104 protein-coding genes and 1 riboswitch (1 of these 105 running past the window's edge) are annotated in these 115343 nt (G+C 47.1%); of the genes, 31 read left to right on the top strand and 73 right to left on the bottom strand.

Annotation, left to right across the window (positions count from 1 at the left end; all coding sequences use genetic code 11):
* The 13 genes from ACFVRY_RS22905 to greA all read right to left on the bottom strand — a co-directional run.
* Positions 1-916: the 5' portion of a histidine kinase N-terminal 7TM domain-containing diguanylate cyclase gene (locus ACFVRY_RS22905; RefSeq protein WP_387502611.1), read on the bottom strand. The gene continues 659 nt to the left of window position 1, outside the view; the window shows 916 of its 1575 coding nt (coding positions 1-916); its start codon is at positions 914-916; its stop codon lies off the left edge, out of view.
* Between the two features lie 131 nt (positions 917-1047).
* Positions 1048-1569: a YcxB family protein gene (locus ACFVRY_RS22900; protein ID WP_387502610.1), complete on the bottom strand. Its 522-nt coding sequence runs from the start codon at positions 1567-1569 to the stop codon at positions 1048-1050.
* Between the two features lie 155 nt (positions 1570-1724).
* Positions 1725-1973, bottom strand: coding sequence for a type B 50S ribosomal protein L31 (locus tag ACFVRY_RS22895; RefSeq protein WP_387502609.1), 249 nt, complete (start codon positions 1971-1973; stop codon positions 1725-1727).
* A gap of 172 nt (positions 1974-2145) precedes the next feature.
* Positions 2146-3000 carry a diguanylate cyclase domain-containing protein gene (locus ACFVRY_RS22890; RefSeq protein ID WP_387502608.1) on the bottom strand — a complete coding sequence of 285 codons (855 nt, stop codon included), beginning with the start codon at positions 2998-3000 and terminating at the stop codon, positions 2146-2148.
* Entirely contained in the window at positions 2990-5083 is a 2094-nt protein-coding gene (locus ACFVRY_RS22885; RefSeq protein WP_387502607.1) for a cellulose biosynthesis cyclic di-GMP-binding regulatory protein BcsB, read from the bottom strand. The genes ACFVRY_RS22890 and ACFVRY_RS22885 overlap by 11 nt, the downstream gene beginning before the upstream one ends.
* Positions 5084-5155: 72 nt before the next feature.
* On the bottom strand, positions 5156-6406 hold the full coding sequence (locus tag ACFVRY_RS22880) for a glycosyltransferase family 2 protein (RefSeq protein ID WP_387502606.1): 1251 nt from the start codon (positions 6404-6406) through the stop codon (positions 5156-5158).
* Between the two features lie 28 nt (positions 6407-6434).
* Entirely contained in the window at positions 6435-7979 is a 1545-nt protein-coding gene (locus ACFVRY_RS22875) for a hypothetical protein (protein ID WP_387502605.1), read from the bottom strand.
* Positions 7976-9508 (bottom strand): glycan biosynthesis hexose transferase WsfD, encoded by a 1533-nt coding sequence (wsfD, locus tag ACFVRY_RS22870; RefSeq protein ID WP_387502604.1) that lies wholly within the window; start codon positions 9506-9508, stop codon positions 7976-7978. The genes ACFVRY_RS22875 and wsfD overlap by 4 nt, the downstream gene beginning before the upstream one ends.
* A gap of 25 nt (positions 9509-9533) precedes the next feature.
* Positions 9534-10679, bottom strand: a complete 1146-nt coding sequence (locus ACFVRY_RS22865) for a hypothetical protein (RefSeq protein WP_387502603.1) — start codon at positions 10677-10679, stop codon at positions 9534-9536.
* Between the two features lie 16 nt (positions 10680-10695).
* On the bottom strand, positions 10696-12030 hold the full coding sequence (locus ACFVRY_RS22860) for an MFS transporter (protein ID WP_387502602.1): 1335 nt from the start codon (positions 12028-12030) through the stop codon (positions 10696-10698).
* A 111-nt stretch (positions 12031-12141) separates the two neighbouring features.
* Complete coding sequence (locus tag ACFVRY_RS22855) at positions 12142-13434, bottom strand: nucleobase:cation symporter-2 family protein (RefSeq protein ID WP_387502601.1); 1293 nt, start codon at positions 13432-13434, stop codon at positions 12142-12144.
* Positions 13428-14048, bottom strand: coding sequence for a xanthine phosphoribosyltransferase (locus tag ACFVRY_RS22850; protein ID WP_387502600.1), 621 nt, complete (start codon positions 14046-14048; stop codon positions 13428-13430). The genes ACFVRY_RS22855 and ACFVRY_RS22850 overlap by 7 nt, the downstream gene beginning before the upstream one ends.
* A gap of 176 nt (positions 14049-14224) precedes the next feature.
* Positions 14225-14328: riboswitch (purine riboswitch) on the bottom strand.
* Positions 14329-14499: 171 nt separating this feature from the next.
* Positions 14500-14979: a transcription elongation factor GreA gene (greA, locus tag ACFVRY_RS22845; RefSeq protein WP_066378245.1), complete on the bottom strand. Its 480-nt coding sequence runs from the start codon at positions 14977-14979 to the stop codon at positions 14500-14502.
* Between the two features lie 224 nt (positions 14980-15203).
* On the opposite strand from greA, the gene ACFVRY_RS22840 reads away from it, so the two are divergent.
* From ACFVRY_RS22840 to ACFVRY_RS22830, 3 genes are all read left to right on the top strand, one after another.
* Positions 15204-16652 (top strand): FAD-dependent oxidoreductase, encoded by a 1449-nt coding sequence (locus ACFVRY_RS22840; protein WP_387502599.1) that lies wholly within the window; start codon positions 15204-15206, stop codon positions 16650-16652.
* Positions 16653-16770: 118 nt separating this feature from the next.
* A complete protein-coding gene (locus tag ACFVRY_RS22835) occupies positions 16771-17952 on the top strand; it encodes an ATP-grasp domain-containing protein (protein WP_387502598.1) in 1182 nt (393 codons plus the stop codon).
* The gene (locus ACFVRY_RS22830; RefSeq protein WP_387502597.1) at positions 17949-18698 is read left to right on the top strand and encodes an esterase family protein; all 750 of its coding nucleotides are present in this window, start codon (positions 17949-17951) and stop codon (positions 18696-18698) included. The genes ACFVRY_RS22835 and ACFVRY_RS22830 overlap by 4 nt, the downstream gene beginning before the upstream one ends.
* Before the next feature lie 69 nt (positions 18699-18767).
* Here ACFVRY_RS22830 and ACFVRY_RS22825 read toward each other — a convergent pair whose 3' ends face one another.
* Positions 18768-19115, bottom strand: a complete 348-nt coding sequence (locus ACFVRY_RS22825; RefSeq protein ID WP_387502596.1) for a DUF6509 family protein — start codon at positions 19113-19115, stop codon at positions 18768-18770.
* Between the two features lie 118 nt (positions 19116-19233).
* The gene (gene rlmN / locus ACFVRY_RS22820) at positions 19234-20331 is read right to left on the bottom strand and encodes a dual-specificity RNA methyltransferase RlmN (protein WP_387502595.1); all 1098 of its coding nucleotides are present in this window, start codon (positions 20329-20331) and stop codon (positions 19234-19236) included.
* A 225-nt stretch (positions 20332-20556) separates the two neighbouring features.
* On the opposite strand from rlmN, the gene ACFVRY_RS22815 reads away from it, so the two are divergent.
* Positions 20557-23337, top strand: coding sequence for an O-antigen ligase family protein (locus ACFVRY_RS22815; RefSeq protein ID WP_387502594.1), 2781 nt, complete (start codon positions 20557-20559; stop codon positions 23335-23337).
* Between the two features lie 82 nt (positions 23338-23419).
* Here the strand turns inward: ACFVRY_RS22815 and ACFVRY_RS22810 are convergent, their stop codons facing one another.
* The 3 genes from ACFVRY_RS22810 to ACFVRY_RS22800 form a co-directional block, all read right to left on the bottom strand.
* Entirely contained in the window at positions 23420-24718 is a 1299-nt protein-coding gene (locus tag ACFVRY_RS22810; protein WP_387502593.1) for a polysaccharide deacetylase family protein, read from the bottom strand.
* 5 nt (positions 24719-24723) lie between these two features.
* Entirely contained in the window at positions 24724-25383 is a 660-nt protein-coding gene (locus ACFVRY_RS22805) for a hypothetical protein (RefSeq protein ID WP_387502592.1), read from the bottom strand.
* A 272-nt stretch (positions 25384-25655) separates the two neighbouring features.
* A complete protein-coding gene (locus tag ACFVRY_RS22800; RefSeq protein ID WP_387502591.1) occupies positions 25656-26312 on the bottom strand; it encodes a glycosyltransferase in 657 nt (218 codons plus the stop codon).
* Between the two features lie 148 nt (positions 26313-26460).
* Between ACFVRY_RS22800 and ACFVRY_RS22795 the strand changes: the two genes are divergently transcribed.
* A complete protein-coding gene (locus tag ACFVRY_RS22795) occupies positions 26461-27507 on the top strand; it encodes a BadF/BadG/BcrA/BcrD ATPase family protein (protein ID WP_387502590.1) in 1047 nt (348 codons plus the stop codon).
* 56 nt (positions 27508-27563) lie between these two features.
* On the opposite strand, the gene ACFVRY_RS22790 is transcribed toward ACFVRY_RS22795, so the two are convergent.
* The 4 genes from ACFVRY_RS22790 to ACFVRY_RS22775 all read right to left on the bottom strand — a co-directional run bounded on the left by ACFVRY_RS22790 (position 27564) and on the right by ACFVRY_RS22775 (position 31080).
* The gene (locus ACFVRY_RS22790) at positions 27564-27920 is read right to left on the bottom strand and encodes a nucleotide excision repair endonuclease (protein ID WP_387502589.1); all 357 of its coding nucleotides are present in this window, start codon (positions 27918-27920) and stop codon (positions 27564-27566) included.
* A gap of 94 nt (positions 27921-28014) precedes the next feature.
* Positions 28015-29001 carry an NAD-dependent epimerase/dehydratase family protein gene (locus tag ACFVRY_RS22785; protein ID WP_387502719.1) on the bottom strand — a complete coding sequence of 329 codons (987 nt, stop codon included), beginning with the start codon at positions 28999-29001 and terminating at the stop codon, positions 28015-28017.
* Between the two features lie 104 nt (positions 29002-29105).
* Positions 29106-29666 (bottom strand): TetR/AcrR family transcriptional regulator, encoded by a 561-nt coding sequence (locus ACFVRY_RS22780; protein ID WP_387502588.1) that lies wholly within the window; start codon positions 29664-29666, stop codon positions 29106-29108.
* A gap of 205 nt (positions 29667-29871) precedes the next feature.
* The gene (locus ACFVRY_RS22775) at positions 29872-31080 is read right to left on the bottom strand and encodes a nitric oxide synthase oxygenase (protein ID WP_387502587.1); all 1209 of its coding nucleotides are present in this window, start codon (positions 31078-31080) and stop codon (positions 29872-29874) included.
* A 371-nt stretch (positions 31081-31451) separates the two neighbouring features.
* Between ACFVRY_RS22775 and udk the strand changes: the two genes are divergently transcribed.
* Positions 31452-32087, top strand: coding sequence for a uridine kinase (udk, locus tag ACFVRY_RS22770; RefSeq protein WP_387502586.1), 636 nt, complete (start codon positions 31452-31454; stop codon positions 32085-32087).
* A gap of 112 nt (positions 32088-32199) precedes the next feature.
* Here the strand turns inward: udk and ACFVRY_RS22765 are convergent, their stop codons facing one another.
* The 5 genes from ACFVRY_RS22765 to ACFVRY_RS22745 all read right to left on the bottom strand — a co-directional run bounded on the left by ACFVRY_RS22765 (position 32200) and on the right by ACFVRY_RS22745 (position 36504).
* Positions 32200-32682 carry a GyrI-like domain-containing protein gene (locus ACFVRY_RS22765; protein WP_387502585.1) on the bottom strand — a complete coding sequence of 161 codons (483 nt, stop codon included), beginning with the start codon at positions 32680-32682 and terminating at the stop codon, positions 32200-32202.
* A gap of 98 nt (positions 32683-32780) precedes the next feature.
* Positions 32781-33611 (bottom strand): energy-coupling factor transporter transmembrane component T family protein, encoded by an 831-nt coding sequence (locus tag ACFVRY_RS22760; RefSeq protein WP_387502584.1) that lies wholly within the window; start codon positions 33609-33611, stop codon positions 32781-32783.
* Positions 33608-35314 carry an ABC transporter ATP-binding protein gene (locus ACFVRY_RS22755; RefSeq protein ID WP_387502718.1) on the bottom strand — a complete coding sequence of 569 codons (1707 nt, stop codon included), beginning with the start codon at positions 35312-35314 and terminating at the stop codon, positions 33608-33610. Before ACFVRY_RS22755 ends, ACFVRY_RS22760 begins: the two co-directional genes overlap by 4 nt.
* Before the next feature lie 115 nt (positions 35315-35429).
* On the bottom strand, positions 35430-35999 hold the full coding sequence (locus ACFVRY_RS22750; protein ID WP_387502583.1) for an ECF-type riboflavin transporter substrate-binding protein: 570 nt from the start codon (positions 35997-35999) through the stop codon (positions 35430-35432).
* 235 nt (positions 36000-36234) lie between these two features.
* Complete coding sequence (locus ACFVRY_RS22745) at positions 36235-36504, bottom strand: hypothetical protein (RefSeq protein WP_387502582.1); 270 nt, start codon at positions 36502-36504, stop codon at positions 36235-36237.
* A 173-nt stretch (positions 36505-36677) separates the two neighbouring features.
* On the opposite strand from ACFVRY_RS22745, the gene ACFVRY_RS22740 reads away from it, so the two are divergent.
* On the top strand, positions 36678-37781 hold the full coding sequence (locus ACFVRY_RS22740) for a GIY-YIG nuclease family protein (protein ID WP_387502581.1): 1104 nt from the start codon (positions 36678-36680) through the stop codon (positions 37779-37781).
* 138 nt (positions 37782-37919) lie between these two features.
* On the opposite strand, the gene ACFVRY_RS22735 is transcribed toward ACFVRY_RS22740, so the two are convergent.
* From ACFVRY_RS22735 to ACFVRY_RS22715, 5 genes are all read right to left on the bottom strand, one after another.
* Positions 37920-38183, bottom strand: coding sequence for a hypothetical protein (locus tag ACFVRY_RS22735; protein WP_387502580.1), 264 nt, complete (start codon positions 38181-38183; stop codon positions 37920-37922).
* Positions 38184-38357: 174 nt separating this feature from the next.
* Positions 38358-38702: a zinc ribbon domain-containing protein YjdM gene (locus ACFVRY_RS22730; RefSeq protein ID WP_387502579.1), complete on the bottom strand. Its 345-nt coding sequence runs from the start codon at positions 38700-38702 to the stop codon at positions 38358-38360.
* Between the two features lie 132 nt (positions 38703-38834).
* Positions 38835-39527: an SDR family oxidoreductase gene (locus tag ACFVRY_RS22725; protein ID WP_387502717.1), complete on the bottom strand. Its 693-nt coding sequence runs from the start codon at positions 39525-39527 to the stop codon at positions 38835-38837.
* Positions 39528-39997: 470 nt separating this feature from the next.
* Positions 39998-41428, bottom strand: a complete 1431-nt coding sequence (locus ACFVRY_RS22720) for an aldehyde dehydrogenase family protein (protein WP_387502578.1) — start codon at positions 41426-41428, stop codon at positions 39998-40000.
* Between the two features lie 174 nt (positions 41429-41602).
* Positions 41603-42784, bottom strand: a complete 1182-nt coding sequence (locus ACFVRY_RS22715; protein ID WP_387502716.1) for an MFS transporter — start codon at positions 42782-42784, stop codon at positions 41603-41605.
* A gap of 184 nt (positions 42785-42968) precedes the next feature.
* Here ACFVRY_RS22715 and ACFVRY_RS22710 point away from each other — a divergent pair, with 184 nt between their 5' ends.
* The 4 genes from ACFVRY_RS22710 to ACFVRY_RS22695 all read left to right on the top strand — a co-directional run bounded on the left by ACFVRY_RS22710 (position 42969) and on the right by ACFVRY_RS22695 (position 45687).
* Positions 42969-43385: a MerR family transcriptional regulator gene (locus tag ACFVRY_RS22710; protein ID WP_387502577.1), complete on the top strand. Its 417-nt coding sequence runs from the start codon at positions 42969-42971 to the stop codon at positions 43383-43385.
* Between the two features lie 132 nt (positions 43386-43517).
* Positions 43518-43742: a small acid-soluble spore protein Tlp gene (tlp, locus tag ACFVRY_RS22705; protein ID WP_387502576.1), complete on the top strand. Its 225-nt coding sequence runs from the start codon at positions 43518-43520 to the stop codon at positions 43740-43742.
* Positions 43743-43862: 120 nt separating this feature from the next.
* The gene (locus ACFVRY_RS22700; protein WP_387502715.1) at positions 43863-44909 is read left to right on the top strand and encodes a bifunctional transcriptional activator/DNA repair enzyme AdaA; all 1047 of its coding nucleotides are present in this window, start codon (positions 43863-43865) and stop codon (positions 44907-44909) included.
* Positions 44910-44913: 4 nt separating this feature from the next.
* Positions 44914-45687, top strand: coding sequence for an isocitrate lyase/PEP mutase family protein (locus tag ACFVRY_RS22695; RefSeq protein WP_387502575.1), 774 nt, complete (start codon positions 44914-44916; stop codon positions 45685-45687).
* A gap of 23 nt (positions 45688-45710) precedes the next feature.
* On the opposite strand, the gene ACFVRY_RS22690 is transcribed toward ACFVRY_RS22695, so the two are convergent.
* Positions 45711-46247, bottom strand: a complete 537-nt coding sequence (locus ACFVRY_RS22690) for a hypothetical protein (RefSeq protein WP_387502574.1) — start codon at positions 46245-46247, stop codon at positions 45711-45713.
* A 96-nt stretch (positions 46248-46343) separates the two neighbouring features.
* Here ACFVRY_RS22690 and ACFVRY_RS22685 point away from each other — a divergent pair, with 96 nt between their 5' ends.
* Together ACFVRY_RS22685 and ACFVRY_RS22680 are read left to right on the top strand one after the other, a co-directional pair.
* Positions 46344-47258: a phosphatidate cytidylyltransferase gene (locus ACFVRY_RS22685; protein ID WP_387502714.1), complete on the top strand. Its 915-nt coding sequence runs from the start codon at positions 46344-46346 to the stop codon at positions 47256-47258.
* Positions 47259-47278: 20 nt separating this feature from the next.
* Positions 47279-47647 (top strand): DUF6886 family protein, encoded by a 369-nt coding sequence (locus tag ACFVRY_RS22680; protein WP_387502713.1) that lies wholly within the window; start codon positions 47279-47281, stop codon positions 47645-47647.
* Here the strand turns inward: ACFVRY_RS22680 and ACFVRY_RS22675 are convergent.
* From ACFVRY_RS22675 to ACFVRY_RS22640, 8 genes are all read right to left on the bottom strand, one after another.
* Positions 47644-48612 (bottom strand): quinone oxidoreductase family protein, encoded by a 969-nt coding sequence (locus ACFVRY_RS22675; RefSeq protein ID WP_387502573.1) that lies wholly within the window; start codon positions 48610-48612, stop codon positions 47644-47646. The two genes, ACFVRY_RS22680 and ACFVRY_RS22675, sit on opposite strands and share 4 nt — an antisense overlap.
* A gap of 32 nt (positions 48613-48644) precedes the next feature.
* Entirely contained in the window at positions 48645-49805 is a 1161-nt protein-coding gene (locus tag ACFVRY_RS22670; protein ID WP_387502572.1) for a response regulator, read from the bottom strand.
* Entirely contained in the window at positions 49802-51616 is a 1815-nt protein-coding gene (locus ACFVRY_RS22665) for a sensor histidine kinase (protein WP_387502571.1), read from the bottom strand. Before ACFVRY_RS22665 ends, ACFVRY_RS22670 begins: the two co-directional genes overlap by 4 nt.
* 123 nt (positions 51617-51739) lie before the next feature.
* Positions 51740-52504 (bottom strand): glycosyltransferase family 2 protein, encoded by a 765-nt coding sequence (locus ACFVRY_RS22660; protein ID WP_387502570.1) that lies wholly within the window; start codon positions 52502-52504, stop codon positions 51740-51742.
* A gap of 11 nt (positions 52505-52515) precedes the next feature.
* Positions 52516-53259 (bottom strand): GNAT family N-acetyltransferase, encoded by a 744-nt coding sequence (locus ACFVRY_RS22655; RefSeq protein ID WP_387502569.1) that lies wholly within the window; start codon positions 53257-53259, stop codon positions 52516-52518.
* A 44-nt stretch (positions 53260-53303) separates the two neighbouring features.
* On the bottom strand, positions 53304-55346 hold the full coding sequence (locus ACFVRY_RS22650; RefSeq protein ID WP_387502568.1) for a hypothetical protein: 2043 nt from the start codon (positions 55344-55346) through the stop codon (positions 53304-53306).
* Positions 55346-56515, bottom strand: coding sequence for a dTDP-4-amino-4,6-dideoxygalactose transaminase (rffA, locus tag ACFVRY_RS22645; RefSeq protein ID WP_387502567.1), 1170 nt, complete (start codon positions 56513-56515; stop codon positions 55346-55348). Before rffA ends, ACFVRY_RS22650 begins: the two co-directional genes overlap by 1 nt.
* 381 nt (positions 56516-56896) lie before the next feature.
* The gene (locus ACFVRY_RS22640) at positions 56897-57331 is read right to left on the bottom strand and encodes an Lrp/AsnC family transcriptional regulator (RefSeq protein ID WP_387502566.1); all 435 of its coding nucleotides are present in this window, start codon (positions 57329-57331) and stop codon (positions 56897-56899) included.
* 159 nt (positions 57332-57490) lie between these two features.
* Between ACFVRY_RS22640 and ACFVRY_RS22635 the strand changes: the two genes are divergently transcribed.
* The 4 genes from ACFVRY_RS22635 (at position 57491) to ACFVRY_RS22620 (ending at position 62262) form a co-directional block, all read left to right on the top strand.
* Complete coding sequence (locus ACFVRY_RS22635) at positions 57491-57958, top strand: VOC family protein (RefSeq protein WP_387502565.1); 468 nt, start codon at positions 57491-57493, stop codon at positions 57956-57958.
* Positions 57959-58073: 115 nt separating this feature from the next.
* Positions 58074-61184 carry an ATP-binding protein gene (locus ACFVRY_RS22630; RefSeq protein ID WP_387502564.1) on the top strand — a complete coding sequence of 1037 codons (3111 nt, stop codon included), beginning with the start codon at positions 58074-58076 and terminating at the stop codon, positions 61182-61184.
* Positions 61185-61201: 17 nt separating this feature from the next.
* Positions 61202-61720 (top strand): translation initiation factor IF-3, encoded by a 519-nt coding sequence (gene infC / locus ACFVRY_RS22625; protein WP_387502563.1) that lies wholly within the window; start codon positions 61202-61204, stop codon positions 61718-61720.
* Positions 61721-61824: 104 nt separating this feature from the next.
* Complete coding sequence (locus ACFVRY_RS22620) at positions 61825-62262, top strand: Rrf2 family transcriptional regulator (protein ID WP_387502562.1); 438 nt, start codon at positions 61825-61827, stop codon at positions 62260-62262.
* A gap of 85 nt (positions 62263-62347) precedes the next feature.
* Here ACFVRY_RS22620 and ACFVRY_RS22615 read toward each other — a convergent pair whose 3' ends face one another.
* Together ACFVRY_RS22615 and ACFVRY_RS22610 are read right to left on the bottom strand one after the other, a co-directional pair.
* A complete protein-coding gene (locus ACFVRY_RS22615; protein ID WP_387502561.1) occupies positions 62348-62704 on the bottom strand; it encodes a VOC family protein in 357 nt (118 codons plus the stop codon).
* Positions 62705-62878: 174 nt separating this feature from the next.
* A complete protein-coding gene (locus tag ACFVRY_RS22610) occupies positions 62879-64864 on the bottom strand; it encodes an ABC transporter substrate-binding protein (protein ID WP_387502560.1) in 1986 nt (661 codons plus the stop codon).
* Between the two features lie 404 nt (positions 64865-65268).
* Here ACFVRY_RS22610 and ACFVRY_RS22605 point away from each other — a divergent pair, with 404 nt between their 5' ends.
* Entirely contained in the window at positions 65269-65670 is a 402-nt protein-coding gene (locus ACFVRY_RS22605) for a RidA family protein (RefSeq protein WP_387502559.1), read from the top strand.
* Positions 65671-65747: 77 nt separating this feature from the next.
* Here ACFVRY_RS22605 and ACFVRY_RS22600 read toward each other — a convergent pair whose 3' ends face one another.
* From ACFVRY_RS22600 to ACFVRY_RS22580, 5 genes are all read right to left on the bottom strand, one after another.
* Positions 65748-66638 carry an SMI1/KNR4 family protein gene (locus ACFVRY_RS22600; protein ID WP_387502558.1) on the bottom strand — a complete coding sequence of 297 codons (891 nt, stop codon included), beginning with the start codon at positions 66636-66638 and terminating at the stop codon, positions 65748-65750.
* Positions 66639-66896: 258 nt separating this feature from the next.
* Entirely contained in the window at positions 66897-67565 is a 669-nt protein-coding gene (locus ACFVRY_RS22595) for an MmyB family transcriptional regulator (protein WP_387502557.1), read from the bottom strand.
* Positions 67566-67589: 24 nt separating this feature from the next.
* Positions 67590-67763 (bottom strand): hypothetical protein, encoded by a 174-nt coding sequence (locus ACFVRY_RS22590; RefSeq protein WP_387502556.1) that lies wholly within the window; start codon positions 67761-67763, stop codon positions 67590-67592.
* Between the two features lie 248 nt (positions 67764-68011).
* Entirely contained in the window at positions 68012-68965 is a 954-nt protein-coding gene (locus tag ACFVRY_RS22585; RefSeq protein WP_387502555.1) for an aldo/keto reductase, read from the bottom strand.
* Positions 68966-69098: 133 nt separating this feature from the next.
* Positions 69099-69806 (bottom strand): DUF421 domain-containing protein, encoded by a 708-nt coding sequence (locus ACFVRY_RS22580; RefSeq protein ID WP_387502554.1) that lies wholly within the window; start codon positions 69804-69806, stop codon positions 69099-69101.
* A 187-nt stretch (positions 69807-69993) separates the two neighbouring features.
* Here ACFVRY_RS22580 and ACFVRY_RS22575 point away from each other — a divergent pair, with 187 nt between their 5' ends.
* On the top strand, positions 69994-70662 hold the full coding sequence (locus ACFVRY_RS22575) for a GntR family transcriptional regulator (protein ID WP_387502553.1): 669 nt from the start codon (positions 69994-69996) through the stop codon (positions 70660-70662).
* Between the two features lie 71 nt (positions 70663-70733).
* Here ACFVRY_RS22575 and ACFVRY_RS22570 read toward each other — a convergent pair whose 3' ends face one another.
* From ACFVRY_RS22570 to mqo, 8 genes are all read right to left on the bottom strand, one after another.
* Complete coding sequence (locus ACFVRY_RS22570) at positions 70734-71099, bottom strand: GNAT family N-acetyltransferase (RefSeq protein WP_387502552.1); 366 nt, start codon at positions 71097-71099, stop codon at positions 70734-70736.
* A 116-nt stretch (positions 71100-71215) separates the two neighbouring features.
* Positions 71216-72301, bottom strand: a complete 1086-nt coding sequence (locus tag ACFVRY_RS22565; protein WP_387502551.1) for an LLM class flavin-dependent oxidoreductase — start codon at positions 72299-72301, stop codon at positions 71216-71218.
* Between the two features lie 37 nt (positions 72302-72338).
* Positions 72339-74396, bottom strand: coding sequence for an ABC transporter ATP-binding protein (locus tag ACFVRY_RS22560; RefSeq protein WP_387502550.1), 2058 nt, complete (start codon positions 74394-74396; stop codon positions 72339-72341).
* 20 nt (positions 74397-74416) lie between these two features.
* On the bottom strand, positions 74417-75301 hold the full coding sequence (locus tag ACFVRY_RS22555; protein WP_387502549.1) for an ABC transporter permease: 885 nt from the start codon (positions 75299-75301) through the stop codon (positions 74417-74419).
* 30 nt (positions 75302-75331) lie between these two features.
* On the bottom strand, positions 75332-76258 hold the full coding sequence (locus tag ACFVRY_RS22550; protein ID WP_387502548.1) for an ABC transporter permease: 927 nt from the start codon (positions 76256-76258) through the stop codon (positions 75332-75334).
* A 20-nt stretch (positions 76259-76278) separates the two neighbouring features.
* Positions 76279-77931 carry an ABC transporter substrate-binding protein gene (locus tag ACFVRY_RS22545; protein ID WP_387502547.1) on the bottom strand — a complete coding sequence of 551 codons (1653 nt, stop codon included), beginning with the start codon at positions 77929-77931 and terminating at the stop codon, positions 76279-76281.
* A 49-nt stretch (positions 77932-77980) separates the two neighbouring features.
* Entirely contained in the window at positions 77981-79042 is a 1062-nt protein-coding gene (locus ACFVRY_RS22540) for an LLM class flavin-dependent oxidoreductase (protein WP_387502546.1), read from the bottom strand.
* A gap of 242 nt (positions 79043-79284) precedes the next feature.
* Positions 79285-80781: a malate dehydrogenase (quinone) gene (gene mqo, locus ACFVRY_RS22535; RefSeq protein ID WP_387502545.1), complete on the bottom strand. Its 1497-nt coding sequence runs from the start codon at positions 80779-80781 to the stop codon at positions 79285-79287.
* 174 nt (positions 80782-80955) lie between these two features.
* On the opposite strand from mqo, the gene ACFVRY_RS22530 reads away from it, so the two are divergent.
* Positions 80956-81384, top strand: coding sequence for an NUDIX hydrolase (locus tag ACFVRY_RS22530; protein WP_387502544.1), 429 nt, complete (start codon positions 80956-80958; stop codon positions 81382-81384).
* Positions 81385-81537: 153 nt separating this feature from the next.
* Here the strand turns inward: ACFVRY_RS22530 and ACFVRY_RS22525 are convergent, their stop codons facing one another.
* From ACFVRY_RS22525 to ACFVRY_RS22515, 3 genes are all read right to left on the bottom strand, one after another.
* Positions 81538-82761: an ATP-binding protein gene (locus ACFVRY_RS22525; RefSeq protein WP_387502543.1), complete on the bottom strand. Its 1224-nt coding sequence runs from the start codon at positions 82759-82761 to the stop codon at positions 81538-81540.
* 88 nt (positions 82762-82849) lie between these two features.
* Complete coding sequence (locus ACFVRY_RS22520; protein WP_387502542.1) at positions 82850-83479, bottom strand: type 1 glutamine amidotransferase family protein; 630 nt, start codon at positions 83477-83479, stop codon at positions 82850-82852.
* Positions 83480-83643: 164 nt separating this feature from the next.
* The gene (locus ACFVRY_RS22515) at positions 83644-84633 is read right to left on the bottom strand and encodes a zinc-binding dehydrogenase (RefSeq protein ID WP_387502541.1); all 990 of its coding nucleotides are present in this window, start codon (positions 84631-84633) and stop codon (positions 83644-83646) included.
* Positions 84634-84760: 127 nt separating this feature from the next.
* Here ACFVRY_RS22515 and ACFVRY_RS22510 point away from each other — a divergent pair, with 127 nt between their 5' ends.
* Positions 84761-85615, top strand: coding sequence for a LysR family transcriptional regulator (locus ACFVRY_RS22510; RefSeq protein WP_387502712.1), 855 nt, complete (start codon positions 84761-84763; stop codon positions 85613-85615).
* 109 nt (positions 85616-85724) lie between these two features.
* Here the strand turns inward: ACFVRY_RS22510 and ACFVRY_RS22505 are convergent, their stop codons facing one another.
* Complete coding sequence (locus ACFVRY_RS22505) at positions 85725-86468, bottom strand: glycoside hydrolase family 16 protein (protein ID WP_387502540.1); 744 nt, start codon at positions 86466-86468, stop codon at positions 85725-85727.
* A 147-nt stretch (positions 86469-86615) separates the two neighbouring features.
* On the opposite strand from ACFVRY_RS22505, the gene ACFVRY_RS22500 reads away from it, so the two are divergent.
* From ACFVRY_RS22500 to ACFVRY_RS22475, 6 genes are all read left to right on the top strand, one after another.
* The gene (locus ACFVRY_RS22500; protein WP_387502539.1) at positions 86616-87536 is read left to right on the top strand and encodes an ABC transporter permease; all 921 of its coding nucleotides are present in this window, start codon (positions 86616-86618) and stop codon (positions 87534-87536) included.
* Between the two features lie 18 nt (positions 87537-87554).
* Positions 87555-88439: a carbohydrate ABC transporter permease gene (locus ACFVRY_RS22495; protein WP_387502538.1), complete on the top strand. Its 885-nt coding sequence runs from the start codon at positions 87555-87557 to the stop codon at positions 88437-88439.
* 43 nt (positions 88440-88482) lie between these two features.
* Complete coding sequence (locus tag ACFVRY_RS22490; protein WP_387502537.1) at positions 88483-90141, top strand: extracellular solute-binding protein; 1659 nt, start codon at positions 88483-88485, stop codon at positions 90139-90141.
* A 147-nt stretch (positions 90142-90288) separates the two neighbouring features.
* Entirely contained in the window at positions 90289-92127 is a 1839-nt protein-coding gene (locus ACFVRY_RS22485; protein WP_387502536.1) for a sensor histidine kinase, read from the top strand.
* A gap of 3 nt (positions 92128-92130) precedes the next feature.
* The gene (locus tag ACFVRY_RS22480) at positions 92131-93702 is read left to right on the top strand and encodes a response regulator (RefSeq protein WP_387502535.1); all 1572 of its coding nucleotides are present in this window, start codon (positions 92131-92133) and stop codon (positions 93700-93702) included.
* Positions 93703-93870: 168 nt separating this feature from the next.
* Positions 93871-96495: a family 16 glycosylhydrolase gene (locus ACFVRY_RS22475; protein WP_387502534.1), complete on the top strand. Its 2625-nt coding sequence runs from the start codon at positions 93871-93873 to the stop codon at positions 96493-96495.
* 196 nt (positions 96496-96691) lie between these two features.
* Here the strand turns inward: ACFVRY_RS22475 and ACFVRY_RS22470 are convergent, their stop codons facing one another.
* From ACFVRY_RS22470 to ACFVRY_RS22450, 5 genes are all read right to left on the bottom strand, one after another.
* On the bottom strand, positions 96692-97501 hold the full coding sequence (locus ACFVRY_RS22470; protein ID WP_387502533.1) for a copper amine oxidase N-terminal domain-containing protein: 810 nt from the start codon (positions 97499-97501) through the stop codon (positions 96692-96694).
* 139 nt (positions 97502-97640) lie between these two features.
* Positions 97641-98714 (bottom strand): YrpD family protein, encoded by a 1074-nt coding sequence (locus tag ACFVRY_RS22465; RefSeq protein WP_387502532.1) that lies wholly within the window; start codon positions 98712-98714, stop codon positions 97641-97643.
* 290 nt (positions 98715-99004) lie between these two features.
* Positions 99005-99268, bottom strand: a complete 264-nt coding sequence (locus tag ACFVRY_RS22460; RefSeq protein ID WP_387502531.1) for a helix-turn-helix transcriptional regulator — start codon at positions 99266-99268, stop codon at positions 99005-99007.
* 316 nt (positions 99269-99584) lie between these two features.
* Positions 99585-99746 carry a Spo0E family sporulation regulatory protein-aspartic acid phosphatase gene (locus ACFVRY_RS22455; RefSeq protein WP_387502530.1) on the bottom strand — a complete coding sequence of 54 codons (162 nt, stop codon included), beginning with the start codon at positions 99744-99746 and terminating at the stop codon, positions 99585-99587.
* Positions 99747-99832: 86 nt separating this feature from the next.
* Complete coding sequence (locus tag ACFVRY_RS22450; protein ID WP_387502711.1) at positions 99833-100369, bottom strand: DedA family protein; 537 nt, start codon at positions 100367-100369, stop codon at positions 99833-99835.
* A 253-nt stretch (positions 100370-100622) separates the two neighbouring features.
* Here ACFVRY_RS22450 and ACFVRY_RS22445 point away from each other — a divergent pair, with 253 nt between their 5' ends.
* Complete coding sequence (locus ACFVRY_RS22445; protein ID WP_387502529.1) at positions 100623-102692, top strand: serine hydrolase domain-containing protein; 2070 nt, start codon at positions 100623-100625, stop codon at positions 102690-102692.
* 125 nt (positions 102693-102817) lie between these two features.
* Here the strand turns inward: ACFVRY_RS22445 and ACFVRY_RS22440 are convergent, their stop codons facing one another.
* Both ACFVRY_RS22440 and ACFVRY_RS22435 read right to left on the bottom strand, forming a co-directional pair.
* On the bottom strand, positions 102818-104611 hold the full coding sequence (locus tag ACFVRY_RS22440; protein ID WP_387502710.1) for a response regulator: 1794 nt from the start codon (positions 104609-104611) through the stop codon (positions 102818-102820).
* A 119-nt stretch (positions 104612-104730) separates the two neighbouring features.
* On the bottom strand, positions 104731-105312 hold the full coding sequence (locus ACFVRY_RS22435) for a sensor domain-containing protein (RefSeq protein WP_387502709.1): 582 nt from the start codon (positions 105310-105312) through the stop codon (positions 104731-104733).
* A 412-nt stretch (positions 105313-105724) separates the two neighbouring features.
* Here ACFVRY_RS22435 and ACFVRY_RS22430 point away from each other — a divergent pair, with 412 nt between their 5' ends.
* The gene (locus ACFVRY_RS22430) at positions 105725-106813 is read left to right on the top strand and encodes a sensor domain-containing diguanylate cyclase (protein WP_387502528.1); all 1089 of its coding nucleotides are present in this window, start codon (positions 105725-105727) and stop codon (positions 106811-106813) included.
* A gap of 248 nt (positions 106814-107061) precedes the next feature.
* Positions 107062-107625, top strand: coding sequence for a sugar O-acetyltransferase (locus ACFVRY_RS22425; protein ID WP_387502527.1), 564 nt, complete (start codon positions 107062-107064; stop codon positions 107623-107625).
* Positions 107626-108000: 375 nt separating this feature from the next.
* On the opposite strand, the gene ACFVRY_RS22420 is transcribed toward ACFVRY_RS22425, so the two are convergent.
* The 5 genes from ACFVRY_RS22420 to ACFVRY_RS22400 all read right to left on the bottom strand — a co-directional run bounded on the left by ACFVRY_RS22420 (position 108001) and on the right by ACFVRY_RS22400 (position 111979).
* Positions 108001-108369 (bottom strand): GyrI-like domain-containing protein, encoded by a 369-nt coding sequence (locus ACFVRY_RS22420; protein ID WP_387502526.1) that lies wholly within the window; start codon positions 108367-108369, stop codon positions 108001-108003.
* A 152-nt stretch (positions 108370-108521) separates the two neighbouring features.
* Complete coding sequence (locus ACFVRY_RS22415; RefSeq protein ID WP_387502525.1) at positions 108522-109412, bottom strand: DMT family transporter; 891 nt, start codon at positions 109410-109412, stop codon at positions 108522-108524.
* Between the two features lie 74 nt (positions 109413-109486).
* Positions 109487-109864: a Rid family detoxifying hydrolase gene (locus ACFVRY_RS22410; RefSeq protein ID WP_387502524.1), complete on the bottom strand. Its 378-nt coding sequence runs from the start codon at positions 109862-109864 to the stop codon at positions 109487-109489.
* A gap of 194 nt (positions 109865-110058) precedes the next feature.
* Positions 110059-111060, bottom strand: coding sequence for an alpha/beta hydrolase (locus ACFVRY_RS22405; RefSeq protein ID WP_387502523.1), 1002 nt, complete (start codon positions 111058-111060; stop codon positions 110059-110061).
* A 25-nt stretch (positions 111061-111085) separates the two neighbouring features.
* A complete protein-coding gene (locus ACFVRY_RS22400) occupies positions 111086-111979 on the bottom strand; it encodes an MBL fold metallo-hydrolase (protein WP_387502522.1) in 894 nt (297 codons plus the stop codon).
* Between the two features lie 255 nt (positions 111980-112234).
* On the opposite strand from ACFVRY_RS22400, the gene ACFVRY_RS22395 reads away from it, so the two are divergent.
* Positions 112235-112780: a helix-turn-helix domain-containing protein gene (locus ACFVRY_RS22395; RefSeq protein WP_387502521.1), complete on the top strand. Its 546-nt coding sequence runs from the start codon at positions 112235-112237 to the stop codon at positions 112778-112780.
* Between the two features lie 620 nt (positions 112781-113400).
* On the opposite strand, the gene ACFVRY_RS22390 is transcribed toward ACFVRY_RS22395, so the two are convergent.
* A partial coding sequence (locus ACFVRY_RS22390; protein ID WP_387502520.1) for an S-layer homology domain-containing protein occupies positions 113401-115343 on the bottom strand: 1943 nt, incomplete at its 5' end.

Raw genomic sequence — 115343 nt, 5'->3', positions numbered from 1 at the left:
TCTCGTATTCGCCTGCCTGTCTCTGCCTGTAGGCCTGGGTAAGCTCCGTATGCTCTGCCAGCAACGGGGTGATATTCTTACCAATCCAAGTTGAAGGCCACTCTCCTGATAGATCAGATAGCATAACAGCACCATTTTCATTGATATCCATAACAATGTCATGAGGATCAATTACAACAATGCCATCCTTCATATTCTCAAAAATTTTGTTCTTATCTAGCGGGTACAAAGCAAGATGAGGATCTTTAAATACAGTGAAGTAAGCCGCTAGCGTTGCCGGCAAATAAGTAAAGGCAGTGAAGCCTGTAACAGTAATCTTCAGAATCGGCAGCAGAAAAATAGAAGCCACGGGTACCAGCAGCCCGCCAAGCAGTAGCAAATTGCGCCTCAGATAATATTTTGGAGCACCCCACATGGAGGCGGTCAGCAAATAAAGGGCATAGACACCAAAAAGCTGATCATAGGCGATCAGACACATACTGAGTAATGTAGGTTGAACCATGATTCCGCTGATGCCTGCCTCTAGTGCCACACCCACCTCGCTGCGCATCAGATGATGATAGGAATCCGTAAAGATAAGCAGCACATAAGCGAAAACAGGGATAGAGAATAGGAATAGCCGACGCGGAAGCTCTGCCGTTGAGCGGGACACGTAGTCCTTGATAACGGCATATGTAAAAATCGTGCTCAAAAACAGCGGAGGCTGCTGCAGGTTCTTCCACCACAGCTTAGCCCCAAAGGAAATGGCGATAATTTCTCCGGCCGTCGCTGCAAATATCCAGCTAACCAGCAGCATCAAAATCCATAAATAGCGTCTTCCTGGTGTTTTACGAAACTGATAAGACTTGACACCCATATAAAGACTGAGAATACTGCCCATGATTAAATAATACGGATAACCCTGTATCCACGGCATGTAAAATTTCTCCTATTATTAGATAGCTTTGCCTCATTATAGCTCACTCTCACTAACAATTGAATCATTCTTCTATAATCCTTAAGGAAAATATTAGTAGACGCCTTTACGTAGCCGCTGTATTTATAGGGTTATCCTTTAAATTTGACCCGATTCGAGAACATATGCTTTCTGGCCAGGTCTTTGAAGAACTGCTTGTCCTCCTCCGACTGGAAGAAGCGTTTGGGGAGGATCAGCGCCTGGTTGGCAGAGACAAAAAAAGCAAACAAACTGGCCGTCTCCCCAATCTTATATATCTCTTCCCATTTGACGTGCCCGGAGCCTGAATCGGACTGATGCTGGAGGCCCTCATCCGAGATCACATAGCTTTGGGGCATCTTTGATTGATTGTCACTTTCAAAAGCCTTCTTCGACTTTTTGGTCAAACTTGACCGCGTGATATACCAAAGAATGATAGCAAGTCCAACTGCCGATGCTGCGAGAATGGAGAGACTAGAGGTGCTGTAATTCTTCGTAATCGCCAGCATGATTGCGAAATAGGCAACCACACTGAATCCATTAACAATAATTCTGCTGTTCAGGCTAAACCACAGGTTAAACTCCTGAACATCTCCGCTGCTTAGCTCGGTATTCACCGTAATCTCTTGTGCCATCCTGACTCTCCTTCAGCGCATGATAAATTATATGATCCTATAATTCTAACACTAATTATGCAGGCTGTGACCTCCTGTATGGACCAAAACAGATTCTGAGCAGACAAAAAAGACAACCCTCCGCTTAAACGGGTTGTCTGGTCTGAAATGATGTCTTATTTCTTCTGTGCCAGGCGTTGCTTGAACTTGTCCACACGCCCGCCGGTTTCTGTGTCTCTCTGCTTGCCGGTATAGAACGGGTGGGAGGCAGAGCTGGCATCCACCCGGATTACCGGATAGGTGTTACCATCATCCCACTCCATCGTCTCATTGGACGACTTGGTGGAGGTACTGAGGAACTTGAAACCTACGCTGGCATCCAGGAATATGACCTGGTTGATTCTGGGATGTATACCTTCTCTCATTGCCGATGACCTTCTTTCTGAGCAAATGGATTCAAATCGTAAACATTACGAATTAAGTCATGTCTACATCATACGCCAACTCCGACATGAAAGCAATCTTAATGAAACAGCATTCCCAAATCAGTTAACTATAATCCGCTTGTAGCTCAAGAAATCGTATGGTATTACCTAATCACACATCATATTCCAGCTGTTTCTTGGCCTGGACAATGAAATCGAGCGGGTTCTCGATGGTGTCCGGCTGATATTGTACAGCCCCAATCTTGAGTCCCAGCTTAACCTTGTATTTACTCATAAACCCGTTATCGTTCAGCTCGAGCAGCTTGTACTTGATCCGTTCAATGACGATTTTCGCCCCGTCGCGGTCTGTGAACAACAACAGTCCCCATGTGGCATCTTCCTTGTCCAGCATGTAGATCGCATCATTGGTGCGGATACTCGACTGGCTGATTTGCGAGACATCATAAATGGCTTCTGTAAGCTGCTCTTCCGGAATCAGGCGCCGGATTTCATCCCAGTATTTGACCTTGACCACAAGCAGGGTCAACGGTATTTGGTACCGTGTAGAGATGCCGGTGAACAGGCTGGCATCCTTCTGGAAGGCCACACTGTTGCGCAGATCGGTATTCTCATCCACCGTCGCCAACTGATCTGCCCGTTTCTTGAGGTTCTCATTCTCGGTCTGAAGCTGGCGGTTGCCCAGCGTGAAGATCCAGACCACAACGGTCAGAAGCGGGGTCATAATGAGCCAGAAATAGGTGTTCAGACCAATGGTCTCTCCCTGCGATATCGTCTGGAACATAATAAAGAATCCGTAGCCGAAAATAAACGCAAGGTTCAGCACCAAGCCAGCCGTCACTGTGGTGAAATAAGTAACTACTGCCAGAATAAAAGCCACATTGAGGATGATAATGTTCTGGATGTAATGATTCGGCGACCCGGCAATGAATACAATACAGATGTACGCCAGAACCAGGAATAACAGAAAGGCGGCATCAGAGATCAGGGTGCTGCGATTACGTCTCACGCTTATCACCACGTTTCTTCATATGTTTGCGGAGCAGCAGTATTAAAGATATCAGAACCAGCGCAATGACCAGCACAATTGCGGCTACAAAGCCCAGCACGTCGCCTCGTTCCAAAACCTGCTGCACTGCCGAGTCCTTCTCGGCACCGGAGACGGTCTTGAAGCGATAGGCACTGACATTGCCATCTTTGTCGGCTACAACACCATCTCCGAACACCCTCCATTTGTCCTTCTCAGTGGCGAGCAGCCTGGAAGCCACATAATAATCATCAGAGCTGACGCCCGTAACAGCCAGCATCCCCCGGCCCGCTGCAAAAGGCGATTCAATCAACTGCAGGGTACCAATCTGACCACCGTAGCTGTCTTCAATGCTCATTTTCTCATTCGAGGTAATTCTAGTACCGTCGGTATTATATTGAAAATACAACTTGTCATTCGTATCACGGATGACCTTATTGTCTTTATAGCTGCCAATGGCAATAATGTTGTTGTTCTTCAGACGGTCCTCGTTGACGTTGTCCGGGTAGAAATGAATGTCGCCTGTGTTACCCCCCGCATATTGGCCTAGCAGATTGATAACATTGGATAGGCTGCGAAATGTATAATCGTCTATCTTCTGCGGGAGTACCATGGCGACATGATTATAAATCCCATCGCGTAGGAACGGATATGGATAGTTGTTGAATAGCAGGTCAGTGCGATCCTTTGTGTTGAGGTGCATCATGGAGTCCTTGCCGATATATGCCCACGGCATTTGCTCCGTATTCGGCGTACAAATTGCGTTAGGTATCTCCAGATCAAAGGCCACCTTAACAGAGAAGTTGCCTGAGATGTTCAAGCTCTGCGGAATGGCCAGGTTCAAGGTGTCCCCGTTTGCCAGCTCCCGGTTCAGCTTCTTGCTGCCGATTGGCGTATCATTGATACTCACCGTGACCATCGCGCGTTCGAAGTCCAGATTCTGCGCATAGCGGAGATCCAGACTGATCTTGCCGGCATCGGCGATCGAACGGTTAGAGGGCAACGAGATAAAGTAGGTCTGCTCCTGATGATACGGCCCGGTCAGCTTGTCCCCGCTCTCCGTAAAGGTAATATTGGAGCTAAGGGCGAACGGAGGCGCAGCCACCTCCGTCGTATCACCGACGACTTTTAGATCACTACTGATCTGACGGGTTAGCTGCCCATTGGCGAGCAGCCTACCCGCCTTAATCAGCAGGTTCTCATCCTTAGAGGTGACAATCAGTGTAGGCCGTGTGTCTTTGTTCACCAATTGGATAATTGCATGATTCCCCATATCCTGCGATGGAGTAATGGCAGCCTTAAGATTGGCAGGGAGTCGGTCATACATGGCCACCAGCACTACCGCCTCTTTATCCTGAAGGGTATCACTCCGGTAAGGAAGCAGCGCAATGGTGCGGTCATTCACTGTATTGGCCTTGGCGTACCCGGAAAGGGCGTAAGACGCTGCTTCCAGCTCCACACCTGTGGCGTTCTCTGGCACGGCGAGCAGGCTTTTGCTCCCTCTGACCATATCAATGCCGGAGAAACGTTTACTGAAGTCGCTAATGCCCCCGGTCAGTGCTTTCGGTGTGTAGACCACACTTACACTGGAAGTATTGAATAAATGCAACCAGTTATCCGGCGTATTATCAACAGCACAGAGCTGATCTTCCGTTATCTTGGTCCGCAAATATCCCTGAATGCTCAGCGTGTTCGTCCCCTGCTTCAGGAATCCCTTCGGTGCCGGGATCATCAACTGCTGCTCCCCATTGTTTCCAAGCGAAGGCCGGAAGGTGTAGAAGGGACTGCCGTTGAGCGACAGCGTCACACTCGACAACTGATCTTCAGTAATCTGCGAAATTTGAAAATGCAGGTTGATCTTGAGATCTTGCACATTCCAGTAGTCCATGACCTCAAAGAACTGCTGCCGGGAGCTTGTCCCCGTCAATGAGGAGTCCGTTCCGGTAAAGAAAGTCTCATAACTCTTCCCTTGGGTTCCAGGAAGAACTTCGGCAGCCACGACATGCAAGGGGGTCAGGAAAAGGATGAGGCAGACCGCCCATATTGCCAATTGTTTTTTTATCATCGTTAAACGCTCCTGTACTCTTGTATTTCTCTTCCATCGACAGCGGGTTCAATCTCTGCGTGACGTCCGGTGCTAATAACGCTCGGTCTTGTACCATTTGGCTTCCCGTTTAAAGATCTGATCCTTCATGTAGTTATAAAGCCCATAAGCGGCAACCACCATCCACATCTGACAGTAAGAGACATACATCAGCAGGATGATCCACAGGTTGGAGAGACTCATCTCGCCTTTTTCGGTTGTCAGTGTAATAAAAGTACCCACTATGAACAGGATGACCGCCAGCAGCCAAAGAAAGTTGCTTAATCCGGCAATGGTCGTATGTACATAGCCCAATGCATGCAGAATCAACAGGATATCAGAAGTCACGAGCGAAGTCAGCAGCAGGAAGTAGATGGACAAAAAATACAGGATATCGAAGCGGACTCGCTTGGCAGATCGGTTAAAAAGCAGCGGGATATTTTTAACGATGACATATATATTGCCCTTAGCCCAGCGCGTTCGCTGCTTGAACCAGACCTTCACCGTCTGCGGTTCCTGCTCCCAGGTCACGGCCTTCGGCTGGAATTTGATCCGGTAGCCCATCATATAGATGCGGAAGCTGATCTCGGTGTCCTCTGCAATTGCCTTAACATCCCAGCCCCCGATGCTCTCCACAATCGACCTGCGCATAATGAAGTTGGTCCCCGGGATAGTGCACAGCTTGAACAGTTTCCAGCGCCCCGCCTGTGCCATCCATTGAAAAGAAAGGGTCTCAATATTGATAAACCGGGTCATTAAGCTCGCATCACGGTTACGGGTTCGGAACTTCCCAATCACCGCGCCCAAAGAGGCATCATTCATAATTTCCCCAACGAGGTACCTCAACGCTGTTTTCTCAGGTGTATTGTCGGCATCATAGATGGCGATCAGTTCCCCCTTGCTGTGGGTGAAACCAATATTAAGGGCATTGGACTTGCCCTTGCCACCTGTTATAGCATCGGTATTAATCACGATCAAATTGCGCCCAGGATGGCGATCCTTGATATTCCCGAGCAGTTCAGCGCTATGATCCGACGAATTGTCATTGATGACAATGATCTCATAGCGGTCATGCGGGTAATCCAGCTCTAGCAATGATTCCACCGTTCGACTGATAACAACGCCCTCATTATGGGCCGGTACCATGATGGAGACGAAGGGGATCTCTCCCTTGATCGCAGGCACTTCTTCATCTTCAGATTTAATGTAATACAGGTATCCGGCAATAATAAGAACCACATTCACCAGCAGCAGTGACCAAATACAGACTACTGCAATTACCATCAACACATCCGAGATTGTCATGGTTCTCTCCTAAGAACAAGTTATTTTCTTATTTCATATATTTACGGCGATACATCCGGTAGCCGATAACGAGCAGCCCGCCGAAGAACACCAAGGACACGATAATCGCCACAATAAAGAACTGGTTCTGTACACTGAACAGCCTTGTGAAGCTCTTGACCTGCTCATGTTCATACTCGAAGTCTGCGCTCACAGCCTTGGGGCTGTAATCTATATTCAGCTCTTGACCATTTATAGAGATCACGCCCTGCGAAGAGGTAATAATATGGGTATCTGTAGCCACTCTATGTGCTTCCTGCTTATAATCTGCAAAAGAAATCCAGGACTGTTCCAGCTTCTGCAACAGTTTCTCCATTCCAGCTTCATCCTCCGGAAAATCGGCGACTATCGCGGTGTTCATCGGTAGATCTGTCAGTCCACTGCTCCCTGTTGGGTATTGTTGTATTAGATCATCCAGTGGCACACTGTATAGTGAGGAGGTGAATGCCTTCGATGTATTGGTCTGCTCCATATAACGGAGTTCCTCATTGGGAAAAAGCACTGCTGAATCAAAGAAAAGAAGGCCTGTCTGTGTATATTCTTTGTCAGAGGCCCAATACCTTTCTGCTCCGACACCAAGTGGGGCAATGCCCTGTTCCGCCAGCAGATTGATGAAACCACTCATCTTCTCCTGCAGCGAATGGTCGCTCCGGTTAATGGCAGGCCGGACTACCGGAACATTAACCACAATACTGCCGTTACGGGCTTGAACAGCCTTCAGCGCCTCCAGGTACCGCATCATTGCCGGGAAGTCAGTATTGGTAAAGACGGGGCGGACACTCGCAATAAAAGGAATACCATTCTGGTATAACCGGTCGGCCATCTGTTGCAGCAGGCCTAAATCACTGACCGGATAAATCTCTTTTAATACGAGATACGAATGAGGGTTATCCGTAATATGGAGCCACTCTCTCAGCACACAGGCCATCGCCAGCGAACTCCCATCTCCCTGTTTTAGATATGGAACATACGTATATTTCCCGCTGCTAACAGCATAAGGAACCTGTACACTGCTTCCGGGAAACAACAGATTACCATAGGATCGGTCGGCTTGGCTTGCGGCAATGTAAGGCATATCCTGCACCTGTAGACTTGCCTCCGGCAGCCCGCCAATCCGCAGCCTGACGCTTCCGCCAGGCTGCACAGCCACCGATAGGTGCAGTGCCAGCTTCATATCGGCCGTAGGGTTGTACCCAATATGCAAATACTGACCCTTATAATCCGTTAAGTCCTCCAGATATGCATGATTGTCCGAATTAATATCAGCGGCGTTTATTACCGTGATCACGTTGGAATAATTATTCATGGAGCCTTTAACATATTGATCCAGATGCACCAGCGTAACCTGCGCACTGTAGGCGGCCAGCTGCTTTTGAAGCTCATCAACATTGCCCTCGTGTACGGTCCCTTTCGCCAGACTATCGAACAGAAGCAGGACACGCAGCGGCGCAGCGGCCGATTGCGCAGGGGCAGGCGTAAGGAGCAGCAGGCAGAGGAATAGCGGCAGCACAACCATTGCGACTCGATTCCTCACGCGCCCACATCCTTTTGCACTTCCGGATTATAACCGCCGGTTGTATTCCGCTGAACATCTTTGAATATGAAACGGCCAATGACATTGGACACGGCTAAGAAGGTTACGAGGTCGAACGATAACGTGAACAGAAATTCGTGTTTGGATAAATCGGCATCACCCGCTCCGATAATCGAAACTAAGATACCCGATACCCCTACACCCATCGTTGCCAGAATAAGAGCCATGCGCTGAATTCCCCGCAGATTCCCTTCCTTGACAGCTGCTATACAGGACGGCATGTACAGCGCTAGAATCAGCAGCACCCAGATAACAACGAAACCAAATGTCCGGGGAGCAAGCTTTTCTTTAAGTAAACTGTAGCCAGAGAAGAATCGGGTGTGTGAACCATACTCTTTTCCCGCGGATTTCTCGTAATTCCCCATCGCTGGCGGCCTTATCGTAAACGCGCTTTTGGCGGCAACATTCAGAATAGCATTCAACGGACCCGGGTTGCTGGCATAGTATTTCAGAATCGGGACAAATCCGTAGCGACTGTAGAACTCTTTCTCGAGAATAGGTGATTTCACATCAATCGTACCGTATTGCTCATAGTAAATCGTCCCTTTCAAAATGGCGAACTGTTCGTCTATTCCAAAGGATTTCAGTGTATCTTCAGGATTGGAGGACTGATTTAGCACCCCGCGGGTCATGGCATGGTATTGGTTGATATCCACAAATTCTTTGGAGATATTCAGGTAGGTTGCAACGCCTGTGAACATCATCAAGATGACAGAGCCCATGGTCAGCCAGCGGAATAAAGTATCCCTGCGAATCCAGATAAGTGTGATAGCTAGCACGGAGATAATCATGCCCACTGGAGCATTTTGCTGCTTGGAGGTGGTTAGGATAACTGTGCTGGTGACCAACAAGGCCAGCATCGCGTAATCATTGTATCGTTTGCGGTATAAAGCCAACCATGAACCGAACACGAAAATCATCATGATCGTGACCACACTTTCACCAAAAAAAGAGTTAAAAAAGGCTGTATAAGCCGTATCTCCAAAGATGAAAATAGCAATAGCTGCAATTAGCAGCCCCTGCTTGCGGGACATTTTCCACGTAATCGATTCTATCAGAATATAAATCGCGCACACGTACAAAATGGTATACATGGCAGCTTGAAAACGAACATCAAACACCTTATCGCTATACAACAACTTGTTCAGGCCGATCGCCAGCTTGATGAACAACGACTGGGAAGAGTTCAGGATCGCTTGGTTCTCATTGTAATACTGGAATATGCCGAACTGCTTGATAAAGTAACCAAAGTATTGACTGTCATAGTCCGGCTGGTTGAAATAAAGCCCATTGCTGTAGGTGATACGAAAGAAATCGCCATTATCGGCCATACCAATATAGGGGGCGGTAAATAAGGCGATGACTGTGATGAACAATACCCCAAATGCGGCTATAAATGCAGGGGAAGTAAACGGATTTGCAAGTACCAGCCTTTGCCGGAAAGACGGTCTAACATTATATTCAATCATACAGGTTCCTTTCCTTCTGTATAGATTAGTATTCGTACCAGTAAGCCAACAGCGCCATCAGATTGTCAAAAGAGTAGGCCTGTCCGCTCCCCGTGTCACCGAAGCCGCCATACAGCACGCTCCCCGTATCTTGGACACGGAACTCATTCATCCGTTCAATACTTCTACGGTAGAGCTGATCATCTGCGAGTTGCGCCCCGATCATAGCGGTTATAGCGTAAATTGCTGTAGAACGAATATCATTCACCGGAGTGCCTTCCCGCGTATATTGCCCATACAGTGTCCCCGCCTCTACCTGCTCGCGGATAAACCGGATACTGGAAGGCTTCTGCAATTGGACCTCCGACAGGGCCAGTATAGTCAGCAGCGATTCTACTGTGTTAATATTCTCAGAGCTATACCTTCCGGTTTCGTAATCAAAACGGGTCTCATAGAACGGAAACGAATCCGAGAGATAACCCTGCTCCTGAATTTCCTGCATGTTGTGCATGAGCACGGCGCGTTCTTCAACAGGAATCGACAATTTCTGCAACACTCTCATATCAATATAACATAAAGTTACAAACTTGTTAGTGACATTATAGTTTTTATCGTAAAAATCATACATATATCCATCTTTTACGTTGTAATTATAAAATCTTTGCCCGTACTTCTCCGCTTCCTGTGAGTATCCCTCATTCTTAAAGGCCGCTCCTGCCTCTCCCAGCGCCCCAATCAAGCGCAGATCATCCACTGCTGCATTCACAGGGTACTGCTTCTGTAGCTTGGGGCTGAAGCGATAGCTGAAGCCGCCCTCCATATCAAATGTCTTCTTTGCCTTCTCCCATTCTGCCGCGAACAATGCCTGGTTGCCGGTAAGCAATGCATATCTCATCATCAGAGACGCCGATTCGCTTAAGATCTCGTGTCCGGTAGCAGCCTCACCTTTCTGATCAGTGTCCAGCAAGTTCGTGTATACGCCATACTCTCCAGTAAGTCTGGAGGAGATAAAGGAATAGAGCATCTTCGCCTCCTCTACCTCGTCTGCCTTATGCACCGCTCTGTCTGTCTGCTGCGGAGCCTCCGTATGGCTGATGGGATCTTGGGCAGCAGGCTTTACCTTCGTCTCGCAGGCGGATAACACAGCTATGCTGATGGCTATCACTGCAATAGCGCTCATCTTTCGTTTCATTGTTCGATTCAATACGTCACTTCCCTTCTGAGATAACTTTGCTCCTCGATCGTGAACCTCTGTACCACATCAGCACACCCAGAGAGCATAGGCAGACTGCCAGAAGAACCCCATATACCTGCTTGTAAGCCATGCCTGGAACAAGATCCTTCTGGGCATGCAGCAACAAACCGCAGACGGCTACAGACACTGAGCCGCCGAAGAACTGGATCAATTGCATTAGCCCCATCCCGGACCCGATCCAGTGGGGCGGAAGGATCAGCGAGGTCTCGTTATTCAACGATGCCATCGTTGCTGAGAACGCCGGGGAGAAACAGAGATAGCCTAGCAGAATAATCGCTGGTGAGGCCGAAAGATCCAGCGCGAAGACTAGCAGTGTGACGGCCATGATGGCATGCCCGATCAGCAGGAAGCGCATATTGCCATAACGGTCGATCCAGCGGCCGACAAAGCGGGTACAGAAGGCGGAAAAGACTGCGCCGGGGGCAATAAACAGACCGATTGCCAGCGCCGATTGATGGAATAGATTCGCGAGGGCGAGCGGCATCAGGAATAGATTGCCAAGATTCAACACCAGGATACAGAATCCAATGGCAACCAACTTTCCATAGCCAGGCATGCTCAGTAGCTGAGGATTAATGAACGGGCTCTTCGCCCGTTTAAGATGCATTGCATGAACCACGAACGAAACCATGCTGATCCCGAGCCAAATCAGCGACTGACCCGTTACAGCAATCAGCAGGCTGGCCGCATTAATGATTGTAAGTGCAGCCCCTGGCACATCAAAGCTCGCCTGCCGCGGCATTTCCTTAGGCAGCAGGCGAAGAAGTACCGGCAACACCAACAGCACCAGGCAGGTGACCCCGAACAGTCCGTTCCAGCCCCAATACTGGCTGATAAGGCCGCCCACAATCGGGCCGAGGCCGAACGCCATAGCACTCCCTGCCGAGATCATAGCAATCGCTGCGCCCCGGCGCTCGGCCGGCACATACCGGCTGGCTAGAACAAGGCCGAGTCCTGCCATGGAACCCGATCCTGCCGACTGCAGAATTCTCGTGACTAAGAGTGCCGTAAAGTTATGCGCAAACAGCCCGAAGACTGAAGCCAGTCCGAGTGTAATCAGGCCCACAGTGAGCAGCCTGCGGATCGGCACCAGATCCGACAATCGGCTATATATCACTGTAGACAGCGCGTATCCGATCGAATAGCTGGAGATTACCCATGAACCTAGATCGGCGGTGATCTGCAGATCCTGAATAATCGTTGGAATGGATACGTTAAACATCGTTGTGTTCATCACGACAATAAAGAGGCAAAAGGTCCATAGCGGCATCACGACTTTATCATTCATTAGGTTCCATCCTATCTCTTGTTATGAATCCAGTATATACTTCATGCAAAGAAGAGCAAGCCTGAGAATAGGCTTGCTCTTCTGCTGTCCCTAATGGACTTATGGATGATCTTATTGCGCTTCCTGCGAAACCGCTGCAGGTATATCCTTGGTTTTGGACAGGAAAATATTTAGAATAATGGCGGTCAACGAACCCGACACGATGCCGTTCTGCAACAGCATTTTGGCAAACTCAGGCAGTTGGTCGAACATAGCCGGCAGCGTAGCCGAACCGAGACCCACTGCGATACTGCATGCAGCAATCAGCAGGTTACCATCCTTACGCAGATCCACTTCCGACAGAATCGACATCCCGGAAGCAGCTACCGAACCAAACATCACGATCATAGCTCCGCCAAGCACTGCACTAGGAATGACGGTAGTCAGTGCAGCAAGCTTAGGCAGCAGGCCAAGCACGACCATAATTCCACCTGCGGCAAAAATAACATTGCGTGTCTTCACGCGGGTCAGTGAGATCAAGCCGACATTCTGGGAGAATGCGGTATACGGGAAGGCGTTGAAGATCCCGCCCAGCATAATGGCAAGGCCTTCCGAACGCAGGCCGTTCACAATTTGCTTCTGCTCTACCTTCTGATCCGTAGCACGGCCTACGGCAAAGTAGACGCCTGTGGACTCTACCATACTAACGATGTTCACGATAATCATCGTCACGATCGCCGTCAGATTGAACTCCGGCCAGCCGAAGTAGAACGGCTGGGCAATGCTCACCCAAGAGGCTTCAGTTACGGAGGAGAAGTGCACGATGCCCATACCGTAGCCGATAGCCGTACCAACAACAAGGCCGACCAGAACGGATACCGAGCGGAGAAAGCCAGTCGCCAGACGATTGACAATAAGAATTACTAATAGGGTTATCAGAGCCAGCAGCAGATTTCGTGGCTGTCCGAAGTCAGGACTGCCTTGGCCGCCAGCCACGTTGTTCATAGCTACCGGAATTAACGAAAGACCAATAATCGTCACGACAGAACCGGTAACGATGGTCGGGAAGAACTTCAGCAGCCTGCCGTATAAGGGGGCTGCCAGCACGACGAATATGCCTGAGATAATAATAGCTCCGTAGGCCGTCGCCAGATTACTGGAGAGGGAGATTGCAATGATCGGACCTACTGCGGTAAAGGTACAGCCGAGAATGACCGGCAGACGACTGCCGAAATACTTGGAGCCCATGACCTGCAGCAGCGTTGCCAGCCCGCAGGTGAACAGGTCGGCGGCGATCAGATACGCCATCTGCGTGTTGCTAAGCCCTAGCGCCCCTCCCACGATCAGCGGGACAATGACCGCGCCGGCGTACATCGCCAGTACATGCTGAAGCCCAAGTGTGAATACCTTTTGTTTGCTTAACATCCTGCACTCTCCTTCATTGATTGTGATTCTACCTTCGAATCATTGTCTATAAAATGAATCTCCCCTGGTGCCATAGAAGAAATCCGGGCCAAAGAATGAACGTTGATGCCCCGCTGCTCCAGCAGCCCGCGTCCTTCCTGGAAGCTCTTCTCAATCACGCAGCCTACGCCGAGCAGCTCTGCGCCCGCTTCCTCGATAATATCAGCCAGCCCCACCAGCGCTGCGCCTGTAGCCAAAAAGTCATCGACAACGAGTACCTTATCGTTGGGCCCAAGATATTTTTGCGAAATGCTAATCTGGTAATCTTCCTGACGGGTGAAAGAATGTACAGGAGCGGAATATACCGCTTCGGATAGAGTGACTGCTTTTCTTTTCTTGGCATAGATGAACGGAACGCCCAGTGCAATCCCTGCAGCCATAGCAAACTGAATGCCGCTAGCCTCCACCGTGAGTATTTTTGTAATGGGCAGGTGACCGAAAATTCTCTTAAACTCTTGCCCGATCGCCAGTGCCAGCTCCGTATCGACCTGATGGTTCAGAAATGAATCTACCTTCAGCACCTTGTCCGATAGAATCAATCCCTCTTGTCTAATGCGTTCCTCTAGTACCTTCATAATGAAAATTCGTCGCCCCTTCTCTTGTTGAAAAATAAAAAGGGACAGACTCCTTGAGCGGTTCCTCTCAAGTGAATCTGTCCTTCTGGGTTTTTGTCCCTGGGTGGTGTAACACATTAAAGTGTCCGCATCGCTTGGACCAGCCCTTCTTCGCCGCAGCAGAAGAAGCGGAACCCTAGATGCGCTACTTCACTCATAGTCGGACAATTACATTGGTCATCCGGTAGAAACTTATGGGCCATATCCCCATGATTATATGAGTTTTTATGAATATTCCGATTGAATACTTTGTATATCTTACACGGTCGACTCAGGTGTTACAAGCAAAATTTTAAGGGTGTTTCTCCCTGTCTTCATCAAATAAACCATTTCATCCATTTCACAAAACGCAGTCATCCCCATATCTAAAAACAAACTCCCGGGGCTCTGATCGAGAGTTCCCGGGAGTGTGCTATACCATTTTAATTTCGAGCAATTCATACTTGATAACGCCTACAGGTGCATTGACGTGGATAATATCGCCAACTTTTTTCCCCAACAATTCCTTGCCCAGCGGACTCTCATAAGACAGTTTGTTATCCAACACATCTGCCTCGGCAGGACCCACGATCTTATAGTCGATTTTCTCTGCATATTCGATATCGTTTAATGTGATCGTCGCCCCTACGCTAACCACGGAGAGGTCCATTTTGCTCTCATCCACGATCCGGGCCTTGGTCAGCATCTTCTCCAGAATCATGATCCGAGTCTCCATGAACGACTGGTCTTCCTTCGCAGAGTGGTATTCACTGTTCTCCTTCAAGTCCCCGTAGCTGATTGCCAGCTTCAGACGTGCGGCCAGTTCCTTCCGTTTGACAGTCTTCAGGTCTCTGAGCTCATCTTCCAGCTTCGCCAACCCTTCTTTGGTTAACAATACTTCTTCATTGGACATATTCTACAACTCCTAATTTGGCTTGCCTTTATTGTAGTGTAACCTATATTGACCTAACTTGCGAAAAGAAAACGCTATACCTAGACGATAATCTACGATTTCCAATCCTGACAAGAAATTTCCGTCTGCCAGAAAGAATGAAATTACTGTACCATAGTCATATGGGGCTCTCCTCCTTACAAGGGAATGTGCCTCTAAACTGACTACAGCAAGGAGTATGGCAAGTGAATCTCAAACCGACTGAAAACAAGCTCAAGAAAATTCATGGATGGCTGCTGATTGCCCTTATTCTGTCGCTGCTCACCCCTATTCCTTTCTCCTCAACGACTCAGGCTGCTCCAGCCTCCAGTTCAGAAGTTTCCCAGTATGATGTCGTTGTGATTGGAAGCGAAATTCAAGGCGTCCTGCTCGCCAGAGAGGCGCGGAATCAGGGATTGAAGGTAATAATTCTGGACCCCCGTAGTCGCCCGGGCGGTGAGCTAATCCAGGGCCAAATGTTTTTCCTCGATGATGTGAACGACAACAGCAAGCGGAATCTGGTTCAAGGCGAGATCAAGAACCTGTTCAATGATTACAAGAAAGGCAAGATCCGCAAGGCGGCTGATTTCGAGCTTTATTATGAGAAGTTGATCCAAGGCATCCCGATGAAGAGCAGCATCACCATTGATTCCGTGTCCACTGTGAGCGGTGCCAAGGATAAGTCCCTGCAATCCCTTACCTACCATCTCAAAGACGGCTCCAAAACAACCGTCACCTCCAGATATTGGGTGGAAAATACAGACTTCAACGCCCTATCCGGCAAGCTTGCCGGCAAGCGCATCCCCGGAATGGAAACCATTTATAACGGCAAGAAGCCGGATTATATGGCGGCCACCTATATGCTTAACTTTAAGAATGTGGACTGGGGCAAGCTGCATCAGGCTGTACTGAATGATTACCCATTAACCAACGTGGCCAAAAAATACGGTCCTAACACCTATGTAGACTGGCAGTTTGCCACCGGCTTCAGCAATATCACCAGCCAGTACAAGGCCCAAAGTAATCTATTGAAGCTACGCGGGCTGAACGTAACCTATCAGAAGGATGGCCAGGCCATCATCAACGGTCTGCTCATTTATGATGTCGATCCTGCCGATCCCTTCTCTGTACAGAGTGCCGTAGCCAAAGGCCGGGTTGAAGCGCCGCATATCCTGAGCTTCCTGCGTGCCAACATCCCTGGCTTCGCCAAAGCGGAGCTGAACGGCTTCCCTGACTATCTGTATATCCGCGACTATAACCGGTTCGAGACACAATATGTACTGGACTACCCTGATCTCATGAGCAGCAAAATGTTCTGGGATAATGTCAGCATCGGCGGTTATTCCATTGACCTGCAGGGCACGCGGACTATTCCAACTGGCATCGGATTCGGTAAGCCGGACCGTTACGGCCTGCCACTGCGTTCGTTCGAGCTGAAATCCTATGATAACGTGCTGGTGACGGGCAAAAATGTCGGTGCTACCATCAAGGCTTACGGTAGCGCCAGAATCATGCCAACCACGGCGCTTGCGGCACAAACGATTGGAATTATTATCGGTCGGGAAAAGAATAAGCGGCTGGTTGACCTGACACCGGCGGACTTCAAGCGAATTCATCAATACCTGGCTAAAGATTATAAAATCGTGCTCTCCTAGCAGAGCATGGATTCAAGGTGAATCAGAGGATTGACGGATCAGGATGAAGCTGGTAGATTGAATCTAAATCATACAAGTTAACTCGGAATTGATACTTTTAAGCTAAGGGGTTGTTATTATGAATTTTGTATTTTTCTCCCCTCACTTCCCAAAGAACAGCACAGAGTTTTGTTACCATCTGCACGAACAGGGAGCAACCGTGTTAGGGATTGGCGATGTCGAGTATGCCCACTTGGAGGACAAGCTGACAACCTCGCTTACAGAGTATTACAAGGTGAATGATCTAGAGGATTATGATGAGATCCTGCGGGCTGTGGGGTACTTCACCCACAAATACGGCAAAATCGACCGCTTCGAATCCCTGAACGAATACTGGCTGGAACAGGACGCCAGCATTCGAACCGATTTCAATATTTATGGCACCAAAACGGATTTTGTGTATAACCTGAAGCAAAAGTCTAAAATGAAAGAGTTTTTTCATAAAAGCGGTGTAAGCACGGTGCAATTCTCCACGGGAACCACCCGTGCCGACATCGATCCCTTTCTTCAGACCGTTGATTTCCCTCTGGTCGTCAAGCCTGACCTTGGTTCAGGCGCCAGCATGACTTACAAGATCAACAATGAAGAAGAACTGAACGGATTCTTTGCAACAAAGCCCAGGAACGTGGCCTTTATCATCGAGGAATTCATCGACGGGATCATTCTCACCTATGATGGACTGGTTGATATTAATGGGGCTGTGCGTTTTTCGACCAGCCACCGTTTTGAGCAAAGTGTCATGGACGTCGTCAACAATGATGATCATCTCTTCTACTTCTGTCTTAAGTACGTCAGTCCAGAGGTGGAGCAGGCTGGCAAAAGTATTCTGAAGGCCTTCGATATTCGTGAACGCTTCTTCCATATCGAGTTGTTCAAATCGAATAAGGATGGACGAATCATTGCGCTGGAGGTCAACATGCGGCCGCCCGGAGCCTGGATGACGGATGCCATCAACTACACTCATAACATCGACATATACAAGGAATGGGCCTCCATGATTGTTAATAACGAGGTCGGCGGTCCCTATGACGGCGAATACTACACCGGTTATGCCAGCCGCAAAAATCACAAAACCTATACTTATAGCCATGAAGATATTCTGGCCGCCTTTGGTGCAAACATCGTGCATTTCGATGTGATCGAGGAGGTATTCAGCAGAGCCTCCGGGAACAGCGCTTATCAGTTCCGTGCAGAAGATCTGGATAAGGTCAGACAAATTGTTCGCTATATTCAACAAGAAGAACAGGGTGTGTGCGGATGAGGATAAGCTATCATAAAGAGTACAGTCATTTTCTGAACCGTGATATGGAGTATAAGATTTATGGCTATGCCGGCAAACCTATGCTGGTATTCCCCACCTCACTCGGTAGATTCTATCAATATGAGGACTCCGGCATGGTGAATACACTCCGGGAATTTATCGAAGCCGGGAAATTACAGATTTGGGCCTGCGACAGCATCGATGAAGAGACCTTCTTCTCTACACACTGGAATATTGAGGACAGAATAGCCAGACATGAGCAATACGATAAATATATTACTCAAGAGCTGGTACCTGGCATCCTGCACCAGAGCAAATGGAACAATGGCGGCGATGAGCAGCGTATCCTGATCTCCGGCTGCTCCATGGGCGCTTATTACAGCGGCAATTTCTTCTTCCGTTATCCGCAATATTTCGATACCCTGATCGCCCTTAGCGGGGTCTACTCCACAAGATATTTCTTTGGCGATTATGTCAGTGAGTCTGTCTATTTCAACTCACCACTGGACTATCTGCCCGGGCTGCAGGATAGCTATTACCTGAACGAGTACAGGCACAGCAACATCATCATTTGCTGCGGCCAGGGTGCTTATGAAGACGAGATGCTGCAAGAGACACACTTACTGCAGGATCTGCTGGAGCGTAAGCAAATCCCGGCCCGTATCGACTATTGGGGCCACGATGCCGACCATGACTGGCCCTGGTGGAACCGGCAAATTCATCATTATGTCAGCGACTGCCTTTAAGTCCTCCTGACGTTAAAGCGCCCCGGGCACGATGCCCGGGGCGCTCTTTTCATTGTCTGTCGTTATGCCTTATTCTTTCGGCAGATTCTCTTTGCAGAACTGCAACAGCTCTGCTTCCTCATCCTCTTCCAGATCGAACTCCAGAAGCTGATGAGTTGCCGTACCCAGCAGATCATAGCTTACGATGCTGGTGACATCATCTTCAACCTTCACAATGGTCCGTGCAGACACGCCGCCGTCCACATACAACTCGTCGTCCTCTGCAATATCCAAATGAACCATAAACTCATATCGTTTGCCGGAAATAATTCCGAACGGGTCCTTGATATGACCCACTATGTAGCTCTTTACTGTCAACACTGATCCATCAACCTCTTTTCCTCGCAACTGCCGCGTACCTGTATCATAACCTAACATCGGCTGGGCGGCAAACGAGGTTCTGCATAAACCAGTTCCTATTTCTTCCTGAGAACAGACAGCGCCTGACTTTAGGCATGAAAAAAACGTCCCCGAAGGGACGTCCACAATTCAATTGTTAGCCAGCCGCAACTGTATCCTGTGCAGACTTGCCTTCTTTGGTTTTCTTGATTTGCTTGCTGCGCAGCTGACCGCATGCAGCATCAATATCAGTTCCGTGCTCTAGACGGGTGCTGACACTAACGCCCTGCTTCTTGAGTGTATCAAAAAACGCACGCACAGTTTCCCGCTCGGGTCTCTGATACTGGCCGTGTTCATCCACTGGGTTATATGGAATCAGGTTCACATTGACTAGTTGTTTCCGATCCCCAATCAGTTCAGTCAACTCCAGTGCTTGCTCCCGCTGGTCATTAACATCCTTCAGCAGAATATACTCCAACGTGAGTCTCCGATTGGTCTTCTCCAGGTAATAATCGATGGCAGGCATCAATTTCTCCAACGGAATGGCGCGGTTAATCTTCATAATGCGTGTCCGCAGCTCATTGTTAGGCGCATGCAGAGATACGGCAAGGTTCACCTGAAGATTAGCGTCAGCGAACTCCCTGATCTTATCAGCGAGACCACTTGTCGATACTGTGATGCCTTTTCCGGCAATCGCCAGGCCCTTATGGTCCTTAACAACCCCAAGGAAGTCGACCATATTCTTAAAGTTGTCGAACGGCTCGCCGATGCCCATCACGACCACATGGCTTACCCGCTCGCCTTTTCCAGTGCTATCGAGATCCAGCTGCACCTTCATAATCTGCTCCACAATCTCTCCAGCGGAAAGATCCCGGCTCTTCGCCAGTAGTCCGCTCGCGCAGAAGCTGCAGCCGATATTGCAGCCCACCTGTGTAGTCACACAGACGGACAAGCCGTATTTTTGCCGCATGAGCACGGTTTCTATCAGGTTGCCATCCTTCAGTCGGAACAAGAACTTGATCGTTCCATCTGTTGATTCCTGCTTCACATGTTCCTCCATCGTACGAATCACGAAGTGGTCCGCCAGCAGTGCGATACAGTCTGTATTTACATCCGTCATTTGGGCGAAGTCCGTGACCCGTTTCCGGTACAGCCATTCCCACACCTGAGTGGCCCGGAATTTCTTATGCCCATGTCCCAGCAGCCATGACGTCAGTTGTTCAAAAGTCAATCCATAAATGGATTCTTTATTCATTGGTTATCCTCTTTTCAACACATTAAAGTCCAGTCTATTCTAGCGTGTTCCAGCTAGGCTAACAATGCCTATTTATTGTCTCAAATTTTTTTTATTAAAACAAGAGCGGTTAATGAGACCCGCAGTAATTATAGCAATCACACACGAAAAACATTTATTAGCAGACTATGTAAATATAACTATGATAAAATATTCAATTATATACAACAAAAGGAGATTATTGCCGTGTCAAAACCCGTGTATGGTAAAAATGTAGCGCAGTCCAAAGGTTCTACACAGATTGAAAGCCCAATATGGGTACTAGTTATTGTACTGATCCTGTTTTTGATTTGGGCTCCGTTCCAGATTGGTCTGTTTAATGGGTATAGGGGAGATTTCGAGAAATCTATCTACATATCTGTCTTGGTAAGCCTCCTGATGATGCTGGGCTGGATCGCTCTGAATACCACCAAATTCAAAATAACTGAGCAGCGTGATCTCATCCTTTTGGCAGCTGTGCTGCTACCGGTCACATACAACCTGTCTTTATTGGTTGCTGTGTCCAACTATTCAGCTATGAATATGATGCTCATCCAGAGCATGTTTGCAGCGATCTTTATAATTTCAATCTATCTGCTGAAGCAGGCGCGGATAAACATCATTCTTCAGCACAGCCTACTTACTATCGCTTATTTTATTGTAGCCTTCGGAATCCTGAACTGGCTAGGAAGTTGGGAATTGGCCGGCAATCTGGTCGGCTGGTTCTCTGAATCTGTTCGCGGCGGAAAATATAACGATGCGGTGATGATCGACTCTAACGGCTTGCGACTGACTTCCATTTTTCAATACGCCAATACATACGCAGCCTTCCTGATGGCCTTCCTCTTCGTCGCCGTGTTCGCCCTGGTTCGTTCCCGAAAGGGCTATGCTGGGCTGGCTCATGGATTTATGCTGGTCCCCATCATCGTGTCCATCCTTCTAACTCTATCTCGCGGTGGACTTGTCATCCTGCCGGTTGTCTTCATTCTCCTGCTTCTGTTCCTGAAGCCCTTGCAGCAGATCTTATGGATCGTACATCTCGGCATCGCCGGTATCATCTCCCTAATCATTGCTGCACCTGTCACAAGCGCTGGGATTGCGCTGAATGAGGTATACACTTCTCCCGCCGCCCTAAAGGGATGGGGATATCTACTTGGAGGTTCTCTGATCGCTGCCGTGCTGAGTTGGGTCATCCAGCGTTATATTGCACCCTGGTTAGGAAGAAAGCTGGGTAGACTGGATACACGCAAACGATCCGGACTATGGATTCCACTGGGCTCCGTAATGTTAGTCGGAATCATCGCCTTCCTGTTTATCGGCACCAGCATAAAGAATATTCTGCCGGCCAACATGGAGACGCGGCTAGAGAACATTAACTTTAATCAGCATAGTGTGCTTGAGCGCATAACCTTTTATAAGGATGCTATAAAGGTTGTGAAGGAATATCCGATCCTCGGTACCGGAGGGGGAGGCTGGTCCTCACTGTATGAACATTACCAGAACAACCCCTATATCAGTCACCAGGTGCATAACTTTTTTCTGCAGTATCTGATAGAGGTAGGTATCTTAGGATTTATAGTATTCATGAGTTTTATTCTTTATATTTTTTACAAATATTTGATTGCATATGTAAAAAGAGAATCTGACGAGTACAACAATGGCTTCTTCTATCTCATTATTGCACTGTCCATCCTGCTTCACAGTCTGCTCGACTTCAATTTAAGCTATGCCTTTATGGGAATATTGGTCTTTATCGGTCTGGCTGGAATGGCCGTGGCGATGGACAGCAAACCACTAAAGCGGAACTGGAATAAACAATGGCTACGCTGGGGGTATTTCTCCGTACTCGGGGCAGGATCATTCATTCTGCTGTTCATTCTGATCGGTTATATCAGTTCAGCCAATGCGGTTGTCAAAGGTAAAAATCTGCTTCGTGTCAGCCAGACGTACGAAGAAATCAAGGAACCGTTCGTTAAAGCACTGAATCAACGCCCTGGTCACCCTGAAGCGGCAATATATCTCTCTTCTCTCGATCAGCAGGTATTTAATCAGACTCTGAACGAGCAATTCCTTGATGAGTCCTATCAAGTAATAAATCGAGCGCTCAAGAACGAGCCTTACAACAAACAACTATGGGCTCAATTGGCCGGTTACTATGACCTCAAAGGTCAAGGTGATCTAGCCCTAGGCGTGTATCGTGATCATGCTGACAATTTCGTCTGGGATATTAAATGGGGTGACACCTTGATCAGTCGATCTTTGGCCATGGGGGCTGCGGCTAATACTCGGGGGGACGACATTGGGAGGCAGGAATTTTTTAACGCTGGCTTTGAAGCCTATGCCAAGGTGTTGGCTGGGGTGGATTATTTGAAGACGTTGCCTCAAGAGCAATTGCAAGGACGGCCATACTTCGTCACACCGACCATTGCACTGAATGTAGGCAAAATGCAGCTGTTGTCCGGTGAACCGGAAAAAGCGCAAGCTACCCTAAGCCTTGGATTCAATGAGAATTACGCGGATCTCTTAAACAGCAGTAATCTCTGGGAAATGGATTGGTACGGCTCACTTATCAGCCGCACCTATGATCAGGGATTAGCTGCATACAAGGGGGATGATGAAGACAATATGGAGGCTAATCTAAACTTCGGACTTCAGGCCTACAATCAAATTCTTGCCGATCTGGAATATTGGAACACACTTCCTCCCGAGAAACTAGAGAGGAAACAGCTAACTATTCCTCCGGCAATAACACTGAATGCTGGCAAAATGAAAATGATTACCGGGAAGCTGCAAGATGCGGCGGCCACCTTAAAATCCGGGTTGAGCGAAGATTACAGTGACGCTACTAATCGCGAAATAGCTCGCTGGTATCTCGCCGCCCTGAAAAGAGCAAACGTAGATCTCGACCAAACCATTTATGATAAGCTGCTTGCAGCCGACCCTGCGGAATCAGAGCAGGTGGATACCGCTGCTGCCTTACAATTTTAGACCGGCTATGTCCCTGAAAATTCAATATTCTTAACAAATAGAAGCGTATCTGTGAATTCACAGATACGCTTCTTGAGTGTTGCTATTTGAATATAACAAATTTCAGATCCTTCGCCTTCAGATACTCGATAATTTCAGGCAGAGCTTCCACCGTTATTTTCTTCTCATGCATAAGAAAAATCGCCCCGGAGGGATCAACATTATGGAAATACTGAATCAGTTCTTCCGGTGCCTTCTTCCGCCAATCCTCCGTGTCCCGGTTCCACATAAGCACCTTCATCTGCTGCTCCGCCACCTTACGAGATACCTTGCCATCTATGGCTCCATAAGGCGGACGGAAAAGGGCAATCGGCGCTCCTGTAATCTTTTGCAACGCCTGATTGGCCTTGATCAGGTTGGCCTTGTTCACAGCTTCGCTGTTCGCTGTCAGCTTGCTATGATCCCATGAATGATTGCCGATGGTCATCCCCTTAGCCAAGGCGTATCTAGCCTCATCCGGATGATGCACCACATTTTTCCCTATAAACAGAAAGGTTGCTGCCACGCCATGCTCCACCAGAATATCCACAATCTCTTGAGTATACTTGGATGGCCCGTCGTCAAAGGACAACGCGACATACCCCTTAGGCAGTTTAGAGGTGTATTTATTCTTCTCTATGACAACCTCTTCAATTGGCAGAGCCTGTTGCTGGGGCTTCTGGGATGCTTGCGGAGGGACTACAGGTTCTGCAGAGGGAGGAAGCGGAACAGTGTCGGAGACATTGTTTAGCTGAGGAAGAACAGGCACAGGAAAGCTGGCCTTCGGCTGCTCTGCAATTTCAGAGTGTTCGAGTGCCTCTTCATTCTTGACCGAAAGCGCACGGTCTACGCGTAAGGGGGACAACAGCAACAGAATACATACCAGGGCAAGCAGTACAACGGGGCCTAATCGCCGTTTCACGACGGATTTGGCTCGCTCTTTTGCAGAATTGGACCCAGTGCTCACCCGTTCGCTTAGGAATGGCGTCTGCAGCAGTTCGGGTACCGTCTCCTCCACTTGGACAATGCGTTCTATGGCTTTCAATTGGTTCAGTTGAGACACATAATACTGAGAACAGGCAAAATACAGCGTTTCATTGAACGTGGACTTCATTCTGATGAGCGTGCTGTAATATATATTCCGAAACGGGTCCCATTTGGGGTAAAGTGACAATCTCACTCTGTCCGAGTCAAAAGGGCCCAGTGCATTCAATTGGCTATATGTATATTCATCCAGTTCAAGAATACGTTTGTTATACCCAGTGCCGTCCGTCAAGCCTACCTCAATCTCATAACCGTCTGGTCCCTGACCAAGCGACAATAGCTCTATCATTACCGTGCTGTCGGTTTCACTCACGAACATGGAGTCTATACGTCCCCGTTTCCTTCTTTGCGCTCGTTATTCGTGTTGCCGAAAGGTACCGACATACGGTTGGTAAAGTCGCTGATCATACTTGAGAGGTAGGTTTTTTCTTGCCGCACGGTGTCGTATTTCTGCTTCAGATGAGCATTCTCGGTTTCCAGACGCCCAACTTTCTCTTCTAGCTCATTCATTTTCTTGAGTTTTTCCGCATGTGCTTCATTGTGCTTCTGCACCAGATTCACATATTTCTGTTGCTCCAGATCAATGCTATTCTTGAGTTCGTCGATTTCGGTCGACAAGGACGCCTGAAGCTCCCGATAATCCTCCAGTACCTGATCAACCTTCAGATTCTTCTCGATCAGCTTCTTTTCAAGCTCCATCACGTTCTTTTCTCTCTCGTCGATGACCTTGCTGAGATTCTTAATATCCCGGTTGAGCCGTTCCACATGCCCGTTCGTATGCGTAAGGCGATCCTGAAGCTCATGAATGTTCGTCTCAGCATGCTGTCTAGCCTGAATCATCTGCTCCACGGCAAAGATCAAATCAAGCGATTTTTTATCGAGCTGCGCTTTACCTGTCGAAATCATACCAACAGACTGCTCTACGGCATCCACGATCTCCGTTTCGATTTCAGACTCCTCAGCAATTTGCATCTTTTGAACCATATTTGGCCTCTGCTGCTTATCGGCTGTTTCTTTCTTTTTAAAAAAGGGAGAAATCATCTATTCCAATCACCTCAATTATAAATGTCAAAATATGTCGACCCTTTACGAGTCTATTATAGTTTAATTGTTGAGGTGATTAGTGAGCCTTTATATCTAACTTTGTCATTTGTTACTTAAGACCTATTTTATAAAGACCAGGGTTTAACTGCTCTTTTCTAGGCCATCCTCCCTATAAAAAATAAGCACCCTTGCGGGTGCCTAAGAGTGAATCATTATTTAAACCGCTCTGGGAACTGCTTGATAATGCCCTCGGTAAGGAGATCTGCCAGCATGAGCATGTGGTTTAAATTTTTGTCGAAAACAGTAATATCCTTGTCCCACTTCTTGCCGAGCCTTGCTGCCACTTCTTCGGTAACATACTGAAGATGGGTGTACAGCATCTCCTTCAGCGCCTTTTCCGACCAATTGGGATTGAGACTACTGAGGAATTTGGCGATATCGTCGGCATTTCGGTGCCACTCTTTATTATATTTTTCCAGATCGGCCCCATTACCAGCCTTCGCAGCCTCAAGAACTTTGCCAGCCAGCAGGATGTGTTCCTTCAGCAGCTCGGTCAGCTTATTGCCCGCAGCCTCTCCATAAAAGGGCTTGATGGCATCTCCGATATCCTGCTGGTTCTTCAACAGCCTCTCCAGTGTATTGTCCTTATCTTCCAGACCGGCCAAAGCGCTGACAATATAGCTTCTCGTCCAGAGGACGTGATCAGTCCACAGCTTCCTGAGGTCTTCTTTAAGCTTGGCTTTAGCCGGGCTCACACATTGCTTCCCCACACGAGCAGACACGCCCTCTGCCGCTTGAGCGGCTTGAGCCGGTACCACGCTGATTGTAACGAACGTGCACAGCAATATTAGCTTTAACCATCTACTCATCCAATACCTTCTCCTTTAAGCTGCGAATGGAACATCGTGTCTAGTGTAGACTAACTCGCCAACTTCATTCATAGTTTCAGATTCAGGCCCTTTCATCGGCCGCCGCTTCACCCTATAATGATTGTGAATATAGCCAAGGAGGGCTCCTATGCTTGAGGATCAGGAAGTGGTTGTTGGAGTAGATGGCGGAGGTACCCATACTCGTGTAATGGTCAGCAGCCTGGACGGGTGTGTTCTCTCTTATGTTGAGAGCGGGGCAGCCTGGGTACATAAAGATTTGCAGGCCATACATAATGTAAAACAGGGGATACAAGAGGCTTTGCAAGCAGCCGGCAGGACACTCGGCGATGTAAGAGGACTTGCTGCCGGCATTGCCGGCTATGATTCAGAAGAGGATCTGGAATGGGTGAAAGCGCTAACTGATGTGGAAGGACTGAACTGCCCGAAGTGGCATTACAATGATGCGGTCGCTGCCCACTACGGGGCACTTCTCACGAAGCCTGGCATCGTTGCCCTCTCAGGTACAGGGTCAATCATAGTCGCAATGAAGGAAGACGGACAGCTTATCAGAAATTATGACTTTCATCATTATACGAAGAGTGGCGCACGCTTTTTGGCTTATGATGCTGTATATGAAGTGCTGGCGGGACATGCGGATGAGACAGATCAGGAGCTGATCCAGGATATACTTCGTCACTGGGACGTAAACACGGTTCAGGAGCTGTGGCAGCTTGGCCAAAGCGGATTCATAGAGGATCGCCGGAACCGGGATCGCAAATTGGAACAGCTCACACCCTTTATCACTGAAGCAGCCTCCAAGGGAAGCTCACTGGCGAGACGAGTGTCAGACAGAGCTATCTATCAGCTTAAAGTGGGGATCGAGCTTGTGGCTCCATACCTGACAAGCGATACCATTCCGGTCGCGTTCATTGGGAGCGTGATTAACAGTAATTATTTCAAAGACAAGTTGTCGGTCCTACTGGACAACGGCCGCAATAAAGTCTATTCCATCGTAGAGCCACGATTTACCCCTGTCACGGGGTCCGTGCTATATGCCATCAGCCGGGTATCCGGCGACGGCATAAGAGAACGCCTACTTTGTAATTTGGAAAAGAGTCTCCACACCCGGCCTGACGGGCATCAAAGGGAGCCTTTGTTGAATGCGGAGCACCCGCAGGATCTGAGCGGATCTTAATATTACGAAACAAGCGTCTGCCGAGAAAGGCAGACGCTTGTTTGTGCTCAAAAAACTTACTTGTAGAACACTTTATCTACGTTGTATTTGGCTTTTCCGGTATTGATGATGTACGTTTCATAAATCTCTCTGTCCATGGCATCTTCCACGAGGTACACTTCAATCTTGGTGACTTCGTCGCGATGCTGCTTGATTGGCGATACGCTGTCTTCAAAGTGCTTCTTGATTCTTGGTCTGAGCTTTCTGGCTTTGCCTACAAACAACAGCTCATCCTTGTCATTGTAGAAAGTGAAAATTCCGCCCAGCTCACGGGTAATCAGGTGAAAATCGGTAAATCCGTAGATGTTGCTAAGCACTGGGTTCTCTTGTTTGGTAATGGTAACTTCCGGTGTCGGAATGGTGATATTGATCATTGGTAAGAGTCACTTCCTCTGTCTATATAGAACTAAATCTTATCACAGTTCATCACGCAACACCATTTCAAACTTTAGCAGATCAGCCGCAGGTTCAGGACTTGGCCGTCGCCTGAGCCTGACGTCGCTTGATAGCTTGAATTGTCTCTGTAATGCCCTTCTCATAAGGGGTTGCGGGGATTGGCCCCACTAGACGCTCATACTTTTCCCCACTTAAACGCAGCGGTTCTTCGGTCAGATACAGCATCTCCACAATCTCCTTCATCACCGGGATAAACAGACCCAGCAAGGATAGGCACGTTTTGCCCAGCGGTATCACCATTTTAGATGTTCCGCTGGCCTTTCGAGCGATATTAACTATGTCCCGCCCTGAGATAACATCGGCACCTGGTATATTCCAATTTTGTTCATAAGCTTTTTCTCTGCTTGCCAATTCAACAATCATGACGGCTGCATCTGGAAGGTACACATATTCACGTGGAACGGTCATCGTCCCGACGAACGCCCCCGGTTTACCTGCGGCAACCGACTCAAGTGTCGTCCCTAAATAGGAAGCCGCATTGGCTGTAGGGCCATAATAATCAGGCAGACGGACGATCATTCTCTTTGTATGATTCCAGCGTGGACTGAAGAACATACGCTCGAACTCCAGCTTCTTCTTTCCCTTCTTGGTATGCGGATCCTTAAGATAATTCTCATCGATAGGCTGCTCATTATGCCGTCTGCCATAGGGATAAATTCCATCTACAGCTACCACTTTGATGCCCAGTCTGTTCGCAGCTTCCATCACCGATTCGCCCATGGGAAGCAGACGCGTAGTCATTTCGTCGTAAGGAACTGAAGCACTGTGAAAAATAACATCAGCGCCCTGTGCAGCCAAGTAAACATCTTCGCTGTTGAATACATCCCCTGTCGTCAGAGCCAGACCTGCCGGACGGCCTAGGTCTGCCGCTAGCTGTTCCAGCTTGGGCATGGATCGCCCGAAGGCTACCGTGTGCACCCCTCTTTTTAGCAGCTCCGCAATAATTACCGTTCCCGTTCCACCCGTTGCCCCTAGTACTAAAGCTTTTTTCAATAACATCATAATTCCTCCTTCAACATTTTGTTAGTGATTAATCAATAACTATAAGAGAAAAAAATGTCTAAGGGCATCCGCCCTTAGAATTCTGCACTGTGCCTGGTTCGCTACAGCAACTCCGGATGATGCTTCGGCTTCAACTCTGGCATTTCCAGGGCCATTGCAATATTGCACAGCATGCCGTTCGCCATAAAACTGCTGACTAGCACTTCAGGATGCGGCATTCCGGCAGCAATGAATTTCCCCCCCACCAGACTTGTCACTTTGCTCATTCCGTTCTGCATCGTCTGTCGTATCAACCCATCGCGAATACCCAGAGCCTGGACCTGAAGGATAATCTCATTAGGATGCGTCTCCATCAGCAGCTCGTAAACACGGATCGCCTCCTGAAGCAACGTGTCAGCCGATGCATTAACGCCTTGAAAGGCTTGAACAATGCGTTCGAATGACCGTTCCAAAGCCGCCACAAACAGCTCTTCCTTGTTCTTGAAGACCTTGAAAACATAAGGCTGGGAAATACCTACCTTCTCGGCGACCTGAGCTGTCGTAGCCCGATAATAGCCATGCTCGGCAAAGACAACAACCGCTGCCTCCAATATCTGCTCCCGGCGGTTGATAGAGGGCGATTCATCACCTTTGCCGCGGATCGTAGTCGATTCTTTGCTCATCTTGACCTCCTTGCAGCATTTCTCTCGTTAGGTTATTGATCAATCACTTTCTTGAGATGAGTATAATCTCCTCCTATACAAAAAGCAACCCCTAATTGCAGCTGTCAGCCATCAGGAGTTGCTTCGTGATCATCTAAATCTGAATATGAATTTTGTATTTAGCGCCACGGCCTTTGCAATTCATGGTTGTGACGCCTGCAGACGCTCAGGACTTATGATGAAAAGGACACACCAGCTCCGCCCCATTGTCTTCTGCCTCTCTATCATTAGACTTGTCCTGATCCGGGCCTATCCCATCCAGCCAACCTGTATAAGCGGCCTTTTGGTACCGGAAACGCGGACGCAGATCCAGCTCCTTCAAGGTGCTGTCATGCCAGATGGGGGTTGCCGAAGGCGACATTGGCGGGATCAGCCAGTTCCAGCGGCCGGAAACCTCGCGGCCCAATTCCTGTTCTTGGTGTTGGAACCTAACGAACTGGTCCGCCGCCGTATGATGGTCCACGATGCTAACACCGGCCTGCTTGAATGAATGCAGCACCGCCCGGTTCAATTCCAGCATGGCCCGGTCCTTCCAGAGCGAGGTGTTCGTGGAACGGTCCAGTCCCATCAGGTCGGCGACTGCCGGCAAACGATTGTATCTGCCAGTATCTCCAAGATTACGGGAGCCGATCTCGGTCTCCATATACCATCCGTTAAAAGGAGCTGCCGTGTACCGGACGCCGCCGATCTCAAGCTGCATATCCGAGATAATAGGTACTGAATACCAGCGCAGCCCAAGCTCCGGGAACCGCTCGATTTCAGGATGAGTAAGCGGCACTTCCTTGATGAGCGTCTCAGGAATAGGATACCAGCGGGGCTTCCCGTCGCCGATCGAGACCACCAGCGGCAGCACATCGAAGTCACTGCCTGTTCCCTGCCAACCCAGAGATCGGCAAACCGCGGTAAAAGCATCGGAAGCGGGATCACCGAAACGCTCACCACCCGGCGTCTCTGCCGGATAACCGGCATAACGGATCAGTTGGTGATTCCAGATGCGAATTCGACTTGCCAGGTCCTCCTCGCTGCGGAAAATAGTGATAACGGAACGGATGCGGCCTCCGTTGCCAGCTCTGTCGATGTGCCGAAGCAACGCTTCCGCAATCTGGTCCTCCGTCTCTGCCAGTCGCGCATCAATGACCTCCATCGTATGCCAAAATAGACGGCCGATACAGCGGCTGTTATTCCTCCAAGCCATTCGTGCCCCATGCATCAGTTCTTCTCCGGTATGCCGGTAGGTTCCGGTGCTTGCAATCTCCTCCTGCACCTCCAGAATACGCTTCTCCAGCTCCGCTTCAGAGGATTCCAATTCTTGATGACAACCCCTGAGGAAGATCTCTGCTTGCGTCTTCAGCTCTTCCATATTACTGTTCTCCATGCTGCCCACTCCCCGATCTATGGCTAATCCGCCTCATTTCTTTGATCAAAGTATACCATCTATCCCATGCCGTCCACATCTCTTGCACAGCACCCTAGCTGGCATATCCCCCTTACATCCAAGTACAGTCGCCCGAAAGCCCTGTTCCTGCAACCCCAGTTGAAATCATCCCTTAACCTATTTTCAATAAAAGCTCTCTGCTTCATGCAAAAAACACTCATGTAACAGCCTCCCGCCTGACCAAATTCTTAATATTGCCGTATTTTAAAAAATGCCAGTTTTCATTTGTCGTATCGTGATGAAAAAATGTTGTCGCTGTGCTACAATATTGGAATTGCAACGGCAATGGTTAGGGAGGATATTAAATCGCCATGCTTATTATTGGTATCGCCGGCGGCACCGGATCGGGTAAAACCACGGTGGCTCGTTCCGTTATAGACCGGCTTGGGACGGGCAAAGTAACATTCATATCTCAAGATAACTACTATAAAGACCATTCGCATCTCAATATGGATGAGCGGTCGCTGATCAACTATGATCATCCGTTCGCCTTTGACAATGAGCTGCTGATTGCGCATCTTAAAGAGCTGAAGCAAGGGCTCGCTGCCCAGGCTCCAGTATACGATTTTACGGTTCATGCACGTTCCACCACAGAGACGGAAGAGCTGTTGCCGAACAACATCGTTATCATCGAAGGACTTCATGTCTTGTCCGATGAACATTTGCGGGACATGCTGGATATCAAAGTCTTCGTCGATACCGATCCCGATGTACGTATTCTTCGCCGCGTACTCCGCGATATTGAAGAGCGTGGCCGGACCATCCAGTCAATTCACCAACAATATCTGACTACGGTGAAGCCGATGCACGAAGCTTTTATTGAGCCTTCCAAGAAATACGCGGATCTTATTATCCCTGAAGGTGGAGAAAATGAGGTCGGTATACACCTGCTGTCCGTCCTGACCGAGAAATATTTGACGGGCGATCAAGAGTGGTCCGGAGCATAAGCCACCGGACACACAGCAGCGGCTAGGAAGAATATTACCGCTTGAACTATATAAGAAAAGGCAGACCCGCAGGTCTGCCTCAGGCTGCCGGGATTCTCCCAGCAGCTTTTTTCTATTTTATAGAAATATAAATCTGCACCTCTACACCTGCCGCATCAAACTTACTGGCATCATACAGTTCAAAATCACCAGTATAAGTACGCTTTTCAAGCGAATCCTTGAAATACTGCCAGATTTCCGTCCAAGCCTGTGGAACTACTTCTTCCATTGGCCCTTTTGTGGTCGTGAACACCATATAATTGCTCTCCGGCACGGCAACATGTGCAAACCCGTTCTCCTTATGGCTCGCATCGTTTCCACTCTCATGACCAATAAGAATCGTATAAGCACCTGTGAAGTCACTTTCATAGTCCGTATACAGTCCATAGGTCAGATGAGGGTTAGAGGTACCTGTCGCCTCCGCAAGATTAACTTGGGAGAATTGTTCCCACAGTCCCGGAATGACTCCGTTCGGACCAGCTTCCTCCACATTTGTCGTCCGTGCACTTATTCCTGTTAGAGTAATTTCTGGTTTATGAACAATCTGAGTATGCATAATGTGTATCCTCTTTTCTCTGTATTTGTGGCTTATTATACAGAAGCAAAGTAGACAACCCTCTGTCCAGTTTCATAAAATCAGGTAATTAAACTGCCTTACACAAAAATATTATAAAAACGGGAGCCGTCATAAAAAGTAATCACAGCGGACACTGCCGCAATGAGGATAATCAAAGCCAAGGAGATATAATCGCTCTTGGTGAAAGGACGCAAACTGTACCAGGTGCGTCTGCTGCCCCGACCAAATCCGCGCAGCTCCATGGCCGTGCTTATCTTGTCAATCCGCTCCACACTGGTCAGAATGAGCGGGAATAGGATCGATCCGATATTTTTGAGTCGGGTCGGCAGCTTTTCCTTACGCGAGGTATCAATTCCCCTCGCCTGGGCCGAGAATGAAATATTCTCATAATCACGCTGGATGTCGGGAATATAGCGCAGCGCGAGCGAGACGGAATAAGCAATCCGGTAATTCACCCCAATCCGGTTTAGTGACGCGGCAAACTCACTGGGGTCTGTCGTCAGCAGGAATAATAGTGCCATCGGAATAACAACAGCGTATTTCAATGCAATATTCAATTGATAGAACAGCTGCTCCCAAGTGACGGTATACCGTCCGGCAATATGGAAAATATCATGCCGCGTGCCGTATATGGATACGCCCTCCAGCGGTGAGAAGAGGAAGATCGCTATATGGTTCAGCACGAAAAAGACCAGAATGAAATAAAGCACAAACGCATATTGCTGAAACGGTACCCGAGAGATTTTAAAGGCAAACAGACTGAACAGCAGCATGACCACCAGAACTCTCGTATCATAAGTGATCATTGCAGAAACCGACCAAAGAACGAAAAACAGCAGCTTGGTCCCGCCGGTCAGACGGTGAATCGGTGTATCCAAATCGGTATAGGACAGCATCTTAACCTTCATCCTCGGCGTGCCTCCCTGTCAAAAGCAATAAAACGTCTGACAAACTCGGAGGGCTGCTCAATCTCCGCACGTTCTGCCAGGCTGTACAACGAAGTTTCCTTCAAATTAGCTCTGTGTATAATTGTCTTGTCGGACAGAACACGTTCTGGACGATCGTCGGCGATCTTCCGGCCATCCGCCAGTACAATGGACCGCTGTGCATATTCCAGCATGAGGTGCATGTCATGAGTAATCATGACGACCGTCATGCCCTGTTTGCTCAGACCCAGTAGGAACTCCATCATTTCATTATAATGGCGATAATCCTGACCGGCCGTGGGCTCATCAAGGATAATAATCTCCGGCTGCAGCACCAGAATGGAGGCAATAGTCACCCGCTTCTTCTGCCCATAGCTGAGCGCAGAAACCGGCCAGCTGCGGAACGGATATAGCCCGCAAACTTGGAGCACTTCGTGCACCCGCTTCTCAATGTCGCTCTCCGCTATACCACGAACCTTGAGCCCTAAGGCCACCTCATCGAAGATCATCGTCTTTGAGATCATGTGATTGGGGTTCTGCATGACAAAGCCGATTCGGCTGGCCCGTTCCTTGATCGAATCCGGACCGATATCGCGCCCGTTCATTAAGATCGAGCCCGATGAGGGTCGGTAAAAGCCACAAATTAGCTTGGATATCGTAGATTTGCCGGCCCCGTTCTTCCCAGCAATAGAGACCATTTCTCCCCTGCCGAGCTTTAAAGACACCTCGTGCAGTACCGGATGCTTCTTCTCATAGCTGAAGGAGAGATCGCGCAGCTCCAGCACAGGTGGACAGTCTGGGTATTCGGGTTGTTCGTCATTGACAAGGTACCAGCCTCTAAGCTTGTCAGCAGATTCTTCCAGTCCGATGGTTTCTATATGCTCCGGCTTGGTGTCTGGTGTAATGGGGCAGCCAGCATATTTCAGCGCAGTGAGATACAGTGGCTCGCGAATACCAGCCTCCTGAAGCAGACCGGAGCTGAGCAGCTCCCCAGCCGGCAAGTCTGCAGCAATCCGCCCTTCATTGATTACAATGATGCGATCTACCGCACGATGCAGAACATCCTCCAGCCGGTGTTCGATGATGATGACTGTTTTACCGGTCTGCTGCTTTACCTGATCAATGAGTTCAATCGTCTTGTTCCCTGTATAGGGATCGAGACTGGCTAGCGGTTCATCGAACAGCAGAATATCAACCTCGCCAACTAGTACGCCGGCAAGAGTTGTTTTTTGCTTTTGTCCGCCCGATAACTCCTGTGGTGAAGCTCCGAGAAAATCGTAAATGTCCACAGCTTGGGCGGCCTCGGTTACTTTTCCAGTCATCTCGCTCTGGGGAACAGCATCATTCTCCAGCTTGAAGGCAATATCCTCGCCAACGGTGAGCCCGACGAATTGCCCGTCAGGATCTTGCAGCACCGTACCTACCCGTTCCGACAACCCGGCTATCCCCAGTTCCTGCTGATCCTGGCCCATAATGCGCAGGGTGCCGCTGATTTCGCCCGGATAAGTAGCAGGAATTAATCCATTGATGGCGTGAGCCAGGGTGCTTTTACCCGATCCGGAGGGACCTACAATTAATACCTTCTCCCCTTCGTAGATCGTCAGGTTAATGTTCTGAAGTGTGGGCTCGGTTTGGGCCCGGTATTGAAAACTAAAATTTTTAAATTCGATTACCGCTCTATTCATCATTCATACATGACCTTCCTCAGAGTTAGTTTGGCTTAACAGGCAAGGGATTTATGTTTTATGGCAATGGAAAAGCCGGTGATACTCACCGGCCTTTGGTTTGGATTGTAGGGGATTATGCCTGCTTGGTCAAGCTTCCCTTTTTAGTTCTTGTGTTGCTGTAAGCAATAGCGAGCAATGTTCCGATTACCGCTACAGATACAATGTTCAACAATGTGGCTGTTATCCCTTGTGTAAACACCTTGTTGGCCGGTTCTGCGTAAATAAGAATATCTAGGACTGGAGCCACCAGTAACCAGGCTACAACGTTGGCAATAATCTGGGCAATGTTGAAACGAATAATTTCTTTTCTCCCGAACTCCCCATCATGAATGGAAATCTTGCGTACAATCAGTCCAATAATGAGTCCTGCTATCCCGGAAGCAATGACCCAACTAAACCATGGTGATCCATAAAAAATCGCATCCTTTAGGGTATGTCCGATCAAGCCAATCAATAGTCCAGCTGTTGGCCCGTAGAGCAGTGCGAATAGTGCAAGCAGCGCATATGCAGTCTCAATGTTGGTATTCGGGATACCCGTAGGGATGGAACCGAACCTTCCCAGAATAACGAACAATGCCGAACCGATGCCGATCGCCACAATCGTCTTAATTGATAATACCTTTCCCTTTGCCATCTTCTTCATCTCCCCTGTGTTCATAATAATCGTACGCTTGCAACCACACTATGAAGCCATGAAGTAAGCATCTTATGTATGTAATTATTCATTAATTATACATCGGATTAGTGGGTATTTCTATAGCGCATTCTGTACTATTTTAAATAAAAATCAGTTGAATTAGAAGTTATTTCGCAAAAAAACAGCCCTCATTGCTGTAATCAGCATTCGAGGGCTGCATCGGCATGATACATAACTGTTATTAGCTGTTCCGATTATCCAGAGATGACAAGCGATCCTTCTCATCGGCAAGTAACTCCTCGGCCAACTCCGCGCCTTGACCGTTAAATACCCGCTGCGCCTCATGGACCGCTTGTTCCGTATGCTCCAGGCGGTTCTCGGCCTGTTCAACCGTCTGTTCATTCGGATGGCTCAAGGCCTGGGATACGGCATCGTGCAGCTTCTGAACCGATCTAGATGCTTGGGTGACTACGTTGTCTTCTTTCCAACTGGTATCATTGCGATTATTCATGGATGTGTGGTCTCCCTTCTGGCATTCCTGCTATTCCTGTTTAGGATGGATAAGGGAGCAACTTCTTATACATTTTGGATCAGCACATCTCACCGCTTCCCTATTCTTTATGTGCCTTGATCCATCGTCTATACTTGAGCTACAGATGAATCTGAAGACACGGAGGGATACATATGAATCTAACAGAAAAGGTTAAAAACCTCCCTTTAACTCCCGGTGTATATCTAATGAAAGACAGTCTGGGAAATATCATTTATGTCGGTAAGGCCAAGGCCTTGAAGAGGCGGGTCCAGTCTTATTTTCAAGACTCCAAATCGCATTCGCCCAAGGTGAAACGTCTCGTCAAAAACATTAAGGATTTGGACTATACACTGACGGATACCGAATTTGAAGCCTTTATGCTGGAATGCAAATTAATCAAGGAGATCAAACCGCCTTATAATAAAAAAATGAAAAATCCCCTCGCCTACACCTATATTGTGATCCGAACCGACGGTAACAGGCGGAGGATTGAAGTATCCTATGACCCCGGGGACGGTGTCAAACAAGGCGATCGACGATTACTGTTTGGCCCTTACACAAGCAGAAACACTGTAGAGCGGGCGGTACAGGGAGTGCTCGAAAGTTACAGCATTCTTTGCAGCAATCCCCCTTCCACAAAAGCTTCGCTCTGCCTCAACCACTCCCTAGGCTTGTGTATTGGGATGTGCGCTGGCGGGGAATCCCTGGCGGTATACAACGGCATTATGGACCGCATTGTTGCTCTCTTGGACGGGACAGATATAAGTGTTCTGGAAGGAATGGAACAACGGATGGCCGCAGCCGCAGAGAATTATAATTACGAAGTAGCGGCTAAATACCGCGATTCTATTGGTGCGGTGCGCTCCCTTCTCCAGAAAGAGAAGGTCATTGAATTTGCGGGGGCAAATCAGCGGATCGCGATGGTTGAACCCATTAACAACCAGACACTCAAGCTATTGTTGCTGCAGGGCAACCGTATTCTTTTTCAAACCAAGCTTGAATCAGAGTATTTTAGGAATGCCAGTTTGAAGGCAAAGATCACGACAATCATTAGGGACAACTTCCGAAAAAGTCCACTTCAACGATCGGGAGACATCAGCAGGCATGAGATTGACGAGGCTCAGATTATATATAGTTATCTTAAGAGTAGCTCGTGTAGCCATATAATTATCCGTGACGAGTGGCTTAACCCTGAGAATGAGGCAATAATGGACGAATCTGTCGGTGAGATGCTGCTAAAATGTTACTCCTCCTAAAAAACAACCAGCCTCCTTCATCCAGGATAGGGAAGCGCCCGTGTCTGTTGAGACAGGCGGTACCCCCGGAGCGGTGGCTGGTTCTTTTAATGTTTTTTTGAAAAGAACGCTCGATTGCCTCAGTGGCTATTCAGCAGTTTAAAGGTTTCTTGCCCGATGCGGCTTGCTGTAATGACTGACGCCACCAGAGCCTACCAAGACACGGCCGCCCTTATTAAAGATGAGTAATTTACTTGAACCGTTAGTCAGAAGTACGGTCACCTTCGCCTTATCTTTCGTGGCAATATAAATCACATAACCGCTGCTAGAAATAATAGTCCTCCAGTTCCTATCGAACTCAGACCGCGCTACTCTGTTGGAATATACCTGGTTCTCTAGCCGCGCCGGTTGTGCTTTTGTCATGGACTCTCCATCCCTTCCCTATCAAAGCTAAGTCTTACCGTACCTTATTCACTCGTCCCTTATTGAGCGTGTACGAATTTACCGGAGTCTTCGTCCAACCCTCAGCGCCCCCTCCGCACATAAAAAAGCACCCTGTTCTCCATGAGGAACAGAATGCTTGCTGCCGAGCGTGAGCTATACTTTCTTCACAAATTCTGATTTCAGCTTCATTGCACCAAAACCGTCGATTTTGCAATCAATATCATGATCGCCTTCCACCAGGCGGATATTCTTGACTCTTGTGCCTATTTTGACAACGAGGGAGCTTCCTTTCACCTTGAGGTCCTTAATCACGGTTACGGTATCGCCATCGCTGAGCACGTTCCCATTGGCATCCTTGATGACCTTCGTTTCTTCGCTGTCATGCTCGGCTTCTGCTCCCGGGGACCATTCGTGGCCACACTCCGGGCAGACCAGCATTCCTCGATCCTCATAGGCGTATTCCGATTGGCATTCCGGGCAGTTTGGTAAAGTAGACATGAATTCTTAGACTCCATTCGATATATTGATAGTCGTACCATACAAGTATAGGGGAAGTTGGGAGAGGGTTCCACTATATATGACACCATCAATGAATATACGATCTACAGCCATCTCCCCCCGCTGCCGGAGTCATCCCCAGAATACCCCGTCAGAGTGTATGATTTGTCCTGTCACCCAGGCGGCCTCATCACTAGCCAAGAATGTAATAAGTCGTGCGGCGTTCTCCTGCTGGCCCAAGCGGCCCATGGGAAATTTTGGAGTAAAGTGTTGTTTGATATCTTCGTTCATCCACCCGGAATCTGTCGGCCCAGGATCAACTGCGTTAACTGTAATGTGCAAGGGTGCCCGTTCCGCAGCCAGAGACACCGTAAAAGCCGATATCGCCCCTTTGGTAGCTACATACGCAAGATTACCCGGCATCGGCCCCTTATCCTGACCGGAGACCAGATTAATAATTCGTCCGCCCTGCTTACCCTCCAGATGGCGGGCGAAGGCTGCGGATAACATACATGTGCCTCTTACGTTTACCCCATAATGGGCATCGAGAATAGCATTTGTTAGACTCCTAAAGTCCACATCCAAGCTATGTGTCTCTAATCGGATAGCCCCCGGCTCAAGCTTGCGAACGATCTCATATAAATACCGTGCTGGCACAACAATGGCACCGTCCTCTTGTTCCATCGGCGAGCTGCTGGTCAGAGAAATTCTGTATTCTATGGTCATGTTTGTATTGCTTGCAGTAAAGATCAGGACATCCTGATCCTTCCGAATACTGACCCCTGACAGGATAGGGATGGGATGATTTCCCGAAACGGCCTCAATATTCTATTAACTAATTCTACCGCAGGAAAATATATCCTTACAATATTTTGAACTGAGCTATGTAAGAGGAACTTAAGGTAAGGCTCGGTCGCCACTGTGGTGGAATATGTGGACATAATACCACCGTGACGATGGGATGCAACTATATTCAGAAGGCTAACCATAACAACAGACAAAAAACTGACCGGCGAAGCCATAGCTCGCACACGGTCAGTTATATTATCCTTTTGGCTGCAAAAAGAGTGTTATTACCTACTGAACTTGCTTGCACCACGCAATCTAATAAATGAAATCCTATACGAAGAGGTGCTATTACTATTGTTCTGTAAAAATTAGCGAAAACGTTATTGTCCGAAGCTCATGACATAGGAGCGCTTACCAATATAGTGCCACCAGAGTTCTATAAGAAAAAGCACCGAAAATAGGGATTTTCCCTTCAAACATTGATTATTTGATAGCTCACCTTGAATTTACACTTGATTGAATCCCAGCAATGCCTTTGGTTCAACGAACTCTTCTAAACCATAGTGACCAGAATCACGCCCGATACCAGACTGTTTGAATCCGCCAAACGGAGCATACGGGTCGTCATGCACACCTTTATTGATGAGCACACGGCCAGCTACAATCTGTGACGCTACGCGGCTGGCACGCTCATGGTCTCCCGAGCTAACATAGGCAGCAAGCCCATAAATCGTATCATTTGCGATGGAGACCGCCTCTTCTTCTGTCTCATATGAGATGACTGATAATACAGGTCCAAATATTTCTTCCCGGGCAATTGTCATATCGTTTTTGACTCCAACGAACACAGTTGGACGGGCGAAATAGCCATGCTCAAAGCCTTCAGCACGACCGAGACCACCAGTAATAAGCTCTGCCCCTTCGTCAATGCCTGCTTGAATATAACGTTGAATAGTATCGAACTGTTTACGGCTTACAACTGGACCAAGTGCTGCATCCGGATCATCAGGATAACCGAGTTTGGTAGCGGAAACCGCCTCAACAAGAAGTTTTTTAGCTTCTTCCAAGCGATTGGCTGGAATGAGGAGCCGCGTACCCGCATGACAAGCTTGTCCGGTGTTGCTGAATGCAATTTGAATGGCCCGCGGAATCGCCTCTTCGAAGTTAGCGTCATCCAGGATAATGTTAGGTGATTTTCCACCCAGCTCAAGAGCAAGTCGTTTTAATGTGGCAGCAGAATCCCTAGCAATCGTCTTACCAACGCCAGTTGATCCCGTGAAGGATATAATTGAAATGTCAGGATTGTTTGAAATTTCGGCTCCAATAACAGCCCCGGTTCCGTTCACGATGTTAATAACACCAGCCGGAATTTCAGCTGCATCCAAACATTCGGCAAGGATTTGCGTTTGCAATGCACTAAGCTCACTTGGCTTCACAACAATGGTATTACCTGTCGCAAGAGCAGGAGCGATTTTACCACAAATATGGGTGTAGTTCGCATTCCACGGAGTAATCGCCCCAACAACACCAAGCGGCTCCATGACTACTTTAGTCTCACCCTTTACACGCTCGAAGTCGAATGACTCCATCGCTTCCTTTGTCAATAGAAAGGCTTTTGCGGAAAATACAGTACGACCACGAGAAGCAGCTACCGGCGAACCGTATTCTTGAACGGCCTCATCGGTTAATTCATCCACTCTCGCCATAACAGCATCGTGAAGTCGTTGTAGCATCTGTCCTCTTTCTGCGATAGACGTCCGCGAGAATGAAGGAAATGCTGCTTTCGCTGCAGCGATTGCATCCCTAATGTCCCGTTCGTCACCCAGCACTACCTTCCCGATAACTTCTTCAGTAACAGGGCTTATAAGCTCCATTGTCTCACGGCCTTGGGATGGTACAAATCGGCCATTGATGTAATGCTTATCTATAACTTTCATTTAAAAACCCTCCTCAGTAGTGGACTGCTTCGCCATTGTAATCCTTAAAGTTCTGTTGAAGTCAAGAAATTATTTTGGGCGACTCATTGCATTAATGTGTACTCCGAAACGGCGGCTTATACTCAAACAATTTTAATAAACTTCATCGGAAATTGTTCTGCTGTTAACACGACTTCACGTTCCTAGAGGATTAGATCTTTTAGTAGTTCTAAATCCCTTGACAGCTGTCCAGAATAAAAGAATCCCCAACACAACAGCAAGTACCAGGAAAACCCCACGGATGGAATTGAGCCTAAAAGCCATCTCAATGCCTTTTGTTACATATGGTGTTATGAACTGTCCAATGTTGGCAAAAGCAGTTAATGAGGACACAGCCAGGGTAACACTTTCAGGTTTTGCTGCTGACGCCACCCGACTGAGAAGAACAGGGTAGGCCAATCCAAATCCAAATCCAATCAAGCCAACACTTGCAGCCACCGCCCACAGTGAGCTCGCCGTACCCATTAGTAAGGCGCCCAGACCGAGAATGAGCACGACGATGGGAACGAATGCTCTAAGAAGTAGATTTTTTAGGCGGGCTCCTGAAATTCCAGCTAAGAAAACAAATGTGAAGGATATTGCTGTCATATAGCCAGAAGTCGCAGAATTTCCATACCCATTATCGATGATGAACGCTGCCAGATTTGTAGGCACGGTATAGTACAGGATCATAAGTGCAGTCGCCGATAAACCAACACTGACAACGCCGATAGAAAGTGAAGCTGCCTTCTTTTTCTGATCCTTTTGAACCGAAGAAGCAGTACGGGAAGGTTTAGTAGCTGGAACAAAAAGTATCACGAGCACTAGCAGTACTAATCCATAAGCGTAGGTGAAGAATACACCCCTCCAGCCAAACGCAGTAATCGTCCCCCCGACCAACAAAAAGAAGGCACCCCCTATGCCATTAATTGCTGTTGTTAATCCATTCATCCTTAGACGCTCATCCCCTACAAAATATTCGGCAATGAGCGCATTCATCGTCGGTGTAAGGAAGCCGATACTAAGCCCCAAAACCCCTCGTAATATTAAAATCCCCACAATAGAGTTCATTGCTGCAGGTCCGACTCCGCCTATGGTGTACAGAATCAAACCAATAACGAGAATTACTTTTTTGGACAGGAAACGGGATAACAGACTAACGATGAGCAATGCGGGAATGATAAAAAAAGAAGGGAAGGTAACGATGGATTGCACAAGTGTCGAGCTCGCATCTGGAAAGTCCATCATCAACAGTTTGACAGCAGGTGCTGCAAGCATTGGGGCCAGTGTGGATGTCACAGCCAACGAAAGGACTGCTGTTTTAAATTTTTTGTTCATTTCCACTTGCTTTGCGAACCCTCCTATTTTCAAGTATTCGATATAACTTCCCAATATCGTAGTGCCATTTTAAACCTTCAATCAAACTTTAAGGCAAGAGAAGTTTTTACCTGATTATTTTAAATATTTGGCACTACCTTAAAGTTAACTTTAAGGTTTACAATGAAGAGGGGTGATATACAAAATGACATTTTTCTCTATAAAAGAAGCTTCTGAGAAATTAGGATGCCCACCTTCAACGATTCGATACTATGAGAAAGAGGGTTTATTACCTAATCTCAAGCGGGATCCGCACGGCAATCGTATGTTTGAGAAGAAAGATCTGGATTGGATGAGACTCATGACTTGCTTACGTCATACAGGAATGCAGGTCACTGATATGAAACGTATTGTGAAACTGGCTTTCGAAGGGGATGAAACGGTTCCGCTTCGAAGAGAAATTTTTGAAAATCACAAAAAAGAGCTCCTAAAACGTCAAAAAGAACTGGATATGGCATTTGAAGCCGTAGACAAAAAGTTGCTAAAGTATGACGAAATTGAAAAGGGACTTATTAAACCAGGTCAAGAGTTCAAGATGGAGGATCATGAAGAACGGATCTAACCTTTGAAATTGTGAACTCAAACATAGACCATCGTCTGTATAGTATTCTATGCATAAAATGAGCCAGCAACGATCAACCTACCTGTTAGCTCCCAAGTCGGGCGCTCCAATGATCAGGAGGCGATCCAAGCAATGGCAAAGCCAGATAATCGGGCAGATAATGTAGAACATTTGCAGCAAAGTATCCAGAATACGCAAGAGAACTTGCAGGAAGCCGAAGGCTACCTGAACGAATTCTCTTCAGAGCTGGACAGCAAAGAACGTAATCAGATTGAGGACAAAAATGCACGCCGCAAAGAAAGTATTCGCAGCTTTAAAGAGGAAGTCAAAGACGAAGCTGCTCATTCCGAGAACTAGCGAAGGGCGCCCGCTGAGGGCGTCTTTTTTCATGCAAAATAGATGCCTGAATTTCGGCGATGTCATCCGCAGGAAGACATTATAATGAGAACAACATTGAAAGGTTAGGACGTGCTGCTATTGTTACCTGCTGAACGATATGAAGAGTATTACAAGGCGCTGCTGGAGAAAAATACGGAATACGAGGGATTGTTCTACGTTGGCGTTAAGACTACAGGGGTATTTTGCCGTCCGACATGCCCTGCCAGAAAGCCCAAGCTGGAGAATTGTGAGTTCTTTGCGAATCCCCAGCAGGCGCTGCTAGCCTCTTATCGACCCTGCCAGCGCTGTCGTCCGCTCTCCCATCCCAATCACGTCCCGGAGATTGTCCGTGTGCTCGTTGAAGCCGTGGAAAGCAACCCGGAGAAACGCTGGACGACACAGGATTTCAGGAACCTCTCAGTCGATGAATCTACGGCTCGGCGTCAATTCAAAAAGCGGTTTGGCATGACCTTTGTGGAATATGCCCGCGCACGCCGTATGGGTCTTGCTCTGAAGAATATTAGGTCGGGCAAGACGGTCATCGACAGTCAGCTGTCCACCGGCTATGAATCTAGCAGCGGCTTCAGGGATGCCTTCTCTCGAATTATGGGGGCTGCCCCTACTCTGCTGGAGGACAGCAAGGTCCTCAAAGCCGCCTGGATCGACACCCGACTTGGACCCATGATGGCCATCGGCAATGATGAAGCCCTGTATCTATTGGAATTCATAGATCGACGGGGCCTAGAACGCGAAGTGGAACGCCTTCGGAAACGGACGAAATCGGCGATTATTCCAGGCGTTACCGCCCCTATTCTCTCGATTGAACGAGAGTTGTCAGAATATTTTGACGGAGAACGGATGACCTTCGACACGCCGCTTGCTCTGCTCGGCTCCCCTTTTCAACAAAGTGTATGGGGCGAGTTAATGAAAATCCCGCCCGGGGAGACACGTTCCTATCTGGACATATCCGTAGCCCTCGGCAAACCGACAGCCTTCCGCGCGGTCGCTCAGGCCAACGGAGCCAATCAGCTGGCCATTGTGATTCCCTGCCACCGTGTCATTAATGCAAACGGGGAGATGGGTGGATATGGCGGCGGTCTGACACGTAAAAATTGGCTGCTCCATCATGAGCAGGGAGGAGAATAAGGATATGAATACCCAACATGAACAAGCGTTCCAACTTCACCAATTGCATACCAAAGGAGACCCCTTGGTGCTTATTAATATTTGGGATGCGGGGAGTGCACAGGCAGTTCAATCCATCGGAGCCAAGGCCATTGCGACTGGCAGTTGGTCTGTAGCTGCGGCACACGGATATGAGGACGGCGAGACGTTGCCTTTTCCACTCGTATTGGAGAATTTGAAGCGTATTAAAGAGAACGTGGATCTTCCTGTAACCATTGATATTGAAGGGGGATATGGGCTAAATCCGGACGAAGTTAAGGTAAATGTAGGGTTAGTTATTGAAAACGGAGCTGTGGGGATTAACTTGGAGGATCAGCGGATTGGTGAAGAAGGTCTCTATACGATCCCGGATCAAAGTCTGCGCATTTCTGCTGCCCGTGCAGCAGGCGAACAGGCTGGGCTACCACTTTTTATTAACGCCAGAACGGATATTTTCTTTCAAACGGCTGCCGGGCAGCACGCATCCTGTATTGAACAGACCCTCAGCCGTGCACACGCATATGCAGAAGCCGGGGCCAATGGTATTTTTGTTCCGGGGTTAAGCGATGCTAGACTGATAGAAGTTCTATGTAGTCAATCACCACTTCCGGTGAACGTTATGGTAACCTCGCATACCCCGTCCCTCGGGCAGCTTGCCGAACTGGGCGTGGCGCGTATCAGCTACGGTCCTCTACCTTATATTGAGGCCATGAATTCATTAAAAGAAGTAGGTCTTGCTGCATTATCTCTAGGGAATTAAGCTACAGCCCTATAGAATATCGCTTATTTCACGTACTCGCTCAATCTTCCCTCATAAATCAACTGCAGCCTGTCACTCTGCCGAAAATCATCCGGTGTCACGAGTGCAGGCAGCTTGTTCCACAGCTTGATGCCGGAACGCTCCAGAATCTCCGCGACAAATTGGGAGCAGAAATAGGAGTTACTGAACTCGACAGGCTCTTTAAGGGCGATACCAATTACACCGAGAAGATTATAAAGGTACTTTTGGCGGCTGCGGATAAAGATATGCAGAACCCGCTTCATTTTCTCCACTTCCCGCTCCGTTACCTGCAATTCATAGATCACGCACGTCGTATTGGGATACTTGCTGTACGTGCCTGTCTGAATATCCTCCCTCACGAATCCCCCGTTCAGCGGATTGTTCGGATTCTTTCGCCCGAAGCTGTACATCTCCGAAAGCTCGCGGTCAAATGAAATCGAAGCGTGGTTATACGGCGCTTTGGTGTAGGTCTGAATCATTTTCGTAAAAAGCGTTCCGGTATTCGTAAGCAAGATAAAAACCGACTGATCTGCAACCATTGACGAAATTTCCCCTTATCAAGATTGGACTATTCCTTCATAATAACATAGGAACCCTTTAATGGAATCCTACCTCATGACAAGTTGGTGATTGCCCTGGATAGAAGCTACTTAACGTTAGTTCTTATTTTGGCAGCTCTATGTGCCATTCAACTCATCTATTATGTAATAAGCAAAGTTCAGCCGAACAAGGACTACGCCCCCATCGGAAACCGCATCAAGACCTGGTGGGGCATGGTGTTCATCTTCTGCCTTGCTACCCTGTTCAATTCCGTGGTGTCCCTAATCTCACTGATGGTGCTGAGCTTCTTCGCACTGAAGGAATACTTCTCCATGATCAAGTCGAGAAAAGCGGACCGCAGGCTATTTCTGTGGGCATACTTGTCGATTCCGCTGCAATTCTACTGGATCTATATCGAATGGTACGGGATGTTCATCGTCTTTATCCCTGTCTATGTATTCTTGCTGCTGCCGCTTCCCCGGATGATTAACAAAGGGACGGTTGGATTTCTGCGCAGTGTCAGCTCGACCCAGTGGGGTCTTATGCTGATGGTGTTCGGACTTAGCCATCTGGCGTATTTCCAGTTCGCTACCCCCGAGTACGGGGCGGGACTCGTACTGTTTCTGGTTGTACTGACACAACTTAATGATGTGGTGCATCACCTGGCCTCGATCTATTTTGGCAAAAGAAAAGTGGTCCCCACCGCCAATCCCTATCTGACCTGGGAAGGCTTCGCCTGCGCGTTTGTGGTTACCACGACGGTATCGTATCTGATCTATCCTTATCTGACACCGCTTACCCCAATTTTCGGGATCTTCTCCGGGATGTTGATCAGCCTTAGCGGCTTCATCGGCAGCTTGACCGTGTCCGTGCTAAAGCGCGATCTGCTGATCGGCGATGATGGCAAATTTGAGGCCTTGAAAAAAAGCTACTTGAGCCGGGTCGACAGCCTTACCTACACCTCGCCGGTATTATTCCATGTCATTCGTTATTTTTTTGACTTTATGTAGGAGAGGGAGACTGCCCCAGAATTGTCCTGCGAAAGACGGCCGCCGCAAGTGGTGCCCAGAATGGCAACCTTTTCGCAGGCACTACAGCCACAACCATCATCACGGTTGAAAGCGACTGGTATGCAGCCATAAAGAACACTACGCTTTATAGATACGTTTTCCCACGGCAAAGCTTTGAGCTGTTTGACCAAACCGCAGGATATTATACCTCCACACACGCCATAGAACCTCTTCGAGTAGAAGCTATAGATCATCTGGTAGACCGGATCTTAGCCACGGGTGCCGAGCTGCGATTCACGGACAACCTTCATCCCTTACAGGAAGCCATTCTGGCCTCCGGTTATTCAGATTTCGGAACTCATCGGTTCGTTAATGCGAGGGCCTATTAAGGAATCAACAAAATCTTTCCCGTACTGCTTCTGCTCTCTAACAACCGATGTGCCTCAGCACCATCGCGGAGCGGGAACGACTTCGGTTCCTCCATCTTTAGATGTCCCTGTCTTATCGCTTCAAAAAGCTTCTCTGAGCGCTCGATCCGGTTGGTACGTGTAACGATATGGTTCCAGAGATCGCCTCCGGTCAAGGTTTTGGAGGTATCCATAAGCATGCGGGGATCAATGTGGGGCGGATTGCCGCCGGCCATTCCATAGAATACGACTGAACCTTTGATTTTCGTTGTTTTGAAGCTATCCATTAAAGTGGAACCTACTGAATCATAGACTGCGTTCACGCCTTGACCGTTATTGGACCAACGAATCGCCGCGCTCGCCCAGTCGCCGTCATACAGCAACACTTCGTCTGCACCGGCAGAGAGCGCAGCTTCACGCTTCGCAGGGGAAGAAGTCAGGCCGAGAACTCTGGCTCCTTTGGCCTTAGCCAACTGTGTCAGAAGCTGCCCCACTCCTCCTGCCGCTGCATGAATCACAATCTCGTCGCCTGGCTGAACTGAATAGCTATCATTCACCAAATAATGTGCCGTCAGACCTTGCAGCAGCAGTGCAGCTGATTGTTCAAAGGTGATGTCGTCCGGCAGTGGAATGATATGACCCAGCGCCACCTTCACCAGTTCAGCATTCGCATACGGAACATCGGCAAATGCAACCCGGTCTCCAATTTTCACCGTCTTCACATCTTCCGCAACCCGCTCCACGATGCCTGCTCCCTCGTATCCTAAAATGTAGGGTGCCTGACCCGCCAAGTGATAATCACCCCGTCTGCGATAAATATCAGCGAAGTTTAATCCAATCGCCTTCATTCTGACCCATACTGTCCCTGGCTCCAGCTCCGGATCAGGAAGATCTGCATAACGCAGTACCTCCGGACCGCCAAAATGCTCAAAAATTAATGCTTTCATAAATAACCCTCCGGTTCTATAATCACTTAAACCTATATTTCACTATAAAATGAATGCAATGATTCCAATGGAGATAGCAACTGCTCATATAGCAGTACCATGTCTGGCGAGGGGGTAGCCCCCACCTCTCGCAACAGTAGCTCCGTGAAGTTAGAGAACCGTCGGGTCAAACCCTCTTTATTTTTCTGCAAAGCCAGGGCCTGCAAATGAAGCTTAACGGTCTCTTCATCCAATTCATTGTGGGTAGCCAGCCTATTGAGAATGGGAATAGCCGTCAAGAAATCCTCCCGAAACAACAATACTCTACATAAGCGTTGAGCAAACTGAACATACATCAGCGAATAGCGCTCGATCTCACTTAAGGCCCAAGGGTAGCCATAACTTCCGAATAAGTCACCAAGATAGAGCCGCTCTAGCCCAATTGCATCCCCAAGATTTGACTCGTCTATAACCGTCATCTGCATACATCCTTCTTCAAACCGAAACAGATCGACATCAGTTGAGGGCAGATTCAAAGCATAATGATTGCCATCCGAAAACAAAGCACCCTTCAGACCATTCTCTCCAAGCAGCTTGCGCAGTTGATAAGCGGTGGTATTTAAATAGGTCTCTGCGTTCTTGAGCGGCATCTCCCTGAATATATCCTCGATCAGCTTAGAGCGGGAGACCAGACTCCCATGATGCAGTAATAAGTATCCGCATAATTCTGCACTTTTACTGGTCTTCCATTTAAGCATGCGGTTCTGCCCATCCTTCATCTCCATTCTTCCCAGACAATTGATCTGTACATGAACTGAAGGATCTGCCAGTGATTCTGACGAATTCTGCTCTTGCTTGGCCTCAGCCAAGGCCCTTTGAACCGTTCGCTGTATCCGCTCCAGTACAACAGGCTTCACGATATAATCATAGGCATAGACATCAAAAGCGGACAAGGCATATTCGGTATGAGACGTCACGAACACCAGCTTGATCTTGCTACCCCTATCTCTTAACCGCTGAGCGAACATCAGCCCGCTCTCTTGCGGCATATGGATGTCCATAAAGACGATATCCGCATCATAGTCGTTCAAATACTCTTCGGCCGCAGTTGTATTCAGGAAGGCTCCCACAACATCGGCCTCACCGATTTTGTTCAACATTCGTTTCATAATTAAATGCATCGCTTTTTCATCATCGATGAGTACGATCTTCATTCAGCAACCCTCCTTCCATACGAATCAAAGGCTATATTTGAATTTATATTAGAGACTCCTGGAGGAAGTGGAATGGTGAAATAGAATGTGCTTCCTTCGGCGGGATTACTGTCAAACCAGATCTCCCCCCCGTTTAATCGTACAAATTCTCTGCAGATCGCAAGCCCTAAACCGATGCCTTGTTCTCCAGCTGTACCCGCCGTAGAGGCTGAATAGTCTGACTGTAATAAGGTTTGGGCCATATCCTCCCGTACGCCCACGCCCGTGTCGCTTACTGCAACAATCATTTTCCCATCCGAACGTTCAGCCCGCACCGTAATGCTACCTCCGGAATCCGTAAATTTAACAGCGTTGGAGAGTAGATTGCGAACGATTAAATTCAACATTTCCTTGTCTACGTAGACCCACGTATTGGGGGGAACCTCAGACACCATCACAATTCCTTTGCCCTCGCTGCGAACCTGCAGGAGATGTAGACTCATCTGTACAGCATCGAACAAATCGTGGGCGTCAGGGCTCAGAATCATGCCTCCTTGGTGTTTCCCGAACCAACCTAGCAGATTCTCTGCCAAGGTGAGCGTTTTTCGTAACTGCTGACCCATTTCATGAACAATCTCTTCGTGGCCCTCACCACGAGCAGGCAGCTCCTCTTCCATGATCTCCATTAGGTTCAATAGTATCGCCAGTGGGTCACGGATATCATGAGCTACCACACTGAATAATTCATCCTTGAGTGTATTCAGCTCTTGCAGCTGTCTGGCGTTATTAATCAGCCTTTCCTCCGATCGTACGACATCTGTTGCATCACTAAGCAAAAGCATTTTACCTGTCGGCCTTGACCGGCTGTCGTTAATGTATAACATTTGAGCTTGATAGACCCGATCATTATTCCCAAATAGAATCTTGTTCTCCGGAACAGGCTCCTTAAGAATCGTGTCCAGCAGTGTAGGATATGGGGAAAATACGTTCTCTGCCGGCTGACCTATACCAGTTCTGTTATCAAGACCCCTGATCATTCGGCTTGCCGAACGGTTGAATTCAGAGATGTTATGATCCAGATCGAATACCACAACGGCATCTTGTATCGACTCGAAGACCTTCTGCTGTGCAAGTGGAGAGAACCTGAGCATATTGAATTGATAAATACCAAGCAGATAAAATAAACCAGAAATCAGAAAGCCGAACGGTGATATATCTATAGGGGTCTTCAGAATTCCACTAATATTAATCAGCGTGAACCCGAATGGCCCGCATGATCCAATCATCATGAAAATAATTTGCTGCTTCATCCGGGAAGGCGATCTGAGGTACATTTGGATTAGCAGTCCCATTCCGAAGAAGAAAAAAAAGAAGGAATAAACAATATTGAAGTAAAATAAGGGGCCGTGATCCAAACGAAGAAGAGAAATTCCATCCAAATCATCAATAGACATGCTTCTATAGAATAAATGATGCCACTCGTTGGTGTTATAGACGATGAGCATAAACACTGGAACAACCATCAATAGAGCGACGGTCCATTTACGGACATACGCTTGCCGTCCCGTATATTGCAGCACCATAATCATCCACAGTGTCGGAGCAAAGGGAATGCCGATATACTCGATTCGGAGCCAGAACAGGATATCCTTCAGATTCTCACCGACAAGTTCAAAGGCATACCCAAAAGTATAGAATGCACCTGCCAAAACTCCCAGTCCATAGCTTACTGCTATCGGAAGCTGTCTTCTTCTCCAAGAAAGATAGACTAGAATCAAAGAACACACGGTTGCAGCCATTAAGATTTCAGATAAATAGAGGTTGAACTTCATAGATGTGTGACTCCTGTGCGAAATGTCCTTGTATCCTTAAGCTTCATAATAACAAAAAACTGCAGCCAATGGCTGCAGTTTCGGAGATAAACTTACTATTTAAATTGGAAATGTTTTAAATATTTAAAGCAATGAAAGTACTCCCGAAATCAATAAATAAATAACACCCCCTGCTATAAGGGAAAGGGATACGTATAATAGGACCCTGGTTAATCTAGTCGTCAGATAAGGCAACACATTGAACCAATATTTTAAAAGCTTAAATAATGTGTAATTAGATTTTCCATTTTTCCTAATTTTATGCTCTGTAGGTGTATTCACAATGCTTTTGGTGATTTGAAATATTAATCCGTGTATATTGGCATTAGGGACTGATTTCTTAAGGATCTCTGCTGATATGAACTTTTTCATGATTAAAAAATTGCTGAAATAGATCCTTTTCTCTGAACGTAATAACCAATTGATCACAAGATTGTTAAGATGCGATATGAATCTCCGGAATATAGTTTGGTTATATGTTATTCTTTGTCCAATAACAACGTCAAAGCCTTCATGAATCTTGTTGATTAGCTTAATAAGCTCCTCAGGAGGGTTTTGCATATCATCGTCCATTAGGGCAATATAATCTCCCTGAGCTATATTCAGCCCCTTTAAAATAGCAGCCTGTTGACCATGATTTCTCTCTAGATCCAGTAGTATAACATTTGAATTTTGTCTGGCTAACAATAAACATATTTCGTTGCTACGGTCAACGCTCCCATCATTCACTAAGATTATTTCCATTTCAAATGAGCCAGTATATTGCCTGAGCAGGTTTTCTACAACAACGCTTATCGAATCCTGTGAGTTATAAACAGGTATCACAACGGAAAGTTCAATATGTCTCATGATCAATCATCCTAATACTCGAAATTCGCTTTTCTTAGAATATAATGCATATTCTTACTTTCAAATCCCAAGTTTAAATTAGCACGTAAAGCTTCCAGATTATTTGAAGATACGCGAGTAACGATTTTAGAATAACCTTCTTTTTTTGCCCAATTGAAGGCAGTTTCTAGCACAATCAAACCCAAACCCCGATTTCGATATTTTTTATATACTGAAGCCAAAGCCCCGTATATTGTAGTGTCATCTAATGGAGAACTATAAAAGAATCCAATATCTCGAGATTTCAGTTCCACTTCATAGATCGCAGCATTTCCGGTGTGAAAGGCATCGGTAAGCCAATTAAGATATCGATTATGAGCTGTTGTCGTTCCTAGTAAAGGATCTAGCGATACTCTATCCGTAATAAATAAGTCATCGTCTATTCGCGATAGAAGAGCGTTTAATTGATCTAATGTGGTCACCTGTTTATATTGCGTTTGATCTGATAGTTTTTTTACGTAACTGGAAGCTTTCGTATGTTTATTGAGATTATAGGATAATTCAATTTGAGTCTCCATAAATCTAAATCCACGATCTTCAAGAGAATGAACAAGATCCAATCGTCCTTTTGGAATTTTTGTAACGATGTAGTCATAGGTTTCAAAATCACTAGAGAGAATATTCAAGCAATCTGTTGTATCCTTGTCATCAAATTCCACCTCTAAGACAGTCTTATCTAAATTTCTCAATTCCCAGAATGCATCTACCTTTTTCATTGTTCACCTCATGCCCGATTACGTATTTTAAATAGTCGCTACTCTTAAAAAGTATAAACTTTGTATCCATTTTGCTGATATACAAGCTGGTTGGCCATCCTGAGAGGCCAATTCATTGGATCATCCGGATATGCGAGGAACCAGCGTATTTCATTATTTTTAAAATAGCTAATAATAGCTTCACTATCGGTCATTTTTTTGACGTTGTTTAATTCTTCAACTCGGCTCGATTGTACAGGGGAATCTACGTTTTTATAGAGTGATACAAAAATTTGTTGTTCCGATAAAGCAGATACTATAAGTTGGGGATCATAATGCGAGTCTTGAATGACCGCCCCCTTCTTACCATGCTCACGCACATATTGCAAGGCCTCGATAAGCCCATTTGGGTATGTGGTGTTAGTATAAGCTTTGCCCCACGCTGGTCCATTCTGAACATCTTTTCCAAGTCTCCATGGGACTATGAGGAGAATCAAGAGGAGAACTGCCAAAGCATATTTTGGAAATTTATATATATTTAAATGTTTTTGACACCAGTGACCGATCGAACCAAACACCCATATACAAACGAGATAATAAGCCCACACTAGCGGTCGATGCATTAATTCTTCCGGATTCCCAATATGATGCGCATCATAGGCTATGCTTAAAGATGTAACTACATAATTGGAAATCACTAAAAGTGGAAGTAGCAGTAGGCTTGGTGAAGTTGTTTTACGCACGGCCGCAGCTATTACAAAGTATAGTACACCCAATACACCTAAGGTCCCTATAAATAACATCAGAGCCATCAAGCTGTACCAGTAAGCGGAATCTACCAGGGAGTGGCCTGGTGTGATACTCGTGATAAATAGCTTCTTCATCCACAAGTGTTCAAATTGATCAATCGTTATTTGGCTATATTCTTTGGCGGCACTACCATCATAATGCATCAAAGGGATAGTCTTAATCTGCTGTGTAAAGTTAACAACTAAAAAATAAATAATAATAGAGAGAGAAGACCAAAGAATTCTTATTCGGACTGATAAGTTTGAAAAGAATAAAGCGGGAAAGATCCAGATTACGAAAGCATTTGCAAAAAAGATATGGAATTTATAGATAACACACAATAAGGTAAGAACATAGCTTATGATTACAAGTGATTTGCGACCTTCTTTGCACCCATGAAGCATGAACGTCCAGGCAAGAGCCATTAACGAAACACCGTATAAACCACCCGGAGCAATTTGTTGTAGCCAATGGTAACTTAACCAAGCATTATGAAACCCAATTTCTGCAGTATCGGGAATAAGGAGAATGCCGATAACGGCTGCGATACCCGCCCAGCGGCCCCAAAATGAAGTTATCAGTGCATATGCTGCCATTCCAGAAAGAACTAAGCCCAAAGGTGTTAAAAAACTATTAAAAGCTTGATAGGCACTCGTTGGAGTAAAAGAACATAATTCGGCAGGAAAAAGGTACATAGCAAAATGATAAAAGGGCATCGGTTGATTTGCTAAAAATAAATGCTGAATAGAGCTGAACCCCTGAGAGTTCGTAATGGAACTAATCACACTAGTATGAAAAAAGCTATCAGTCCATGGTTTTAAGGTAGTCATACCCTCCGATTGTTGTACCGCATGAACAGAAGATTGTATCCATAGAGAGACGGCAACCAAAATGATAATTAGAGCAATAAAGCTTAACTTGCTTGACTCAGTATGTGTAGGAGTTTCAGCAATATGAGCTGGGCTTCTTTTTAATATAGTAAGCAAGATAACCCCAAAACAGAGGATCATAAGATCTGTTTTTATATTTAAGGGAAGAGTGTATAGCATTAACACAAGGATTGTATTGATAGCAAAGAAGCCGGTTAAGAAATATAAATTAAAATCGAAAATTTTTCTAAAGTGAAACGGTAATAGCTTAAGAAGAATCAGTCTACCGGTTAGCCAAAAAAGAAGGGAAATTACTGTGAAGAAAAAAAAGGACTGAAAATAAAATCTTTCAACCGCCATTACATTCCAAAGAGTGAAGGCTAACGTACAAATCAGTATAGATAGGAATTCCCACTTAAGCATTAACAGTCTTGAAGGGATCTTTAGCATTAGATTATCCCTCCCACAGGTAAACTGTTCGATCTACAATCCTTGGCTGCATCTGATATCAGGCCGATGATATATTGTTGCTCCGAACCACTTAGGGAATAGTACATGGGTAATCTCATTAGAGTCTTACTTGTTCGCTCTGTTAGGGGGAAACGCTCAAAAGGGGGACACCATTGTTGTCCCATTTGTGATAGATGTAAAGGAATGTAGTGCGTTGCTGCTGTAACACCATATTTTTTTAAATAAGCCATGGCTTTGTTCCGTTCTTCCTCTGAGTTAAAGATAATATAAAACATGTGATAATTGGGCGTGCAATGGGTAGGGATTGAAGGTAGACGCAACAGACCTTCTTCTTGCAAGTGTTCTAAACCGTTATAATATAATTCAAACATTCTTTTTCTGTTCTGATTGATTTCCTCCCACATTTCTAGCTGACCATACAAAAAGGCCGCCAGGATCTCTGACAGAAGGTAGCTGGAACCAATATCTACCCAAGAATATTTGTCGACTTCTTTTCTTACAAAGGAAGTTCTGTTGGTTCCCTTTTCCCTTATAATTTCTGCTCTTTTGATGAATTTTCCGTTGTTGATAACCAAAGCTCCGCCCTCACCACAGAAATAGTTCTTGGTTTCATGAAAACTATAGGTTCCTAAATCACCAATAGTACCTAAATATTGATCTTTATATTTTGCTGTCATCGCTTGAGCAGCATCCTCTACTACATAAAGGTTATAACGACGTGCAATTTCCATAATGATGTCCATCTCACATGCCACACCGGCATAGTGCATAACAAAAATGGCTTTAGTCCTTGAGGTGATTTTTTCTTCTATTTTATGCTCATCGATATTTAACGTATCTTCTCTGATGTCGACAAAAATAGGTATACCACCTTGAAGAACGAAAGCATTGACCGTAGAACTAAAGGTATATGATGGGACAATAATCTCATCCCCTGGTTTTATATTGAGTAGTAGAACAGCCATTTCAAGCGCATGTGTACAAGAGGTAGTTAATAAGGTGTGGTTGGCGTGAAAATGATTCTCGATAAAAAATTTGCATTTTTCAGTGAAGGGACCGTCTCCGGATAACTTACCACTATTAGCCGCCATTAATATGTAGTCATTTTCTTTCCCTACAGGCTGGGAAACATTAAATGGGATTCTCATCTGAACTACCTTTCCATTTAGAGCATTTATTTTAAAACCACTGAGCTAAGCCGATTAAACCACTAAACATAATATACGGTCCCAGTGGTCAGCACATACACGGCGTTTTATACTGAATTTCGTTTGAGCCGTAGGTAGGTAGGAGCCACCGATAGTAGGCAGCCACTACCCTAGATGCCTGAGGTTCAGAGCCCAGCTTACGCTTCTGTCAGTAATCTAGAACAGTGCCCCTTCCAAATATCTTAATGCATATTGGACAGGATAATTCAGCGCAGTTCTACCTAAAATTATTATACATTATACCCCTCGCCAATGACGGGAAAATGATGGGAGAAGCGCTCTCAAAAAAAGAAATAGAAAGAATCCTTCTGTTAGATTCAGTTAAAGCAGGATTCGGTTCTCTAAAATATTTTTTAGACTGATATGCGACTTGGAGGGTCCCAGCTTGATTAGTGAATCTTGAAACTCAGCCAGTTCTTCCACCGATGCGGTCTGAACCTTCAACAAATAGTTATATTCCCCACTGATGCGGAACAGATCAGTCACTTCCCTGGCTCCGGTGCAAAAATCCACAAGTTCCTGGCAATGCTCAGTCTTCAAAAGGATAAATGTAGTCGTACCCCGGTTCAGTTCGCGCAATTCAAAGGACGCTGTGTACCCGGAGATGATATTCCTCTCTTCCAATTTCACAATTCTTTCCTTCACAGACGGTTGGGACATGGATACCTCTTTGCTGATTTGAGAAATGGGCATTCTCGCATTGTACTGTAACAGTTGCATGATCTTTTTATCAATTTCATCAACGATATGTTCCATATGTGGGACCTCCAGGTCAGGGCTATTATAATAATTCTTATCAGCTATAATACCTTATATTTAGTAACTACTACACCAGAAAATACTTATTCTACACATGTATTCTGTGTCTTGAATTCACTATAATCTAACTCATCTTATGAATTGGAGTGATGATAGATGAGCATCAAAGGACTTGCCCATGTGGCTATTCAAGCCAAGGATTATACAGCAACTATCGCCTTTTATACAGAGGTGCTAGGATTCCAGGTGGGGCATCATTGGAGTCTGCCAGCCTTTCAGCTCAAAGAAGCTTCCATGCTGATCTCTCCGGATCAACGGACATGTATCGAGGTTTTTGACAACGAAGCCGTCATTCCCGCCCAAGGCAAAAAAGCAACCTCCGAAGAAGAGATCGCTCATGGTGCATTGCTGCATTTTGCATTCTATGTGGAGAATGTGGAGGCCATCTATCAAAAAGCCCTGGCTCATGGCGCAAAGGCTTATGTAGAAACGGGTGTCCTCTCGCTTGGTGAACCACCCCTCATCGTGAAAAACGCGGTCATTCATAGCCCCAACGGAGAGATCATCGAATTTTTGGAGGACGTTGACTTCAGTCCAGCTCGGCACGGGAAAATAAATTCCTGATCTGTTCGTCATCTGATTAAATCATCAGCCATTCCCATTCTTTTTTCACCATCAGTTCGCATAATCGTTTGGGGAAATAGGTCCGCTATATCGAATTCTTGTTATAATGATGTACATGAGAAAGAATACCGTTCTGAAAAATATAGCCACTATTCTAATATTTATCACCGTTCTCTTTGGTCTGCGATTGGCCTGGTTGAGTATCTTTACGACGTCCGAATCTCCTCCTGTGGTCAATGGCGTACTGGATCTGCGCGGCCAAGACCTCGAGAAGGCGGACCTTTTCAAGCTGAATGGTGAATGGAAGTTCTATCCTTCCAAGTTCGTCCACCATAAGGACATTGCGGCACTTCAAGATCAATCACATACGCTTAAGGTCCCGGGAGACTGGAGCGAGGCGCTGGCGAATAGACAGGGTTCTTCTTATGGTTACGGAACCTATCAATTACGCATTCTGGTTGATCCGCTGCGTCAGCCCGTTTCTTTGTGGATCAAACAAATTCAATCCTCGTCCGCGGTGGAAATCAACGGGGTCGATTCGGCCCATGCCGGTAACCTTTCTATATCGGATACGGCGTACAAGCCCAAAACGAACTCTTACGCTGCCCCCTACTTTGCAGAAGGCACAACAGAAATTGAAGTGCTTATTCGTGGAGCAAACTTTGATCATCCTTACAAGGGCGGCATAGAAGGCCCGGTTTTCTTTGGCAGTCAGAACAAAGTGGACAGCGTGCGCTTTATTTCTATGGGGTTTCAAACTCTTACAGTGATTATCTTGCTGCTGCATGTCTTGTATGTCTTTATTCTCTACTTGTTTAGTCCTGAAGAACGGGTCTTGCTTCTTGTTGGGCTAATGACGTTATCCGTAGCAGTGATCATTCTGTTCCGTAATGACAGCGTGCTTTTTCTATTAACGCCGTTCAATTACACATGGACCTTAAAGATCCGATTAATCTCTTCCATGTGGCAGCTCTTTTTTATCATGCTTGTGTTCAGGAAGTTTATTGCGGCACCTACGAACAACAAATTGGTATACGTGTTCACCGCTGCAATTTCGTTATACACAACATTCTTGCTGGTGTCGCCAGCTCCATGGGTGAGTGAGTCCATCCACTTAGGCGTGTTTAACTTCTTTCTTTTTTCACCATTTGTCTGGCTCATCTATATCATGGGAATTATGCTCTTCAGAAAGCAGAAGGACAAGGATGTTGTCTTCATGCTGCTATCGGCAGCCGGTATTATTTCTAATCTGCTCTGGAACATATGGGGCTCCGTACTCGTCTACTATCCGATAGATATCATTGCCGCGATTGTGGGCTTCTCTGCCTATTGGTTCAAGAAATACTTTCAGAATGCTAAGGAAAATGCCCAGCTCAACGAACAGCTCAAGAAAGCGGACAAGCTAAAGGATCAATTTCTCGCTAATACTTCACATGAGCTGAGAACACCACTGCACGGCATTATGAACATTGCGCAAAACGTGGTCACCAAAGAAAACGAGAAGCTGTACGAGAGCAGCCGAAAGGATATGGAACTGCTGATCACCATCAGCCGCCGTATGTCTCATATGCTTGGCGATCTGCTGGATGTCGCTCGTCTTCAAGAGCATCGCATTACCCTACACCAGGAGCCTTTACAGATCCAATCCGTGGTTCCTGGCGTAATTGGTATGCTTAAATTTATGATTGAAGGCAAGCCGGTGCAATTGACCATGAATCTTCCAGACACCACACCTCCCGTTCTCGCCGATGAGAAACGATTGGTGCAAGTGCTATATAATCTGGTTCACAATGCCCTCAAATACACGGAGGAAGGCATGATCTCTATTTCAACAGAAGTGCAGAATGGGCGGGCGCTAATCCATATCTCGGATACGGGTGTGGGCATGAACAAGGAGACCCAGGCACGGATATTCCTTCCGTATGAGCAAGGCGCTCATGGGATTAGCGATGGAAGAGGGATCGGGCTTGGCCTAAGCATATGCACACAGTTGGTAGAATTGCATGGAGGCACTCTGACAGTTCGCTCCAAGATTGGAAAAGGCTCCGTATTCAGCTTTGATCTGCCCCTTGCGGACTCATTCAGTCAACAGGCGGTCACACCTGCCTCTGCGCTTTACCCGATTACGGATGCGGCTCAGGAGCAATTAGCAGGGTGGATTTTTCCGGAAAATGAATGGAACGGGCTGGAGATCCCTATACAGATTCCGCCTCTGCTGACCAAGAAGAAAATTAACATTCTGGCGGTGGATGATGATCCCGTGAATCTGAATGTACTCATGGGGATTCTTTCGACAGAGCCCTATACCATCACCACAGCAAACTCAGCACGTGAGGTGTTGGAACTTCTGGACAAGGAACAATGGGATCTGCTGATTGCGGATGTAATGATGCCGCACATGTCCGGCTACGAGTTAACACAGAAGGTGCGGGAGCATTACTCCTTATCCGAGCTTCCGGTTCTGCTGCTGACCGCACGTAGTCAGCCCGCCGATATCTACACCGGATTCATGTCCGGGGCTAACGATTATGTCACCAAACCAGTCGATGCGGTCGAGCTCAAATACCGGATTAGAGCGCTCACGGAGCTGAAGCAATCCATCAATGAACGTGTGCGTATAGAAGCTGCTTATCTGCAAGCGCAGATTCATCCACATTTTCTATTCAATACCCTTAATTCGATTATGGCCCTGGGCGATCTCGATACACAAAGGATGCAACAACTGGTGGGGGCGTTCACGTCCTTCTTACGTATCAGCTTTGATTTTCTAAACACAGGAGAATTGGTTGAGCTCTCCCATGAGCTAGAGCTGGTTACAGCTTATTTGCATATCGAACAGGAACGCTTTGGTGATCGATTACAGGTGGAATGGGATGTTGCCCCAGACATCAGTGGCTTGCGTGTACCTCCGCTGTCCATACAGCCACTGGTGGAAAATGCTGTGAAGCATGGGCTGCTCAGCAGGCATAAAGGTGGGACGGTTCGTATTCGGATTTCCCGGTTGGATCACTCCACAGTACTTGAAGTCAACGATAATGGCAGGGGCATGGATCAGGACAGTGTGAGTCAGCTGCTGAGTCCAACCTTGAAAGGGAAGCATGGAATTGGACTCGCGAATACAAATCGGCGATTAGCACAATTGTATGGACAAGGATTGTCCATTGACAGTATGCCCGATGAAGGAACAACGGTGTCGTTTGAGATTCCGGATCATTTTAGTACATAAGGGAGGCTTCAATTGATATGGCAGTATTCATCAATGAACAAATACGGGTGTCCGAGGTCGACCTGACAGGGCTCCGTGGGGAAAAGTTTGGTGTAATTTCCACAAAGGAGGCGCTAGCTATGGCGCGTTCAGCAGGGGCGGATCTAGTCTGCACCTCGCTGATGAGCAGTCCCCCGCCCTGTAGCCTGATGGCAAAAGGAAAAGCTAAAGCTGCCGCGCAGAAGGAATCATCAGCGGCACGCAAAGCAGATGCTGGCCGAGCTTCCGGGAAGAGCAGCAAAGAGAAAGTTAAGGAACTTCGCTTCACTGCTCATATTGAAGGTCATGATTATGACACCAAGCTACGCCAGGCCGATAAGCATCTGCGTTCCGGTAAGCCGGTGCAATTAGTCGTAAAGGCCTCCGGTGCGAAGGAAGCTGCCGCGGCCAAAAGCGTGATCGAGCGGCTAGTCGCTGATCTGAAGGAAGCCGGCGTAAAAGACACCGGTATTCAGACTGGCGGCAAAGGCTCGCAGGTGAAAATAAATCCGCGCTGAGCTTGAGAGACTCAATTCAGCATGCTTACCATCAGGCATCGTTACTCAGCTTGACCTCACCCTCTGCTAGAACTATACTGATTTACAACAAAGAGGGTGATCCGATGAAACAAATTAGCAGCCGATTCTCCATTGCTGTGCATACCATGTCCATGATTGCTTTGAAGCCTTCTGAATGTACAGGCGATTACATTGCCCGAAGCGTGAACAGTAATCCCGTCATTATCCGTAAAATCATTGCTCAATTAAAAAAAGCTGGTTTTATACAAGTTAAGGCCGGGGTTGGTGGCGCATCCCTATTGAAAAGTGCAGATGAAATTACACTTCTTGATATCTATAGAGCCGTGGAGGCAGCAGATGGCGGTGATTTATTCAAGTTTCATAAATCCCCGGCCATGGACTGTTCAGTCGGAAAACATATTGAAGAGGTCCTCCATCCCGAGATGGTACAAGCGCAGTTAGCACTGGAACAAAGCTTATCTTCTGTCTCCTTAGCGCAAATCGTTACTGAGCTTGAGCAAAGAGCCTTAGAAAGCTCATAGTCTCAGGGTTACCATAAAAGACAACAGCCTGAATTCGGTCGTGAAGTCATTCCGAATTCAGGCTGTTTTTTTATTTACGGGGTATTTATTTTCCTTCAGGTTCAACATATTCAATAAAAGTTCCATCAGGGTGCTCCACAAATATGCTCGGCCCAATAGGTCCATGTTGATCACGGATAATGATCGTTCCTTCCTTCTTGAGCAGGGCTTTAAGCTCGTCCATAGAGTCTACATATACAACAGATCGCAGATGTCTCGCAGGCTGTAGCGCCTCATCCGTGCCCGCAACGATCACATAGGGATACACAGTTGCCAAACTGAGTCCTGCTTCCGGAATCGTCCAGTTTCTATCTGAAGGATTTCCCACCAGCCTTTCGTAATATTGTACGGCCTCTTCTAAGTTACTCACAAATACAGGGATAAAATGATCCGTGATTTTCATGGTTTCTCCTCCAAATAAGTTTGTTTTGTTGTAATTAATTATGTTATAACTATAATAGTTATAACTAAAATACTAAGTCAAGCTCCCTTCCACACAAACCTTTTTTGGCAAAAAATAAGAGCGCCCAATGGGCGCCCCAGATCTAACCGTTATATATAACCTTTAAGCCTATTCTTACGCTTGTCCAAGGAAGCTCTTGATAATAAAGTCCAGATGAGCTTCCATAGATACAGCATCATTATAATAAGAACCTTTGGCATTCATAAAAAACACATGGTTCTCTTTTACAGCGGGAAGACCTTTCCATAAGGGGCTGCCATACACCACATCCGGGTCACCGTCATCCCATCCCCAGTTACTCGTAAAGATAAAATCACCAGCATATTCCGGCAGCTGCTCCAGAGACAGGTCAAGCACTCCTTCATGTTTGTCCAGGGCTTCCTCTTGAATAATCTTAGGAGCCTTCAAGCCAAGCTCTCCGTACAGAATCTCACCGCCTCTGGCATAGAAATCACCAAATGCATAAAGCCCCTTGGCATACGGCTGCAGGATGGAAACTGTTCTGTCGCCTACGATCTCCTTTATTTGCGGCTTGTATTCATTGATTTTCCGGTCCCACTCTTTGACCCAGTCCTCTGCGGCCTGCTCCTTGCCTGCAAGCTTCCCGTATTCAAGCATCAGATCTTTGTAAGAATACTTTCCATATTCTAGACGAACGACCGGCGCGATCTTGTCCAACTCTTTAAAGGTCGGCTCCATCACATCGGCAGCGACTACAATAATAAGATCAGGCTGCAGGCTCAGGATTTTCTCTGGCGAGAATGTGTCACCAACAGCTTCGACCCCGTCCACCAAGCCTTTCAGGAAGGGATTCTTTAAAGCATCACTTTGTGCCCCCACCGGTTTGACACCTAATGCTAGTAAATTACCGGTAAAACTACCTGTCAGATCTACTATCCGCTGTGGATTGGCCGGAATGACCACAGTTCCTTGACTGTCCGTATAGTTTCTGGTTAAAGCCGCTTGGGACGACTGCGCTGAAGATGCATTATTAGAACTCTGACCTGATACTGCAGTACCTCCTGTGCCAGAAGTGCTATTTCCCGTACTCGAGCTGCCACTTGAACAGGCACTAAGCAACAACATCATACATAACAGCAATGTTGCTGTCGCCATAGAGGCTGATTTGTATTGTTTGTACATATGTATATCCCCTTTTCCATACAATTGATAATTATTCTCATATTCATTATCAATATATCGAATCGGAATGCCCGGCACAATGGCAGATCGGGAAACGTTAAAGGGCAATTTGGGAACTAAATGTTCACTGCGTTCCTTCGTTCTGAAGAGTGCAGGCGTCACACCATAATGCTTCTTGAAGCTGCGGCTTAGTGAATGTGCGTCAGGGTAACCTACATGCTGAGCAATCTCTTGCAGGGTACCTTCTGAATCTATTAATAGCTGCGCAGCCTTGTTCATGCGAATTTGTGTGAGAAGGCGAATCGGACTTTCCTTCATTTTGCTTTTGAACAGCTTAGTCAAATATCTCGTGCTGCAATCTAAAAGGTCCGCTATCACCTCCAGTGTTATAGGCTCCATATAGCGGTCATTCATGAATCGGAGTGCCTGTGCCACCAGGTCAGGACGCATAGGTTCGATGCCCTGCTGCTGCATCTGGCTTAACAGTTCGTATACGAATTGATAGAACAGCGTTCTTGTATGTAACCTTTCCAACGGCGCAGACTTCATCCACTCTTGAAACATAAGTTCCACCTGGTCGAGCAGTGAGAGCGGATATAACGGTACGAATGAATACTGAAGCTGAAACGGTTTGTTTGGCCCCATCAGCCGTGATTGTTCCGGAGTAGCTGGCCATGTCAGCCCAGCCTTGTATAATACCAAATAATATTCAAGCTGGTCTTCAACTACGATGTCAAGACGCGAGCCTTTCCCTCCATGCAGAACATGGAACCGATTCACGCTATACATTGAATTATCCAGCCAAATTGTTGCACGGCCGCTAACAACATATACAAAAGTACTAGCCGGAAGGGAGTACTCCAGCGACGTTTCCCCCTGCTCCAGCAGTATATACCGTACATCCATTATTTTCACCGAAGCATGGTTCCACAGCATAATATGCTCTTCCAAGTTCATCGCAGTGCACCATCCCCTCAGCCGTACAACTACGGTTTCTCTACATTATATTGATAATGATTCTCACAGTAAAGAGATTAGGGTATCTCATCCGTGATAAGCTTCACAGTAAAGTTTCTCAACAAGTAGCCCGACGCTAGCTGACATCCATTTTTGTGCTTCTTATCTGCTTATGTTACTATTAAGCGGTAAGTTACTTATAAACATGAGGGAGGAGTACCTGATGAAAAAGAGAGCGATTAAAACTTTATCCTCTGGTATCGGGTATTCTACGGCTGTTTTTTTCTAGAATCAAGATTGACGGGACAAGTCTGTCTAGATCGCTAGCATTCTATAAAAAAACGGTGAAAGTATATAATCGTAAACCATTATGTATTTTCCATTTATAAGGAGACCTACACCCAATGAATATTAAACAAATTCCAGTTCAACGATATAACCCCGAAATGATCGCGAAGCCTGTTGGAAACTACAGTCATGTCACTAAAATAGACCGAAATGCAGAGCTGTACGTCTTCTCCGGCCAAATTGGCATCGATCAGGACAATCATATTTCCGCCGATTTTAATGAACAAGTCACAAATACCATGAACAATATCGTCGCCATCTTGTCTTCTCAACAACTGACGCCCGATCATGTCATTAAAATAAACATCTGGGCGACTGAAGAGATTGATTGGGATCATTTCTATGAAAAATGGAACGCTGTATTTGGACCCACATCGCCGTCCATGACGGTTGCCTATATACAAGGCTTAGGGTTGCCTGAATTAAAAATTGAATTGGATGTCTGGGCAGCCGGTTAACATCTGAAAAGTCCCGATAATATACAAAACGAGCCCTAGAATTATTCTAGTGGCTCGTTTGTTTTAGAACGATTATCTTACTCGGTCACGCTAACCTCTTCACTCACCAACCCACGGATAAAGGTCTCGAAGTTAGGCGCTAGCTCTGTAATCTTATGATCCTTCTCTTGGCTGACATGGACGACTTCCGGTTCGCCGACATTGCCGGATGAACGATAGTCCAGCATAATCACCCCTTGTGTTGGAGCAAGACTGTCGCCAATGACTACGCCAATCTCCGGATAACCCTCATTTTCAATCACAAAGCGGCTGCCTGCTGCTCCACACAATGAAGTAGGCTTGTCCCGTCCAATTCCACGAATACCAGCGATCGTAATGAACTTTCCTTCTGTTGTGGGGTAGCTCGTATGGTTAGGAATACCGCCGTTATGTAATTTCATCAAAGCAACATAGGATGGAGGCAGCTTGAAGACCAATTGCTCTTCCACAGCATCAATCAGGTCGTCTGTCGGCGGCTCAGATACATATTCTTGCAGGGCAGCCTCGCTGTCATCCCAAAAATTTGAGGCATCAACCGGCTTATACGAACTCTTCGCAGGTGTTGTGGCCGGCTTCTTCGCGGTCTTTTCCCGAATCCATTCCAGGAACTCCAAGGTATCCTCATCTTCAGGTTCCAGCTTATCGGCTGCTTCAAAGGCTTGCCGAGCTTCGTCATACTGCTTGAGATAATAATGAGACACGCCAACCCGGTAATGCCAGAGCGCATCCTCCAGTCCTTCCTCACTAATCTTCTCAAACTGCTCAAGCGCCTCTTCGTATTGGCCCAAATTATTCAACGCTCTGCCCAAATGACTGGTTAACTCATAATCCCGGTCTTCTTCAGGAATCTCCATAATCGCATCTACGATTTCTTGAAATTCATCTTCCTCATGCCACGTTTCCAGTTGTTCCAGCAACTCATCGCTCATCTTCCATGCCCTCCTGTGAGAAACTCCAGTATCTACCTAGAAGTATACCATTTCCAGCACAGCACTCTCCAGCGTGGACAAGCTTGCACAGTCTGCCCTATCATTATATGGCTTGGATCACAGTAATATACGCTTGCCCCGCTACGCACAAATAGCCAGGCCACCCCGAAGAGTGCCCTGGCTATTTACATATTCATCTATTTACCACCATTACCCGTGTTACACCATTAATCCAGTCTGGGCTTATTATTGAAATACTCATGGATGCACAAGAACCGGCTCACTAACAGCGACGTCTGCTTCCAGCAGTTGCTTCAGCTTTTGCCTTGTATCCGTACCATTCTTCGGTGTGTTGACATACATCTTCAGGTTTGTATTTTCCGATATAAGAAAGCTTGTAATCTCAAAATTAAGCTGTCCCACCAGGCGATGATGCAGCAATTTGTACATATCCCGGTCTTTGTCGATCCGGTGCATAGGCCACCATTGATCAAACTCCTTGCTTATCGATCTAAGCTCATGTACAAATTGCGTAATCCATGGATCTTCAATATATTGGCTGCAATCGGCTCGGAATTTGCCCAGCATCGTCTGGGCACTGATCTCCCAATCAGGAAATAGGCCGGCAAAATGTTTATCAGTGAACATAACTCGCATCAGGTTGCGCTTGCTGCACTCTAATTGGCTGAAATCGCAGAATACAAGCGCCGCTGCCCGATTCCAGGCAATAACATTCCAGCGGTTGTCCACGATCATGGCTGGCGATTCCATTAGATTATCTAATACATGTTGATGCATTGGCTTGACCTTTTCAGGGCTGGGATAGTAGGAAGGAGGAACATGTTGAGCAAGAGCATACAGGTGCACAATCTCCTGACGGTTGAGCATCAACACTCTGGACAAGCTCTCCAATATTTGTATGGACACCTGAATCGGACGTCCCTGTTCTAGCTAGGTGTACCAGGTTACACCGATTCCCGCCAGAGAAGCAACCTCTTCCCGGCGAAGTCCCGGCGTACGACGGCGTATTCCTGCGGGCAGCCCTACTTGCTCGGGGGAAATTTTTGCCCGGCGGGTTTTAAGAAAGTCCCCAAGCTCGTGATGACGCTGCTTTGTATGTTTCATTCAAAGCCCACCAGCCTTTCAGTACGTAGTAACTTCGGTGCCAAAATGCGCTCCTGTAACTAACTAAGCTAAGGATGGTAGTAGTATATACGAATGCTTTTTCAAAAGCAAAAAACGTGAATGATGAACCGACCAGAGCAAACTTAAGAACGCCGGCAATAAGACAGCGCTCTGTGAGAACAGCAAAAGGAGCTGTCTCACCGCATACAAAGATGCGATGAGACAGCTCCTAATATTTGTACCTAACCTTAGTAGCGAGAACCGGAGACAATGCCTTGCGGAGCAATCGCTTCGATCTGGGCAAGGTCATCTTGTGTCAGTACAACGTCCAGTGCACCCAGATTCTCTTCGAGATAAACCGTGCGTTTCGTTCCTGGAATCGGCACGATATTCTCTCCCTGAGCGAGTAGCCAAGCTAAGGCTAGTTGCGACGGCTTGCAGTCTTTCTCAGTTGCGAGATCCTTGATCTTGGTCACAAGATCGAGATTCTTTTGGAAGTTCTCGCCTTGGAATCTTGGAGAAGTGCGACGGTAATCGTCTGGTTCGAGATCCTCATAGCGCTGAATTTGTCCAGTCAGGAAACCGCGGCCGAGTGGGCTATACGGTACAAAACCGATTCCTAGCTCGCGGCATGTCGGCAGAATGGACTCCTCGACATCGCGATCCCACAGCGAATATTCAGTCTGCAATGCTGTGATTGGATGAACGGCATGTCCACGGCGAATAAGATCGGGGGATGCTTCCGACAACCCGAGATAACGAACCTTGCCTGCTTTGACAAGATCGGCCATTGCTCCTACAGTTTCTTCAATTGGTGTATCCGGATCAACTCTATGCTGATAGTAGAGATCTATATGATCGACACCGAGACGTTTTAGACTGGCATCACATGCAGCCTTTACATATTCAGGGCGGCCGTTGACGCTAACTGCGCCATTCTCCCCGACTACTGCGGCGAACTTGGTCGCTAAAATAACCCCATCTCTACGACCTTTCAGAGCCCGTCCGAGCAGTTCTTCATTTTCGCCTAAACCATAGACATCTGCGGTGTCGAGCAGGGTAATGCCAAGCTCCAAAGCCCGGTGAATGGTACGGATGGATTCCGCTTCATCTCGCCCGGCATAGAAATCGGACATGCCCATACAACCAAGACCTAGCGCGGATACCTCCAGGTTGCTGTTTCCAAGCGTTCTTTTTTTCAAAGCTTTCTCCACCTTTCTAATTCGAACTACTGACATCATACAGGGTATGAATTGCTGCTGACAGATGCCTGTTTATACGGGTATTAATACTACTAGGATACAAGACTGTCTCTTTCGTTTCGTTCATTTTGCCTTATTCCTTATCCACCGGTTTCTGAATATTATCCTCATAGAAATCAAAGAAGAGCTGCTGCCGCGTGCCTCTTACGGCGTAGAACACATCCGACAGCTGTTTCCCCTTGCGCTTCACTTGCTTTTCTAACCATTCCGTAGTCAGCCCATGATTCTCCAGGTTCTTCTCCATGATGACGCCATCCATCACGAATTCCACCGGAAAATGTTGTGTCTTCGTAGGCAGCTTTAGATCCTTCTTCGTGACGAATTGGTACTCCTCTTTCTTCATTACCGACACCGTCCCGTTATCTTCCAGCACCGCATAAGCCACCTCTTCCATATTGAAAATCCCCATGCCCCGCAATACCTGAGCCAAGGTATCGAGTGTATATCTTAGCTTCTTCATGTTGTTCTCAAGAATCTCCCCGTTCTCGATCAGTACCGTAGGAGAACCCGAGATCCAGGTTCTTAATTTGCGGTTTTTCATAGCAATGTAGGATAGCAAAAAGGAAACGATGGTGACCACAATAAGTGCCAACAGGAAATACGATGTTTTTAACGATTCATTAAACGCCAGATTTCCCGCAATGGAGCCCAGCGTAATACTAGTCACAAAATCATGAAAGGTCATATTGGAGATCGTCTGCTTTCCCAGTAGCTTAGCTACCAATAAAAGCGCAAAAATCGAAAGTGCGGCCCGGAATAATATGTCCAAATAAGCATGCATGTTATTCATTCCTCCTCTCAATCATTGTTACCAAGCGGAGGTAGAAACAATCCCTGTCCGTTGGCGAGATCATTGAAAGAAGAACGGTTCTTGAATTGATTTCGCTTGCAGTATGCGATATATTAAAAACCAACCGACAGAGATGCTACTTAGCACACATCTGTCATTACAACAAAGAGGATGAAATATGATGCCTATTCCTTCCGATTATCCAAAACCAACCCGCTCCACGGCCAAAGACCTGGCATTATCCCAGTTGAAGAAGTGGATTATAGAAGGTACACTGCAGCCGGATGAGAAGCTTAACGATGCTGCGCTCGCCGCGGCAATTGGTGTGAGCAGAACACCGGTGCGGGAAGCCCTGCAATTGCTTGAGGCACAAGGACTAGTTCAGATGTTTCCAGGCAAAGATACACGCGTAACCACTATTGATAAGGATCATATCAATAAGCTGTATGCCCCCCTTGGGGTACTTCATGTCCTGGCTGTCGAAACGGCTGCCCAGCGGATTGAGCCTGAGCAAATCCAACAACTGCGTGAGCTGAATCGTTTGTTCACACAGTGCATCAAAGATAAAGATCTATATCAAGCACTGGAATATGATGAAGAATTCCATAACTTAATCATGGAAGCTGCCGATAATCCTTACATTGTTTCTTTCTGTTCTTCCTTGCAAATCCATATCCGTCGATTTAAATACTTTTTCCTGAAACAGCCTCTGGGCCAAACGCTGGCCGCAGCGAAAGAACATGAGCAAATTATTCAGGCTTTGGAAGAGCATGATTCAGACACCGCTGCCCGCATCGTGAAGCAGAATCTGTTACGCCCGCTTGCTGAATTCGAGCAAATATTATAAAAGACAGAATAGCCCCATTGGCTTTGCCCGGATATTTAAGATCCGGCAGCTCAATGGGGCTATACATTTTTCTAGAGTTTCTTTTCATAGATATCTATTGGATTACCTCGGTGATCCATACTACTGCTAATGATGATATATTCATTCTTGCTCCAGAATAGAGCTCCACTTTCATTTCCCTTTTGAACACAAAGTCTTACCTTGTCTACGTTCTCCTCCCGCAAGTTACACTCTATTAACTCCACTACTTGTCTTCCGATCCCTTGACCTTCATAATCCTTATGTATATCCGTATTCTCTTCCAATATCTCTTCATTCGTTAATGACGCTTTACCCATAACCACAAGATTATAAGATGGCTGAGAGTTCATCATTGACGTTTGAATTCCAATATTCTCTGGCGACATTGGTTCGCTAACGACTTCTAAAGTAATCAAATTTGGGACCTGCTTTCTACACATTTTATTAAAGTACAATTCTATAAAATGTGCAGAAAACCCTTCGTGTCCATGATTCATCTCGTTCTGCTAAAAGATTCCCGTCATTCACCGGCCTATACGGCAGGCTCCTGAACGGCTTCCTTTTCCGCTGATGGGTTCACATCGTTCCATACCGAGCTCTTGATCTCACGCCGCAGGGTAGGAGCAACCTCTTCGGCGAAACGTGCCGCCTGCTCGCGCTGTTCAGACTCCGTCAAGCCGTCCACGCTGATACTGAGCACCTGGTTGCCAAATGCCTTGTTATAACGAAGTATTTTCTCAATCACATGCTCGGCACTGCCGACCAGAATCGGACCGTTCTCGATATTGTCTTCGAGATCCCGGAAAGGCGACAGATCGTGCGGCGCCTTTAGTCTACCGTGGAACGCATCATAATAAGGCCGGAATTTCTTGATCGCTTCTTCGGTCGTATTGGCTATGAAAATAGCGCCGCCCGCGCCTGAGCCGATGACTGCCTTCGCGGGATCATGACCGTAAAAAGCCAACCGCTCGCGGTAATGCTCGATCAGCGCTGTGTACTTGGACTGGCGGTGGATCGTATTGGAGGAGAACAGGGGCTCGCCGTATTTGGCTGCCAGTTCAGTCGAATGCGTGCTTGAGGCGCTCCCGTGCCAGATCGGAATCGGCTGCTGGAACGGCCGCGGCTGTGTCGTGACATTCTCTAGAGGAGTGCGATAGCGCCCCTGCCAACTAACATTCTCCTCGTTCCATAACCTTTTTAATAGTGCATACCGTTCTGCAAGTGATTCCCACTGTTCTTCCTCAGTAATACCGAAGAGCGGGTAATGGCTCGCGTCGTTGCCTTTGCCGATGATCAGCTCGATCCGTCCGCCCGAAAGATGATCGAGTGTCGCATAATCCTCAGCCACCCGGACTGGGTCGAGTACGCTAAGCACCGTAACGGTCGTCAGCAGCCTAATACGAGAAGTTCTCGCAGCGATAGCAGTAAGGATAACCGGCGGCGATGAAGCGATAAAAGGCGCGCTATGTCGTTCGCCTACGCCGTAGGCGTCAAAGCCAAGCTCCTCGGCCAGCACCGCCTGCTTCAGCACGTTCTGGAATTTCTGCTGTGTAGTGAATGATTCTCCTGTCAGGGCGTTAGGCGTATTGAGCAGCAAGCTCATCAATGCGAATTTCATGTTCAGATGGCCTCCTTATGATGAAAATGGTATTGGATTAAAGCGGATAATGACAGGCTGCCGCATGGCCACTACCGATGTCGACAAGCTTCGGCTCCTCTTCCCAGCACCTTGCCGTAGCCACTGGACAGCGCGTATGAAATCTGCAGCCGGACGGCGGAGACATCGGCGAGGGGATTTCTCCTTGGATGGAGACAAACTCCCTTTTTCGACTGGGATCCGGCCAAGGAATGGACGCAATCAGCGCGGCTGTGTAGGGGTGGGCCGGGTGCTGGAACAATTCATCTGCTGGCGCGACCTCGACCAGCTTACCAAGATACATAACCCCGATCCGCGACGACACATGGCGGACGATGTTAAGACCGTGCGCAATAAATACATAGGTTAGGCCAAGCGTACTCTGGAGATTCTGCATCAAGTTGACGATCTGGGCCTGTACCGACACGTCAAGTGCGGATACAGCTTCGTCTGCCAGCACGAACTTCGGCTGTAAGGCAATTGCGCGGGCAATCCCGATCCGCTGGCGCTGTCCGCCTGAAAATTCATGCGGGTAGCGGTCAGCCCAAGCCGGGTTCAGACCCACTAACTGCAGCAGCTCTTCCACACGTTGTTTCCGCTGTGCAGCAGGCAGCGATTCATGCACGACTAACGGTTCAGCAATAGTCTCACCAATTGTCCATCTTGGGTTGACCGAGCCATATGGATCCTGGAAAATCATCTGCATATCCCGGCGGACATCACGGCGCCTCGCAGCGTTCATATCCGTCAAATCCTCACCGCTGAATAAGACGCGGCCAGCACTGGCCTGCTCCAGTTGAATCAGGACGCGCCCGAGCGTCGATTTGCCACTGCCGGATTCGCCGACAAGCCCGAAGGTCTCCCCTTTGCGAATCGTGAAGGAAACATCATCCACAGCATGGACGACGGCCTTGGTCAAGCCGAAGGGCCCTTTGACCGGATAATGCTTCGTTAATCCGGAAACCTCAAAAAGCGGTGGCGCCTTCGTTAGCGCTTCAGCTGCGATGCTTGGGAACGACGTTTTATGGGGCACAGCTATCGTCCCCCATGCACCCAGTAGTACTGTCCGGCGGTCCGCCACCTGATCGATGTCTTCACCGTTCAGAAGCTTATCCGTATGCCAGCAGGCTGCTTCATGGCCGTTCTCCCCAGCCAATGGCGGCACCTCAGTACGGCATTGGTCCGTAGCTAGCGGGCAGCGGGGATGAAACCGGCAGCCGGAAGGGAATTCCGCCACATTGGGCGGCGTTCCTTCAATAGTATACAGCGCCGCACTGCGGTCGCTGTCCATCGTCGTGATGGAACGCAGCAGCCCGGCAGTATAAGGATGATGCGGCTGCTGAAACAGGCGGGCTGCCGGTGCCTGCTCTACGATCCGTCCGGCATACATGACGATCATCCGATCAGCCATCTCCGCGGCGATCCCGAGATCGTGGGTAATCAGCAGAATGGACATTCCATATTCCGCCTTCAGTTCGTTCAGTAGCTTTAGAATCTGCGCCTGAATCGTGACATCGAGCGCTGTTGTCGGCTCATCCGCGATTAGAAGTTCCGGCCCGCAGGCGAGCGCCATGGCAATCATTGCCCGTTGGAGCATCCCCCCGGATAGCTCATTCGGGTATTGCGCCAGGCGTAGTTTCGGCTCCGGGAATCCAACGCGGCGAAGCAACTCCTCAGCATGTATTCGGGCTTCCTTTACACTGCGCTTGTCATGGCGACGAATCGTCTCCACTAGCTGAGCACCAATCGTAAAGACGGGATCGAACGCCGCCATCGGCTCCTGAAAGATCATCGCGATTTTCTTACCACGAATAGCCCGCAGCAAATTCTGGGGGAGCGTCGTTAACTCTTGGCCGTCCAGCTTAACACTGCCCGCCGCGATGCGCCCCCGGTCGAAATCGGTCAAGCGCATGATAGCTTTGGACGTAATCGTCTTGCCACTGCCGGATTCACCGACCAGACATACCGTCTCACCTCGGTCGATATCAAAGGAGACATCCGCGATCGGCACAAGTGTGCCGCCGGATGCCTGAAATTCTACCTTTAAGCTTTCGATTTCCAGCAAGGGCCCAGTCATATACTGCCTCCTTCCGCCAGTCAGGCGCTGGTTTTTCTCGGATCGAGCTTATCCCGCAGCCGGTCTCCGATGATGTTAATAGCCAGTACGAATAGCGCAATAGCAAGCCCCGGGAACGTACAAATCCACCAGGCCACCGTCAAATACCCGCGTCCCTGCGCCAGCACAGTGCCCCAGTCCGGAATTTCCTTGATGACCCCCAGACCCAGAAAGCTAAGTCCGGAGCCAGTTAGAATGGACGTTCCGATACCTAACGTCGCCATAACCAGAAACGGTGCCAGCGAGTTGGGCAGCACATGCTTGCGGAATATACGAAATCCCGTGCTCCCGATAGAACGAGAGGCTGTGACAAACGCCCGGTTCTTAACGCTAAGTACCTGGCTCCGCATCACCCTTGCATAGCGTGGAATCGTCCCTGCGGCTATCGCCAGTACGACGTTAATCAGGCTGGGCCCGATGGCTGCAGCAATCGCCAGTGCCAACAGAATCCCCGGTATCGTCATCAGAACCTCGATGATACGCATGATGACCTGATCAATCCATCCTCCGACATAACCGGAGAAAGCCCCGAGCACGCCACCGGTCAGGCCACCCACGATGACAGAAGCCAGACCGATGAGCAGCGAATCCCGGCTTCCGTAGACGATCAGACTGAACACATCTCTTCCGAAATAATCGGTTCCCAGTAAGTGCGTAGCGCTGGGCGGTTGCAGCAACTGGGCCGCATCCATCATCGTGGGAGAATAGGGTGCGACCCACCCCGGCACAATCGCACAAACGACCAGAAACAGCACAACCAATTCCGCAGCGTACAGGAACAAATCGGATACGCCGAGATGCCATGACCTTGCAGGCCGTTTTCTTTCGCTTTTCCACAGTGGCTTAAGTGCCGTTGCATCCTTCATTCCGGTTTCTCCCTTCTTCTATGCGACTTCTTAGGTCGACCGCCGAATGCGCGGATCAACTAACGAATACGAAATGTCTACCAGTACATTCACTGACACATAGATAATTGCGGTGAAAAAAACAACGCCTTGCACCACCGGTATATCCTTTGCCATGATTGCGTCAGCAAGGATGCGGCCGATCCCTTGCCGGGCGAACACCGTCTCGATCACGACCGTCCCGCTTAGCAGCTCGCCGATCATGACCCCAATCATCGTGAGCGCAGGAATTAGGGAATTGCGCAGCGCGTGACGGTACATGACCGCTCGCTCCGCAAGCCCTTTGGCGCGCAGGGTCAGAATGAACGGTTCGCTCAAGATCTCAAGCATCGTATTGCGGACCATCCGGACGATAAAACCTGCACCTACAAGCCCAAGCGCAATGCCAGGCAGCACGAGCGTTTTCCAGCTTCCAGAGCCCATCGCCGGAAACCAGCCCAGCTTAATGGAGAACAGCAACAGTAGCAAAATTCCCGTCCAAAATGACGGCATAGATATGCCGAACAGGCCGACAAACCGCGCCAACACATCAATGATGCCGTTCCGGTGGATCGCAGACAAGACGCCGAGAAGGATGCCAACCACGATGGAGACAACGGCGCTGACGAAAGTGAGCGCAAGCGTAGCCGGAACCTGCTCAAGGATTTTGGGCAGAACCGGAGCTTGTGTAATCCGCGACTGACCGAAATCTCCTTGCAGCAAATGGATGAAATAGCGGGAAAATTGCTCATAGAACGGCTGATCCAATCCGAGTTGGTGGCGTAAATCGGCAATCGCCTCAGGCGATGTCGCATTGCCATCCAGCATCTGTAGAACCGGATCACCGGGTAGTACATACATGATGAGGAAGACTAGCATCGACGAACCGACCACAACGAGTAGGGAAGTGAGCAGTCGTGTTAGAATGGTTCCGGCCATTTCCTTGGCCTCCTCCCCGGTTATTTATGGATGCTTACATCGTAAAATTGCGGGTACCCGAGTAGATCAAATTTCAGACCTTCGACCGTCTTCGGATGGGCTACCGTATAAGGGAATACATAGATTGGGAGGATAACCGCATGATCAATCAGATATTGCTGGATTTGGGTGTAGGCTTCTTTCCGATTCTCCAGATCAGACTCCTCTGAACCGAGATCAAGCAGCTTATCAATTTTAGGATCGGACAGATTCGACCAGTTCGTACCGCCTTTGGCGTATTCCTTACCGGATTGGAAAATGCTCCGCATGACGTCAGGATCAGCTTTCACCTGGGAATTTCCAAAAAGATCGAAGTTGCCTTCCTTCAGTGGTGTGCTCGTATCCTTCGTAATGTTGAGTGTCACATTGACGCCAATTGCTTTCAATTGCTGCTGGACGATCGCCGCAATGTCGTTACGCTTCTCACGGTTCGGAGAACCATCAAGATAACGAAGGATCAGCTTCTTGCCATCCTTTTCACGGATACCATCTGCACCTTTCTTCCAGCCTGCTTCATCCAACAACTGGTTTGCCTTGGCAAGATCGGGGTGGATCTTGTTCTCAAGCGTTGCGTCATATCCGAGCAACCCTGGTGTAATGGACGACCAAGCTCGGTCGTATGTACCGAGGTACAAGGTTTTGACGATGGTATCGACGTCGACCGCAAGCTGCACCGCTTGGCGTGCCTTGATATCACTCCAAATATCACTCTTCAAATTGAAATAGAGGGAGAAGGCTGTTCCGTTCGTGATCGCCTGATCCACCTGGAACTGAGGATCATTTTTAAGTGCGGCAATGTTCTGTGGTGGAACGGCTTCTGCAGCCAGCAGTTGCCCGCTTTGTACACTACCGATCCGTGTCGCCTCTTCCGGCACAATCTTGAACGTCAGTTTATCCAGATGCGACGGTCCTCTGTTATCTGCAGTTGGCGGCCCCCAGTTATAGTCCGAGTTCTTCTCCAGAGTGATTTCGTCGTTCTCCGTCCAACTAACAAATTTGAACGGCCCCGTGCCTACGGGATGCTTGCCATATTGATCACCATACTGCTGTAATGCCTGAGGTGAAGAGATGCCGAGGAATGCCGAGCTTAGCCCGCTAAGAAACGGCTCAAAGGGCTGGGACAGGATTAACCTGATGGTATAGTCATTCACCACCTCCGCCGATTCAAAAGGACCGATCAGGGATTTGGCTTGACCTCTAGCCGACGTCGTAATATGGTCAAAATTCGCTTTCACAGCCACAGCATTGAATGGCGTTCCATCTTGGAACTTGACGTCTTGGCGCAGCTTGAACGTATATGTCTTGCCGTCTTCCGATTTCGTCCACTCCGTTGCCAGCCAAGGCTGAAAGCTTCCATCCTGAAGCTGAACAACCAGGCTATCCGTGATATTTCGGAACACCCGGTGAGATACTGCAAATCCACTTGCTCCCGGATCAAGCGTGTCAGGAGATGTCGCCAGCGCATAAGTCAGCTCGCCACCTTCCACTGGCTTGGTAACCGTTGGAGCCGCTGCAGAAGAATCGGTAGAGCTAGTTGCTTCTCCGCCTTTGGCCGCGCAGCCTGCCAAGACCAGTGTCAATGCTGCCGTTAACGATACATAAGTCGCCCATTTAATAAACCGTTGTCTCTTCATACTCAGCTCCCCTTTTCTCTTAAACGTTTTAGTAGACTATGCACAACACTTACGCCTGCTGCAAAGTCAGCGCTTTACCATCCCACACTGTGCTGGGAATCTCACGCCGTAGAACTGGCATAACATCCTTAGCGAACCGCTCTATTTGCTCGAGCTGCTCGGATTCGCTTAATCCGTCCGCACCAATGCTTAGCACCTGATGTCCATAAGCACGGTGGTAAGTCAGCACCTTTTCGATGACACTCTCTGGACTGCCAACCAGCGTTGGACCATTCTCTACCGTATCTTCAAGGCTCTTGAACGGCGATTGATTATGCTTCGCGGAATCCGTCGAGCTGAATGTCTCATAATAAGGCTTATATCTACGGATCGCTTCTTCCTTCGTATCTGCCAAATATAGACTGCCACCACCCGCTCCGACGACAGCATCCTTCGGATCATGCCCGTAGTACTCCCAACGTTCGCGGTAATGGTCGATCAGCGCCTTGTACTTGGCCATCGGGTGAAAGCCATTTGACGAGAAGATCGGCTCCCCGTACTTCGCCGCAAGCTCGGTAGATAGTGGACTAGAGGCGCTGCCATGCCACACGGGAATCGATGGCTGGTAAGGCCGGGGTTGTGTCGTCACTTTATCCAGCGGTGTCCGGTAGCGTCCCTGCCAGGTGACATTTTCTTCGCTCCACAGCCGCTTGAGCAATTCATAGCGCTCAGCAAGGGATTCCCACTGCTCCTCTTCCTTAATTCCGAAAAGCGGATAGTGGCGCGGATCGTTACCTTTGCCAATAATCAGTTCAAGCCGTCCACCCGACAGATGATCCAGCGTGGCATAATCCTCGGCTACCCGCACGGGATCCAGTACACTCAGTACGGTCACTGTCGTAAGCAGGCGAATGCGACTGGTTCTGGCCGCAATTGCAGTTAGAACAACCGGTGGAGATGAGGATAAGAACGGCGCTCCGTGGCGTTCGCCTACGCCGTAAGCATCAAAGCCTAGCTTCTCAGCAAGCTCTGCCTGCTTTAGCACATTCTGAAATTTTTGTTGTGTGGTGAAGGTCTCACCCGTAAGAGCATTCGGAAGATTAAGCATCAGACTGAATAAAGCGAATTTCATGTGCTATCCCTCCTTCATATGATTTCACTAAAACATTATAATCCGGTTGTTTTAGTATGAATTATAAAGACTGTAGCATCCTTACATCCTCGCGTCCAATAGAGTTTTTCTAGTTTACATTCAGAAAATCTGATACAAGTCCCTATGTACTCGTTCCGCAGGTAAATTTCAGAAAAGCAAAATAGCCCTCAATCCATGGAATTCAGGAATGAGGGCTATTTTGCTTATTTTTATTTTCACAGCTACCTGACCGATTGCCGTTCACTGCTTAAACCTAGCGTCTGGGCTGTAGAAGTATGAATTTTCTGGATGAGTTCAGGATTATCCACTAGTGGCACACCATAAGAAGGGATCATTTCTTTTATTTTCGGTTCCCAGTCTTTTAGATGTTGCGGGAAGCATTTCTCGATCACTTCAAGCATGACAGAAACGGCAGTCGAAGCACCCGGAGAAGCGCCCAGCAATGCGGCAACCGATCCGTCACCGGCACAGACCACCTCCGTACCAAATTGTAGCGTTCCTTTACCGGCCGCAGTATCTTTAATGACCTGCACACGCTGGCCTGACACCAGTAGATCCCAGTCTTCGTTTTTGGCATTGGGGATGAACTCCCGCAGCTCTTCCATGCGCTTTTCTTTCGAAAGCATTACTTGCTGGATTAGATATTTGGTCAGGGATAGATTCTTGGCACCTGCCGCCAACATCGTTAGCACGTTATTGGGCTTTACTGAACCGAGCAAATCAAACATCGAACCGGTCTTCAAGAACTTAGGTGAGAATCCGGCAAACGGTCCAAAGAGTAGTGATTTTTTATTATCGATAAATCTGGTGTCTAGATGCGGAACAGACATTGGCGGTGCACCAACCTTAGCTTTACCGTAGACTTTGGCATGATGCTGGGCTACAACCTCTGGGTTATTACACACCATGAAGAGCCCACTGATCGGGAATCCTCCAATATGTTTGCTTTCAGGGATACCGGATTTTTGCAGTAAAGGAAGACTTCCTCCCCCGCCGCCGATAAAGACAAATTTCGCCGTGCGGCGTTCAACTTGACCGCTATCATTCCGCACCTTCAATTCCCACAAGCCATTGCTGGTCCGTTTAATATCTTCGACGCCATGCTTGTAATGAATATCAACGTTCTTACTCTTTAAATGGTTGAACAGCATACGCGTTAAAGCGCCAAAGTTAACATCCGTACCAGAGTCGATTTTAGTTGCTGCGATCGGTTCATCCAATGGACGGTCCTTCATAATAAGCGGTATCCATTGCTGCAATTGTTCCCGATCTTCGGAGAACTCCATACCTTGAAACAATGGGTGGTTTGAGAGCGCTTTAAAACGCTGCTTCAGGAACGCTACATTCTTCTCTCCGAGTACCATACTCATGTGTGGCAATGGCATAATAAAGTCTTGCGGATTACGAATCAGATCACGGTTCACAAGATAAGACCAAAACTGCATGGAATCTTGAAAGTGTTCATTCACGATAACAGCCTTGCTGATATCTATGGTTCCGTCCGGTTTTTCGGTGGTGTAGTTAAGCTCGCACAGTGCAGCATGCCCCGTTCCCGCATTATTCCATTCGTTGGAGCTTTCCTCTCCTGCGCTAGCCAGCTTCTCAAACACTGTAATTTTCCAATCAGGTACTAATTCTTTCAACAATGTCCCCAACGTCGCACTCATGATTCCGGCACCAATTAAAATAACGTCTGTTTCGGTTTGTCTGCTGCTCATGTTTACCGCCCTTACACGTTAGTATTATCTTCTCAATTATAACCTGCACCTAGTATATCACTTTTAATTTTATAGATTAAGTTAGTTACTATTATATGACAGGCATTTGTTATTTAAAAGCTGGGAATTTCCTTGGGACTGCCTTTTTATAATAATCTTAAGGAGGACATTATTTTGCCTAAGTTAATTGGTGCAGCAGCAGTTATCTTGGATTTCGAAGGAAGAGTGTTGTTGGTAAAACACAGCTATGGAAAAAACAATTGGGAATTACCCGGCGGGAAAACTGAAGATAACGAGTCTGCGGAGGAAACTGCAAAAAGAGAAGTATATGAAGAAGTAGGGTTATACGTGGGAATAAGGCGATTAACAGGTATTTACTACGACCCCGACTATGACATGCATCATTTCGTATTCATTGCCAAGAATGAGAGTGAACGGGCACCCCAACCAAGTTCACCTGAAATTTTAGAATGTAGATTCTACTCAAGAGATGATCTTCCTAGACCGATAAGTGATTTCACATGTAAACGTATAGAGGATGCATTAAATGATGATAGACAGCAGCTATTCCAGATTATTGGGCCAAGAAAATGGAGTGAGTAGCAGTCGTTGTAAAGCCCATTATCCATTCAGCGAAATCGCGATAGGGTGCCATCATTGTGGTAAGAACCTCTCCTTATTTATCAAAAAAAGTGGAGTGCCTATCGGCCGTAAAGCCTGAGGCAATCCACTTTTCCATTGTGAGAAAGTCTAATATTACTGGTCATTCTTAGCTGAAAAGCGAATATTAACTGTTGTTCCATTACCTTTAGAACTTTTATAAAGAATCTCTCCATCATATTTTGCCACGATATTAAAACAGATCATTAACCCTAAACCTGTTCCATTACTTTTTATTGAATAAAAAGGAGTGCCTAACAACTTAACCTCAGCTTCTGACATTCCACTGCCTTCATCGATGATTTTTATCTCGACAAAATTATTATTTCTCTTGGCTATAACAGTTACGGATTTACCCACATCCGAAGCTTCTAAAGCATTTTTTATTAAATTAATGAGCAACTGCTTAAACTCAATTTTATTTATCGAAATAATGCAATCGTCATCTACATTTATATGAATCTGGTTATCAGATAGCATGGCATACGAATTGAGCAGACCAGAGACACTCTGTAGAACTTCCTTCACATCGACTTTCTCTGTTGTCTGGTCTCCATTCGGTTTGGAGAGTGTGAGAAATTGCGAGATAATTTGTTCTACTGTGTTTAATTCATCTATCATTAATTTGAACTTGCTTTTGATAGGATCACTAAATGAAGAATCTGCTTTGTAAAACTGCAAAAAACCTCTAACCACAGTTATTGGATTTCTAATTTCATGTGCCACAGCCGCTGTTAAATGTGCCACCATCTTTAACCGTTCAGATTGCTGTAATTGTTCATAATAAACTTGCTGACTTCGCATTCTTTTAAATGATAGATAAAAAATAAGAAATAATAAGGCTTGGGTGGCTATTATATTAATAAGATTACCTATGCTATCTTGATGTAAATATGCATATAGATTACCTCTATTAATATCAATCAAGAAGATATAACTAAAAGTAAGTGCTATCAATATCCCATTTAAAATAAAAGAAAAATAAAACAGCTTTAAATCATAAAATAGAATAGAAAGAGCAGGAATGAGGCAAATAAAAATATAGGTAGTCCAAGTCTGAGGGTATAAAAAGAAAAGAAGATAGAAATAAGCAAATGCTAATAGAATAATGATCTTTCTGAGTAGATGAGTTTCATACTTAGGGTAGACCAACAAAGAAACAGATACAAAGATTACACACAAAACGTGTAAAATGTATCCAAAAGTAATCCTATCGAGCTCTGTTGTAGAAAGTATTAATCCAGCAACCATAAGAACGATGATCATTAACATTACAATATAATATGTTTTTCGACTCACCGCACTGTACAATTCTTTCATGAATTCACCACATAATTTAATTTCTAATATATTAATTATATCAGCGAGTTTCTTAAAATGGTAATAAAACTACATGAATCGACCTATTTCAATCTATTAATGATTCCATCAGCTCAAAGAAATAGCGGGATTCATGAGTCGTATTAAGACTGTACCAGGCTTCTAATGTATTTGAAGAAAACACATCCAGAGCTCTCAAAACATGAACAGAAAACTCCAACGGAGCCGTTCCAGATGCAGTGATCAGATTTCCATCCGTTACAGCCGACTCCATTTGGTAATACATTTCGCCTGTGTAAGTAGGACATATCATTTTAAGATATCCCAGATCATTGCTTGTATGTCCACGTGAGTCCAGTAATCCGATCTGGGCAAGGCCCACTGTAGCGCCACAAATGGCTGCAACTAATGTACCTTCCTGTAAACACCCCTCGGCGATTTTTAAAATGGGCTCATGAATGGCTTCTGTCCATGTCTCTCCACCGGGTAGAATCAAGATATCTGTGCTTTCAATGCTGCACTCATCTAGCTTGATATCAGGCAGTATTTTCAATCCGCCCATTGTTGTTACCAGCGTCTTTTCAATGCCCACGGTAACTATTTTTGATGAGGCCAGCCCTTTTTCATAATATCTTCCCGAATTCAGTTCGGCTGTTAAGTAACCGATCTCCCAATCTGCCATTGTGTCAAATACATAAAGATATACCGTATGATTCATTTTCAAGTTCTCCTTATTTTACAATTCATTCAGTGATACCAACCCTCCGTCGGTGATCAATGATTATCATCATTATAAAAAAGCTTCACTGACATCTGCTGTCAGTGAAGCTTTTAAAGCTGATATTTCATTAACCCAACGTAACCGTGTACACGGTTATCAGCTCAATCTACTCTTATTCCAATATTACCGAATTGCTCTCCCTGCTGCATTCTGTGAAATGCCTCGGCAGTATCTTGTAAAGGATATACTCGATCAATGATAGGCCGAAGACAGTGGCGTTCCATGAATTGAAGCATATCAGCAAACTCTTCACCGCTTCCCATAGAGGTACCGATGATACTAATTTGCGGAAAAAATATGGACCGTACCGGGATCTCGATTCGATCTCCCGAGCTTGCGCCAAACGTGACAATACGTCCATTGGGTTTAATAATATCAAAGTAATGCGGGAATGTCGCAGGTCCGATGCTGTCGAGGATGAGATCCACGGTGTCTCCATTTAAACTTTCCTTCCAATCACCGTTGCTGTCAAATGCATGGTTAGCCCCATGTGACAGGGCAGCTTGTCTTTTCGCCTCACTACGTGATGTGACACTGACACGTGCACCCGCCGCTAAAGCCATCATCATGGCATAAGTTGCAACGCCACCACCAATGCCAGGAATAAGGACGTGCTCCCCTTGCTGTAAGCGGCCTTTCGTGAATAGAGCGCGATAGGCGGTCAAGGCAGACAGAGGTAGCACGCCCGCTTCTTCCCAAGACAGGTACGCTGGCTTACTGATGACAATTTCCGCAGGAATGATAATAGACTCGGCGAATGTGCCTTCTGTAGGACCGCCCACAATGGCTGGAATTTGCGGAACATTGTCGACGGATTCCCATCCGAGACATGGATTAATGATGACATCAGCACCCACTGTATGGTTGGATACTCCTTTACCCACTGCTTCAATTCTGCCCGCGCCATCAGAACCAATAATCAGAGGGGCATCTTGTTCTGTCCGACCTGCCATAATGAACAAATCCCTATGGTTCAGCCCTGCAGCCTTTATCCTTACTTTCACTTCTCCAGCCCCCGGCTGTTTGTCTGTAACATCTTTATATTCCAAGCCCTTCAGGCCACTTTGTCCAGCGTGTATAATTGCTTTCATTTTGATTGCTCCTTTAATCGTTGTTAATGAATATATATTGAATTGTACATAGAGGATATAATCCAGTAAAATGATCAAAAATGAAGGCGACTATCATAAAGAATCATACCAGGCAGGTGGCATGGAAATGGAAAGTGGAGATTTGAGAATATTTCAAGCCGTTGCACGCGAGGGCACCATAACCAAGGCCGCGCAAGCCTTGAACTATGTCCAGTCCAATGTGACGAGCCGGATTCAGCAGCTTGAGGCTGAGCTGAAGCTCCCTCTTTTTCGTCGATCTAATCGGGGGATGACACTAACAGCGGCAGGTAAGAACCTGCTAGAATATACAGATAAAATACTGACGCTGATGGACGAGGCTGTGAAATCTACACAATACTCGGAACATCCGGCGGGCCTTCTCCGCTTAGGTTCTGTCGAAACGACAGCGGTTATTCACCTGACCCCTCTTCTGACCGAGTATCATTTACGATATCCCGATGTCAATCTATCCCTGGTAACTGGTGAAACGCATGGTCTCTTACAAAAGGTGCTTGATTACGAACTAGATGGAGCCTTTGTGTATGGACCCATTGACCAGCCTGATATAGATCATATTGTGGCTTTCGACGAGGAGTTGGTGCTGATCTCGCAACCGGGCAAGAGCGACATGCACAAATTACTTACGAAGCCGATGTTGTTCTTCGACGTTGGATGTACACACCGGGCAAAGGCTGAGCGCTTCCTTAACGAAAGCGGGATAAGTTCTTATCAGATTATGGAATTCGGAACGCTAGAAGTGATTCTAAGTGGGGTGGCCGCTGGACTAGGCGTGTCTATGCTACCAGAGTCGTCGATTACCAAGGCGGAAGAGGCGGGAGCCATCGCTTCCCACCGTTTGCCCGAAGGGTACCGGGATTTGCAGGTATGGTTTGTGCATCGCCGGGACTCCGTCTTCTCCAGTGCGTTATCAAGATTACTACAAATGATTGAGCAGGCTTAGACATTCATAGCGTACTGAGATTTAATTACTATACAAACGACACTGGTCGTCATTATTCTTATAAATAAGGCCCGTATCAGCTGTATAACCAGCTAATCGGGCCTTTTAGTTATTGATACAGCCAAATCCCCGAAACGGTCATAACCGCCGGCAGCACAGATTCATCTACGGCTACATTGTCATACCAGCCACCCACCGCAAGGTTAAGTAGCAGATAAAAAGGCTGGTCAAAAGGCGTCACGCCTGGCTCCAGTCGATGCTCCGCGAAACAATGCCCGTCTACCAGCCATCGCATCTTATCAGCATCCCATTCTAGCGCATAATCACGGAACTCGTTAATCGTTCCGTCTTCTAATTGGTGGGAAAATTCCTCGACGACTTTATGTTCCCAGTCCTTGCCGTAGTGCAGCGTGCCGAAGATTTGCTGGGGCAAACGACCTTTCGCTTCCAGAATATCAATCTCACCAGAGGCGGGCCAAGGTCCGTAAGCCTGATGCTGCGGAAGCAGCCAGATGGCAGGCCATATCCCCTGCCCTACAGGAAGCTTTGCACGTACGACTAGCTTACCGTAGCAGAAAGAAAAATGGTCCTTTGTATCCAAACGGGCCGAGGTATATGCAAACTGCCGTCCCGTTAGTTCTATGCTTTCACTACGCGCGCACAAGTTCAAGCCAAATTCATCGAAATACAGATTGCTGGAATGATCACTATAAAACTGCTGCTCGTTGTTACCCCAACCCGTATCTATAGGATTGCCATGGTCATCAAGCAAGTCATTCCCGATGGCAATATTCCACTCTTTCAAATCAGCATTTTGCCTTAAGAAATTCTGCTCCCATACAAGCTTGTTCATCTTTTGCACACTCCCTTCATTTAATCACAGCATACTTATTTTCTGCGCCTAATCAACCAAATCTAAAAAAATGGGATAGGGTCCATAATCATGGGCTTTTTTTCCTATGCACATTTTCATACGATGAAATAGAAAGGGGGACGAAACATGTTCCAATACAGAACGGGACAAATGAAAGCGCTTCTTAAGCAGTGGCAATTGCAAAGCATGGTCATTCCGGGAATCATCTGGATGTTTATTTTTTGTTATATCCCCATGTTTTGGCTCATTATTGCCTTTATGGATTACAGCATCGCTAAGCCCTTATTTGATTCACCGTTTGTCGGGCTGAAGCACTTTCAGGATTTTTTGTCGGATGAGCGCTTCTGGCGTTCAATCCGTAATACCCTGGGGATGAGCAGCATCAAGCTGATCTTGGGCTTTCCCATTCCTATCTTGTTTGCCTTACTGCTTAATGAAATACGGAGCCTTCGATTTAAGCGTACGGTTCAAACCATTTCGTACCTGCCGCACTTTATTGCCTGGACGATTTTTGGGGGGATTGCGCTCAACTGGCTGGGCGAGGGTGGTGTGATCAATCAGTTGATGATGGCAATCGGAGTCCAGGAACGCGAAATTCTATTTAACAGCGAACCTAAGTACTTTTGGTGGATTACCTTCTTCACTGATACGCTGAAAGAAACAGGCTGGAGCGCCATTATCTACATAGCAGCAATATCCGGTATTGATCCGGGGCTGTACGAAGCGGCCGAGCTAGATGGCGCAAATCGGTGGCAGCGGATGTGGCATATCACCATTCAGAGCATACGTCCCACCATCGCTATTCTGTTCATCCTCGCTGTTGCCGGAATACTCGGCAGTAACTTTGAGCAGATCTTTATGTTGAAGAACAACATGAACATGCGAATGGCGGAGAGCCTGGACTTGTACATCTACAACATGGGGTTGGTATCCGGGCGTCATTCCTTCTCAACAGCCGTCCTGTTCGCCCGCTCAATTGTGGCGCTAGGTTTGCTATTTTTGGCTAATTCTACTGCCAAAAAACTTACCGGCGATAGCATTTTTTAAAAGGGGGAGGACAGAGGAATGGAAAGAAGCAGAAGGTTTCGGCATATTGGATTATTTGAGGTCTGCAACACCCTGCTGATGCTGGCGGTTTGCTTTTTAACACTTTATCCGATGTGGTTTGTATTCGTTAACTCGCTTAACTCGCCGCAGCAGGCGTCGCTGGGTACCGTCAATTGGTTTCCCAAAGAATTATCGCTGGCCAGCTATAGTGTTGTATTCAATGATAAGACGATGATGAATGGTTTTTACATCACTACTCTGCGCACGGTGGTCGGGACAGCGACACATGTACTGTTTACCGCCATTATCGCTTACGGATTGAGCAAGTCCAATTTGATTGGCCGCAAGGCGTATATGAAAATCGCTTTGGTTACAATGCTGTTCTCAGGCGGGCTGATCCCCTCGTTTATTCTCATGACGAAGCTGGGCTTGTACGATAGTTTCTGGGTGTTTATCATTCCTTCCATGTACACTTTTTTTAATATGGTCATTTTCATGAGCTTCTTCCGCACCATTCCTGACAGCCTGGAGGAATCCGCAAAGGTAGACGGCGCTTCCGACTATGGCGTCTTATTCAGAATCGTATTGCCCAATAGCATGGCTGTTATTGCGACCATATCGCTATTTTCAGCCGTCTATCATTGGAACGATTATTACCAGGGTGTCATTTACATCCGCTCACAGAACCTATTGCCGCTGCAGACTATGTTGTACAAAATCATTGCAGAGAATTCCATGTCGTTCATGCAGCAGCAAGCGATGGCACAATTCGGCGCAAGATTGCCCGGCAACTCTATCAAATTTGCATCCATGATGGTGGCCACACTGCCTATTCTGGTCGTGTATCCTTTCATTCAACGCTATCTGGTCAAAGGCGTGATGATTGGGGCTATTAAAGGGTAGGTAAAATACAAAAATTCAGCAGAAAAGAAAGGATGATCCTGTCATGAAACGCAATTTTCTCAAGCCAGGCTTGACCCTTGTTCTAGCTACATCCTTAGCGCTAAGTATGGCCGCGTGTAGCAATTCATCGAGCGAAAGCAGCCCGACCCCACAACCCACGGATAGTACGCAGCCGCCGAGTGAAACAAAGCTCAATCCCGAGGAGCCTGCATGGGAGCTGGATACCAGCCCCGTAGATTTGACTTGGTTCGTAGGTGCTAACTGGTACGGTCAAACCTGGGGGGATAGCTTAGCCTCCAAGTATGTTACGGAAAAGACAGGCGTTAACATCAAGCTGGAAGTACCCTCCGGCGAAGCGAATGAGCATGTTACCTTGATGATGACCTCCGGCAAGCTACCAGACTTAATCTCTATGGGTTCTTGGGAAAACGCTGTCAAAAAGCTATGGGAAGGGGATCATGTATATGCCTTAAATGAATTGGCTGATCAGTATGATCCCTACTTCTTTAAGGTAGCTGGCGAAGGATCACTGAAGTGGTATCGTCAAGAGAATGGCAATACTTATGCCGTGCCAAATGATTCTTACAGCCCCACTCTGATGCATGAAACCGGCATGACTGCTGCCAACCAGACCTTCCTGGTACGGAAAGATCTATATGAGGAGATGGGCAGCCCGGATCTGAGTACCCCGGAAGGCTTTTTGAACGCACTGCAATTGTTAAAGGATAAGTATCCACAGTATAAAGGTCAGCCTATCAGCCCCTTCTTCGCACAAGGGAATGTCCCTTACGGGATGACTGAATTTCTGCAGAACCTGTTGGCCGTCCCGCATGAGAAAGACGGGAAAGTAAACGACCGTGTTACCGATCCCGATTATATCGCTTGGTTGAAAACCTTCCGCACGGCTTACGAGCGCGGGCTGATTAACGTAGATTTCCTGGTAGATTCCGATACTCAGGTAGAGGAAAAAACAAACAACGCCCGTTATTTCATGATGGTCCGCGAGTGGAACGGGATGGCAGCAGTCAACCCGACGCTGGCTGCAAGCGCCAATCCAGACTCCTACTACATCGCAGTCGATGGGCCTAAGAACAGCAAGGGTGACAGTCCTAAGCTATTCCCTGGCAACATGGACGGCTGGATGGTAACGATGATTAGCAAATCTACCAAAAACCCTGAGCGGGCTATCCGCTTCTTGACCTATCTGGCCAGCGAAGAAGGCCAGCGCGATTTATTCCTTGGTAAAGAAGGCGAAACATGGGAGATGGTGGGTGACAAGCCGCAGTTGAAGGCTGAAATGGTTGATTTGCAGGAAAACGATATCGAGAAAATGGAGAAGCAGTATGGCATTCTGGATACCTATTGGATGATGCGTAACCCTGTAATCATTAATCAGTGGAGACCGGCGAAAGCTCCTGTCCTTAAGCAAATGGAAGACTTCGCCAATGAGCGGGCTGATATTGATAGCGGTATCTACAAAGGTCTTGATCCACAAGGCGATTCTGATGTAGCCGTGTCCTGGGCCCGTATTGCTCAGAATTGGGAAGAAGTGATGCCTGAGCTGATTACGGCCAAGAATGAGGCTGAGTTTGATAAAGTTTTTGATAATTTCCTTGACCGCCGTAGCAGTTATGGCTTTGATAAGGTGATGGAACACCGGCAGACGGAATTAGACGCGCGAAAGGCCAAAATGGCAGAGTAACATGCTTGTATTAAGATTGCTACCGGTCACCGGAATGGTGGCCGGTATTCCCTTCTTCTGGGGTTCTAACCATTTGACACACAGCCTATTTACCTACCGGACGGTTTGTAATATATGGTATATTACAAGAGTAGGGAGGCTATTTGAATGACGTATCTGCTGACCAAAGTGAAGAAGCTTTACCGCAATTCGCGTATATCCAAGAAATTATTTCTAGCCTTTAGTATGCTGATTGTCATCCCTGGGATTTTGGTATCCCTTTTATTTATCCGCACACAGGAGAACCAGTTATACAAGGATGCAATGGCCACCGGCAGCAGTCATGTCTCACGGCTTAACGAACAGCTGCGCAGCAGACTGGGCATTATTGAGAGCGCTTCCTCTACTGCGCTGAATCAAAAGGCATTTGTAGATTTTATTCACTCCAACATGCGCGGGGATGGCCTGCGTCTTGTGAAATTCAGACAAAATCAATTTGAGCAGATGCATAATATTATTCAAAGCCATGAGATGATCAGTGAACTCAGCTTCTATGTCGATAACCCAAATCTGTTTGAGATTTGGCCCGAAATCTATCATTATGACAAGTTCTGGCCGCAGAACTATTGGGTGACGCTACGGGAGGAAGGCGGCGCGGCACACCGCTTATTCGCTTTTAAAAATGGCGAGCATACGCTGTCCTATTACCGGCTGGTACGCCTTCAGGGGCAACAGCAGAAACTCCCCACTATTATGGAGGTTCGCACCCCGCATAGCGTGTTTTTCAGCGACCTCTTCGAGGAGAACGGCGGAGATTTTTTCTCTGTGGTGATGGACGGAAGTAATCCTGCTCGGAATGTATATAATCCCCGGCATGTGTTTCCTCAAACGACTGGGAACGAGCTAAACGAGATTCTTGGCAGCATCCACCAGCGGCTGGATGTACTACAGCAGAATAGCCCTATTAAGGTCAGTGTAGGGGATCATACTTACTATGCACTCTATCGCTACATCGCTCCACTGAACGCCTATGTGGTGGATATCGCCTCCCATCAAGACTTGATGAAGGGTCCGCGAAGCTGGTATCTACTCGTAGTAGCAATCACATTATGTGTGCTGCTGTTGATGCTGCTGCTCGTTTCGCATACCACCCGGCGCATTTTCCGCCGGTTAGACAGGGTGCTGGTTTCTATGCGCAAGGTGCGACAAGGTCAACTGGATGCAAAAATTAATACCGGCCTTGGTGAAAATGAACCCGGCGATGAAATCGACGAGGTGGCCGTTAGCTACAATAGTATGCTAGATGAGATCAAACAGCTGATGACACAGGTGGTGGATAAGCAGCTAATCGCCAAAAACGCACAGCTACACTCGCTGCATTCGCAGATTAACTCTCACTTTTTGTATAACGCGCTGGAATCAATCCGAATGCTGGCAGAGGTTCAGCGGCAACCAGCAATCGCCGACGCGTTGGTGTCATTAGGCTCGCAGCTACGATACAGCATGCAGTGGCGCAGCGATACAGTTGCCCTTAGCGAAGAACTGTCCAACATACACAGCTATGTCCGCTTCATAAACTTTATGGAAGGCGGCAACATCGTATTGACGGCGGATCTTCCTCAGGAGGTACTGCGCTATACGATTCCTAAAATGTGCATGCAGCCCATCGTCGAGAATGCCGTTCATCACGCAGCGCCTTCGGGCGGCAGTGTACACATCCAAATTACCGTATCCGTAGAAAATAACAGCCTGCTGCTAATCCAGATACGAGATGACGGCGCAGGTGTTGACCCTGAGATGCTAGCCAGCTTACAGGCTGTATTACGCGGCGAATCTGATAAACCAATCGTTACTAGCAAAAACGGACTGGGTCTGGAGAACGTGCATAAGCGTTTACAGCTTCATTACGGCCAGGGCTGTGGCCTTTGGATTGACAGCGTGCAGGGCGACTATACCTGTGTAACTATACGATTGCCATGGGAAAATGTGAATCTTGGAGGATGGTAGAGCATGATCAATATTCTGATTGTGGACGATCAAAAGCATATTCGCGATGGGCTGCAGGCCATGCTGCGCCAATTTCCTCTGCAGCTTGATAACATTTACTGTGCCGTAAACGGGATTGAGGCACTGGAAATATTGCGTCAGCACGTCATCCAACTGGTGATTACCGATATCCGAATGCCCGATATGGATGGACTGACGCTAATGGCGCAGACCAAAGAGGAGCACATCGAGGTCGATTTCCTGATTATTAGCGGCTATAGCGATTTTGCCTATGCGCAAAGGGCCATCGGGCTTGGGGCCAAAGGCTACCTGCTCAAGCCTGTGAAACGCGAAGATCTGCAGACCGCCGTGGAGCATGTAGAGCAGGAAATACGAACACGGCAGGCGCTCTCGCGCAATATGGAGCATATCTCGCGCCGCGCCCAAGAAACAGACCGCAAAGAGCTAAGTATGTACATGCAGGGCGCGATGAGCGATGAGGCATGGGTGCTCCAGACCCAGGGGCAGAATCCAGAGCTGTGGCAGAATTACCGCCTGTGTCTGCTGCGAGAGGAGCTATGGATTAATCAACCGGGAGCCGACAGTAGCCACAGCATAGAATCCATTGCCTACCGTGTATATGGCAGTGAGGGATGTATATGCCTGCAACACCGCCCGTACCTGATCCTCGCAGTGGATGCGGCTGTAGATCCAGCATCCTTCCCCGCCGCCCTCAAGGCAGCGCAGAAGGATGCCATTACTGCCATGACCGGTCCGCAGCTAGGATTAAAAGAGCTGCCTAATAGTTATACACAAGCTTTAGAGCTATATCACCACAGTTACCTTTTTCCAGAACGAAACTGCATTCTGCCAACACATATGGAGCGGCTAGAGCAGCAATGGGAGCTTCCCTATGAGGAGCTATATGCCCTGTTTCAGCTAATCGGCACCAAGAACAGCGGTACAATCACCCAGGGCATTTCCAAGGTGTTTCACAAAGATACCCTACAACGCTATCACATTCGCTACACACAGCAGTTATCGCGTGCCATTGTACAGATGCTGGAGGAATATGTGCGAGTGATCCGACCGTATATGGGGGAAGAAACGCTGGACATCGAATGCTTGCGTAATCTATTTGATTATCATGGCATTCGCGATTATATTCAGGCGCTGCAACAACAGCTGCTTCGGCTGAACCAGTTCTATTATGAATATAAGTGCAGCTATCGCAACACGCAGGATTTGAATGAAGCCATACGTTTTATACACGAAAGCTATCATAAACCGCTAGACCTCGCGATGGTGTCCAACCACGTGTCGCTTAATTATGCCTATTTTTCAAACCTGTTCAAGAAGAATATCGGTAAAGGCTTTGCAGAATACCTGCGCGATGTGCGCCTCGATAAAGCACGGCGTCTGCTGGCCGAAACTGACCATAAAATCGTGGAGATAGCCACCATGGTCGGGTATGAAAGCTACAAGAGCTTTACACGGACCTTTCGGGAAGTCATGGACATGCAACCCACAGAATATCGGCAACTGATGCGTCGCAAGTATGATCGTGAAGGAGAATACCAGGATACAGCTCTATAAATCGGGCGGTATCCTTGCTTGGAACGAGCAAATATCATCAAAAGCCAAAAAAATGGGTTATAACAAAAATTATTGTACCTTTAACCCCATTATTACATTCGATAGAATAAAGATGTCACTAATTGAAAGCGGTTTCGAATTCTAATATTTTATTACAGGAGGATAAGTATGACGAGACTTTACAAAACGGAACACAGGTTGATGCACAAGATATTGAGTTTGTTCTTAGCAGTAGTACTGCTGGCTGGCGTCGGCCTATTGCCAACTTCAAAGGTTCAGGCAGCAGGAACGACCGTTACCTCTATGGATTATTTTTCAGCAGCAGACGGACCTGTCATCTCCCAATCAGGGGTTGGGCAAGCTAGCTTCGGTTTTGTCATGCCTATATTCAATGGAGGCTCTGCGACCTGGAATACTGTTTCAGATGATGTAGGCGTAAATGTGAAAGTAGCTGGCAACTGGGTTGATATTGATAGCGCCGGTGGCTACACCTATAACCAAAACTGGGGGCACTGGAGCGACGGCGGCTTGAACGGCTATTGGTTCACTCTCTCCGCAACAACTGAGATTCAGTTATTCTCCAAAGCTACTGGAGTTACCCTTGATTACACCCTTGTTTTTCAAAACATAAACAAAACAAATATCACTGCCATGGCACCCACACAAGGGCCGCAGATTACAGCAGGTTTCACAGGCAGTGCAGGCTTTACCTATCCCACCTTCAACAATGATCCGTCCATAACCTATCAAGCTGTGGCTGATGATTTGAAGGTGTTCGTAAAACCTGTAAACAGCAGTACATGGATTGATATTAACAATAACGCAGCCAGCGGCTGGATCTATGATAACAACTTTGGACAATTCACCGAAGGCGGCGGTGGCTATTGGTTTACTGTAACGGAGTCTATGAACGTCAAATTAGAGTCGAAAACTTCCTCGGCTAACGTCGTTTATACGATCACTTTTAATGAACCTGTAAGAAATTCGTATGTGCTTACTCCCTATGATGGAACAACCTACACAGCAGATGTAAACGGCGTCATAGGCGTACCACTGCCCAAGATTGATGGAGGAGCGCCAATCGGCACCGAGCTTGGAAAATACGTATACCAGATTAACATTAACGGACAATGGGTGGCTATGAGTGACTCCAGTCAGAGCCGATTCGTATACGCCGCGAATGGCTACAACCACATGTCCGATGCCAATCAATGGGGGTACTGGGCTGACTATATCTACGGACTCTGGTTCCAACCGATCCAGGAGGATATGCAGATCCGCATCGGCTATCCATTGAATGGTCAAGCGGGCGGCAGTGTGGGAAATAATTTCGTCTACTATACCTTTATTGGCAATCCAAATGCCCCACGTCCGGATGTATCCGACCATGATGACATTGTCATCGGAACACCAACCGATCCGACGATCGCCGGCATGAATCTTATTTGGCAGGATGAATTCAACGGAACGTCGCTCGATATGAGCAAATGGAATTATGAACAAGGCTATTACATCAGCAACGATCCTCATAGCTGGGGTTGGGGAAATGCGGAGCTGCAGCACTATACAGACAGTCCACAAAATATATTTGTAGAAGATGGAAAGCTGAACATCAGAGTCTTGCACGATTCCAAATCCTTTCCACAGGACCCTAACCGGTTCGCACAATACTCCTCTGGTAAAATCAACACCAAAGATCATCTGTCCTTCCAGTACGGAAGAGTAGATATTCGTGCCAAGCTGCCTACAGGCAATGGCGTCTGGCCAGCACTTTGGATGCTCCCAGAAGATTCCGCATATGGTGCATGGGCTGCATCCGGTGAAATTGATATTATGGAAGCCAAAGGACGTTTGCCAGGCACAACCAGCGGCGCCATACACTTTGGCGGACAATGGCCGGTTAACAGATATATTGCGGGTGAATATCACTTCCCTGAAGGCCAGACCTTCGCGAATGACTATCGTGTGTATTCCATGGTCTGGGAAGAAGATAACATGAAATGGTACGTGGACGGCAATTTCTTCTTCAAAGTCAGCAGAGATCAATGGTATTCCACAGCCGCACCCAACAGTCCAAACGCCCCATTCGATAAGCCATTCTACCTCATTATGAATCTGGCGATCGGTGGATACTTTGATAATTTAAATACCCCAGATCCGTCTGATATCCCTGCAACGATGCAGGTCGATTATGTACGTGTGTATAAAGAAGGAAACAGCGAGAATCCGGGTAACAACGTACCGGTTACCGGTGTAACGCTTAATCAGACCAACGCACAGGTGGAAGTCGGAAAGACTGTACAGCTGAACGCGAGTGTAGCCCCGTCCAATGCAACCAATAAACAGGTCACTTGGAGCGTGTCAGGCAACAGCATCGCTTCCGTGAGCCAAAACGGTACCGTGACCGGCCTCGCTCCAGGTACGACAACCGTTACAGCTACAACAGCGGATGGCAATAAAACAGCCGTCTCCACCATCACTGTTGTACCGTCATCATCATCCGGTACGATCATCGTCGGCGACGCGGTGAAAGGCCTGAAGAAAACCGGCAATAACTTGACCTTCTATGTGAATGGTGCAACCTTTGCCGACTTACATTATAAGATCAATAACGGCGGGCAGCAGAACGTAGCCATGACCGCGGTAGGGAACGGTAACTATACCTATCCTGTAAATAACCTGCAACAAGGAGATACCGTCGAGTACTTCTTCACTTATAATCCGGGGCAAGGGGCGGTGGATAGCCCGACGTTGACTTATATTCATGGGGTGACGCAGGGGACTCCGGAGTAATTTGGTTAGGCCTTAGTAGGAGCGTGTTGCTACTGGGAGAGCTAGAAGTGACGGGACACTAGAAGAACTGTGTAAATATGAATAGGCGAGGGGGAGTGTCAGCTTCCCCCTCGCCTGTTTTGTTGTTATCACTCGTGTGGGCCTGCTCGCTGGACAAGCGGCTAGATATTGAGCTTCGTGATTATGGGGATCGAGTCTAATCCACGCATGCATCAACCAGAACGTACCGAAGCGATTTAGCCAAAATGGTATTTGTAGTCTCCACGGAGAAGGTGGTACCCGACTTCGTTTGGACTTGGTTATAGACGTCAAAATGGCTAAAGTTGGAGTCTTGAACATAAAAACGCAAATAGTGATTATCCCCTACCGTCGACTTTCCTTCATTAAGAGAAGTCAGCTTCATTTTGATAAGAGGGATTCCGTCTTTATTATCAGTTTGAATGAAGGATTGTATGGGTCTAACAGAAGGATCGGAATGTTGGCCCAGAACATGCTCTTCGTCGCTTACGATTCCGGGAGGAAGATAAGCAGGATCTTCATATAGATGTGTTATTCTTTGCTTCGAATCCCACTTTGTATCCAGATGAAAAGCTTTGGTAACTACACTAAGCGGAATGTACATACTCCCTTGAATCAAGACCGGAATGGTATCCATTTGGGATGCTGTACCATTAATTTCAATGTCTTTTACACCAATGCTCATCTTTAAGCTATAGTTTTCCTCTGTTTCATGGAGGTAGTTCTTTCTGGAGATTACTGCGCTTTTGTTCACGGCATCATAAGTGACTTCCGCAGCCAATAAATCGGATAGACTCCGCAGGGGAACCATCAAGCGATTATTCTGATCAAGATAAGGTGATTGAGGCGCGGTGTAGATTACGTAGTATTGATTAATTTTCAAAAGGATGGGTGAAGTTACCGTTGCGGCTTTCGCAGACGCCATACCACTCAAAGGCATGGATAAACAAAGGGCGAGCACTAGACCGAAGATCATCTTTCGTTTCATAATCAAAGCGACCACCTTTCGGTAATATACTGAAAGAAGACACCTTAGCGATAATACCTGAAAATACTCAAATGTTATCATTTATATAAGGTGTCTTCAATCTGATTATCCTGTATCTGTAGTATACATGTATATTGAATTATTTTGAAACGGATATCGTTGCATTATTGCCGCTAATTGATACATTAGCGAAATCTGTTGCGTTGAGAACAGGGGTGGAGGCGACATTGTCTATAAGAATATTTGCGAATGAGCCTGTGACTGCCCCGGCAGCATCGCCTTGCGGCACTTTATCGACTACTGTATCGGCAATTGTCACTAGGTACTTCCAACTAGTGGTGCTAGAAACATACGTGTTGGCTACTTCTGTCACAGCAGTGAGATATGTGTTTGTTCCGTTACCCTCATGGTCCGCAAATACTGCATACCCACTTGTTGATAATCTGGTATTGTTATTTAGATTTCGATAGATGGTTACATTAACATCCTTCCCGGGCACATATCCATTCTTATACCAAATCTCATTATATGGACTTATACGATCTCCTGGAGTTGTATGCCCATCCGCCTCACTTCCCCAGTAGTAGTTAATAATAGGCTGCCACTTGTTGACCCCATAGTAATTGGAGTATACCAGTCCCATATCGGCTTCAATTGATCTTGCACTTGTACCCAACTTATTTTTCCCTGCGCCGGAGAAGCCACTATAAATATAAGTCCGCGATGTTGGACCGGTTGTTGAAGTTGGAGTATGCATAACAAAGGTACCGATACTACCGTTTTTTTGAATAGTAGCTCGTCCGCCAATACCACTAGGGATAGCATCGGCAGCAGCTGTCTGAAGATTCATTGGGTTAGATAAGGTTTCAGCTTCTTCTGCGCTGTCTACTCTATCTACAGGGTAGGTTATCACAAACTCCTTACTATCTAACGAAGATTTCTCGTAAAAATATCCAGTATCTCCTTCCACATATGTATAGTCAAAAGTCTCAGGCAAAGATACTAAACTGTTTGTTTTCAGTTTATTTGATGCTGAATATTCAACAGACAAATCACGTGCTTTTGTAATAAATGAATCCAACTTTTCTTGGACTGGCTGAATGCCTTGAGTCTGGATCTCAATATTGTTATTTTCAGCTTCCGCATTTGCTACTAATGGAACTAGCAGTACTGAGCTTAGTGTAAGTAAACAAATTGCTTTATTAAATCGCATATAAATCCTCTTTTCCTATCGTATAGTTTTAACTTATTTATTTGAAAGCTGGCCAGCTGTCCAAAACAAGAATGCATTTATGATGTGTAGAGGTTTTACTACATTTATAATTAATAGAGTAGTAGATATCACCATTACAAAAATACCATTTTTTAACTTACATAAGTCATCATAATACTTTCTTTACCAAAAAAACATACTACATATGCAGTATGTTTTTGAAAACTAATATTATAAAATTCTATGTACATGTTTAGATTCATACCAATTCTGTCAAGACACTGAGCAGTCTAGACGATATTCTCCAGCAAATAAAGGACGATAAGCATAAGAATGCCGCTTTTGGAGTGAGTACCAAGTTTGAGGTTAATATTCTGGATATGCTTACGAACTGTTTTTTCACTGATTAAGAGTATGTCTCCGATTTCTCTATAGTCATGATCATTAATCCAGTAGAATAGCAACTCAACCTCCCGCTTTGTAAGATGGTTAGCGCAGAGCATCTGTCCCAATTCTTTTTTTAGTTTCATCTCTGAAGCTTCGGATTTGAACATAATACAATTTCTTCCTTTCAATAGAAACTGTAGATAATAATCGTATACTGCAGCGAATAGATCATAATACGTAAAGACTCAGTAATATTTTACCATAAATTCTCAATCACCTATTAAGGGATTTTTTTAGAACAGTAAAGAGAGATAGGTGCATGATTTGTCGAAGCAGCGAATCACTCTGTAATACGAAGAAACTCACAGGAGCCTATTATCGCAGCCCTACCTAAAACTATGGTCTAAATGATATACAGGCTGCTGCGAGAAGGTTAGTCCTTCCTTATTCTCACACTCCACCAATGGCCCCCGAACTCCCCACTTACTCTTCCTTCCCCAACATCAAGCTGTACTCATTCAGCAGCTTGTCCAACTCTTGAGACTTCAACAGAACTACTCCTGAAGTAATTCCTGATCTATTCGCCAAATCGTGTAACTGGCCGCGCAGCAGTTCGATTTTGTCCTGAAAACCCAGCTTATCCAAGTGTATGGACCTTCCTTTCTTAAGGAAACGTTGACTCTATCCTCTACATCTTCTTCTGCCAAGTATTTAGCTCTTTTGAGTGCCCTCTATTGCCTGGAGAAAAACAACCCCAAAAAAGAACCATGAGCATTCGAGAGATCAATAGTTCCCCCTAGAAAATACCCGATTGAAATAAAAATCGCACACCAGCATAGGGCTCCGAGGCCCGAGAAGAGTATATATTTCCGTGGGTTCATGGCGCTCACCCCTGCCAGATAACAAGTCAGATGGCGAAATCCTGGAATATAGTAGCCGATGCATATTGCCCAGGGGCCGTAACGCTGGAACCAGTTCTCTGTTTTCTCTAACCTTTTGGTCGTGAGCCTGACCCATTTTCCATACTTCCACAGCAACGGCTTGCCGAACTTCCGCCCAAGGGTGTAACTGCACAGCATACCACTCATAGCCCCAAGGACGCTGACCACAAGGGATACCGGAAAATAAAGCAGCCCAATGGAAGAAAAATAGCCAACAATCGTCATGAGAACTTCATCAGGCACAGGTAAACCAATAATGCCAAGCGTAAGGCATAGAAAGATGCCAATATAACCGTACTGGGTAACGATATCTTGTATGAAAGCGATGATGTCCACACTCCAGTTCTAATGGCTTTGGGCAAGCGAGACTGTCCTCGTCTCCTGAATGATTGATCGCCCTTTCAGGTATCTTAATGCCTCCCTTGTCAATGAACCTAGTGCCGAATTGTCACATGACGCTTTCAAAGCAGCTGAATGTCATAGATGACGAAATGCAACTTGTTGGTGTGACAACTCCTTTGCGATACTGGGCTCAGCCGATGGTTAAAAGGCAAATCCAATAGTTAAGGAGATATCATTTATGAAGAATACGAAGAATACGAAGAGTACGAGGAAATGGATTCGCAAGAATCGCGCAGTTCTACTATTAACGGTTCTGGTGTTAACGGGTACAGTCATTAACGCTTGTACGGGAGTAGGGAACGCAGCCAATACCCCGCAGACTCCCCCGCCAGTTACATCTGAGGTTACCAGCCTGAAGGCGCCGCAGGATGCTAAGCAACTGGAGGGACCGCGGGATTCCAAGGAACTGGAGAACTTTGCAGATGGCGTTTTTAAGGACGCGATGAAAAAGTATAATACGGTTGGTTCTAATTTCGCGGTTGTTTCGAATGGTAAAGTGCTGTTAAGCAAGGGTTACGGTTATGCCGACAGGGAAAATAAAATTCCGGTAGACAGCAGCACCGTTTTCCAAATTGGTTCTGTGACGAAGCAGTTCACGGCATTGGCAGCGATGCAGATGGTCGATAAGGGAAAAATTGATTTGCATCACGATATCCAGGAATACCTCGGAGGGATGAAGGTACCGAATAAAACAGGCAAAAAACTGACGATGTACGATCTTCTTACGTATACCAGCGGCTTTGACAAACCGGATATCCTCTCAGGATCGAAGCCGGAATATGTGAAGCAATTCTACCCGATGAAGGAGGCTCTTGAAGCGAATATGCCGACGGTGGTCAGACCTCCGGGGGAAGCTTACACCTACGATAATTTTGGGTTCACACTGGCGGGGTATGCGGTAGGGCAAGTAGCGGGCACGTCATACGCCCAGTATATGGAGGACAATATTTTCAAACCGCTGGGCATGAACTCGACGAATGTGCGGTTTAAACCCGAACTGCTCAGCAGAATGGCTGCCCATTATGATCCTAAAGGCAAGCTAATCCCCTTGGAGGGATTCATACCAACCGATCGGCCTAGCGGCGGCATGGTATCCAACGCAGATGACATGGTGAAGTACCTTATGATGCATCTGAACAACGGAACATATGAAGGAAAACAAATCTTAAGTCCCGAGAGCATCAAGCAAATGCACACCTACCAGGTGTTCCCTGACAAAGATATCCCTGTCACAACCATCGGATTCGAAGGCTACTTCAAAGAGAAGATGAATGGTCAACATGTGGTTATCAAAGGGGGAAATGTGACTGGGCATTCTTCCTTGATTGTTCTTCTGCCGGAGAAAAATACAGCGCTCTACATGTCCTACAATAACGACTCCATGATGAGTCTCGACGTGTATGAGGCATTTATGAATCATTATTATCCTAAAAAAACAGCGGATCCAAAGCCATCCTACTCGGCTATCAGTGAGCAGCAGGCCAAGGACTACGTTGGATTGTACCAAAACACGCGTCTTGGATCCATGAGATCACACGTTTCCTATTCAAACGGAAAATTGGTTATAGAGACAGGAGATCTAGGCAAGAGTACGCTGAAAATGATCCACACGTTACTCTTTGAGGATGAAGCCGGCAATAAAATAGCCTTTCAAAAAAATGGGGCAGGCAAAATCACCTATTTCTATTACATGACGCTTCCGCACTACGTGGGTTATGCACAAAAAGTAAATACGGATACGCGATTCACTGATGTACCGGCGAACAGCAAGTATGCGTCTTATATTCAAAATCTCCGTGCTTTACAGATCATGGACGGAAAGACAGCTACCCGCTTCGATCCGAATGGAAAGTTAACTCAAGGTGAGTTCTCGGCGTTGCTGCTACACGCCCATGGCTGGGAAAGCATGCCTTATACGATTGAAGACAACAAGAAGCAGATGTTGTCCGGAGTGCCTAATTATAAGCCTAATTCTCCTATCACCAGAGAGATGGCGGCAGTGATGATCCAAAACCTGAGACAAGCTGAGCCTGGAACCAAGAAGGTTACATTGCGTGGCGAAACGGATGCCTGGGCAGTTAAAGCCATCACAACCCTTGTATCCCAAGGCATCATGGACCCGGATACCCAGATCAATAAGGACGGCTCCATCAACTTCCGTTCCAAGCAGCCACTGAAGCGGCAGGAAGCGAGTGCCTTATTGGATCTGGCATTTGATTACTACACATTGCCAATTGTCAAACGGTAATGAACGTAAACCCTAATTCTGAATAAGTATAAAAGCCTTTAAAAATCTAAATGGCGGATGCCGGCATACGAAGCATTATCACTCCGTATGCCAGGCATCCGCCACCATAATACATACCTTTAGGGTTATTCCAAAAGCCCGGCCTCCCTGGCTTTTTGCACCGCTTCCTCCCGGTTGCGGACCCCCAGCTTCATATAAGCCGATGATGCATAGTTTCGAACCGTACCATCGGATAAATACAACTTGGAAGCAATGCTTTTATATCGCAGTCCTTTGGAGACGAACTGTAAAATTTCAAGCTCTCGCGGCGTTAACTCATAGGCCGATGACGCTTCTTTGACTAACGAAGGATCATCCCCGCTATTGTCCGCTTCCAGCTGGGCAAACAATTTGTGCGACATTCCCTGATCGATCAGCGTACCCCCGCGGTAGACGGTGCGTATCGTTTCAGCCAGCTCTAACGGCTGCATGGACTTCAACAAGTATCCGTCCACCCCGCTTCGCATTGCCTCGAGAGCCTGTCTGGTATCCTCGAACGTAGTGAGAATCAGAATGCGGATGTCGGGCCACAATTCTTTTATCGTACGAGATGCGGCGATTCCATCCATATTCGGCATTTCCAGATCCATAAGCACCAGCTGCGGCTGAACCTGCCTGCACAGCTCGATCGCTTGCTCACCATCCTCTGCTGTTCCAACAACCTGCAAATCCTGCTGCTCCTCCAGCAGAGTCCGCAGGCTTTCACGGATAAAGGGCTGGTCATCGACGACCAACAGTCGGATGACTTCATCCTTAAGTTCCGTTTGTCTGGGCAGCGTACAGGTAACTAGAGTGCCTTGTCCCGGCTCCGTATAGACGGCCACATGGCCTTGCAAATTCATCGCCCGCTCCTTCATGGCGCTCAAGCCGAAGCCCTCCTTCACATTTTCCATCCCGCGGCCGTTATCTTGGATTTCCAGTCTCGTCTGCTGGGGCTCGAATTGTACGGACACCTTAATCTCTGTCGAGTTTCCATGACGCACAGCATTCGTCAACGACTCTTGCAGGCAGCGATAAAGTGCTGTCTTCGCTTGCTTCGTTACAGGGTATTCTTCCCCGTAGGCATGGAAACGGACCGTCACCTTGGCATGCTCTTGAAACTCCTCCGCCAGCTTCTTCAAAGACTGAAGCAGCGGAAGCGCCTCATGCGGCGATTCGATTTGATGCACGTAGCTTCTGACTTCATCCATATTTTTGCGGCCCAGGTTCAATAGGGAGTCAAGCCTTTCCGCTCCTGTATCCGTTGTCAGCTCAGGACGCAACGTTTCCAATCCCATAATGAGCGAAGTGTAGGCATGACCGACGGTATCGTGAAGCTCTTTGGACAGCCGGTTCCGCTCTTCAGCAAGCGTGATACGCTCGATTTGGGACAGGTACTGCTCCAGCACTCCATTTTGCTCACGGATAATTTCGCCTTGACGAGAATTGAGCGCGAGTAAGTGGAAGGAGAATCCGAAGACATACGCCAGCCCGATGTGAACGGCCATGACCCAGTATTCACTCTGCTCTGCAAGCAGCTTGATTATGGCGGGCAGGAGCAATATGGATACAGGCCCTGACCAGAGATAGGTCTTTTGCGCGCTGTGGGCAGCAATTAAAAAGGCATACAGCAGGAATGAGAAATAGGCCTGCGGAAAAAATGCAGCCAGATACAAACACAACCCGCCCGAGATCACGATTTCGGTAAACAGGTAGTATTTGTAACCGAGCTGCAAGCAAAGCCATGGAACGGAAAAAGCAATCAGCTGCCACAGTATAAGCACCCCTATAGGCAGCGTGAAATATTCTTGCAGCCCTATAGTCGTAAACACGAGCGAAATGCTGCATATCAGGCGGATTATGAACATGAGCCAGTCGTACCAGTACCATTGCTTGACCATATCGAACAAATTCATCAACCCCTAACGACCTTCAGTATGACATTACGTAATTAGTATTGAATAAACTGCTATAGAGTAAACTACCATCGGACGGCCTACGGTGCAAATCCCGGCTTGGCCTACCGGTTTACATGCTTGATCATCAGACGTGTGTAGGCGCCTATCAAGTACGCCAAGCGACCCGCAAGCCAGTAATTCAACACCATCAATACGACCCCTGTGGCCGACACCATCACAGCTTTGGCAATCGTATCTACCCCCATAAAGGAAAGGTTGATAAAGCGATAGAGGAACGGAGCCGCAATTAATACAAGCGGCGCTGCGTAGAGCAAGGCCGCACTGATCAGACTTAATATCCCTATCGGGAATTTCAACAGCAGCCAGCCCATTGCGATCCAGTTGCGTACGTTCAGCAGCTCCTTTTTCGCTTGAAGCCAGCTCGACACATCGGGTCTCGAGGATTTAACGCAAGGCTCGGTGGTAATGTCCGTATAGATCTTAGTCTGTACTCTTTCAAATTGCAGGAAGGCGGTCGTCGTCCGCAAAACGTGAGTCAGGAGAGGAACGCCCACGACAGTAAACGAAAGGCTCAACCCCAAGGTTAGAGCGACCAGATAAAAACTGAAGTAAAACATTCCTGTGACGAAAGTAAGCAGCAGGAAATAGCCGTTTTGAATAAAGCTAACGACGGTTCTCGCCATCAAAGAGCCCACATCCTTTCTAAGTAGTAGATGTATTTTAAGGATCTTGATGTCAAATCCGCCAGTCTCATAATGTCATATGACACAAAATGAACGGAGTTATCTGCAGTAACGAGCCGGACAGGTGCCAGATGAACCATTTTCCGGCCTCTGTTGCCTTCGGCCCTACGTATCCTACTCACTAGAGTTATCTTGACACATCGGATGAAACAGCGTCGATGACGATCTGGTATCGGAGAAAAATATAAAACCGCCCGAATGGACTTATTTCCACACTAAATATCGCGAAAAAATGAAGCGATCCCAGCTTACCGTCAAACCTAGCACTTGGCTGACAAACTTTATTAAACGTGCTAGCATATTATCTAATCATGACGAATAATTACACGCATAGTATGGAGGAATTGGGAAGATGCTTGAAAACCATCGCCTAAAAGTTTTAATGGAAGTCCAACAGCAGATGCTGTTATCTAACTTTGATCTGAAGTTGTTTATGCAGACCATCTGCGATCGGATGTGCCTATTAACCGATGCCGACGGTTCTACCATAGAAATGCTGGCGGACGATGAAATGGTTTATGCCGCTGTCAGCGGTACCCTGCAGCCTCATCTTGGAATTCGAATAAAAAAGAACGGCAGCTTGTCGGGTTTGTGCGTGACAGAGAAAGAAATTTTGTATTCGCCGGATACACAGCAGGACGATCGCGTCGACAAGGCAGCTACTATGAGAGTCGGCGCACGGAGCATGGTCTGCGTTCCCCTGTTCGACTCCAGCGCTGCCATCGGCGTGTTGAAAGTCATCTCCGGCCGTTCCGACTCTTTCTCTGGCCGCGATATTGAAACGCTACAATTATTATCGCTCGCCCTAGGCTCAGAGTTAGGCAAACAAATCAACTACGATGACAAAATTCGTGTACTTAACGATTATGAACAATTATTGATTCAATTAAGAGCCGAGATCGAAAAACGTAAAGAACTAGAGATCGAGCTTATTCAATTGACAGAGCGCGACATTTTGACGGGCTTGTTGAATCGCAGAGGATTTAGCACTCGTATCCAAGGCTGGATTAATCGGGCTAGTTGCCAAGAGGGCTTATTCGGAGTGTTCTACCTCGATTTGAATAAATTCAAGCAATGCAACGATACTTACGGACATGAAGTTGGTGATCTCGTACTTGTAGAGTTCGCGAAGCGAATCAAGCAAGCCGTTCGGGAGGCGGATTTATTAGCACGCGTTGGCGGCGATGAATTCCTGGTGGCAGCATGGCTGCAAAACGGCTACGACGACTTGGTGCAGGTTGCTAAGCGCTTGATCGGGCAACTAGAGTCACCAATGCAAATTAAGGAGCTTCAACTACCGATGACCACTAGCGTCGGCTGTACGCTATGGGTAGAGGGCATGACGGAACTCGATCTCATCCGCGTGGCAGACCAATCCATGTATCTCGCCAAGATTAATGGTACTAATAGAGTCGCTATTAAAGATGAGCTGGTAGTGTGATTTCAGTTATACGGATACCCCATTAAGAGTTTCTCGGAGCCAGTCAGTCAATGGAAGCATTCATCGGCGCCGCGAGTGTAGGCAAAAGTGAGAAATCGAAAGGCACCCGATTAGGGTGCCTTTTTTGCAAATTGATTTACCATTCTGCCGTCTCTGCCTCACAATTTCGATAATACCAATGGCGTAATCTTATAGTTGAACCCTATCATCCCTTATAATAAAATACTTTGAATAGAGGAGTTGATGTTATGAACGAAAAAGAAAAATCGCATGCTGGTCTGTTATACCAACCTGGCGATCCTGAGCTTGTCGCAGACCGTGCGGATACCGTGAAAAAGCTATACGAATATAACAATATACACCCGCTAGACCACGAAGCACGACGGACTGCCATTCGCGGACTACTGGGAAAAACAGGAGATAATTGCGTTGTGGAGCAGCCGCTTTTCTGCACTTATGGGTACAATACCACGGTAGGAGACAATTTTTTTCTCAATGTTAATTGCAAGCTCATGGACAGCGGGAAAATTACAATTGGTAACAACGTATTTATTGCGCCCAACGTCTGTCTTATAACGGAAGAACATGCCATGGATGTAGAGCAACGGTTAGCGGGATTGGAATACACACATCCAGTCCATATTGGTGATAATGTATGGATCTGTGCAGGCGCTATAGTCCTGCCAGGAGTGACAATCGGCGCGAACAGCGTGATTGGGGCGGGCAGTGTCGTTACGAAGGACATTCCGCCCGATAGTTTGGCTGTAGGCAATCCGTGCAAGGTCATCCGCTCTTTGAAAAAAGCCCTTTAGTCAGGCGCCAATCGTTGATTCTATCGCTGTCAGAACTATAACAACAACCTTCATGTGGTCTCGCCCCACTCTCTAGCAACAACACGACACACTGGACAAAACAGAGCGGATCTTCAAAAACTATTAACGATTGTGGTGATTAAATAAACATCTACACAAAAATCGCTTTTCACGCCAACCTCCCTCTGAACATAAAAAGGAGGGGCTATTTCTTAGTTAGGAAAGAGCCCCTGGTCACGATCAAAGCTTCTCATCGTTACAACCATTGTCTTGCGTCAAATTTCGCCCTACTTATGATAAGGTTCACCGCGCTGTCTGTAACGGCAAGTATCTTTTATATAATGAAGACTGCCATAATGGCGGCCTAAAATTAAATCACGACTTTCTTCTAACCGGGATCCATACTTCGCAAATCGATTCGGTGTGATCATCATTTACCAAATTCGTAGATGGGCACCACTCCGAATACATTCGTTTCCAGACATTTAGGATTTCTAACCCGATCTCCATGTCGTCCGGAATCGATCCTCGACTATCGAACACCGCGTAGCTTGGATTAGGAATCTGAAGGATGTTCAGCCCATCCGGCACTCCTCTTCCTTCTGGCAATTCGACACCCGTCATATAGCTCTTATTACCATCCTCGCTGAAATCAAAGTAATTGCCGTTTAACAGAGAACCTACAGGCCTGCCAACAGCTTCGTTAATCTGGTCATGCGTGTCATTCTTCCAAATTACCTCCATGAAAGCCGGTATCTCTGTGAAAGGGTCTTTCTGGATGATAACCTTGCCGATTGCTGTTGAAGCCTTTTTCCTCGACAATGCGATAGTTCATTTCTGTTTCTCCTTTAATCTGAATTTGAAAGGAGATTCGAATACGGAGGCCCATAAAAGGGTTACCTCTTTGCCGAAGATAGCGAAATAGCGTCGCCATGCGATTTCTTTCTCTGCAACCCACTCAAAGTAGCAAGGACGACACCGCATACAATGAGGATGGAACCTCCAACTTGTGTAAACGTAACTGGTGTTCCGAGCATGAAATGGCCAAGTACCATGGCAACGAATGGCTGAAGGTTCAAGAATACGGATGCTTTGGCGGCACCGACTTTACGTATTTGGTTGTTCCAAATAATTGCGCATAAGCCCTGAATTAGTAGTGCTGAGCCGATTAAGAGCACCCACCATTCATAGGAATGAGAGTTCTGTTCGTGTGGCTCTCGCCATACGGCAACTGGAAATACAAGTATACAGCCGAGAAAAGTTGAATATGCGGTCGCATTAAGAGCATCCATTCGTTCCGTCAACTTTCTCATAAGGATGGTAGATCCGGAGAAGGCGAGCATACAAATAAAGATGATTCCCATGCCAGTTGTGAGCGTGATATGCAGCCCCCTGCCTTGGCTGACTACGAAGAATACGCCGGCAAGCGCAAACAGTGAGCCTGCGGCCATACGCGGAGTGAATGATTCTTTTAGGAAAAGCCGCGCCAGCATGGCGGTGAAGATTGGAGAGAGCGATAAAATGAGCGAAGCAGTCGTTGCGTCTATTGTCTGTAATCCTGTAAAGAAAGTGACTTGGTGCAACAACATCCCAATTATAGCGAGCGGAATCAGATAGACGATATCGTGTGAAGACAATCGGGTCATACGCCTGGCAATGATGAGATAACCGATTAGGAACACGGAAGAAACGGCCAACCGATATGCGGATAAGTGCAAAGCGGGAAACTCCCTCAGCAGGAGGGAGCCGAATACGAAATTGCTTCCATAGAGAGTTGCGCAAAGCAAGAGATGCAGATATGTTCGCAAGCAGATGCGCCTTCTTTCAAAATGTGTCTATAGAATTAACCTAATTAGTTAAGCTAACTTTTGATAGCAACCAGCTCGATCTCGATCTCGGCATTCCGCGGCAGCTTGGCTACCTGTACGGTTGTTCTTGCGGGATGATGTACGCCAAAATAATGGCTGTACACGTCATTCATTTGTTCAAAGTGATCAAGATCCGTCATAAAAACGGAGGTTTTTACAACGTCCTCCAAAGTAAATCCGGCTTCCGACAATACGTTTTGTAGATTCGTCATAATCTGGTGGGTTTGAGCAAGAATTCCATCCTTTAACTGGCCTTCGACGTCAATTGGGAGCATACCCGATGTATAGATAAAAGCTCCGGATTTAATGGCTTGTGAATAAGGACCGATTGCCGCCGGTGCTTTTGCGGATTTTATAGCGGTATGATTCATGGTTTATATGCCTCCTGCTTTAAAGTATTATTTTCTCCTGTTTTCTTGCTCATTCTCAGCATTTCAACTTTGACAGCTCCTTGTAGAGTTAATCAGGATTGTCGTCTACCTCGTCCAATAAAGAACCCGCAGCAACGAGCTGCGGGTCTCTTTCTATCTAGGAGATCGCAATGAAATCCGCTGATACTGCGTCGTTATTGACCTGCTGGTGTATATACTTCTTCAAGAAATGATTGAATGGCCTGAAAAGCTTGAACTCTATTTTTCTCAAGCAATACCATATGTGTACCTTCTCCGATTTCCACCCAGCGGCGATAAGCGGCTCCCGTTAAGGAAGTGAAGAAGCTTTGCGCCAAATCTAGAGGTACGTCGATATCCCACTCCGCGTGAACGAGGAGTACAGGTACGGTAATCGCATTAGGGTCATAGAAGGCTTTACCTGCCGTCCAATATTCGCGAATGTCTAGAATGGGACCGTTGGTAGCCCGAATATGCTCGGGATGCATGGATTTGTTATTAGGATCGGAAGCCAGAGTCGCGTCAACCCATTTTTCGAACCAGCCCTCCGGAATCAAACCATCCCGTTTTCCTTCAGGAGCAGCGCTTAACCAGCGTTCTTTTGTGCTGCCTGCAGGTACAAGACGATAAGAGCCGAGCGGACCGCCCGTATCGATTGGTATCGGTTTGGTGCTTAACCATTGTGGAGCGATGAGGGAGAGCTTGTTCACTTTGTCATTGTTGCGGCTTGTGTAAGCTCCAGCCACCGTACCGCCCCAAGACATCCCGAGTACATTGACCTTCGATAGGTTACGGCGTTTTAGGACGTAGTCTACCGCCGAGCCCAAGTCACGAACCCCTGTTTCGGTGCGGACGAGTGGAGGGTTCTGATCGGCAGGCTGCTCCATCTCGGGTGGTCTAGTCGATCCTCCATAGCCGCGAACGTCTACCGCATAGACGTCGTAACCATGGCTGGCCAGATAATCAAGGAAGGTGAAGCCATCAAGTTCTACATCATACAAGCTACTAATTGAATAAGTAGCACCATGGACCATAAGAATTGTCTTTTCATTCGAAAAGGCGTTCATGGAATCTGGGCGTTTATTGCGGATAGATAGCTCAATACCAGGCGTATCACTGGCAATATTAATGTTTTCCGTCACGATCGAAATAGATGGGTCAAATGTGTTGTTAGACATATTAGTTTCGCCTCTCTTCGTTGAATTAGATAAAGCGCCAATTGAAACCGTCGTCGCTTCGAGTGACATAACCGGCCGAACTCTCTGGAAAATGCGTGCTGAAATAAATAATGGGGCGGTCGGCTACATACTCCAATACCCAGCGGCGCGAGATTCGTGCCTGGTCGCCGAATTCACAGTACATGGAATTCCATTCAGGCTTTAGGACCTGAAACGGATGATGCATGATATCGGCACCAAACAAAGCTTCTTCTCCTCCCGATGCAAGACGAATGGACATCTGCCCAATACTATGACCGGGAGTCGGAATGAATGTGAATATATCTAGGAACTTGCCGCCCTCCGGGCCGATGGTTTCCGCCAAGCCAGCCTCTATGATAGGAAGTACGCTTTCTTCATATACATTAAAGTTCGCTTCGTTTTCTTTGTTATGACTAGCTTCACTGGAGTAATACTCTTGCTCCTTAATAGGAAAAACATACTTTGCATTTGGAAAAGTAGGTATCCATTTTCCGTCTACCAGCTTTGTATTCCAACCGACATGGTCCACATGTAAATGTGTCAGTAATACGTAATCAACTTCTTCTGGGGAAACGCCAGCTTCTTTAAGCCGCTCTAGATAGGGTAGCTGAAGATTGGCCAGATCCGGATTCAATGGAAGATTTTTATTGTTTCCAGTAGCTGTATCAATAAGAATTGTATGCTTTGGGGTTTTTACGACCCAAGTACCAATACTTACGATGAGCTGCGAGTTGTTGTCTATTAGACCCTCGGGGAGGGATTGTTTATTCTCTTCCAAAAAAGAGGGGTTCCAAGTGCCTGGGAAGTAAATTTGTGGTGGAACGCCGCTGATTACCATTTCAGTAACACGGGTAACGGTAGTATCGCCTACACTGTAAATTTTTGAATGATTAGTCATGTGGCTCGTCGTCCTCCTTTGAAATTTCGCTGAAGATGAATTTGTATGTTGAGCTGAATTATGTGTAAATGTCCCGGGATCGTATTTGCACATCAACCATGTTAAAAGCATATTCCATAAATGGCGTCAAATCAACGTTTTTGCACCGAAATGGCGCCAATGCATGAGGGCTTGCTATTGCTCGTTATTTGAATTACGATCAGGTTATAAATTTCGCTGACAGCGAAATAATTTGCAAACATAGGAGAATGACAGATGAAATCGATTGGTGAGATCATCAGAAATACCCGTAAAGCACAAAAATTAACGCTCAAAGAGGTAACAAAAGTTGCATCCATTTCGTTATCTTTTCTCAGTGAAATCGAACGGGACAAAGCGAATCCGTCTATAAGCGTTCTGAAACGAATCGCCAATGCGTTAAACGTTAACTTCACGGATTTATTTGGGGAAAAAGAACAAAGCATCGTCGTAAAAAAAAACGAGCGCAAACCGTTGGTACACTCGGAGGGCTCACGTATTACGTGGTTTTCGCTTAGTCAGGGAAGTAGGAACAAGATGGGCCCAATCTTGGGAGTACTTGAAGAAGGTGCAAATTCTGGTGATATAGGCGTAGGTCACAGTGAAGGAGAGGAATTTCTATATGTCCAATCGGGTTGTTTGGAGTTCATGCTTGGGAATGACCGGTACTCACTAGAAGAAGGGGACAGTATCTATTACGATGCTAGAATACCACATAGTTATAAGAATACGTGGAAAGGCGAGACGTTGGTGATTGCTGTATCGACACCACCTTATTTTTAAGTCAAGTGATACGGATTGTTTGCCAGTTTAGATACAGCTATAAGGAATAGAGAACAAGCAGAACCTCGTGCACGACAGCTGTGCCAAATGAAAATGCCGTCGTGGACAAAAGGCAGGGTAGCGTTAATGAGCCGGGCAAGGCGGTCATTCTGAACACCTACAATAAATAGCCTCACTCACTACACCCCTTTAAATATTTAGTCAATAATTCAATATATTAGTTATTTTGTCGTAGTCATCAAAAAAGTTGTCGCATTTCGTCGCTAATATCTCAGAGAATAAAAAAAGAGAGGCAATACCTCTCTTAAGTTACACCAATTTATCTCACCACAATTAGTTTCGCTTCCCAGTTAATGGGCAACAATCAACATGTGACAAGTGTTCTTACTTCCCTATCTAGGTTTAGCATCGGATCGGGTACCAATGCTGTGTGGAGGGTTTGTTTAATGATAGTACGGCAAACGAGCTATAAAATATACTCTTTGTAAGAGAGCCTATTCTATAGCCTCCCCTTATTTTGAAGATTAAGAGTTGTAATATTAACTTATCGCCCATGCCGGGCACAAAAAAAACAAGGCTGCTTTGAATTTGACTTCAAAGCAGCCTTGTTTGATATTCCTTTAATCCCCTTTTTTCTCCAACAATTTCAAAAGAACCGTTACTGACTCTGCTCTTGTTGCTTTATCGCCCGGAGCAAATGCATTTGCGCCTTTACCTTCAATTATACTCAGCTTTTTCATGGCCCCAACTGCACCTTTTGCCCAGTTCGGAATGTCTTTGTCGTCTGCGAAGCCTGTTGCCGTTGCAGCTTCAACTGACTGCCCCAACTCTTTTGCGATCATCACGGCCATCTCCGAACGTGTAATTTCGGCGTCCGGTCGGAAGGTGCCGTCTTTATAGCCATTAATGATGCCTGCTTGTACCGCTTGCGCGACCGATTTCTGTGCCCATGTTGCGATCTTACCTTTATCAGCAAACGTCAGTTGGGCTCCGTCCCCTTGCGGCTTGAGAGCATTCATCAGCATAACCGCAAATTCCGCACGCGTTACGGTACGGTTCGGATTGAATGTACCGTCTAGATAACCATTGACGATTCCGAAACTTACCGCTTGCTTGATGCTCGCCTCAGCCCAGTGTCCGGAAATATCGCTGAAGTTAATCGGCTGCTTCGTGCCTGGTGCTGCGTCTTCGCCTTGACTTGCTGCGAATACCGCATACTTCGTGAAGTGATTAACTTTGACGGATATGGTATTTCCTTTGACCTCGCCGCCGATTTCCACCCATGCCTTGTTTATTTCGTCGTAGAAAGATACAACCGGTTTTTGATCACCCTTTAGTTTTTTCGGATCGAAGGTAAAGATCAGCGTGATCTCCTTGCTGAAATTTTCCGGAAAGTTTTTTAGAATTTCGAATACCGAGCTGACCAGAACATCCTTACTTGTAAGCAGCTTTTGTGTGTCTGCCACTTTTTCTACCGTGATTTTCAACTCTTTGTCCGAAGCATCAGCGGGAATAATAATTTTTACATCATCTCCCAGACTAACCTCACCGGATTTGCCGATGGAAAGCGTTAGCTTTCCGTCTGTCGAGATCACTGTAGGGTTTGGGAACGTTGAGGACGGAGTGCCTCCATTGCTGGAAGAGCCGCCCGTGTTGTTGGCCGTCCACTTTGCATACAGAGTCGTATCTGCCGTGATCGGAGTGATGAAATTGAACAGGGCCGTCAACCCTCCGTCGCTGTACCACCCGCCGAACGTGTACCCGCTTCTCGTCGGATCCGTTGGTTTTGTGGCCATACTGTTATAGTTCACAGGCTGGCTGCCCACCTCCGGACCGCCGTTGCTGTTGAAGCTGACAGTATAAGTGTTAATCGTCCACTTTGCGTATAACGTCACGTTGGATGTGCCTATGATGAAAGAAGACCCTTCGGCGTAGCTCGTTTCGTTCCCGTCCACTGCCGTATTCCAGCCTGCGAATGTATAGCCCGTCTTCACCAAATTTCCGGTGTTCCCATAAACCGATACGGTAGCTCCTTGCGCATAGGAGTCACTGTCGGTCGGCGCGTTACCAGATATAGCGCCGTTACCGTTATACGTCACTGTATACGCCGAAATCACCGTTAAGGTATACGTCACCTTTGTAGTTCCATCCTGCGCAGTAACAATAACCTTCTTGCCGGTTGCCAAAGCCGTCGCTACGGTTGTTCCGCCTGCATCATAGACTTCGAATGATGCATTCTCTGCCGGCGTGATCGCTGCCTTGAGCTCATTCAACGTCGTGGCGTACGGAATATTCGTGATGCTTTCATTTGCAGTTCCGCCCGTACTTACGGTTCCTATCGTCGAGGTCAATGTTGCGATTCTGCTTATGTTCACCGTTACCGTATACGTCACCTTCGTGGTTCCATCCTGCGCAGTAACAATAACCTTCTTGCCGGTCGCCAAAGCCGTCGCTACGGTTGTTCCATCTGCATCATAGACTTCGAATGATGCATTCTCTGCCGGCGTGATCGCTGCCTTGAGCTCATTCAACGTCGTGGCGTACGGAATATTCGTGATGCTTT

This window comes from Paenibacillus sp. NPDC057934 (genome assembly GCF_042887565.1).
Lineage (GTDB): Bacteria > Bacillota > Bacilli > Paenibacillales > Paenibacillaceae > Paenibacillus_AQ.
Note: the sequence above shows the minus strand (reverse complement) of the source record. Positions and strands in the feature narration are given on the sequence as shown.

Coding starts and splice junctions, on each gene's coding strand:
- ACFVRY_RS22900 (WP_387502610.1), bottom strand. CDS start 1,569: ATGGCACAAGAGATTACGGTGAATACCGAGCTAAGCAGCGGAGATGTT.
- ACFVRY_RS22895 (WP_387502609.1), bottom strand. CDS start 1,973: ATGAGAGAAGGTATACATCCCAGAATCAACCAGGTCATATTCCTGGAT.
- ACFVRY_RS22885 (WP_387502607.1), bottom strand. CDS start 5,083: ATGATAAAAAAACAATTGGCAATATGGGCGGTCTGCCTCATCCTTTTC.
- ACFVRY_RS22880 (WP_387502606.1), bottom strand. CDS start 6,406: ATGACAATCTCGGATGTGTTGATGGTAATTGCAGTAGTCTGTATTTGG.
- wsfD (WP_387502604.1), bottom strand. CDS start 9,508: ATGATTGAATATAATGTTAGACCGTCTTTCCGGCAAAGGCTGGTACTT.
- ACFVRY_RS22865 (WP_387502603.1), bottom strand. CDS start 10,679: ATGAAACGAAAGATGAGCGCTATTGCAGTGATAGCCATCAGCATAGCT.
- ACFVRY_RS22860 (WP_387502602.1), bottom strand. CDS start 12,030: ATGAATGATAAAGTCGTGATGCCGCTATGGACCTTTTGCCTCTTTATT.
- ACFVRY_RS22855 (WP_387502601.1), bottom strand. CDS start 13,434: ATGTTAAGCAAACAAAAGGTATTCACACTTGGGCTTCAGCATGTACTG.
- ACFVRY_RS22850 (WP_387502600.1), bottom strand. CDS start 14,048: ATGAAGGTACTAGAGGAACGCATTAGACAAGAGGGATTGATTCTATCG.
- greA (WP_066378245.1), bottom strand. CDS start 14,979: ATGTCCAATGAAGAAGTATTGTTAACCAAAGAAGGGTTGGCGAAGCTG.
- ACFVRY_RS22835 (WP_387502598.1), top strand. CDS start 16,771: ATGAATTTTGTATTTTTCTCCCCTCACTTCCCAAAGAACAGCACAGAG.
- ACFVRY_RS22830 (WP_387502597.1), top strand. CDS start 17,949: ATGAGGATAAGCTATCATAAAGAGTACAGTCATTTTCTGAACCGTGAT.
- ACFVRY_RS22825 (WP_387502596.1), bottom strand. CDS start 19,115: ATGTTAGGTTATGATACAGGTACGCGGCAGTTGCGAGGAAAAGAGGTT.
- rlmN (WP_387502595.1), bottom strand. CDS start 20,331: ATGAATAAAGAATCCATTTATGGATTGACTTTTGAACAACTGACGTCA.
- ACFVRY_RS22810 (WP_387502593.1), bottom strand. CDS start 24,718: ATGTTCGTGAGTGAAACCGACAGCACGGTAATGATAGAGCTATTGTCG.
- ACFVRY_RS22805 (WP_387502592.1), bottom strand. CDS start 25,383: ATGGTTCAAAAGATGCAAATTGCTGAGGAGTCTGAAATCGAAACGGAG.
- ACFVRY_RS22800 (WP_387502591.1), bottom strand. CDS start 26,312: ATGAGTAGATGGTTAAAGCTAATATTGCTGTGCACGTTCGTTACAATC.
- ACFVRY_RS22795 (WP_387502590.1), top strand. CDS start 26,461: ATGCTTGAGGATCAGGAAGTGGTTGTTGGAGTAGATGGCGGAGGTACC.
- ACFVRY_RS22790 (WP_387502589.1), bottom strand. CDS start 27,920: ATGATCAATATCACCATTCCGACACCGGAAGTTACCATTACCAAACAA.
- ACFVRY_RS22785 (WP_387502719.1), bottom strand. CDS start 29,001: ATGTTATTGAAAAAAGCTTTAGTACTAGGGGCAACGGGTGGAACGGGA.
- ACFVRY_RS22780 (WP_387502588.1), bottom strand. CDS start 29,666: ATGAGCAAAGAATCGACTACGATCCGCGGCAAAGGTGATGAATCGCCC.
- ACFVRY_RS22775 (WP_387502587.1), bottom strand. CDS start 31,080: ATGGAGAACAGTAATATGGAAGAGCTGAAGACGCAAGCAGAGATCTTC.
- udk (WP_387502586.1), top strand. CDS start 31,452: ATGCTTATTATTGGTATCGCCGGCGGCACCGGATCGGGTAAAACCACG.
- ACFVRY_RS22765 (WP_387502585.1), bottom strand. CDS start 32,682: ATGCATACTCAGATTGTTCATAAACCAGAAATTACTCTAACAGGAATA.
- ACFVRY_RS22760 (WP_387502584.1), bottom strand. CDS start 33,611: ATGAAGGTTAAGATGCTGTCCTATACCGATTTGGATACACCGATTCAC.
- ACFVRY_RS22755 (WP_387502718.1), bottom strand. CDS start 35,314: ATGAATAGAGCGGTAATCGAATTTAAAAATTTTAGTTTTCAATACCGG.
- ACFVRY_RS22750 (WP_387502583.1), bottom strand. CDS start 35,999: ATGAAGAAGATGGCAAAGGGAAAGGTATTATCAATTAAGACGATTGTG.
- ACFVRY_RS22745 (WP_387502582.1), bottom strand. CDS start 36,504: ATGAATAATCGCAATGATACCAGTTGGAAAGAAGACAACGTAGTCACC.
- ACFVRY_RS22740 (WP_387502581.1), top strand. CDS start 36,678: ATGAATCTAACAGAAAAGGTTAAAAACCTCCCTTTAACTCCCGGTGTA.
- ACFVRY_RS22735 (WP_387502580.1), bottom strand. CDS start 38,183: ATGACAAAAGCACAACCGGCGCGGCTAGAGAACCAGGTATATTCCAAC.
- ACFVRY_RS22730 (WP_387502579.1), bottom strand. CDS start 38,702: ATGTCTACTTTACCAAACTGCCCGGAATGCCAATCGGAATACGCCTAT.
- ACFVRY_RS22720 (WP_387502578.1), bottom strand. CDS start 41,428: ATGAAAGTTATAGATAAGCATTACATCAATGGCCGATTTGTACCATCC.
- ACFVRY_RS22715 (WP_387502716.1), bottom strand. CDS start 42,784: ATGAACAAAAAATTTAAAACAGCAGTCCTTTCGTTGGCTGTGACATCC.
- ACFVRY_RS22710 (WP_387502577.1), top strand. CDS start 42,969: ATGACATTTTTCTCTATAAAAGAAGCTTCTGAGAAATTAGGATGCCCA.
- tlp (WP_387502576.1), top strand. CDS start 43,518: ATGGCAAAGCCAGATAATCGGGCAGATAATGTAGAACATTTGCAGCAA.
- ACFVRY_RS22695 (WP_387502575.1), top strand. CDS start 44,914: ATGAATACCCAACATGAACAAGCGTTCCAACTTCACCAATTGCATACC.
- ACFVRY_RS22690 (WP_387502574.1), bottom strand. CDS start 46,247: ATGGTTGCAGATCAGTCGGTTTTTATCTTGCTTACGAATACCGGAACG.
- ACFVRY_RS22675 (WP_387502573.1), bottom strand. CDS start 48,612: ATGAAAGCATTAATTTTTGAGCATTTTGGCGGTCCGGAGGTACTGCGT.
- ACFVRY_RS22670 (WP_387502572.1), bottom strand. CDS start 49,805: ATGAAGATCGTACTCATCGATGATGAAAAAGCGATGCATTTAATTATG.
- ACFVRY_RS22665 (WP_387502571.1), bottom strand. CDS start 51,616: ATGAAGTTCAACCTCTATTTATCTGAAATCTTAATGGCTGCAACCGTG.
- ACFVRY_RS22660 (WP_387502570.1), bottom strand. CDS start 52,504: ATGAGACATATTGAACTTTCCGTTGTGATACCTGTTTATAACTCACAG.
- ACFVRY_RS22655 (WP_387502569.1), bottom strand. CDS start 53,259: ATGAAAAAGGTAGATGCATTCTGGGAATTGAGAAATTTAGATAAGACT.
- ACFVRY_RS22650 (WP_387502568.1), bottom strand. CDS start 55,346: ATGCTAAAGATCCCTTCAAGACTGTTAATGCTTAAGTGGGAATTCCTA.
- rffA (WP_387502567.1), bottom strand. CDS start 56,515: ATGAGAATCCCATTTAATGTTTCCCAGCCTGTAGGGAAAGAAAATGAC.
- ACFVRY_RS22640 (WP_387502566.1), bottom strand. CDS start 57,331: ATGGAACATATCGTTGATGAAATTGATAAAAAGATCATGCAACTGTTA.
- ACFVRY_RS22635 (WP_387502565.1), top strand. CDS start 57,491: ATGAGCATCAAAGGACTTGCCCATGTGGCTATTCAAGCCAAGGATTAT.
- ACFVRY_RS22630 (WP_387502564.1), top strand. CDS start 58,074: ATGAGAAAGAATACCGTTCTGAAAAATATAGCCACTATTCTAATATTT.
- infC (WP_387502563.1), top strand. CDS start 61,202: ATGGCAGTATTCATCAATGAACAAATACGGGTGTCCGAGGTCGACCTG.
- ACFVRY_RS22620 (WP_387502562.1), top strand. CDS start 61,825: ATGAAACAAATTAGCAGCCGATTCTCCATTGCTGTGCATACCATGTCC.
- ACFVRY_RS22615 (WP_387502561.1), bottom strand. CDS start 62,704: ATGAAAATCACGGATCATTTTATCCCTGTATTTGTGAGTAACTTAGAA.
- ACFVRY_RS22610 (WP_387502560.1), bottom strand. CDS start 64,864: ATGAACTTGGAAGAGCATATTATGCTGTGGAACCATGCTTCGGTGAAA.
- ACFVRY_RS22605 (WP_387502559.1), top strand. CDS start 65,269: ATGAATATTAAACAAATTCCAGTTCAACGATATAACCCCGAAATGATC.
- ACFVRY_RS22600 (WP_387502558.1), bottom strand. CDS start 66,638: ATGAGCGATGAGTTGCTGGAACAACTGGAAACGTGGCATGAGGAAGAT.
- ACFVRY_RS22590 (WP_387502556.1), bottom strand. CDS start 67,763: ATGAAACATACAAAGCAGCGTCATCACGAGCTTGGGGACTTTCTTAAA.
- ACFVRY_RS22580 (WP_387502554.1), bottom strand. CDS start 69,806: ATGCATGCTTATTTGGACATATTATTCCGGGCCGCACTTTCGATTTTT.
- ACFVRY_RS22575 (WP_387502553.1), top strand. CDS start 69,994: ATGATGCCTATTCCTTCCGATTATCCAAAACCAACCCGCTCCACGGCC.
- ACFVRY_RS22565 (WP_387502551.1), bottom strand. CDS start 72,301: ATGAAATTCGCATTGATGAGCTTGCTGCTCAATACGCCTAACGCCCTG.
- ACFVRY_RS22560 (WP_387502550.1), bottom strand. CDS start 74,396: ATGACTGGGCCCTTGCTGGAAATCGAAAGCTTAAAGGTAGAATTTCAG.
- ACFVRY_RS22555 (WP_387502549.1), bottom strand. CDS start 75,301: ATGAAGGATGCAACGGCACTTAAGCCACTGTGGAAAAGCGAAAGAAAA.
- ACFVRY_RS22550 (WP_387502548.1), bottom strand. CDS start 76,258: ATGGCCGGAACCATTCTAACACGACTGCTCACTTCCCTACTCGTTGTG.
- ACFVRY_RS22545 (WP_387502547.1), bottom strand. CDS start 77,931: ATGAAGAGACAACGGTTTATTAAATGGGCGACTTATGTATCGTTAACG.
- ACFVRY_RS22540 (WP_387502546.1), bottom strand. CDS start 79,042: ATGAAATTCGCTTTATTCAGTCTGATGCTTAATCTTCCGAATGCTCTT.
- mqo (WP_387502545.1), bottom strand. CDS start 80,781: ATGAGCAGCAGACAAACCGAAACAGACGTTATTTTAATTGGTGCCGGA.
- ACFVRY_RS22525 (WP_387502543.1), bottom strand. CDS start 82,761: ATGAAAGAATTGTACAGTGCGGTGAGTCGAAAAACATATTATATTGTA.
- ACFVRY_RS22520 (WP_387502542.1), bottom strand. CDS start 83,479: ATGAATCATACGGTATATCTTTATGTATTTGACACAATGGCAGATTGG.
- ACFVRY_RS22515 (WP_387502541.1), bottom strand. CDS start 84,633: ATGAAAGCAATTATACACGCTGGACAAAGTGGCCTGAAGGGCTTGGAA.
- ACFVRY_RS22510 (WP_387502712.1), top strand. CDS start 84,761: ATGGAAAGTGGAGATTTGAGAATATTTCAAGCCGTTGCACGCGAGGGC.
- ACFVRY_RS22505 (WP_387502540.1), bottom strand. CDS start 86,468: ATGAACAAGCTTGTATGGGAGCAGAATTTCTTAAGGCAAAATGCTGAT.
- ACFVRY_RS22500 (WP_387502539.1), top strand. CDS start 86,616: ATGTTCCAATACAGAACGGGACAAATGAAAGCGCTTCTTAAGCAGTGG.
- ACFVRY_RS22495 (WP_387502538.1), top strand. CDS start 87,555: ATGGAAAGAAGCAGAAGGTTTCGGCATATTGGATTATTTGAGGTCTGC.
- ACFVRY_RS22490 (WP_387502537.1), top strand. CDS start 88,483: ATGAAACGCAATTTTCTCAAGCCAGGCTTGACCCTTGTTCTAGCTACA.
- ACFVRY_RS22485 (WP_387502536.1), top strand. CDS start 90,289: ATGACGTATCTGCTGACCAAAGTGAAGAAGCTTTACCGCAATTCGCGT.
- ACFVRY_RS22480 (WP_387502535.1), top strand. CDS start 92,131: ATGATCAATATTCTGATTGTGGACGATCAAAAGCATATTCGCGATGGG.
- ACFVRY_RS22475 (WP_387502534.1), top strand. CDS start 93,871: ATGACGAGACTTTACAAAACGGAACACAGGTTGATGCACAAGATATTG.
- ACFVRY_RS22470 (WP_387502533.1), bottom strand. CDS start 97,501: ATGAAACGAAAGATGATCTTCGGTCTAGTGCTCGCCCTTTGTTTATCC.
- ACFVRY_RS22465 (WP_387502532.1), bottom strand. CDS start 98,714: ATGCGATTTAATAAAGCAATTTGTTTACTTACACTAAGCTCAGTACTG.
- ACFVRY_RS22460 (WP_387502531.1), bottom strand. CDS start 99,268: ATGTTCAAATCCGAAGCTTCAGAGATGAAACTAAAAAAAGAATTGGGA.
- ACFVRY_RS22445 (WP_387502529.1), top strand. CDS start 100,623: ATGAAGAATACGAAGAATACGAAGAGTACGAGGAAATGGATTCGCAAG.
- ACFVRY_RS22440 (WP_387502710.1), bottom strand. CDS start 104,611: ATGGTCAAGCAATGGTACTGGTACGACTGGCTCATGTTCATAATCCGC.
- ACFVRY_RS22435 (WP_387502709.1), bottom strand. CDS start 105,312: ATGGCGAGAACCGTCGTTAGCTTTATTCAAAACGGCTATTTCCTGCTG.
- ACFVRY_RS22430 (WP_387502528.1), top strand. CDS start 105,725: ATGCTTGAAAACCATCGCCTAAAAGTTTTAATGGAAGTCCAACAGCAG.
- ACFVRY_RS22425 (WP_387502527.1), top strand. CDS start 107,062: ATGAACGAAAAAGAAAAATCGCATGCTGGTCTGTTATACCAACCTGGC.
- ACFVRY_RS22420 (WP_387502526.1), bottom strand. CDS start 108,369: ATGGAGGTAATTTGGAAGAATGACACGCATGACCAGATTAACGAAGCT.
- ACFVRY_RS22410 (WP_387502524.1), bottom strand. CDS start 109,864: ATGAATCATACCGCTATAAAATCCGCAAAAGCACCGGCGGCAATCGGT.
- ACFVRY_RS22405 (WP_387502523.1), bottom strand. CDS start 111,060: ATGTCTAACAACACATTTGACCCATCTATTTCGATCGTGACGGAAAAC.
- ACFVRY_RS22400 (WP_387502522.1), bottom strand. CDS start 111,979: ATGACTAATCATTCAAAAATTTACAGTGTAGGCGATACTACCGTTACC.
- ACFVRY_RS22395 (WP_387502521.1), top strand. CDS start 112,235: ATGAAATCGATTGGTGAGATCATCAGAAATACCCGTAAAGCACAAAAA.